The sequence below is a fragment of the Nocardioides palaemonis genome (genome assembly GCF_018275325.1).
In the GTDB taxonomy this organism is placed as follows: Bacteria; Actinomycetota; Actinomycetes; order Propionibacteriales; family Nocardioidaceae; genus Nocardioides; species Nocardioides palaemonis.
On sequence record NZ_JAGVQR010000001.1, the window covers coordinates 787,395 to 900,114 of the forward strand.

General features: G+C 71.6%; 110 protein-coding genes, 1 pseudogene and 1 riboswitch. Of the genes and pseudogenes, 75 read left to right on the forward strand and 36 right to left on the reverse strand.

Annotation, left to right across the window (positions count from 1 at the left end):
- The first annotated feature begins 179 nt into the window (after positions 1-179).
- Positions 180-902: a DUF6338 family protein gene (locus KDN32_RS03735; RefSeq protein ID WP_211730763.1), complete on the forward strand. Its 723-nt coding sequence runs from the start codon at positions 180-182 to the stop codon at positions 900-902.
- Positions 903-1,071: 169 nt separating this feature from the next.
- Positions 1,072-1,230, forward strand: coding sequence for a hypothetical protein (locus KDN32_RS03740; protein ID WP_211730764.1), 159 nt, complete (start codon positions 1,072-1,074; stop codon positions 1,228-1,230).
- A gap of 248 nt (positions 1,231-1,478) precedes the next feature.
- On the opposite strand, the gene KDN32_RS03745 is transcribed toward KDN32_RS03740, so the two are convergent.
- Positions 1,479-2,276, reverse strand: coding sequence for an RES domain-containing protein (locus KDN32_RS03745; protein ID WP_211730765.1), 798 nt, complete (start codon positions 2,274-2,276; stop codon positions 1,479-1,481).
- A gap of 47 nt (positions 2,277-2,323) precedes the next feature.
- The gene (locus tag KDN32_RS03750; RefSeq protein ID WP_211730766.1) at positions 2,324-2,701 is read right to left on the reverse strand and encodes a hypothetical protein; all 378 of its coding nucleotides are present in this window, start codon (positions 2,699-2,701) and stop codon (positions 2,324-2,326) included.
- A gap of 259 nt (positions 2,702-2,960) precedes the next feature.
- Between KDN32_RS03750 and KDN32_RS03755 the strand changes: the two genes are divergently transcribed.
- Positions 2,961-3,719 (forward strand): hypothetical protein, encoded by a 759-nt coding sequence (locus KDN32_RS03755; protein ID WP_211730767.1) that lies wholly within the window; start codon positions 2,961-2,963, stop codon positions 3,717-3,719.
- A complete protein-coding gene (locus KDN32_RS03760) occupies positions 3,716-4,969 on the forward strand; it encodes a helix-turn-helix domain-containing protein (protein WP_211730768.1) in 1,254 nt (417 codons plus the stop codon). The genes KDN32_RS03755 and KDN32_RS03760 overlap by 4 nt, the downstream gene beginning before the upstream one ends.
- A gap of 89 nt (positions 4,970-5,058) precedes the next feature.
- On the opposite strand, the gene KDN32_RS03765 is transcribed toward KDN32_RS03760, so the two are convergent.
- Positions 5,059-5,262 carry a hypothetical protein gene (locus KDN32_RS03765; RefSeq protein ID WP_211730769.1) on the reverse strand — a complete coding sequence of 68 codons (204 nt, stop codon included), beginning with the start codon at positions 5,260-5,262 and terminating at the stop codon, positions 5,059-5,061.
- 399 nt (positions 5,263-5,661) lie between these two features.
- Here KDN32_RS03765 and KDN32_RS03770 point away from each other — a divergent pair, with 399 nt between their 5' ends.
- From KDN32_RS03770 to KDN32_RS03785, 4 genes are all read left to right on the forward strand, one after another.
- Entirely contained in the window at positions 5,662-6,735 is a 1,074-nt protein-coding gene (locus tag KDN32_RS03770) for a hypothetical protein (RefSeq protein ID WP_211730770.1), read from the forward strand.
- The gene (locus KDN32_RS03775; protein ID WP_211730771.1) at positions 6,732-7,139 is read left to right on the forward strand and encodes a hypothetical protein; all 408 of its coding nucleotides are present in this window, start codon (positions 6,732-6,734) and stop codon (positions 7,137-7,139) included. Before KDN32_RS03770 ends, KDN32_RS03775 begins: the two co-directional genes overlap by 4 nt.
- A 283-nt stretch (positions 7,140-7,422) precedes the next feature.
- The gene (locus tag KDN32_RS03780; protein WP_211730772.1) at positions 7,423-14,898 is read left to right on the forward strand and encodes a toxin C-terminal domain-containing protein; all 7,476 of its coding nucleotides are present in this window, start codon (positions 7,423-7,425) and stop codon (positions 14,896-14,898) included.
- On the forward strand, positions 14,895-15,170 hold the full coding sequence (locus KDN32_RS03785; protein WP_211730773.1) for a hypothetical protein: 276 nt from the start codon (positions 14,895-14,897) through the stop codon (positions 15,168-15,170). Before KDN32_RS03780 ends, KDN32_RS03785 begins: the two co-directional genes overlap by 4 nt.
- 1 nt (position 15,171) lies before the next feature.
- Here the strand turns inward: KDN32_RS03785 and KDN32_RS23190 are convergent, their stop codons facing one another.
- Positions 15,172-15,528 carry a helix-turn-helix domain-containing protein gene (locus KDN32_RS23190; RefSeq protein WP_211730774.1) on the reverse strand — a complete coding sequence of 119 codons (357 nt, stop codon included), beginning with the start codon at positions 15,526-15,528 and terminating at the stop codon, positions 15,172-15,174.
- A 56-nt stretch (positions 15,529-15,584) separates the two neighbouring features.
- On the opposite strand from KDN32_RS23190, the pseudogene KDN32_RS23480 reads away from it, so the two are divergent.
- From KDN32_RS23480 to ychF, 4 genes and pseudogenes are all read left to right on the forward strand, one after another.
- Positions 15,585-15,872: pseudogene (locus tag KDN32_RS23480) on the forward strand (CHC2 zinc finger domain-containing protein); the annotation flags it as partial.
- Positions 15,832-17,034, forward strand: coding sequence for a toprim domain-containing protein (locus tag KDN32_RS03800; RefSeq protein ID WP_211730775.1), 1,203 nt, complete (start codon positions 15,832-15,834; stop codon positions 17,032-17,034). The pseudogene KDN32_RS23480 and the gene KDN32_RS03800, both read left to right, overlap by 41 nt.
- 450 nt (positions 17,035-17,484) lie before the next feature.
- Positions 17,485-18,312, forward strand: a complete 828-nt coding sequence (locus KDN32_RS03805; RefSeq protein ID WP_211730776.1) for a M57 family metalloprotease — start codon at positions 17,485-17,487, stop codon at positions 18,310-18,312.
- Between the two features lie 90 nt (positions 18,313-18,402).
- Positions 18,403-19,479: a redox-regulated ATPase YchF gene (ychF, locus tag KDN32_RS03810; RefSeq protein ID WP_211730777.1), complete on the forward strand. Its 1,077-nt coding sequence runs from the start codon at positions 18,403-18,405 to the stop codon at positions 19,477-19,479.
- A 12-nt stretch (positions 19,480-19,491) separates the two neighbouring features.
- Here the strand turns inward: ychF and KDN32_RS03815 are convergent, their stop codons facing one another.
- The 4 genes from KDN32_RS03815 to KDN32_RS03830 all read right to left on the reverse strand — a co-directional run bounded on the left by KDN32_RS03815 (position 19,492) and on the right by KDN32_RS03830 (position 23,772).
- Positions 19,492-20,355, reverse strand: a complete 864-nt coding sequence (locus KDN32_RS03815; protein ID WP_211730778.1) for a ferredoxin family protein — start codon at positions 20,353-20,355, stop codon at positions 19,492-19,494.
- Entirely contained in the window at positions 20,352-21,584 is a 1,233-nt protein-coding gene (locus KDN32_RS03820; RefSeq protein ID WP_211730779.1) for a cupin domain-containing protein, read from the reverse strand. The genes KDN32_RS03815 and KDN32_RS03820 overlap by 4 nt, the downstream gene beginning before the upstream one ends.
- On the reverse strand, positions 21,584-21,823 hold the full coding sequence (locus KDN32_RS03825; RefSeq protein WP_249216346.1) for a hypothetical protein: 240 nt from the start codon (positions 21,821-21,823) through the stop codon (positions 21,584-21,586). The genes KDN32_RS03820 and KDN32_RS03825 overlap by 1 nt, the downstream gene beginning before the upstream one ends.
- A gap of 170 nt (positions 21,824-21,993) precedes the next feature.
- Positions 21,994-23,772 carry a histidine kinase N-terminal 7TM domain-containing protein gene (locus KDN32_RS03830; RefSeq protein WP_211730780.1) on the reverse strand — a complete coding sequence of 593 codons (1,779 nt, stop codon included), beginning with the start codon at positions 23,770-23,772 and terminating at the stop codon, positions 21,994-21,996.
- 148 nt (positions 23,773-23,920) lie between these two features.
- On the opposite strand from KDN32_RS03830, the gene KDN32_RS03835 reads away from it, so the two are divergent.
- On the forward strand, positions 23,921-24,976 hold the full coding sequence (locus tag KDN32_RS03835) for a PASTA domain-containing protein (protein WP_211730781.1): 1,056 nt from the start codon (positions 23,921-23,923) through the stop codon (positions 24,974-24,976).
- Between the two features lie 13 nt (positions 24,977-24,989).
- On the opposite strand, the gene KDN32_RS03840 is transcribed toward KDN32_RS03835, so the two are convergent.
- Positions 24,990-25,685, reverse strand: a complete 696-nt coding sequence (locus KDN32_RS03840; RefSeq protein ID WP_211730782.1) for an NADPH-dependent F420 reductase — start codon at positions 25,683-25,685, stop codon at positions 24,990-24,992.
- A 77-nt stretch (positions 25,686-25,762) separates the two neighbouring features.
- Between KDN32_RS03840 and KDN32_RS03845 the strand changes: the two genes are divergently transcribed.
- Positions 25,763-26,290: a SigE family RNA polymerase sigma factor gene (locus KDN32_RS03845; protein WP_249216347.1), complete on the forward strand. Its 528-nt coding sequence runs from the start codon at positions 25,763-25,765 to the stop codon at positions 26,288-26,290.
- Positions 26,287-27,114 (forward strand): hypothetical protein, encoded by an 828-nt coding sequence (locus KDN32_RS03850; RefSeq protein ID WP_211730783.1) that lies wholly within the window; start codon positions 26,287-26,289, stop codon positions 27,112-27,114. The genes KDN32_RS03845 and KDN32_RS03850 overlap by 4 nt, the downstream gene beginning before the upstream one ends.
- Here the strand turns inward: KDN32_RS03850 and KDN32_RS03855 are convergent.
- Together KDN32_RS03855 and KDN32_RS03860 are read right to left on the reverse strand one after the other, a co-directional pair.
- A complete protein-coding gene (locus tag KDN32_RS03855; protein WP_211730784.1) occupies positions 27,084-27,683 on the reverse strand; it encodes a GNAT family N-acetyltransferase in 600 nt (199 codons plus the stop codon). The genes KDN32_RS03850 and KDN32_RS03855 overlap by 31 nt on opposite strands.
- Positions 27,680-28,096 carry a VOC family protein gene (locus KDN32_RS03860; RefSeq protein ID WP_211730785.1) on the reverse strand — a complete coding sequence of 139 codons (417 nt, stop codon included), beginning with the start codon at positions 28,094-28,096 and terminating at the stop codon, positions 27,680-27,682. Before KDN32_RS03860 ends, KDN32_RS03855 begins: the two co-directional genes overlap by 4 nt.
- A gap of 28 nt (positions 28,097-28,124) precedes the next feature.
- Between KDN32_RS03860 and KDN32_RS22165 the strand changes: the two genes are divergently transcribed.
- Positions 28,125-28,418: a glutaredoxin domain-containing protein gene (locus KDN32_RS22165; protein ID WP_211730786.1), complete on the forward strand. Its 294-nt coding sequence runs from the start codon at positions 28,125-28,127 to the stop codon at positions 28,416-28,418.
- 29 nt (positions 28,419-28,447) lie between these two features.
- Positions 28,448-28,843 carry a YccF domain-containing protein gene (locus tag KDN32_RS03870; protein WP_211730787.1) on the forward strand — a complete coding sequence of 132 codons (396 nt, stop codon included), beginning with the start codon at positions 28,448-28,450 and terminating at the stop codon, positions 28,841-28,843.
- Between the two features lie 117 nt (positions 28,844-28,960).
- Here KDN32_RS03870 and KDN32_RS03875 read toward each other — a convergent pair whose 3' ends face one another.
- The 4 genes from KDN32_RS03875 to KDN32_RS03890 form a co-directional block, all read right to left on the reverse strand.
- The gene (locus tag KDN32_RS03875) at positions 28,961-30,004 is read right to left on the reverse strand and encodes a ribonucleotide-diphosphate reductase subunit beta (RefSeq protein WP_211730788.1); all 1,044 of its coding nucleotides are present in this window, start codon (positions 30,002-30,004) and stop codon (positions 28,961-28,963) included.
- Complete coding sequence (locus KDN32_RS03880) at positions 30,001-32,439, reverse strand: ribonucleoside-diphosphate reductase subunit alpha (RefSeq protein WP_211730789.1); 2,439 nt, start codon at positions 32,437-32,439, stop codon at positions 30,001-30,003. The genes KDN32_RS03875 and KDN32_RS03880 overlap by 4 nt, the downstream gene beginning before the upstream one ends.
- A 138-nt stretch (positions 32,440-32,577) precedes the next feature.
- Positions 32,578-32,800: riboswitch (cobalamin riboswitch) on the reverse strand.
- Between the two features lie 65 nt (positions 32,801-32,865).
- Positions 32,866-33,768, reverse strand: coding sequence for a pseudouridine-5'-phosphate glycosidase (locus KDN32_RS03885; protein ID WP_211730790.1), 903 nt, complete (start codon positions 33,766-33,768; stop codon positions 32,866-32,868).
- Positions 33,740-34,681, reverse strand: a complete 942-nt coding sequence (locus KDN32_RS03890; RefSeq protein WP_307853694.1) for a carbohydrate kinase family protein — start codon at positions 34,679-34,681, stop codon at positions 33,740-33,742. The genes KDN32_RS03885 and KDN32_RS03890 overlap by 29 nt, the downstream gene beginning before the upstream one ends.
- Before the next feature lie 44 nt (positions 34,682-34,725).
- Between KDN32_RS03890 and KDN32_RS03895 the strand changes: the two genes are divergently transcribed.
- A complete protein-coding gene (locus tag KDN32_RS03895) occupies positions 34,726-34,923 on the forward strand; it encodes a hypothetical protein (RefSeq protein ID WP_211730791.1) in 198 nt (65 codons plus the stop codon).
- A 5-nt stretch (positions 34,924-34,928) separates the two neighbouring features.
- On the opposite strand, the gene KDN32_RS03900 is transcribed toward KDN32_RS03895, so the two are convergent.
- Complete coding sequence (locus tag KDN32_RS03900) at positions 34,929-36,146, reverse strand: MFS transporter (protein WP_211730792.1); 1,218 nt, start codon at positions 36,144-36,146, stop codon at positions 34,929-34,931.
- The gene (locus KDN32_RS03905) at positions 36,133-36,465 is read right to left on the reverse strand and encodes a DUF3054 domain-containing protein (RefSeq protein ID WP_211730793.1); all 333 of its coding nucleotides are present in this window, start codon (positions 36,463-36,465) and stop codon (positions 36,133-36,135) included. Before KDN32_RS03905 ends, KDN32_RS03900 begins: the two co-directional genes overlap by 14 nt.
- Positions 36,466-36,503: 38 nt before the next feature.
- Here KDN32_RS03905 and KDN32_RS03910 point away from each other — a divergent pair, with 38 nt between their 5' ends.
- Positions 36,504-37,787, forward strand: a complete 1,284-nt coding sequence (locus KDN32_RS03910; RefSeq protein WP_211730794.1) for a cytochrome P450 — start codon at positions 36,504-36,506, stop codon at positions 37,785-37,787.
- Positions 37,788-37,802: 15 nt separating this feature from the next.
- On the opposite strand, the gene KDN32_RS03915 is transcribed toward KDN32_RS03910, so the two are convergent.
- A complete protein-coding gene (locus KDN32_RS03915; protein WP_211730795.1) occupies positions 37,803-38,933 on the reverse strand; it encodes a hypothetical protein in 1,131 nt (376 codons plus the stop codon).
- Between the two features lie 209 nt (positions 38,934-39,142).
- On the opposite strand from KDN32_RS03915, the gene KDN32_RS03920 reads away from it, so the two are divergent.
- Genes KDN32_RS03920 through KDN32_RS03935 form a run of 4 tightly spaced genes read left to right on the forward strand, consistent with a single transcriptional unit; the run spans position 39,143 to position 42,497 of the window.
- Complete coding sequence (locus KDN32_RS03920) at positions 39,143-39,436, forward strand: hypothetical protein (protein ID WP_307853696.1); 294 nt, start codon at positions 39,143-39,145, stop codon at positions 39,434-39,436.
- A 5-nt stretch (positions 39,437-39,441) separates the two neighbouring features.
- Positions 39,442-40,350 (forward strand): N-acetyl-1-D-myo-inositol-2-amino-2-deoxy-alpha-D-glucopyranoside deacetylase, encoded by a 909-nt coding sequence (mshB, locus tag KDN32_RS03925; protein WP_211730797.1) that lies wholly within the window; start codon positions 39,442-39,444, stop codon positions 40,348-40,350.
- Between the two features lie 20 nt (positions 40,351-40,370).
- On the forward strand, positions 40,371-40,736 hold the full coding sequence (locus KDN32_RS03930; RefSeq protein ID WP_211730798.1) for a hypothetical protein: 366 nt from the start codon (positions 40,371-40,373) through the stop codon (positions 40,734-40,736).
- 9 nt (positions 40,737-40,745) lie between these two features.
- On the forward strand, positions 40,746-42,497 hold the full coding sequence (locus KDN32_RS03935; RefSeq protein WP_211730799.1) for a VanW family protein: 1,752 nt from the start codon (positions 40,746-40,748) through the stop codon (positions 42,495-42,497).
- A gap of 28 nt (positions 42,498-42,525) precedes the next feature.
- On the opposite strand, the gene aspS is transcribed toward KDN32_RS03935, so the two are convergent.
- Entirely contained in the window at positions 42,526-43,827 is a 1,302-nt protein-coding gene (aspS, locus tag KDN32_RS03940) for an aspartate--tRNA(Asn) ligase (RefSeq protein WP_211730800.1), read from the reverse strand.
- A gap of 239 nt (positions 43,828-44,066) precedes the next feature.
- On the opposite strand from aspS, the gene KDN32_RS03945 reads away from it, so the two are divergent.
- Positions 44,067-45,020, forward strand: a complete 954-nt coding sequence (locus KDN32_RS03945) for a DUF389 domain-containing protein (RefSeq protein ID WP_211730801.1) — start codon at positions 44,067-44,069, stop codon at positions 45,018-45,020.
- Here the strand turns inward: KDN32_RS03945 and KDN32_RS23195 are convergent.
- Positions 45,007-45,918, reverse strand: coding sequence for a GNAT family N-acetyltransferase (locus KDN32_RS23195; protein ID WP_211730802.1), 912 nt, complete (start codon positions 45,916-45,918; stop codon positions 45,007-45,009). The genes KDN32_RS03945 and KDN32_RS23195 overlap by 14 nt on opposite strands.
- 66 nt (positions 45,919-45,984) lie before the next feature.
- Here KDN32_RS23195 and fdxA point away from each other — a divergent pair, with 66 nt between their 5' ends.
- The 4 genes from fdxA to KDN32_RS03970 all read left to right on the forward strand — a co-directional run bounded on the left by fdxA (position 45,985) and on the right by KDN32_RS03970 (position 49,509).
- On the forward strand, positions 45,985-46,311 hold the full coding sequence (gene fdxA, locus KDN32_RS03955; protein ID WP_121138392.1) for a ferredoxin: 327 nt from the start codon (positions 45,985-45,987) through the stop codon (positions 46,309-46,311).
- Between the two features lie 11 nt (positions 46,312-46,322).
- Complete coding sequence (dapC, locus tag KDN32_RS03960) at positions 46,323-47,474, forward strand: succinyldiaminopimelate transaminase (RefSeq protein ID WP_211732356.1); 1,152 nt, start codon at positions 46,323-46,325, stop codon at positions 47,472-47,474.
- Positions 47,475-47,561: 87 nt separating this feature from the next.
- Complete coding sequence (locus tag KDN32_RS03965) at positions 47,562-48,404, forward strand: NAD(P)-dependent oxidoreductase (protein WP_211730803.1); 843 nt, start codon at positions 47,562-47,564, stop codon at positions 48,402-48,404.
- Positions 48,405-48,504: 100 nt separating this feature from the next.
- Positions 48,505-49,509, forward strand: a complete 1,005-nt coding sequence (locus KDN32_RS03970) for a TolB family protein (protein WP_211730804.1) — start codon at positions 48,505-48,507, stop codon at positions 49,507-49,509.
- 52 nt (positions 49,510-49,561) lie between these two features.
- Here KDN32_RS03970 and KDN32_RS03975 read toward each other — a convergent pair whose 3' ends face one another.
- The 5 genes from KDN32_RS03975 to KDN32_RS03995 are packed head-to-tail and all read right to left on the reverse strand — an operon-like array spanning position 49,562 to position 52,699.
- A complete protein-coding gene (locus tag KDN32_RS03975) occupies positions 49,562-50,521 on the reverse strand; it encodes a VldE C-terminal domain-containing protein (RefSeq protein WP_211730805.1) in 960 nt (319 codons plus the stop codon).
- Positions 50,522-50,540: 19 nt separating this feature from the next.
- Positions 50,541-51,482 (reverse strand): 2,3,4,5-tetrahydropyridine-2,6-dicarboxylate N-succinyltransferase, encoded by a 942-nt coding sequence (gene dapD, locus KDN32_RS03980; protein ID WP_211730806.1) that lies wholly within the window; start codon positions 51,480-51,482, stop codon positions 50,541-50,543.
- A 44-nt stretch (positions 51,483-51,526) separates the two neighbouring features.
- Positions 51,527-52,066: a DinB family protein gene (locus KDN32_RS03985; protein ID WP_211730807.1), complete on the reverse strand. Its 540-nt coding sequence runs from the start codon at positions 52,064-52,066 to the stop codon at positions 51,527-51,529.
- Between the two features lie 43 nt (positions 52,067-52,109).
- Positions 52,110-52,304, reverse strand: a complete 195-nt coding sequence (locus tag KDN32_RS03990) for a helix-turn-helix transcriptional regulator (RefSeq protein WP_211730808.1) — start codon at positions 52,302-52,304, stop codon at positions 52,110-52,112.
- Positions 52,304-52,699, reverse strand: a complete 396-nt coding sequence (locus KDN32_RS03995) for a hypothetical protein (protein WP_211730809.1) — start codon at positions 52,697-52,699, stop codon at positions 52,304-52,306. Before KDN32_RS03995 ends, KDN32_RS03990 begins: the two co-directional genes overlap by 1 nt.
- Positions 52,700-52,966: 267 nt before the next feature.
- Between KDN32_RS03995 and KDN32_RS04000 the strand changes: the two genes are divergently transcribed.
- On the forward strand, positions 52,967-53,998 hold the full coding sequence (locus tag KDN32_RS04000) for a hypothetical protein (RefSeq protein ID WP_211730810.1): 1,032 nt from the start codon (positions 52,967-52,969) through the stop codon (positions 53,996-53,998).
- A gap of 148 nt (positions 53,999-54,146) precedes the next feature.
- Here KDN32_RS04000 and KDN32_RS04005 read toward each other — a convergent pair whose 3' ends face one another.
- Positions 54,147-56,075 (reverse strand): PKD domain-containing protein, encoded by a 1,929-nt coding sequence (locus KDN32_RS04005; RefSeq protein ID WP_211730811.1) that lies wholly within the window; start codon positions 56,073-56,075, stop codon positions 54,147-54,149.
- 361 nt (positions 56,076-56,436) lie between these two features.
- Here KDN32_RS04005 and ileS point away from each other — a divergent pair, with 361 nt between their 5' ends.
- Genes ileS through KDN32_RS04035 form a run of 6 tightly spaced genes read left to right on the forward strand, consistent with a single transcriptional unit; the run spans position 56,437 to position 63,004 of the window.
- A complete protein-coding gene (gene ileS / locus KDN32_RS04010; protein ID WP_211730812.1) occupies positions 56,437-59,673 on the forward strand; it encodes an isoleucine--tRNA ligase in 3,237 nt (1,078 codons plus the stop codon).
- 39 nt (positions 59,674-59,712) lie between these two features.
- A complete protein-coding gene (dapE, locus tag KDN32_RS04015; RefSeq protein WP_211730813.1) occupies positions 59,713-60,771 on the forward strand; it encodes a succinyl-diaminopimelate desuccinylase in 1,059 nt (352 codons plus the stop codon).
- Positions 60,772-60,800: 29 nt separating this feature from the next.
- On the forward strand, positions 60,801-61,520 hold the full coding sequence (locus KDN32_RS04020) for an LOG family protein (protein ID WP_211732357.1): 720 nt from the start codon (positions 60,801-60,803) through the stop codon (positions 61,518-61,520).
- A complete protein-coding gene (locus tag KDN32_RS04025) occupies positions 61,517-61,795 on the forward strand; it encodes a DivIVA domain-containing protein (protein ID WP_249216348.1) in 279 nt (92 codons plus the stop codon). Before KDN32_RS04020 ends, KDN32_RS04025 begins: the two co-directional genes overlap by 4 nt.
- Positions 61,796-61,811: 16 nt before the next feature.
- Positions 61,812-62,234, forward strand: a complete 423-nt coding sequence (locus tag KDN32_RS04030) for a hypothetical protein (RefSeq protein ID WP_211730814.1) — start codon at positions 61,812-61,814, stop codon at positions 62,232-62,234.
- Positions 62,231-63,004, forward strand: coding sequence for a M14 family zinc carboxypeptidase (locus KDN32_RS04035; protein WP_211730815.1), 774 nt, complete (start codon positions 62,231-62,233; stop codon positions 63,002-63,004). The genes KDN32_RS04030 and KDN32_RS04035 overlap by 4 nt, the downstream gene beginning before the upstream one ends.
- 27 nt (positions 63,005-63,031) lie before the next feature.
- Here the strand turns inward: KDN32_RS04035 and KDN32_RS04040 are convergent, their stop codons facing one another.
- Positions 63,032-63,880, reverse strand: coding sequence for an enoyl-CoA hydratase/isomerase family protein (locus KDN32_RS04040; protein ID WP_211730816.1), 849 nt, complete (start codon positions 63,878-63,880; stop codon positions 63,032-63,034).
- Between the two features lie 186 nt (positions 63,881-64,066).
- On the opposite strand from KDN32_RS04040, the gene KDN32_RS04045 reads away from it, so the two are divergent.
- The 3 genes from KDN32_RS04045 to KDN32_RS04055 are packed head-to-tail and all read left to right on the forward strand — an operon-like array spanning position 64,067 to position 66,107.
- On the forward strand, positions 64,067-64,234 hold the full coding sequence (locus KDN32_RS04045; RefSeq protein WP_211730817.1) for a DUF3117 domain-containing protein: 168 nt from the start codon (positions 64,067-64,069) through the stop codon (positions 64,232-64,234).
- Between the two features lie 2 nt (positions 64,235-64,236).
- A complete protein-coding gene (locus KDN32_RS04050; protein ID WP_211730818.1) occupies positions 64,237-65,769 on the forward strand; it encodes a leucyl aminopeptidase family protein in 1,533 nt (510 codons plus the stop codon).
- The gene (locus tag KDN32_RS04055) at positions 65,769-66,107 is read left to right on the forward strand and encodes a hypothetical protein (RefSeq protein ID WP_211730819.1); all 339 of its coding nucleotides are present in this window, start codon (positions 65,769-65,771) and stop codon (positions 66,105-66,107) included. Before KDN32_RS04050 ends, KDN32_RS04055 begins: the two co-directional genes overlap by 1 nt.
- A 153-nt stretch (positions 66,108-66,260) precedes the next feature.
- On the opposite strand, the gene KDN32_RS04060 is transcribed toward KDN32_RS04055, so the two are convergent.
- On the reverse strand, positions 66,261-66,902 hold the full coding sequence (locus KDN32_RS04060; protein WP_372446517.1) for an O-methyltransferase: 642 nt from the start codon (positions 66,900-66,902) through the stop codon (positions 66,261-66,263).
- Positions 66,903-67,174: 272 nt separating this feature from the next.
- Here KDN32_RS04060 and sigE point away from each other — a divergent pair, with 272 nt between their 5' ends.
- Genes sigE through KDN32_RS04075 form a run of 3 tightly spaced genes read left to right on the forward strand, consistent with a single transcriptional unit; the run spans position 67,175 to position 69,809 of the window.
- Positions 67,175-67,777 carry an RNA polymerase sigma factor SigE gene (sigE, locus tag KDN32_RS04065; RefSeq protein ID WP_372446462.1) on the forward strand — a complete coding sequence of 201 codons (603 nt, stop codon included), beginning with the start codon at positions 67,175-67,177 and terminating at the stop codon, positions 67,775-67,777.
- The gene (locus KDN32_RS04070) at positions 67,771-68,274 is read left to right on the forward strand and encodes an anti-sigma factor family protein (protein ID WP_211730821.1); all 504 of its coding nucleotides are present in this window, start codon (positions 67,771-67,773) and stop codon (positions 68,272-68,274) included. Before sigE ends, KDN32_RS04070 begins: the two co-directional genes overlap by 7 nt.
- Complete coding sequence (locus KDN32_RS04075) at positions 68,271-69,809, forward strand: trypsin-like peptidase domain-containing protein (protein ID WP_307853697.1); 1,539 nt, start codon at positions 68,271-68,273, stop codon at positions 69,807-69,809. The genes KDN32_RS04070 and KDN32_RS04075 overlap by 4 nt, the downstream gene beginning before the upstream one ends.
- Positions 69,810-69,812: 3 nt before the next feature.
- Here KDN32_RS04075 and KDN32_RS04080 read toward each other — a convergent pair whose 3' ends face one another.
- Positions 69,813-70,061 carry a helix-turn-helix domain-containing protein gene (locus KDN32_RS04080; protein ID WP_211730822.1) on the reverse strand — a complete coding sequence of 83 codons (249 nt, stop codon included), beginning with the start codon at positions 70,059-70,061 and terminating at the stop codon, positions 69,813-69,815.
- Positions 70,062-70,161: 100 nt separating this feature from the next.
- Between KDN32_RS04080 and KDN32_RS04085 the strand changes: the two genes are divergently transcribed.
- The 3 genes from KDN32_RS04085 to KDN32_RS04095 all read left to right on the forward strand — a co-directional run bounded on the left by KDN32_RS04085 (position 70,162) and on the right by KDN32_RS04095 (position 73,113).
- Positions 70,162-70,827, forward strand: a complete 666-nt coding sequence (locus tag KDN32_RS04085; protein WP_211730823.1) for an SAF domain-containing protein — start codon at positions 70,162-70,164, stop codon at positions 70,825-70,827.
- A gap of 3 nt (positions 70,828-70,830) precedes the next feature.
- A complete protein-coding gene (locus KDN32_RS04090; protein WP_211730824.1) occupies positions 70,831-72,114 on the forward strand; it encodes a CpaE/TadZ family protein in 1,284 nt (427 codons plus the stop codon).
- A gap of 90 nt (positions 72,115-72,204) precedes the next feature.
- Positions 72,205-73,113: a calcium-binding protein gene (locus KDN32_RS04095; RefSeq protein WP_211730825.1), complete on the forward strand. Its 909-nt coding sequence runs from the start codon at positions 72,205-72,207 to the stop codon at positions 73,111-73,113.
- Here the strand turns inward: KDN32_RS04095 and KDN32_RS04100 are convergent.
- Both KDN32_RS04100 and KDN32_RS04105 read right to left on the reverse strand, forming a co-directional pair.
- Positions 73,076-74,401 carry a hypothetical protein gene (locus tag KDN32_RS04100; RefSeq protein WP_211730826.1) on the reverse strand — a complete coding sequence of 442 codons (1,326 nt, stop codon included), beginning with the start codon at positions 74,399-74,401 and terminating at the stop codon, positions 73,076-73,078. The two genes, KDN32_RS04095 and KDN32_RS04100, sit on opposite strands and share 38 nt — an antisense overlap.
- Positions 74,402-74,403: 2 nt before the next feature.
- The gene (locus KDN32_RS04105) at positions 74,404-74,835 is read right to left on the reverse strand and encodes a hypothetical protein (protein WP_211730827.1); all 432 of its coding nucleotides are present in this window, start codon (positions 74,833-74,835) and stop codon (positions 74,404-74,406) included.
- 189 nt (positions 74,836-75,024) lie between these two features.
- Here KDN32_RS04105 and KDN32_RS04110 point away from each other — a divergent pair, with 189 nt between their 5' ends.
- The 4 genes from KDN32_RS04110 to KDN32_RS04125 are packed head-to-tail and all read left to right on the forward strand — an operon-like array spanning position 75,025 to position 78,904.
- Positions 75,025-76,476 (forward strand): WS/DGAT/MGAT family O-acyltransferase, encoded by a 1,452-nt coding sequence (locus tag KDN32_RS04110; RefSeq protein WP_211730828.1) that lies wholly within the window; start codon positions 75,025-75,027, stop codon positions 76,474-76,476.
- Positions 76,476-77,000, forward strand: coding sequence for a DUF6912 family protein (locus KDN32_RS04115; protein WP_211730829.1), 525 nt, complete (start codon positions 76,476-76,478; stop codon positions 76,998-77,000). The genes KDN32_RS04110 and KDN32_RS04115 overlap by 1 nt, the downstream gene beginning before the upstream one ends.
- 45 nt (positions 77,001-77,045) lie before the next feature.
- Positions 77,046-78,674, forward strand: coding sequence for an L-glutamate gamma-semialdehyde dehydrogenase (gene pruA, locus KDN32_RS04120; RefSeq protein ID WP_211730830.1), 1,629 nt, complete (start codon positions 77,046-77,048; stop codon positions 78,672-78,674).
- A 32-nt stretch (positions 78,675-78,706) separates the two neighbouring features.
- On the forward strand, positions 78,707-78,904 hold the full coding sequence (locus tag KDN32_RS04125) for a hypothetical protein (RefSeq protein WP_211730831.1): 198 nt from the start codon (positions 78,707-78,709) through the stop codon (positions 78,902-78,904).
- A 16-nt stretch (positions 78,905-78,920) separates the two neighbouring features.
- Here KDN32_RS04125 and KDN32_RS04130 read toward each other — a convergent pair whose 3' ends face one another.
- Positions 78,921-79,391, reverse strand: coding sequence for a DUF2505 domain-containing protein (locus KDN32_RS04130; protein WP_211730832.1), 471 nt, complete (start codon positions 79,389-79,391; stop codon positions 78,921-78,923).
- A 153-nt stretch (positions 79,392-79,544) separates the two neighbouring features.
- Between KDN32_RS04130 and KDN32_RS04135 the strand changes: the two genes are divergently transcribed.
- On the forward strand, positions 79,545-84,416 hold the full coding sequence (locus KDN32_RS04135; protein ID WP_211730833.1) for an NAD-glutamate dehydrogenase: 4,872 nt from the start codon (positions 79,545-79,547) through the stop codon (positions 84,414-84,416).
- Between the two features lie 126 nt (positions 84,417-84,542).
- Here KDN32_RS04135 and KDN32_RS04140 read toward each other — a convergent pair whose 3' ends face one another.
- Both KDN32_RS04140 and KDN32_RS04145 read right to left on the reverse strand, forming a co-directional pair.
- Positions 84,543-85,307: a sulfite exporter TauE/SafE family protein gene (locus KDN32_RS04140; RefSeq protein WP_307853700.1), complete on the reverse strand. Its 765-nt coding sequence runs from the start codon at positions 85,305-85,307 to the stop codon at positions 84,543-84,545.
- Positions 85,308-85,309: 2 nt separating this feature from the next.
- The gene (locus KDN32_RS04145; protein ID WP_211730835.1) at positions 85,310-86,011 is read right to left on the reverse strand and encodes a FadR/GntR family transcriptional regulator; all 702 of its coding nucleotides are present in this window, start codon (positions 86,009-86,011) and stop codon (positions 85,310-85,312) included.
- Between the two features lie 84 nt (positions 86,012-86,095).
- On the opposite strand from KDN32_RS04145, the gene KDN32_RS04150 reads away from it, so the two are divergent.
- From KDN32_RS04150 to KDN32_RS04165, 4 genes are read left to right on the forward strand one after another with little or no spacing between them, the layout of a single operon-like run.
- Positions 86,096-87,487: an SLC13 family permease gene (locus KDN32_RS04150; protein ID WP_307853701.1), complete on the forward strand. Its 1,392-nt coding sequence runs from the start codon at positions 86,096-86,098 to the stop codon at positions 87,485-87,487.
- Between the two features lie 8 nt (positions 87,488-87,495).
- The gene (locus KDN32_RS04155) at positions 87,496-88,665 is read left to right on the forward strand and encodes a CaiB/BaiF CoA transferase family protein (RefSeq protein ID WP_211730836.1); all 1,170 of its coding nucleotides are present in this window, start codon (positions 87,496-87,498) and stop codon (positions 88,663-88,665) included.
- Entirely contained in the window at positions 88,662-90,107 is a 1,446-nt protein-coding gene (locus tag KDN32_RS04160; protein WP_211730837.1) for a carboxyl transferase domain-containing protein, read from the forward strand. The genes KDN32_RS04155 and KDN32_RS04160 overlap by 4 nt, the downstream gene beginning before the upstream one ends.
- Positions 90,108-90,151: 44 nt before the next feature.
- A complete protein-coding gene (locus KDN32_RS04165) occupies positions 90,152-91,042 on the forward strand; it encodes an alpha/beta fold hydrolase (RefSeq protein ID WP_211730838.1) in 891 nt (296 codons plus the stop codon).
- Positions 91,043-91,204: 162 nt separating this feature from the next.
- Here KDN32_RS04165 and ku read toward each other — a convergent pair whose 3' ends face one another.
- Entirely contained in the window at positions 91,205-92,173 is a 969-nt protein-coding gene (gene ku / locus KDN32_RS04170; protein ID WP_211730839.1) for a non-homologous end joining protein Ku, read from the reverse strand.
- Between the two features lie 93 nt (positions 92,174-92,266).
- On the opposite strand from ku, the gene ligD (KDN32_RS04175) reads away from it, so the two are divergent.
- The 20 genes from ligD (KDN32_RS04175) (at position 92,267) to KDN32_RS04270 (ending at position 110,741) form a co-directional block, all read left to right on the forward strand.
- Complete coding sequence (gene ligD / locus KDN32_RS04175; RefSeq protein ID WP_211732362.1) at positions 92,267-93,181, forward strand: non-homologous end-joining DNA ligase; 915 nt, start codon at positions 92,267-92,269, stop codon at positions 93,179-93,181.
- The gene (gene ligD, locus KDN32_RS04180) at positions 93,178-94,071 is read left to right on the forward strand and encodes a non-homologous end-joining DNA ligase (protein WP_211730840.1); all 894 of its coding nucleotides are present in this window, start codon (positions 93,178-93,180) and stop codon (positions 94,069-94,071) included. The genes ligD (KDN32_RS04175) and ligD (KDN32_RS04180) overlap by 4 nt, the downstream gene beginning before the upstream one ends.
- Positions 94,072-94,179: 108 nt before the next feature.
- Positions 94,180-94,326 carry a hypothetical protein gene (locus KDN32_RS04185; RefSeq protein WP_211730841.1) on the forward strand — a complete coding sequence of 49 codons (147 nt, stop codon included), beginning with the start codon at positions 94,180-94,182 and terminating at the stop codon, positions 94,324-94,326.
- A gap of 22 nt (positions 94,327-94,348) precedes the next feature.
- A complete protein-coding gene (locus KDN32_RS04190) occupies positions 94,349-95,038 on the forward strand; it encodes a response regulator transcription factor (protein ID WP_249216350.1) in 690 nt (229 codons plus the stop codon).
- A 244-nt stretch (positions 95,039-95,282) separates the two neighbouring features.
- Positions 95,283-96,347, forward strand: a complete 1,065-nt coding sequence (locus KDN32_RS04195; protein ID WP_249216351.1) for a TadA family conjugal transfer-associated ATPase — start codon at positions 95,283-95,285, stop codon at positions 96,345-96,347.
- Positions 96,337-97,881: a recombinase family protein gene (locus tag KDN32_RS04200; protein WP_211730842.1), complete on the forward strand. Its 1,545-nt coding sequence runs from the start codon at positions 96,337-96,339 to the stop codon at positions 97,879-97,881. Before KDN32_RS04195 ends, KDN32_RS04200 begins: the two co-directional genes overlap by 11 nt.
- 434 nt (positions 97,882-98,315) lie before the next feature.
- Positions 98,316-98,774 (forward strand): helix-turn-helix domain-containing protein, encoded by a 459-nt coding sequence (locus KDN32_RS04205; protein ID WP_211730843.1) that lies wholly within the window; start codon positions 98,316-98,318, stop codon positions 98,772-98,774.
- A 313-nt stretch (positions 98,775-99,087) separates the two neighbouring features.
- Complete coding sequence (locus KDN32_RS04210) at positions 99,088-99,768, forward strand: SAF domain-containing protein (RefSeq protein WP_211730844.1); 681 nt, start codon at positions 99,088-99,090, stop codon at positions 99,766-99,768.
- Positions 99,769-99,771: 3 nt separating this feature from the next.
- Positions 99,772-100,614 carry a CpaE/TadZ family protein gene (locus KDN32_RS04215; protein WP_211730845.1) on the forward strand — a complete coding sequence of 281 codons (843 nt, stop codon included), beginning with the start codon at positions 99,772-99,774 and terminating at the stop codon, positions 100,612-100,614.
- Complete coding sequence (locus tag KDN32_RS04220) at positions 100,611-102,323, forward strand: TadA family conjugal transfer-associated ATPase (protein WP_211730846.1); 1,713 nt, start codon at positions 100,611-100,613, stop codon at positions 102,321-102,323. Before KDN32_RS04215 ends, KDN32_RS04220 begins: the two co-directional genes overlap by 4 nt.
- Positions 102,320-103,249: a type II secretion system F family protein gene (locus KDN32_RS04225; RefSeq protein ID WP_211730847.1), complete on the forward strand. Its 930-nt coding sequence runs from the start codon at positions 102,320-102,322 to the stop codon at positions 103,247-103,249. The genes KDN32_RS04220 and KDN32_RS04225 overlap by 4 nt, the downstream gene beginning before the upstream one ends.
- Entirely contained in the window at positions 103,246-104,163 is a 918-nt protein-coding gene (locus KDN32_RS04230; protein WP_211730848.1) for a type II secretion system F family protein, read from the forward strand. The genes KDN32_RS04225 and KDN32_RS04230 overlap by 4 nt, the downstream gene beginning before the upstream one ends.
- Before the next feature lie 55 nt (positions 104,164-104,218).
- A complete protein-coding gene (locus KDN32_RS04235) occupies positions 104,219-104,425 on the forward strand; it encodes a hypothetical protein (protein WP_183097425.1) in 207 nt (68 codons plus the stop codon).
- A gap of 8 nt (positions 104,426-104,433) precedes the next feature.
- Positions 104,434-104,829 carry a TadE family protein gene (locus KDN32_RS04240; protein ID WP_211730849.1) on the forward strand — a complete coding sequence of 132 codons (396 nt, stop codon included), beginning with the start codon at positions 104,434-104,436 and terminating at the stop codon, positions 104,827-104,829.
- Positions 104,826-105,284 (forward strand): TadE/TadG family type IV pilus assembly protein, encoded by a 459-nt coding sequence (locus KDN32_RS04245; RefSeq protein WP_211730850.1) that lies wholly within the window; start codon positions 104,826-104,828, stop codon positions 105,282-105,284. Before KDN32_RS04240 ends, KDN32_RS04245 begins: the two co-directional genes overlap by 4 nt.
- Positions 105,281-105,718: a TadE/TadG family type IV pilus assembly protein gene (locus KDN32_RS04250; RefSeq protein ID WP_068104911.1), complete on the forward strand. Its 438-nt coding sequence runs from the start codon at positions 105,281-105,283 to the stop codon at positions 105,716-105,718. The genes KDN32_RS04245 and KDN32_RS04250 overlap by 4 nt, the downstream gene beginning before the upstream one ends.
- Positions 105,715-108,954 carry a LysM peptidoglycan-binding domain-containing protein gene (locus tag KDN32_RS04255; RefSeq protein WP_211730851.1) on the forward strand — a complete coding sequence of 1,080 codons (3,240 nt, stop codon included), beginning with the start codon at positions 105,715-105,717 and terminating at the stop codon, positions 108,952-108,954. Before KDN32_RS04250 ends, KDN32_RS04255 begins: the two co-directional genes overlap by 4 nt.
- A gap of 22 nt (positions 108,955-108,976) precedes the next feature.
- Positions 108,977-109,252 (forward strand): hypothetical protein, encoded by a 276-nt coding sequence (locus tag KDN32_RS04260; protein WP_211730852.1) that lies wholly within the window; start codon positions 108,977-108,979, stop codon positions 109,250-109,252.
- Entirely contained in the window at positions 109,249-109,824 is a 576-nt protein-coding gene (locus KDN32_RS04265) for a hypothetical protein (RefSeq protein ID WP_211730853.1), read from the forward strand. The genes KDN32_RS04260 and KDN32_RS04265 overlap by 4 nt, the downstream gene beginning before the upstream one ends.
- The gene (locus KDN32_RS04270) at positions 109,818-110,741 is read left to right on the forward strand and encodes a hypothetical protein (RefSeq protein ID WP_211730854.1); all 924 of its coding nucleotides are present in this window, start codon (positions 109,818-109,820) and stop codon (positions 110,739-110,741) included. Before KDN32_RS04265 ends, KDN32_RS04270 begins: the two co-directional genes overlap by 7 nt.
- A 119-nt stretch (positions 110,742-110,860) precedes the next feature.
- Here the strand turns inward: KDN32_RS04270 and KDN32_RS04275 are convergent, their stop codons facing one another.
- On the reverse strand, positions 110,861-111,178 hold the full coding sequence (locus tag KDN32_RS04275) for a transposase (protein ID WP_211732364.1): 318 nt from the start codon (positions 111,176-111,178) through the stop codon (positions 110,861-110,863).
- A gap of 291 nt (positions 111,179-111,469) precedes the next feature.
- Between KDN32_RS04275 and KDN32_RS04280 the strand changes: the two genes are divergently transcribed.
- Entirely contained in the window at positions 111,470-112,072 is a 603-nt protein-coding gene (locus KDN32_RS04280) for a helix-turn-helix domain-containing protein (RefSeq protein ID WP_211730855.1), read from the forward strand.
- Entirely contained in the window at positions 112,069-112,719 is a 651-nt protein-coding gene (locus KDN32_RS04285) for a DUF6036 family nucleotidyltransferase (protein WP_211730856.1), read from the forward strand. The genes KDN32_RS04280 and KDN32_RS04285 overlap by 4 nt, the downstream gene beginning before the upstream one ends.
- The last annotated feature ends 1 nt before the right edge of the window (position 112,720 follow it).

Here is a 112,720-nt window from a genome sequence, read left to right on the forward strand (position 1 = left end):
CGGGAAGCTCAAGCTCTCTTGCGCGCCCGGAGTGGCGGCCTCCACTCTAGGGGCCCGCCTCCGACAGGGAGCGCACTTACCACGCAAGGGGGAGGCATGAGCGTCACTGTGAGCCTAGGAAGCCCCCACCTGGCCGCCGCCGTGCGCACTGAACCGACCACCGCAGGGAGGCCGAGTCGATGACCATTCCCTCTTCCGTGACGCAGTTGCTGGTCATGCTCGTCCTGGTGATCCCAGGTTTCGTCTACCAGGCCGTGCGTATCCGCATCGTTGGGCGCAAGCCTGGGGACACCGACCTACCCACCCGCATCCTTCGAGCGATCGTGATCAGCACTATGTTCGCGCTGATCTATCTCGCCGTCCTCGGCCCGGAGATCACCACCGCGGCGCAGGATCAGGCACAGCTGGCCGGCCACCCGCGCCGCTTCGCCCTGATGAGCTTCGTGGCCGCATTCGTCGTCCCCACCATCAGTGCCATCGCGTTTAACCGCGGCGAGATCGACCTGAAGGTCAACCGGAAGTTGATCCTGCACCCGATCAAGACGATTCGGTCCGAGGAATGGACCCGCTACGACCTGCGTCCGTCTGCGTGGGACGTGGCGTTCCAGGGCGCGCGCGTGGGTTTCGTACGAGCGCGGATGGCCGACGGCACCTGGGTTGCGGGCTACTACGGGCCCAATTCCTACGCCTCTTCCCATCCGGACCCTCAAAACTTGTTCCTCGAGCTGGCGTTCGCTGTCGACTCGACCGGCAAGATTGGAGAGCCGATCGTTGGGTCGGCCGGCGTTGTGATTGATTGCAGGAATGCCCTGGTCGTTGAGCTGCTCAAGATCGAACCCGAACAGGCAGAACCCGACCCCATCGGACCCCCGCCACAGACACCCAGTCTTGGGGCACAATGAAAGTCACGACCCAGGAGGCACAGATGGCGGACAAGACGCTCCCGCCCCGTCACGGCGGCTACAAGCCGAGGCCGGACTCGCTGACCGACCCCCGGCGGGTGGCGCCCCCACCGCCGCGGCCGCCGGCGGGCCAAGGTGCCAGTTCCTCCTCGACGAAGGGTGACGCCCGATGAGCGACAGCCAGCGCCCGAGCCATCAGGTCTTCTCCGCGACTGAGGAGAAGGGCTTCAAGCCCAACACCGGCTACAAGCCCACCAGTGCTCCCGCACCCACGACCCCGCCCAAGCCCCCCACGGGCGGCGGGGCCGGGTCTCCGAAGAAGGACTGAGGTCCGACGTGGACAACACCGACAAGGCGCCGGAAGGCGAACTTCAGCACGGCTACACCCCGAAGGTCGAGGAGGGGTACAAGCCGAAGCCCGTCACAGCAACCGCGACTCACCCGCCGAAGCCTCCCGCCGGGAGCGGCGCCAGCTCCCACCAGGAGCCGAAGAGCTGATCGATCTGGGGCTGAAGTCCCGCGTCCCGCTCAAGGGGGCTCGGTTGGGTGATCGCGAACTTTGGTGCGCGCTTGGTCTCAGTGGAAGGTGAGGCCGAAGAGCTTGGCGACGTACTCGAGGTCGGGGTCACGGTTCGACAGATCGCGTTCCGCCCCTGCGGGTGCCAGGTTGCCGTACGGCGGGGGAGGGATCGTGGCCCAGCACTCCCACTCCGTGCTGTGCCTCGAGGCGTAGCGGATGCCTACGGGCACAGCACCGTCGTCGAGGTACTGCGCTGAGATCCACTCTGCGAGGGAGCACGTCAGTTCTCGGTCGTTGCTGCGGAGCTCGCTGACGTCCAGCTCCTCGACGCCCAGATCCGTCAGGAGGTCCGCGCAGGACTCGCTGATCGCTGCGATCGACTCGTGGTGTTCGATGTGGACGTACGGGCCGACCTCTGGTGGCGTGCGGTGGTGGAGCTGGATGAGGCGCCGCTCGGCGCGCCAGACCTGCGCGATGTGGCCGGGCCGCATGTGACCGAGCTCGTCCCACTCGCGGGTGATGGGGTCGTCGCCCTCGTCGACGTCGTTGAACGCCTCTCGCATCAGCTCAAGGATCTGGCTTGTTCGTGGCTTGAACGAGGCGAGGACCTCAGCCAGGGCTCCCCGTCGGGTGGTGGCGCTGTACACCGTGCCGTGTTCGCCGGGTAGATCGAAGCGGTTCCACTTCTTGGGTGGCTGCCCTTCTCGGGGGCGGCCGCTGACGGCCGGCCGGTTGTTCTTGAAGACCCGCCAGGTGCCGCGGGTCGGGAACGGGACGAGGACCAGCCCGGTCGACTGGCACACCCGAACCTCAGGGTCGGTGGTCGCGTCCGTGCTGGTCCCCGTTGCTGCCATGCCCGCACCCTAAGCACACCCAGGCGTGCGCGTGTGTGCAGCCCCTGTTACTGGTTCTCGACGAAGTTCTCAGCAGCTACCAGGACTCGGGCGATGTCGGTCCCGTCCGCGTCCCTGAGGACTTCCACCGGGGAGCGCTCTCCGAGGTACGGGTTCGTGCCGATGAACCACGCTCGAGCGATGTGGTCGGTCTCAGCGGTCGCCACGATCATCCAGGCGCGGTGGGCGTTGCGCACTCTCTGCTCGGCCGTCACGCGTGGCGTCACGTCACCGCTCGCCCACTTCGCTGGCATCTTGCGGTCCTTGACCCCTGCAAGCAGTGCGACCAGCGAGGGGCCGAGGTGGGTGTTGAGGTGCGCGACGATCTGCGGGAAGTCCATCCGCGTCGTAGCTTGGTGGGTCTCGATACCGGTGATGATGCTCATTGCTGCTGCCTCCTTGGGCATCGGCTTCCATCAGCATACCCCGGAAAACCCCCAAAAACACCCTCTTAATCCCGCGTGATCCCCACTCTACCGATGCTCCCCGAAGCGTGACGGCCACGGCCATCAGGCACGTCAGCGCGAAACTGGCACAACGTCCTTGCAATAGGCCTCATGTTGGTGTTCTCTAAACTTGAAGCGTGCATTACTCGACTAAATGTGAAGTGAGAGCGGCGTGACCGAGGGACCGAAGAGTGATTGGGTGGATGCCTCGCTGGGTGAGCAGCGGGCGCGGATCGAGCACGAGATCGTCGCAGCGCTGTGCGAGGCGCATGCCGACGCGGTCGGGGCGCACGACAGTCAGGGGTCCCAGGCGCGTGACACCTTCGGCACGACCATGTGGGTACGGCAGCACGAGATCCTCAACGAGCGGCTGCGGGCCGTGCCGGGGATCGTGTTCCGCAAGCCGGCGGGGGAGCACAGTCGGTACGAGTATCCGATCGTCGAGTCCACCAACACGGTGATCGTCCCGCTCATGTTCTCCTCTGACCAGCGTTTCCGGCACGACGACGTCCACCGGATCAAGCCGTCGCGCCTGCGTCTTGCGTTGCTCGACGGCTTCGCTCCTCCGGCGCAGCCGGACCTGTTCGACGCCATCTCTGACGAGGACTACGAGGCCAGCTACCTCGAGGCGGTTCACGCTCACGAGCAGCTGGAGAGCGCAGGCCGCACGCTGGTGGTGGCGTTTGGAAGAACCCCTACGGGCATCTTCGAGCTCGGGTTGGCCGAGGTCGTCGTCGACGATCGCGACAAGGGCGAGATCAGCTGGCGGCGGTGGCACAAGCTGCCGGTGTACGCCGACGTCGAGTCGATCCCGGTCCCGCCGCAGCTGCGAGTCGTCGAGCCGCCGGCGGCCGACGAGCGGTTCGACGCCGCCGACGACCACGCGGACGACGAGCTCGGGTACCGGCTGCGTGAGACTCGCCAGCCCGGCGCCGCGGGCGAAGGCCCGACGCCGTGACGCCTCCCACCCCCTCTGCCGGCCCCTCTGCCGGCCACGCTGCCGGCCACGCTGCCGGCCACGCTGCCGGCCACGCTGCCGGCCACGCTGCCGGCCACGCTGCCGGCCACGCTGCCGGCCATGCGACGGGCACAGGTCTGGGTGCTGGGTCGTTCGACCCGGCGCGACTGACCCAGGCGCGCCGCCTGAGTGGCCTCACCAAGAAGGCCCTCGCAGAAGCGGTGGGCGTGACTCCCGTCGCCGTCGGCCAGTGGGAGGCCGGCGCAAGCCCGCCGCGCCCACAGCACCTGCTGGCGGTGTGCGAGGAACTCGACCTGCCGCTGTCGTTCATGCTCGCCGGACGCCCCCACGCCCGCCTGGAGGTGTCGGGGGCACACTTCCGCAGCCTGCGAAGCGCGCCCGGGCGGGATCGTGAACGCGCCACCGCGTTCACCGAGCAGCTGTGGGAACTCACCCACGCGATCGAAACCCACGTCGTACTGCCTCCGGTCGACCTGCCCGGCTTCAGCGCCGGCGAGCTCACCGCAGGCGACATGCCGAAGGACCCCGTCGAGGCAGCACGCGAGCTGCGGCGCCGTTGGGGCGTGCCAGCCGGGCGCATCCCGCGAGTCGTCCGCCTCCTCGAGCGTCGCGGCATCGTCGTCGCCCTCAACCGGTTCGCCGGCGACCAGACCGGCAAGGTCGATGCGTTCTCCACCTCCCGGCTACCCCGCCCGCTGGTGGTGCTCACACCAGATAGGGCCGACGACGTCTACCGTCACCGCTTCAGCGCATGCCACGAGCTCGGGCACCTGATCCTGCACGGCGACGTCGAACCGGGCGATCGCCAACAAGAGCGCGAGGCCGACCAGTTCGCCGCCGAGTTCCTCACCCCGCGCGCCGAGATCGTGCCGCTCCTCCCGAAGCGGATGGACATGAACGCACTGACGAAGCTCAGCGCGGAGTGGGGGGTCAGCGTCAGCTCGCTCATCTACCGCTGCCGCGAAGTCGGCACCATCTCCGAGCCCACCTACCGCCGCGCATTCCAGCGGCTGAACCAGCTCACCAACATGGGCCTCTTCCAGCCCCACCCGGTGCGGGACTACCCCGGCGAGGTGCCGAAGCTGCTGATCGGGGCCTACGAGCTGGGAGAGCAAGCAGGTGTCCTGGACATCACCGGGCTCGCAGACGCGCTGTGCGTGCGACCCAAGCGCGTACGCGAGCTCCTCGGTATGCCTGACGACAAGCCACGCCTCGAGCTCGTCGACTGACCTGCCACCCATTCCCACACACCGCACCCACTCCAGGCCTTCGATCCACACCCGCGCCCGGCCACGGTCGGGTGGGTTCAGGTCCTGGCTCAGGTCCTGGTGTCGCCGACGATCGCGTGGAACAGCAGCAGGGCCCCGCCAGCTGCACCGACCCCGGTCAGGACTGCCGTGGGCCAGGACTGACCGCCGAGGAACCTCAGCACTCCTGCACCGATCCCTACGAGGGTGGCCAGCAGCAGCACGAGGGTGGCGCGGGTCGACAACAGCGGATCGGTGGTGGTGGTGGGTGACATCGTGGTCTCCTTCGCTCGCCGCCGGGGGCGGGTGGCCTCGACCCGCCTGACGTAGGCCGGATCAGCGTGTTTGGTGTTGTTTCGTCTCACGGACTTATAGGTCCACCAGACGCCATCACCCCACGCGTGACCTGCAGAAATGTCGCTGCCGAGGCGGGATGGGAACCCGCCGGAAAAAAGTTCAGATCAGAGCGTGGGGTGCGTCGAGGTCGCGGACATATAAAAGGGCGACTGTGTTTCTTGTTTGTTCAGCCGGAGCCTGCGGAGGTTGGGCAGACAACGAATGACAATCGGCCTTCTGCTTCACCTGGCCGATCACCAACACCCCACGATCAGCACACACGCACATCCAGCAACGACGAGACACCGAGACGAGACATGAGAGGAGGCACCGCCGCGATGGCACGACACTCCAGCGCCACCCCCACCCCCACCGGCACCCCCGGCAGCATCAGCAGCGCAGACGACGAGCAGCACGCGGACGGTGCCGCCCTTACAACCTCGGACGCCACCGCCTCGCACGCCGACGAGCTCTCACTCGAGGACCTCTACCCCGAGGGCGGACTCGAAACCGGAGACGACCAGGACGACCCGGATGACGGGGACGAGGAGGACGAAGAGGCTGAACTCGATGCCGCCGAGCTGGCCGAGCTGGCTGGCGACGTCGACGCGGACGCCGAGGCCGGACGCGAAGCCGTGTACTCCGGACTCACAAAGGCCGAGCGCGACGAGCTCGACGCCCTCGCGGAGCGGATCGCCCGGCAGGCATCCGACAAGGAGCTGATCGCCGAGCTGCGCAGCAACGGCTTCGAGGGCCGTAAGTACGAGGTGTTCGCCGACGACCTGGCCCGCTACGCCCTCTCGGTGCTCGGTGGGTGGCTGCGCACCGGCCACATCTTCACGCTGGCTCGCCGCGCGGACCCCTACGAGGAGGAGCTCTTCGAGTTCGCCGACAGCAAGGACGCCCGCACCGAGCTGGCCGTGATGACGATCGCGACCGCGATGCCGGCCTTCCGTGAGCGCGCGCTCGTCGACAGCGGATGGGATCCCGAGAAGGGCGCCAGCCTGACCACCTACTTCATGGGAGCCGTCGTTTTCGCGTTCCCCAACCAGCTGCGCGACCGCAGGCGACTCACCAACCGCTGGCAGCGACAGGACCGTCAGCACACCGGCGAACTGGTCAACCTCGACCGAGGCGCGATCACCGACACCGCAGACCTCGCCGTCGGCAACGCCCGCGTGATCGACCACCTGAACAGCCTCAAGCCCAGAGAGCGGAACATCGTGGCCGCCACCCTCGACGGCTACAGCCAGGAAGAGATGATCGAGATGTTCGGCGAGGAATCAGTCCGCGCAATCGAGGGCGTCCTGTACCGGTGGCGCACCCGCGAGCAGCGCACCCTCCACCACGACCCCACCGACGCCATCGACAACGGCCCGCGCCACACCCGGCCGGGAAGGGGTAACCGATGAACCAGCACACCCACGGCCCGACCGCTGATCCCACCGACGACGATCCTGGGCTGGACAAGATCCGGGACCTGATCGCCCGCTCGTCTCTCGGGACCGCCGGCGCAGTCGCGCTACGCAACCGCACCGCGCCCGAGCTCTCCGAACTCACCCGCCAGCTCACCGCGCTGCGCAACCAGCTCGCCCACTCCACGACACTGTCGAGCGACGACCTGGTCAACCTGACCCTGCTCGCCGAACAGTGCGACAAGCTCGGGCTGCGCGACCTCGCGCACTGGGCGCACGCCGAACTTGCCGCGGCCCACCTCGAGCGGCTCGCACACACCTCCGAGCTCCTCGGCAACCACGCCGAGGCCGCAACGTGGCGGGCCCGAGCCGCCACCCTGCGCCAGACCTTCGGCAGCTGATCACCGACATCCCGACTGGGCCGAACACCACAATGATCATGGCGTGGCGCCCGAATTCCCACTAGCGTCCTCGCGGGCGCTCCGGATGAAGGAGGCCGTGGGGTAGGGAGAATGGATGTTGGTGCCGCCGCGCGTAGTGGGCGTGTTCACTTTGTTGATCCTGATGACTGCTGTCTTTGGGGATTCGGCCCGGGCGGGTGCTGCGCCAAACTCTTCCGTGCCCGGTGCGGGCGACGACGCTTGGGTGTATGAGCCGCGGCCTGGATACGGTGACCTACTCGACATGGTCGAGGCCGTCCCGCTGGAGACGGTGGAGCCGCTCGAGCGAGGTCCTGTCCTTGATGCGCGAACTGAGTCGTGGGACGAACTCGATCTGTCTGGGACAGGCACTGCTGTCTTGTCCCATGAGTGGATGCCGGTAGGCGGGGTTCCGATCGAGGTTCGTCTTGCCGAGGCGCCCGCGGTTGATGTGGTGACGGGGGAGTCGGCCGTTGACACCACGTCTGTGCCTGGGGTGTCAGTGGCTGGCGCGGTCGAAGTCACCTCCGTACAGGACTCCGGTTTCGGGGCGGGGACGTTGCGTATCGACATCGAGCCGGTCGGCCCCGCCGATGGTGCGGAAGATTCGTCAGCGGACCACGACCAAGGGCCAGGCGTAGCCCCGTCCACGACGGGCGAGGCGGAGGGCGAGGCGGAGGGCGAGGCGGAGGGCGAGGCGGAGGGCGAGGCGGAGGGCGAGGCGGAGGGCGAGGCGGAGGGCGAGGCGGAGGGCGAGGCGGAGGAGAGTGGCGCCGAAGCCGTTGCGGTGGATCCGGCGGCTGACCAGCCGCAGGATTCAGCGGAGTCGGCACGGTTGGCGCTCCCGCCGCTTGAGGTGCGGTTCGCGCGGGGCGCGGTGCAAGCAGCTGTCGAGGCTGGCGTCGGGGCGTTGACGCTTCAGCAGGCGGCCCTCGACGGGTGCGGGGACATGAGCGCGGATTTGACCCGGGGCTGCGTCCAGTGGGTGCCGGTGGCCTCGGACCACGAGCAGGCCAAGGTCCCGGTCTTCAGCCCGCTCGACCCCGCCTCGGCGCAGACCGCAGCTGCCGTTTTGGAAAGCCAGGAGGATGCGGACGGCGCTGGCGCGGCCGCGCCCAGGGGGGCTCCGGAAGTTGAGCCCGAGCCCCAGGCGCAGCAGGAGTCCGGGGTGGACGCCGGTGTGGCTGGCGGGGTGACTTTGTTGGCGACCGGTGACACCGCGGACTACAGGGCGACACCAACCTCTCTGTCGTCTTCGTGGCAGGTGGGGGCGGGGACTGGGGAGTTCTCCTACTCGGTGCCGTTTGAGATGCCCGACCCGCTGAAGACCGCGGCTGTGCCCGCAATCAGTCTGGGCTACTCCTCCGGCTCGATCGATGCGATGACCTACAACGCGAACGGCCAGGGTTCGGCAGCAGGTCTCGGGTGGGACTTCAACATCCCCTTCATCTCACGTTCCTATGCAGCCTGCGTCGAGGACGGCATGCCGGCATCTGGGGAACTGTGCTGGCGCACGCGAGTGAAGACCGTCGACGAGGGCGGCGAACAAGTCGAGCGGTCTCAGGTCGTCGACCAGCTTCGCCTCACCATGAACGGCGTGTCCTCGCCCATGATCGCACTCGAGGGGACCCCCAATCGCTTCCGGCTCGAGAGCGACCCGGGTTGGCGTATCGAGCGCCAAGGCGGCCGGGGAGGAGCCAATGAGCGCTTCACGGTAGAAACGCCCGACGGTTCGACCTACTTCTTCGGTCACCGCGATCCTGGCAGGGACGGTGCCTCCGTTTCAGTCGCGCTTGACCCCACGGCGTCGGTGTGGCGGGTGCCCGTACGGGGCAACGATCCGGATGAGCCGGCGCACGGCGAAAACGATGAGGCCCCGCTCCAGGGCTGGCGCTGGAATCTTGACACTGTGGTCGACGCCCACAAGAACTTGGTGACGTACAACTACCGCACCCAGGCCAACGCCTATACGCGCGGCACGGGCGCGAACGCCAACGTGAGCTATGACGCTGCAGGGCATCTCGAAACCATCGAGTATGGGTACCGCGACGTCCAGGTGCAGGGCGCTGCGGGCCAGCACCATGACCAGCCCGCCGCGCGGGTGGTCGTCGACACCGCGCCGAGGTGCGCACCCGACGCTGGCGAGTGCACGGTTGCCGACAACCCGAACCGGTTTGTCGACACCCCGGTCAACCTTCTGTGTGACGAGGGAGATCCGTGTAGCCATCGGGGCCCAACCTTCTTCTCCACGCTGAAGTACGTGAGCCTGAGCACTCAAGTGCGCAGCAACACCGCGTCGACGTGGTCGTCGGGCAACACGGTCGACCGGTGGCGCTTCGATCACACCTTCCCGGCTGCGGGCACCGGCGGCACGGGCGTTGCCGACCCGCACCTGTTCTTGACCTCCGTCCAGCGCATCGGCATGGGTGACGGCGGCGACGCGGTCAGCGTCCCCGAGTTGAGCTTCAACTGGGACCACGAGCTGCTGCCCAACCGCGTTGCTCCGCCCGGCGCGCCCCGGCCGCTGTTCAAGCCCCGGGTGAGCACGATCTTCAACGAGTCGGGCGGCCGACTCGACGTCACCTACGGCCAGCAGAACCCTTGCACCCCAGCGTGGACCCAGGACAAGGACCGCCACGAGGCCACGAAGGACTGTTTCGCGCAGTGGTTCGACCCGACGCCCGACAACGGGGTCGACAACGGCGAGTTCTACTGGTTCCACAAGTACCTCGTTCGACGCGTCGGTACCTCGGACGCGTCGTTGGGGTACGTGCGGTCACCAGATCGTGGAGTAAACGAGAGCGGCCCGGCAACGCCGACGACCGACAACGATGCGTGCCCGTCGTCGCAGGGGTGCAGCATCTTGGGAGAATGGCAGGTCACCGACTACGACTACCAAGGCGAACCTGCCTGGCGGTTCACCGACGATCGCAACCGAGTCAACCGCAACCAGGACGAAGGCGTCGTCTCCGTGGGTGAGCACGAGTCGTGGGACGACTGGCGCGGCTACGAGACCACCAGGATCACCCAGCTGGAGTCCCGGCAGCGCACACTCACGGGTGCGGCACTCGCGACCACGAAGATCACTCGGTTCCGCGGTATGGCGAACTCGTTGAAGAACGACCAGGGCGAGCGGTGGGGTGACCGAGCCATCGACGTCACGGAGCCAGCCGCCACCGCCGGCGCGCTGCGTGACTCCCGCTGGCTGGTGGGCCGTGTCGCCGAGACCACCACCATCGAGCCCGGCACGTCCCCCAAGAACGCCGCCGGTGGCGCCACGAGCGATCAGCCGCTCACTCGCACCTACACCCGCTACGACACCATCACCACAGGCGCAGGCACCGACATCGACAGCCGCGAGACACGATTCGTCTATCCACGCGTCGCGCGCACCTACAACATCACCCCGTCGGCTCAGGTCGAAGACCCCGTTAGAGAAGTCGTCACGTCCGTCAACGACGGCCAGGGTGTCTCCTCGCTCCTGGGAGCGGTTGAGAAGGTCGTCGACACCACGGTCGATGGTTCCGTCGACATCTGCGTCGACAGCAACTGGCGTGGCTCCGCCGACCCGTTCCTGCGCGTCCCGACACTCACTCGGACCATCGAAGGCCCCACCACGAATGCCGGCGGCAGTGACTGCGGCACCGGCACCGTTCGGTCCGAGTCACGCGCCTACTACGACGGCTCCACCGACACCACAACCAACCCCCTCTCCACGGGCAACCTGACCCTCGAACGCACCCAGCTCACTCCCACAGCCAATGACGTTGCCGACAACACGTACAGCTACGACGCATACGGGAGACTCGTCGAGCACATCGCACCCGAAGGACTCATCACCCGCACGGTCATCACCTCGACCGGGAACAACAGTGGTGCCAACGGATCGGCGCCGGTCGAGAAGATCACCACCCAACAGGGCACCGAGTCCGCGTCCTGGACCGGGCTGAAGATCAACTCCCGCACATTCGAGACCAGCACGACCTACTCGCCTCGCCGCGGACTTCCCGTGCAAGAACGCGGACTGAACTCGACCACGTCCGTGAACGACACACGTCTCACCTACGACGGGCTCGGCCGCCTCGCAACAGTCCGACTGCCCGGCAACGTCGCCTCGACCGACCCACCATCGACCGAGTTCACCTACCGGTTCGCCCAGTTCCCACGCGGGAGCGGCGGCACCTCCAAGGCGCAACGCGTCACCACCACGACATGGCGCAACGCCAGCACCTTCGACCGCGTCGTGGACTACTCCGACGGTTGGGGCCGACCGATCGAGACCCAGGTGCCGTCGTACTGGCACGACCCCAACCAGCCGCAACCCCAGAACGGTCGTGTCTCGACTGTCACGGGATACGACTCGCTGGGACGCGCCGCCTGGTCCATGCCGGCCGTCCCCAACCCGACCGTGCTGACCGCCACCGCCGCGGAGCTCGTGAACCCCCGCGGCACCACGAACCTTGCCAGCAGCCCGTCGACCGTCAACTACACCAAGACGCTCTACGACGCCGCCTCACGTATCCGCAAGACCATCGTCAGCGACAACGCCACCCAAGGCACCCCGCTGCGCAACTCCATCACCACGTGGGACTACGCACCGCGATGGAGTAGCCAGCCGTCCGGGCGCGGTGTCCTGGTCACTATGCACCCCGACCGCGGAGGGGACCAGGAAGAACTGCGCAACACCCGCGACCAAACCGTCACCACCCGCGACTACAAGGGCGCCGGATCGTCGCGTGCCGTGGTCCTCACCGCCGACTACACCTACACCGCCGCCGGCGACCTGGCGACCATCACCTCGGACGTCGCCGCCAACCGGCTCGCCGAGCAATGGACCTATACCTACGACCTCGCCGGACGACGTACCAAGTCCGAGGACCCCGACACCGGCACCACGCTCACCACGTACGACCGGAACGACCAGCCGGTCTCGGCCATCGACGCCGAGGGGCGTTCCACCGCGACCACCTACGACACGCTCGGGCGTCCCACGCTCGTACGCGACACGACCAACGGAGCGAACCGCACACTCCTCACCCACACCTACGACAGCGCCACCAACGGCATCGGTCTCTCACAGACATCCACACGCCACAACCACCTCACCGCAGGGCAGAACCTCCAGGTATCACAAGCCGTCGGGTCCTACGACCCGATGGGTCGTCCCACCTCGACCACCTTCACCTACCCCGAAAAGCTGCGAGTGCCCTCGAGCAGCCCCACGATCAATGAGTCGTCGGTGCTGACCACCAGCTACAACCAGCAGGGCTGGCCCACCGCCGTCACGCGCACCTTCGCCACCGGGCTCCCCACGACCACCCTGAACTACGGCTACACGCCCGCCGGCACGATCGACACCATCACCATCCCCGCCACCCAAGGCGGAATGCGGCCGCTGGAAAAGGTCTACTACACGGCCGACAACCGGCGACACTTCGCACGATCCTCAGCAGCCGCACCCTCGCTACAGGGCATGGACCGCTACTACGCGCCCTCACCCAACACTGCACGCACCGACGCCATCGCGTTCTTCGGCATGCACTCCGACGGCACCAAGAACGCCACCAGAGACATGCGCTACACCCGAGACACCGTCGGCAACATCACCCAGATCCTAGGCGTGCACAACACCCCGTCTGGGCCGGTGGCAACAGCGGCATGGTGCTACGCCTACGACGACCTCAACCGACTCACCCAGTCCCGCACCGCGCCCACCGACGCAGCGACGAACTGCGCCTCGAGCGGGTGGGGTGATGCGTCGATCGTGGGCCAGCAGTACCGCATGGACTACTCGTACGGCACTTCCTACAACCGCCTCGTCAGTGCCACCGCCAGCTCGCCCACCCAGACCTCAGCCACCCAGACGTACTCGTACAGCAGCTCGGCTGCCGATCCCGCACACGCGCCTTCCGCGTACCCGGCCGATGTGTTCGGCACCGCCCAGCATGTCGCCACCTACGACAACGCCGGCAACGTCACCAGCGCAGGACCCAGCACCGGCGCCAAGGACACCTACAGCTACGACCCGTTCGGGAAGTACGCAAAGGTCACCAAGGCCGACGGCAGCGTCGAAGAATACGTGTACGGCCCCGACGGCAGCCGCATCGGCCTGCTCGCCACCACCGGCACCGGCTCGAACGCAACCACCAATGCCACCCTCGACATCAACAACGCCCAGTACAAGACCAGCCAGACCAGCCTTCTCGCAGTCACCACACCCGACGGTGAACTCCTCGGCTACCGCCACACCTACGGCTGGACCTCCGCCTGGACCGACCTCCAAGGCAGCATCAGGTTCCTCACCGACCAAGGAACCACCAAACGCGACTACTACCCCCACGGCGGCCTCACCGACAGCACCGTCGGCCTCTGGTCACTCGGCTACCTCGGCATGCAGCACGACAAGCCAGGACAGATCCAGCTCGGACACCGCAAATACCCAGCCCAACACCGCACCTTCCTCAACCCCGACCCCCTCCTGAAACCCTTCACGCCCATCACGCTCAACCCCTACGCCTACGCACACCACAACCCCATCACCCTCACCGACAGGTCGGGCCTGGCAGCAGCAGGCGGCGAGATCGCCGCAGGAGGAGGGGCCGGCGCAGGACCCGGGAGGTCCGCCAACACGCCGGTCCACTGCCTGACGAGCTGCCCCGAGGCAGACATCCCAGACGAGCTCGCGCGCGACAAGGACGCCGTCGACCGACTCGTAGTCGGCGCTACCGAGTTCTCCCTCGGCTTCGGACTATCGGCCCAAGGCGTCGCCGACTCCGCATGGGACGTCGCGACAGCCGCATTCCTCGCCCAATCCCGCCAGAGCCTGCGCGAAGGCGCCGAAGGCATGCTCTACGCAGCACGCCACCCCTGGGCCACCGCCAAGGCAATCGCCGTCAACTGCTCATCTGCCCGCATGAGATGCGCCGGATCCGCAACCTTCGGAGTCCTCTCCTCCCTCGCCGGAGGCGGCGGCGCACTCAGGGCGGGACGCCTCCGAGCTCCGGAAGGAACGAGCGCAGCCGCAAAGTACGGAGACGACCTCGCCGAGACCGCAGCCAAGGCGTGTTCTTTCTCCGGAGCAACGCTCGTGCTCATGGCTGACGGGACCAAGAAGCCGATCGAAGACGTCGAGGTCGGCGACGAGGTGCTCGCGACCGACCCTGAGACTGGTGAGCAGGCCGCGAAGCGGGTCGAGCGCGTCTTTGTTCACGACGACGCGCTGACCGATCTTCAGCTGGCCGACGGCACCGTCCTGACGACCACCGAGGACCATCCCTACTGGTCGGTCGACGACCAGAGGTTCGAAAGGGCCGACCAGCTCGCCCCCGGCGAGCGAGTTCTGGGTGCGGATGGACGGACTGTGAAGGTCTCCGGGCTCCGGCTTGCAACTACCCGAGACGGCCTCGCGTTCAATCTTTCGGTCGAGGGCATCCACACCTACCACGTCGGCGCTGATGCGGTCTTGGTGCACAACGACTGTGGCTTGCTGCTGTCTAAGACCCAGGGTGCTCGGATGACGACGCCGCAGGCGACGGAGTTGGCCAAGTGGCTGGGGTATACCCGAGTCAAGGGTGAGTCGAGCCATGGCCAAGCGATCTACACCAACGGCAAGAACTTCATCAGTCCTGATGTCGATGGGCACTCGCAAGGCGTGTGGAAGATGGCACGAACTTTGGATGGCTTCGGTCCGAGTGAGCGTCTCGGAACCTACGACTTCTTGCTGCAGCGGTTTGCGAAATGACCGACGAGTATTGGTCGCTGGACGTTCCGGGCCTCACCCGTGAGCAGGCGATGCGCTTCCAGGAGGCCATGCTTCCGGATTCGCCGCTTGGCGTCTTGCTGCTCGATCCAGCCCGGGTGATGGTGCGGGGGTTTGATCGTCCCACTGTCGAGTTGATGGCGAAGTGCCTTGAAGCCGGCCTTGCCACGTTGGATCTGTCGCACTTGGATCGCGCGGGCGCAATGAGCATGCTTGAGGACTGCCGAGCTTGGCTGGAGCAGCCCAAGACCTGAATCAGCTGGCTTGGCCGCTGAAGGCTTGGCGGGCGTGGTGGCGGAGAAGTGCGCCTTCGATGAAGGCGGCGACGTGTTCTTGTTCGTCGGGGGTGAACTGGTCGACGGCTTCGAGCTTGAGCCGCAGTGACTGGCTTTGGGGGCCGCGTTCGTCGTCGTCGAAGAGGAGCGAGTCCGCGCTGACGTTGAGGGCGAGCGCGAGGGCGCGGAGGACGTCGAGGGTGGGTTGGCTGGTGCCGGCCTCGTATCGGCGGATCTGGGTGACGTGGGCGCCGGATCGGTCGGCGAGCTGCTGCTGGGTGAGCGACCCGGCCTTGCGCGCGGCGGCGAGGCGGGCGGCGAAGTTGGTGTCGGTCACGGGGCCGAGGTGAGCGTGCAGCGACTGGTGGAGGGGGCTGCGGCGTCGAGCTCCGGGCGCAGGGCAAGGACCTGGTCGGCTGTTGCCCGTTCCACGACGACGACTCCCCGAGCCTGGTGGTGACCCCGGGCAAGAACCTGTGGCACTGCCTGGGGGCGTGCGGCCGCGGGGGTGGGCCGATCGACTGGGTGATGACCCGCTCAAGGGGTCTCGTTCCGGCATGCGGTGGAGCTGCTGCGGGAGTCGTCCCCGGCGCTGGCGTCGTTGGCGCAACCTGGGCCACGGTCCGCAGCGCTGGGACCGGTGTCGCGGTCGAAGTCGGCGAAGCTGCCGTCGCTGGTTGAGCCTGATGCTGGCGACGCCGAGCTGCTGGGGATGGTGGTTGGGCACTACGCGGAGGCGTTGGCCGGGCACAGCGACGCCCTGGCGTTCCTGGCCCGGCGGCGGATCGATGACCCCGAGGCGATCGAGGCGTTCCGGATCGGGTTCGGTGATCGGACGCTTGGCTACCGGATCCCGCACTCCCGCACCGCCGATGGGGCGCGAGTCCGTGGCAGGCTGCGGGACCTGGGCGTGATCAAGACCAGCGGGCACGAGCACTTCCGAGGCTGCCTAACCTTCCCGATCCTCGACGCCGCTGGCCAGGTCGGCGAGGTCTATGGCCGCCGACTGGACCCGCACGCCACCCCGCAGCACCTCTACCTGCCCGGCCCGCACCGCGGGGTCTGGAACCCGGCCGGGTTTGAGGCCGAGGAGCTGATCATCTGTGAGTCGATCATCGACGCGCTCACGCTCTGGTGCGCGGGGTTCCGTCACGTCACCGCTGCCTATGGGGTCTACGGCTGGACCCCCGACCACCAACAAGCGCTGGTCGAGCACGGCATCAAGCGAACTCTCATCGCGTTCGACGGTGACGACGCCGGCGACCGCGGCGCCAAAGCTCTTGCGGCTGAACTGACGGACGCGGGTGTCGAGGTGTTCCGGGTCGAGCTCCCCAGGGGCAGCGACGTGAACGACGTCGCGGTCGAGGCGAAGAACGCTCAGGAGGCGCTCGGCCGCTACCTGCGCAAGGCCGCGTGGATGGGCGGCGCCCAGAATGGTCGGCCGTCGTCGCCCCGGGTCGAGGTTGAGTCGGTTCGGGTGGTGCCGCCGGGGTTGGACTCGCCCGCCCATACCGTCGAGCCGGTCGAACCGGCGCCGGTCGTCGCACCGGATGAGCCTGATGAGTCCGAGGGCTCGGTTGATCCGTCGCAGGTGGTGGGTCGTGAGCTGTTGGTGGAGTTCGCCGAACGCAGGTGGCGGGTGCGCGGCCTGGACAAGGTCACCAGCTTCGACGTGCTGCGGGTCAACCTCCTGGTCACCGTGAGCGGACAGGCCGACGGGCCGTCCCCATCGTCGGGGTCGGGGTTCCACGTCGACACCCTGGACTTGTATTCGGCCAGGGCACGCGCGGCGTTCGTCGTGGCCGCGCGGCGGGTGAGCTGCGGCTGGCGCCGGAGGTGGTGAAGGCGTGGAGGAGTGGGAGTTCGACACCAGGCTGGGCGTCATGCCTGATGAGGCCAGGGCGCTGCGCGATCGGATCAACGACGTCCTGCGAGCGGCCTTCCGCGCCGAGTAGCGATCAGCTGGTGTGTGCGAGCCGGCGGGTTTGGTGGCGCAGGAGGATGGACTCGATGAGGTTAATGGTGGACTTCCTACATCTCGCCACATTCGGTCGTTTTCGGTTGGCCGGCATCCGCGTCCGACGAGGACGCCGCGACACGCGGAACGACACCAACCGAAACTCTCAACCGAAACCATTTCGTACCGGAACCGGGCGACTACCGTTTTCGGCATGACCCTGCAGGTTCGTGCAGTGCACACTCCTGACCCGGCGCGAGCCTTCCACTGCGCGGTCTAGACCGGTTTGGTGGAGGGGCAAGGAGCAATCCGTACCCAACCGGAAGAAGAGAAACCATGCTGAAGAGCAGGATCAGTCGGATCACCACGGCGGCCCTGGCGTCGGCCGCCCTCGCCGCCTCGATGGCCCCGGCCGCCACCGCTGCCACCGCGCAGGACAACGTGCCGAGCTTCGAGGAGTTCCGGGCTTCCACCCTGCGTGACGTGGGCGGCCAGTACGTCGTGAACGGTGACGAGACCATCCCGACCATGAAGGCCCTGCGCGCCTACTACGACACGATGGTCGGCTCCAGCGACTCCAACAGCGGCAACACCTCGCTCGTCGTCAACACCGTCGGCGGTGCCGACGACAAGTGGTCGGCCACCGCGGCCCGCAACCTCACGTACTGCGTGAGCAACAACTTCGGCGCCGACAAGGCCGCCGTGGTGTCGGCGATGCAGTCCGGTGCCGCACAGTGGGAGGCCGCCTCGAGCGGGGTGAACTTCATCTACGTGAGCAGCGCCGACTCCAGCTGCACGGTGTCCAACAGCTCGGTGGTGTTCTCGGTCGAGCCGACGAGCACGACGTCCTACATCGCGCGCGCCTTCTTCCCGAGCAGCCCCGACAGCCAGCGCAACGTGCTGGTCAACGCGTACTCGCTGCAGAACTCGGGCTCCTGGACGCCCTCGAACATCCTGGCCCACGAGCTCGGCCACACGCTGGGCTTCCGCCACGAGCACACCCGGCCCGAGGCCGGCACCTGCTTCGAGGACAACAACTGGCGTCCGCTGACGCCCTACGACTCCTCCTCGATCATGCACTACCCGCAGTGCAACGGCTCGTCGAGCGACCTCTCGATGACCGCCACCGACCGGGCGGGCGTGGCGTCGCTCTACGGTTCCTGACGCACCACGCATGACGAGGGCCCGGCCGCTGCGGCCGGGCCCTCCTCGCGTTTCGCCGGGCGGGTGCGCGCCGCCGTAGACTCCCCGCCCGTGGCTCTCACCATCGGCATCGTCGGACTCCCCAACGCGGGCAAGTCGACGCTCTTCAACGCACTGACCAAGAACGACGTCCTCGCGGCGAACTACCCGTTCGCCACGATCGAGCCCAACGTGGGCGTCGTCGGGGTGCCGGACGAGCGCCTCGCCCGGCTGGCCGAGGTGTTCGAGTCGGCCAAGCTGCTGCCCGCCACCGTCGAGTTCGTCGACATCGCCGGCATCGTGCGCGGCGCCTCGCAGGGCGAGGGCCTGGGCAACAAGTTCCTCGCCCACATCCGCGAGTCGGCCGCGATCTGCCAGGTCACCCGTGTGTTCCGCGACGAGGACGTCACCCACGTCGACGGCGAGGTCAACCCCGCCAACGACATCTCGACGATCCAGACCGAGCTGATCCTCGCCGACCTCGAGACGGTCGAGAAGGCGATCGCCCGGCTGGAGAAGGAGTCGCGCAAGGTCAAGGACCTCGTCGCGAACCTCGAGGCCGCCAAGGAGGCGAAGGACGCGCTCGAGTCGGGCACGCCGATCATCGCGACGTCCATCGACCGCGGCCTGCTGCGCGAGCTGTCGCTGCTGACCGCGAAGCCGTTCATCTACGTCTTCAACTGCGACGCCGACGAGCTCGCCGACGAGGACCTCAAGCAGAAGATGCGCGAGATCGTCGCGCCCGCCGAGGCGATCTTCCTCGACGCCAAGTTCGAGGCCGACCTCGCCGAGATGGACGACGACGCCCTGGCCCACGAGATGCTCGCCGAGATGGGCGTCACCGAGTCCGGCCTCGACCAGCTCGCGCGCGTCGGCTTCGACACCCTCGGACTGCAGACCTACCTGACCGCCGGCCCCAAGGAGACGCGGGCCTGGACGATCAAGAAGGGCGCGACCGCTCCCGAGGCCGCCGGTGTCATCCACACCGACTTCCAGAAGGGCTTCATCAAGGCCGAGGTCGTCTCCTTCGACGACCTGATGTCCGCCGGCACCATGCTCAAGGCCCGCGAGGCCGGCAAGGTGCGCATGGAGGGCAAGGACTACGTGATGGCCGACGGCGACGTGGTGGAGTTCCGCTTCAACGTCTGACGGCGGCGCGGGTCAGCCGAGCGGCTCGACCGAGACGACGTCCCACTGGAGGGCGCGGGTCTCGCGGGTGGCGCGGCAGGTGAGACGTGCCGCCTCGGGTCGACGGCTGCTCCGGACGACGACCCGGGCGCGGCCGGCCACGTCGACCGTCCACGTCCCCGCGTCGAGGTCCCCGCCCTGCTCGACCACGCGGGCCACCAGCTGCGCCACGTCGACGGACCCGAGCCGGTCCAGGGCGGTCGCGATCGCGACCTGCTCGGCCGGGTGCTTCCCGGCCACGCCGCGCAGCCAGGTCGTGTCCGGCGTGCCGGCCAGGTGGGTCTCGACCACGCGGACCGCCTCGTCGGACGGCATCCCGGCGTAGCAGGCGAGGTCGGGGAGCAGCAGGACGTTGGGGGCGAACCGGTCGCCGCCGAGGTGGCTGCACTCCCACGTCGCCTCCGGCCACCGCGCGGACAGCGCCTCCGCGACCGGGCGCCCCTTGACCGCGCAGCACACGTCGTGGACGCCGTGCGTGCAGACGAGCGCGAGCGGGCCTTCGTACGCCGTCCCGCCGGCTGGGTCGAGGCTCACCAGCAGGTCGTCGGGCTCGGTCCAGCGGCCCGCCCGCAGGTGTCCGTCACGGAGGCAGAACCACCGTCGCGGGCCGTCGAGCCTTTCGTGCGCGCCTGCCCGGCCGTGGCGGCGCACGAACACGGTGCGCAGTTCCGGGTGACCCAGCCGCCGCAGCAGGGCGTCGGGGAGGTCGGCGCCGAAGGGCGCGCTCACCGGCCACGGCGCGGGGTGCTCGACGAGGAGCCAGTCGCGCTGCGGGGGAGCGGTGCCGAGCATCGGGTCCCCGCGGTCGGCGGCCTCGTCCGAGCAGCGGAAGGTCATCCCGCGACGACCAGCCCCGCCTCGACCAGCGTGCGGGCGTGGTGCAGCCCGAGCTCGCCGGCGAGCACGGTCTCGCCGGCGAGGAGGCGCTTCGCCACGTCGACGTCGAGGTCCGCGACCGGCACCGACTCGGCGCGCGAGGTGAGCGTCGTCCCGTCGATGCGGGCGTCGAGGTGACCGCGCAGCCGGAGGGAGGTCGACGCGTCCAGCGACGCGCTGAGGGCGTGCTGCGCGAGCGGTCCCACCGGCGCCGGTCGCTGGGTGCCCAGGCGACGGGTGCGCATCCGCTCGGCGAGGACAGCCGCGTCGAGCCCGTCGAGGGCGTCGCGGAGCTTGGCGGTGAGGAGGTCGGCGTCGAGGTCACCGGGCGCCAGGTCGGTGCCGAGGGGCAGCGACCCGCGCGCCTCCTCGTCGTCGGCGAGCCCGGCCAGGGCGAGGGCGACGATCTCCTCGGCGACGGCGTACCGGGTCCAGCTGTGGAGGCCGAGGGTCAGGTGGATGGTGAGCCCACCGAGTGCGGTCGCGGAGTGGAGGTAGCCGCGCGGGAGGTAGAGGACGTCGCCCGGCTCGAGGACCGCGTCGATGACCGGATCCTGAAGCGCCGCCTCGCGGACGGCGTCGCGGCGGTCGGTCCAGGGCTGGTCGCGCAGCGGCGAGGGGTGCACCGGAGCGTGGATGGACCACCGCTTGCGGCCGGCGACCTGGAGGACGAAGACGTCGTGCACGTCGTAGTGGTCGTCGAAGCCCTGGTTCTGCGGGGGCGTGACGTAGGCGTTGGCCTGCACGGGGTGTCCGAGGTCGGCGGCGAGCTGCTGGCAGAAGTCGATGACCGGCGGCCAGACCCGGTGGAGGGCCTGCAGGACGATCGTGGACCCGCCCGCGAAGAGCGCCGTCAGCTTGGTGTCGCTGACCTGGTCGGCGATGCCGGCGCCCGTGCCGCCGGGCGCGGTGAAGGCGGCGTTGGGGAGGGTGCTCCCGGCCTTGGCGACCCGGAGGAACGGCGTGCGCAGACCGCGCTCGGAGAGGAGCTCGTCGACCGAGGCCTCGGAGAGGAGGTCTGCGAAGGCGGACCCGTCGGCGCCCGTCCGCAGGAGCGGCTCCCGGCCCCACGTCGTACGGGCGAAGGCCTCGACGTCGCCGACCACCCGCGCCAGCGCCGGGCGGTCGGCCGGTGCGCCGACAGCAGGCCCGGAGGACCCGGACCCGCTGTCGTCAGGCGCGTGGGACATCAGGCCTCGCTGTCGGCGCCTCCGTCGGCGCCGCCGTCCTGGACGCCGGGGGTGCCGTCGGCACCGCCGTCGGCGGGCCCTTCAGCGCCGCTGTCGGCGCCGCCGTCCTGCACGCCTGGAGTGCCCTCGGCACCGCCGTCGGCGGGCCCTTCAGCGCCGCCGTCGGCGCCGCCGTCCTGCACGCCCGGAGTGCCCTCGGCACCGCCGTCGGCGGGGCCCTCGGTCTCGGACTCGCTCATGGAGATCTCCTTCAGCTGGGGCCCGTTGCGGACCGGTGGAAGCGGCGCCGTCCGGCCCCGTCCTCCCTGTATAGCCCGGCCCCCGGAACGCCTCGCACCCCCGAAGGGGCGACCCGGTCACCGGCGGGCTGACCCCACCTCGGGGCTGGGCTCCGCCTGGTCGTTCCGCTTCAGCACGTGACGCCGCTGTTGCGCAGCAGCAGCATCGCCAGGTCGTCGGCCAGGTGCAGGCCGTGGAAGTCGTGGACCGCGCGGAGCGCAGCCTCAGCGAGGGCCTCGACGTCGATGCTGCCCGGGCCGCGCAGCCCCGCGGCCAGCCCCTCGACCCCGAAGAGCTCGCTCCCGCGCCGCGCCTCCACCACCCCGTCGGTGAACAGGACGAGCGTCTCGCCGGGCGCGAGCCGGACCTCGGTGTCGTGGACCTCGACGTCGTCGAAGAGGCCGAGGATCGTCCCGCCGGTGCCGACCTCCTCGACCGAACCGTCCGCCCGGACCAGCAGGGGCGCCGGGTGGCCGGCCAGGCTCAGCGTGAGGGTCGTGCTGCCGCACGCGAGCGGGTCCGGGCGGAGCTGTCCGTAGACCAGGGTGCAGTGCCGCTCGACCTCCGTCTGGGCGACGAGGTGCCGGTTGACCTCGCGGAGCGTCTCGGACGGAGCCACGTCCGCCGCGGCCAGTGCCCGGAGCGTGTAGCGCGCCGCCGCGCTGACCGCGGCCGCCTCGGCACCCTTGCCGCTGACGTCGCCGAGCACGAAGCCCCACGCCGACTCGCCGAGCCGGAAGACGTCGAGGAAGTCGCCGCCGATCTCGCCGCCGTCGCCGGCCGGGTGGTAGCGCATGGCCAGCTCGTGGCCCGGGACCTGCGGCAGCGCAGGCGGGACCATGCTCGCCTGGAGGGCCGCCGCCACACGGGACCGGTCCTCCAGCACGTCGCGCAGGCGGCCCTCCGCGCGGATCCGCTCGCTGATGTCGCGCAGCACGACGAGCTCGCCCACGCTCCGTCCGCGGTCGTCCACCAGGTGCTGGCGGGCCACGTCGAAGCTCCGCGGGCCTGCGGTGGCGGACCCGCTCGCGAGGGTCACCGCCCGGCCGTCCTCGAGGTCGTCGTCCGTGCCGAGCGCCTCGGGCAGCGTACGTCCCACCAGGCGCCCCGACGCACCAGCGAGCAGGACGCCCGCCGGGTTGACGTCCGCGATCCTGCCGAAGGGGTCCAGCACGAAGACGGCGTCCACCATCGACTCCACCACCGCGCTGCGCCCGACGGGGGACAGGTCGAGGAGGCGGTTGCCGATGAGTCCCCAGACCAGGACACCGCCGGTGAGGATGAACGCGAAGGGCGTCAGGTCGATCCGGGCGAACCAGCCGACCTCGAAGTTGTGCAGCAGGTTCGCGCCCCACGGGAGCAGGGCCACCAGCAGCAGGATCAGCGCCATCCGGCGGTAGGTGCGCGCCAGACGAGCCAGGCGGGCGATGAAGAGCCCGCTCGCGAGGAGGATCAGCAGGTTGTTGTAGCCCAGGACGACCCAGAACAGCGGACCGGTGCCCACCACCGGCAGCTCTCCGGGGCGTACGTCGTCGGGGTAGAACCGGACCAGGTCGTGCGTCGCCGGCAGCACGAGGACGAGCATGGTCGCGACGGGTGCCACCGCGAGCAGCGCCACCAGCCGGCGGGTGACGCGGACCGGGCCGCCGGTGTACTGGAGCACGAAGACCAGCCACGCGGGCGCGAGGGTGACGACGCCGGCGTACTTGGCGTCGCCCCAGCGGCTGCGGAGGCCGACGTCGCCGAGGGAGAGCTCGACCGCGTAGGCCACCCCCCACCAGGCCACGGCCACGAGCATCACGGCGAGGCTCCAGCCCATCGAGGTGCCCCGGCGCAGGGCGACCTGGGCGGCGAGCGCGGCGAGGACCAGTCCCGCCACTGCCGTCCCTGTGACCACCACCGTCAGCATCTGGTTGACCTCCGAGCCCGAACCCGGCGACCGACGCCGGGCGCACCCCTACCCACGGTATCCGCGACCCGTGCGTCAGGTGGGCGGAATGACGCTTGCGGTCCGGGGGCGGCCGGGGTGACACTCCGGTGATCCCCCGGGAGCACCCATGGACGTCGAGGACTACCGCGCGGCGCGGCGTACGCGCCTCGCCGAGCTGGCGCGCAGCCTGGGGGTGCCGGCCAGCGAGGCCGAGCAGGTGGTCGACCGGGTGATCGAGGCGCAGCGCCGCCGGATCGCCAGGGCGGACGACCCCGACGACGTCGTCGTCCCCGCCCTGCGCGAGGAGGTGCTCGGCGGCCGTCCGCGGCGCACGTCGGCGGTGATCGTCGGGTTCGCCGCGGTGGTGCTCGCCGCATTCGCCGTCGGCGTCGTCACCACCGGGGACGAGCGCCCGCAGGTCGAGCGGCCGCAGGTCGACCGGGACGACGGGACCGACGGTCGCACGCCCACGGTGCCCTCCCTGCTCGGGCTGACCGCCGACGAGGCGGCGGCGGCCCTCGGGAGCGCGCACATCGCGCTGCGGGTGGTGTCCGTCCCGCAGTGCAACCCGGCCGAGCAGGTCCTCGGGTCCGTGCCGCCGATGGGGACCGCCCTCACCGGCGACGACGTGGTGACGGTGATCGCGACGTCGTCGCCGACGTGGACCTGCCCCGACGACGCGGGCACGCGCGACACCGCGTGGGCCTTCCTCCGCTACGTCGTCACGGGCTCGGCCCGGCCCGACTTCGCCGCGGGCGTGCGGCTGTTCGTCGACGGCGAGCGGGTCGGCGTCGTGGACGGCACGGAGCCGGGAGCGCTGCCGCAGTGGCGGTCAGCGGTGCGCGACCCGGTCGTCCAGTACGTCGCGCGGCCGGCGCCGAACGACCTCGGCCAGCCGATCGTCGCGGTGACCCGCGCCGCGGGTGACCGGACCACCTGCGGTCGTCCGAGCGCGAGGCCGTCGGGGGTCACCGCCGCGGTCACCCGGCTGGTGCTGACAGCAGGCGGGGACGCACCGGGCGCCGGGTGCGGGCTGACGATCGACCTCTTCGAGGACGCGCGCGGCGCGGTCGCGGCCGTCGCCCTGGCCACACCCGCGCTCGGCCGGTCGCTCGGCCCGCCGCCCTGGGTGCGCCCGTCGGGGCGCGGCTGGAGCCGCACGGCCCGGCGCGGTCCGTCCTGACGAGTCGCGCGGTTCAGTCGCGGGTCGCGGCCGCCAGGGCGGCCCGCAGCTCGTCCGCGCCGACCCGCTTCGCGGTGGCGCCGGACCACTGCCCGTCCGGGCTGCCGTCGTAGGGCAGGCCGTAGGCCGGGGTGTCGGGCTGGAAGCGCCAGCCCTCGGCCAGCGGGCCGGCGTCGAGGGCGTCGTAGCCGATCCGGTCGAGCAGCGCGGTGGCGGCGTCCTTGGCGGCCTCGTCGTCCCCGGCGATCGCCAGCACGCTGCGCTCCTCGCTCCCGGCCGGCGCCTGCGGGCGCGCCAGCGCCGCGAGGTGCTCGAAGAAGATGTTGTTGAAGACCTTGACCACGCGCGCGCCCGGGAGGGTGTGGGCGGTGAGCTCGCTGGCGGTGGTCGAGCCGTCGTCGAGCGCGTCGATCCGGCCGTCGCGCTGCGGGTAGTAGTTGCCCGTGTCGAGCACGACCTGGCCGTCGAACGCCTCGACCGGCAGGTCGCGCAGCGCCTTGAGCGGGACGGTGAGGACGACGAGGTCGCCCTCGGTGGCCGCCTCCTCCGCGGTCGCCGCACGGGCGTGGGGGCCGAGGTCGGCAACGACGTCGGCCAGGGTCTCCGGTCCGCGGCTGTTGGCGATCACCACGTCGATGCCGGCGTCCACCGCGAGGCGGGCGACGGTGCTGCCGATATGTCCTGCTCCGACGATTCCCAGTGTGGTCATGTCCGGGTCAACGGTGGTCGCGGACCCGTTGCTCCGGGGCTGTCACGTCCCGGGCGGTCCACGGCGTCTGTGAGGGTATGACCATCTTGACCGAGGCGGGGGCACGGGCGATGAGCGGCGACGACGCGGTGGACTTCACCGAGCTCGTGCACCTCACGGGCCGCCGCATGCACCGCACGGCATACCTGCTCACCGGCGACCCGCACGCCGCCGAGGACCTCGTCCAGGCGGCCTACGCGACGGCCTTCCGCAAGTGGCGGCTGGTGAGCCGTGCCGACGACCCGGCCGCCTACACGCTGCGCATCCTCACCCGGCAGTTCCTCTCCGAACGCCGCCTGCGCCGCTCGACCGAGGTGGTGACCGACCGCGTGGCCGAGGTCGAGGACTCCGCCGGCGAGCCGACGGACCGGCTGCTCCTCCTCGACGCCCTCGCGCGGCTCGCGCCGCGCGACCGCGCAGTGCTGGTCCTGCGGCACTGGGAGGACCGCAGCGTGGCCGAGACCGCCGCGCTGCTCGGGATCTCGGAGGTCGCCTGCCGCACCCGCACCACCCGAGCCCTTGCGCGTCTGCGCGCCGAGATGCCCGACCTGGAGGACCTGTCATGACCACGCTCCACGACCTCTTCGACCACGTCAGCCGTGACCTCGACACCGACCTCGCCCGCCTCGAGCAGCAGGCCCGGGAGCGCGCCGCCCGGGAGACCCGACGGCGCCGCACGGCCGCCGTGCTCGGATCGACGGCGGTAGCGGCGAGCGTCGTGCTCGGCGTCTCGCTGCTGGGCGGCGGGTCCGCGGACGCGCCGTACGCCGACAGCTCGACGTCCTCGGCGAGCCCGACACCGGCACCGACCTCGGCCGCCCCATCGCGACCGGCTCCGCTCACCGGGCGCAGCGCGGCGGCGCTGCTGCGCGAGGTGGTGGGGGAGGTGGCGCCCGGCACCACGACGGACTACGCCGGCGAGGGCGACGTGACCCGGGGCCACGGCGACGTCTACGCCGAGCTGCTGCTGCGGCCCACCGCCGGCGGCGGCTTCGGCACGGTCTCCGTCAACGTCCAGGGTCGTCGCCTGGTCGAGCTGCTCGGCGGACCCACCTGCCCGTCGGGGGTGCTCGACTGCGAGGTGGGCGACCTGCCGGGCGGTGACACCGTCGTGACCTACCGGAACACGCCCGACGGAGACGGCGACGTCCGCCTCGTGGCGGAGGTCTGGCGGGCGGACGGCTCGACACGGTTCGTGGTCGCTGCGACCAACGGCCGTGACCTCGGCGCCGGCCGGTGGGACGTCTCGCGGCCGACGGCCGTGCTGTCGGTGGAGCAGCTGGCCGCGGTGGTCACCGACCAGCGGTGGGGGCCGCAGGTGCCGGGCGACGTCGCCGCCGAGGGCGAGCGGCTCGAGCCCTACCGGTCCCTGGGCGGCTCGCTCGACTGAGCGCGCCGGCTCGGGCCGGTGCGCCACTCGTCGGAGAGCTGGGCGAACACGAGCTGGGTCGTCCACGCGCCCTTGAAGTGGACCGCCTCGACGTGGCGCGCCTCCTGCCGGAACCCGAGCCGCCCGAGCAGCCGGGCGGAGGCGTCGTTGCCCTCGACCACGACCGCGGTCAGCCGGCGGAGGCCGAGGTCGTCGAAGGCCAGCCGGACGATCGCTCGCGCGGCCTCGGCGGCGTACCCCTGCCCCTGGGCGTCGCGGGCGAACGCGAAGCCGATCTCGCCCTGGCCCTCCGAGGCCCACTTGAGCAGCACCTCGCCGATCACCCGGCCGGTGTCGCGCACCTCGACGGCCAGCACCAGCCACTGGCCGTGCGCGAGCAGCTCGGTCTGGGTGAGCTTGACCCGCAGCGTCTCCTCGGTGGCCGCACGATCACGCACCGGCCACGGGACGAACCGCACGACCTCGGGGTCGCCGTGGAAGCGGGTGAGGTCGTCGAGGTCGTCGGTCCGGTGCGCGCGCAGGACGAGGCGCTCGGTGGTGATCGGCAGGACGACCGGGAGGCCGGTCACAGCGAGAAGTGACCCGGCGCCAGGCTGCGCAGCACGCAGAACTCGTTGCCCTCCGGGTCGGCCAGGACGGTCCAGGACTCCTCGCCCGACTGGCCGATGTCGGCGCGCGTCGCGCCGAGGGCGAGGATCCGCTCGACCTCGTCCTCCTGCGACCCCTCGACGGGCGAGACGTCGAAGTGGACCCGGTTCTTGGCGACCTTGTCCTCCGGGACCTGCGCCAGGAAGATCGTCGGCGCCACGGGCCCGGTGCGTACGGCGTCGAGCAGCTCGCGGTCGTCGCGCCCGGGTGGCCCGATCTCCACCAGCCCGGGCTCGCGGTGGAGCACCACCCAGTCCAGGACGCCGCACCAGAACACGGCGAGCCGGTCGGGGTCGTGGCAGTCGAGGGAGATCTCGGTCAGTCGGGACGCCATGGCTTGATCCAACCCGCAGGATGGAGGGGTGTTCAACCGGAAACCGCCGTCCGTGTCGGCGGCCGAGGGCGCCCGAGCCGCGGCGGACGGTCGCGTGGTCGTCTACTGGCGGCGCGGCTGCACCTTCTGCCAGCGGCTGCACCTGATGCTCGGTCGCCGGGTGCGCGACGCGGTGTGGGTGGACGTCTGGGCGGACCCCGACGCCTCGGCGTACGTCCGGTCCGTCAACGACGGCGACGAGGTGGTGCCGACCGTCGTGATCGACGGGGTGCCGTACACCAATCCCTCGCCGCGCGTCGTCGCGGCCGCGCTCGGCGGCTGAGCGCCCGGTCCTCTGGCACGATCGGGACCGTGCGCACCCTGCTGAACGTCATCTGGCTCGTCTTCGGCGGCTTCTGGCTGTTCCTCGGCTACCTGTTCGCCGGGGTGCTGCTGTGCATCCCGATCATCACGATCCCCTGGGCGATCGCCTCCTTCCGGATCGCGACCTACGCGCTGTGGCCGTTCGGACGCACCGTCGTGCCGAAGCCGTCGGCCGGCGCGGGGTCGTTCCTGGGCAACGTGATCTGGTTCGTGCTCGCCGGCTGGTGGCTGGCGATCGGCCACGTGCTGACCGCGATCGCCATGGCGATCACGATCATCGGCATCCCGCTCGCGATCGCCAACCTCAAGCTCATCCCGGTCTCGCTCACGCCGCTCGGCAAGGACATCGTGCCGACCCGCCGCGGCGACTTCGACCTCCGCTGACGGGCGGCGTACCCGTCCTTCGCACCCGGACCTCGTGGTTCGCACCCGAGATCTCGGGTGCGAACCACGGAAGTCCCCGGATATCCGGGGACTTCCCGGCGAGAAGGACCGGACGGCTCAGAAGTCCTCGTCGAACCCGACCGCACCGGTGACGCCGACCTGGTAGGCCGAGACCTTGCGCTCGAAGAAGTTCGACAGCTCCTGCACGTCCTGCAGCTCCATGAACGCCAGCGGGTTCTTCGAGCCGTAGATCACCGGCAGCCCGAGGCGCTCCATGCGGCGGTCGGCGACGTACTCGAGGTAGCTGCGCATGTCGGCGGTCGACAGCCCGGCGACACCGCCGCCGAGCAGGTCCTCGGCGAACTGCGCCTCGGCGTCGACGCCGTCGACCAGCATCTGCCGCACGTCGGCCGCCATCTGCTCGTCGAAGAGCTCGGGCTCCTCCTCGCGCACCGTGTCGACCACGTCGAAGGCGAACGCCATGTGCATCGACTCGTCGCGGAAGACCCAGTTGGTGCCGGACGCCAGGCCGTTGAGGAAGCCGCGCGAGCGCAGGAAGTAGACATAGGCGAACGCGCCGTAGAAGAACAGCCCCTCGATGACCGCGGCGAAGCAGATCAGGTTGAGCAGGAACTTCCGCCGGTGCTCCTGCGTCTCGAGCGCGTCGAGGTCGAAGACCGAGTCGATCCAGCGGAAGCAGAAGTCGGCCTTGGCCTTGATCGAGGCGATGTTGTCGACCGCCGCGAACGCCTCGTGGCGCTCGGTCTCGTCGGGGACGTAGGTGTCGAGCAGCGTCAGGTAGAACTGCACGTGCACCGCCTCCTCGAACAGCTGGCGCGAGAGGTAGAGCCGGCCCTCGGGGGAGTTGATGTGCTGGTAGAGGTTGAGCACCAGGTTGTTGGCCACGATCGTGTCGCCGGTGGCGAAGAACGCCACCAGCCGTGACACCAGGTGCCGCTCGGCGTCGCTCAGCCGGGCGAGGTCCTTGAGGTCGGAGTGCAGGTCGACCTCCTCGACCGTCCAGGTGTTCTTGATGGCGTCGCGGTAGCGGTCGTAGAAGTGCGGGTAGCGCATCGGCCGCAGGGTGAGGTTCATCCCCGGGTCGAGCAGCATCCGCGTCGCGGAGTGGTCGGTGGCGGGGGTGTCGGTCGTGGTGGTCACTGGCAGGCCTCGCAGCTCTCGGGGTTCTCCAGCGAGCAGGCGAGCGCCTCGTCGTCGGAGAAGGTGGTGGGGACGGTCGGGGTGGTCTCGACGACGGGGGAGGGCGCCGGCGCGCTCACCGACGTCGTCGTCTGCTGGATCCGCGTCGCGGGACGCGAGCGGAGGTAGTAGGTCGTCTTCAGTCCGGACTTCCAGGCGTGGAGGTACATCGACGAGAGCTTCCCGATCGACGGTCCGGCGATGAAGAGGTTGAGCGACTGGCTCTGGTCGATGAACGGCTGCCGGGCGGCGGCCATGTCGATCAGCGCCCGCTGCGGGAGCTCCCACGCGGTGCGGAAGAGGTGGCGTACGTCCTCGGGGATCGCGGCGATCCCCTGCACCGAGCCCTCGGCGCGCTTGATCTCCTCGCGCACCTCGGGGGTCCACAACCCGCGCGCCTTGAGCTCGCGCACGAGGGCGGTGTTGACCTGGAGGAACTCGCCCGACAGGGTCTCGCGCTTGAACAGGTTGGACACCTGCGGCTCGATGCACTCGTAGCAGCCGGCGATCGAGGCGATCGTCGCCGTCGGCGCGATCGCGACGAGCAGCGCGTTGCGCAGCCCGTGCTCCGCGATCCGCCCGCGCAGCGCGGCCCAGCGCTCGGTCTGGGTGCCGGTGACGTCCCACAGGTCGGGCTGCAGGACGCCGCCGGCGGCGCGGGTCTCGGCGTACGCCGGGTGCGGGCCGTGCCGCTCGGCGAGCTCGCAGCTGACCTCGAGGGCGGTCAGGTAGATCTCCTCCGAGACCCGGGTCGAGAGCTCGAGGGCCTCGGGGGAGTCGAAGGGCAGCCCGAGCGCGAAGAACACGTCCTGCAGGCCCATCAGCCCGAGCCCGACCGGTCGCCAGCGCGGGTTGGAGGCGGCCGCCTCGTCGCTGGGGTAGTAGTTGACGTCGATCACCCGGTCGAGCAGCGGCACCGCCGTGCGGACCGTGGCGCGCAGCGCGTCCCAGTCGAGGCCGGGTCTCGTGACAGCCGCCGGGGCGCCGTCCTCGATCACCGGGGTGAGCAGGTGCTGGGCGAGGTTGACCGAGCCGAGGTTGCACACCGCTGTCTCGTCGTCGGAGGAGACCTCGATGATCTCGGTGCAGAGGTTCGACAGGTGCACCACGGGCCCGCCGGGGGTGTCCCGGGTCTGGTTGCAGGTCCGGTTGCTGGCGTCCTTGAACGTCATCCAGCCGTTGCCGGTCTGGGCGAGCGTGCGCATCATCCGGCCGTAGAGCTCGCGGGCGCTGACCGTGCGCACCACGCGTCCCTCCTCCTCGGCACGGCGGTAGGCCTCGTCGAAGGCCGCACCCCAGAGGTCGGGCAGCTCGGGCGCCTGGTCGGGGTCGATCAGCGACCACTGCCCGTCGGCCTCGACGCGGCGCATGAACTCGTCGGGCACCCAGTGCGCGAGGTTGAGGTTGTGGGTGCGCCGGGCGTCCTCACCGGTGTTGTCGCGCAGCTCGAGGAACTCCTCGACGTCGGGGTGCCACGGCTCGAGGTAGACGCACGCCGCGCCCTTGCGGCGCCCGCCCTGGTTGACCGCCGCCACCGACGAGTCGAGGGTGCGCAGGAACGGCACGATGCCGTTGGACTGGCCGTTGGTGCCGCGGATCAGCGCGCCGCGGCTGCGGACGCGGGAGAACCCGATGCCGATCCCGCCGGCGAACTTCGACAGCTTCGCGACCTGCGCGTAGCGCGAGTAGATCGAGTCGAGGTCGTCACGCGGGCTGTCGATCAGGTAGCACGACGACATCTGGGTGTGGCGGGTGCCGGAGTTGAAGAGCGTCGGCGACGACGGGAGGTAGGCCAGGCGGGACATCAGCCGGTAGAACTCGATGGCCTCCCCGGTGCTCTGCGCGAGGCCGCACGCGACCCGCAGCAGGAAGTACTGCGGGGTCTCGATGACCAGGCGGGTCGAGGGGTGGCGCAGCAGGTAGCGGTCGTAGACGGTGCGCAGCCCGAAGTACTCGAAGCGCCGGTCGGCGTCGTGGTCGACGGCGAAGTCGAGCTTGCGGGCGTTGTCCTTGACGAACGCTGCCGTCTCGTCGCCGATCAGCCCCTCGGCGTGACCGAGCGCGACCGACTGGCTGAACGACGCGACGCCCTGGTTGCGGACCTCCTTGTCGACGTAGCCGGCGAGCAGCCGGCCGGCGAGCCGGGAGTACTGCGGCTCCTCGCCGATCATCTCCGCGGCGGTCTGGATGGACAGCCGGTCGAGCTCGGCGGTGGTGGCGCCGTCGTAGAGCCCGCTGATGGTGCGGGTCGCGACCCGCATCGGGTCGACGTGCGCCAGGTCGGCGCTCACCCGGTCGACGGCTCGGACGATCTTGTTGACGTCGACGGGCTCGCCGTCGCCGTTCCTCTTGCGGACCTGCATGGCGGTGCGGCCCGGTGACTCGGTGATGGTCACTTCTCTCTCCTCGCGAGACGTCACGGGGTCCGTGGCGACGCGGGGAGGGGAGGGCGTACGAGGCGTGCGTGGCTGTCGCGGCGCAGCGTCGTGCGGAGCCCACCGGCCTTCCCACGAGGCCTCGGACCACCGCACCCGGTCGGGTGCGGTGCGCTGGCAGGTCTTCGGACTCGCGGGCGCGCCTGCCGGATCCCTCCGGTCGACCCCTACTGGCCGTCGCTTCCCAGGCCTCCCGGCCCAGTGCTTCGTGACGGCTGTCGTTCCCACTCACCGCTGCGGGGCAGTCCCGGACTCACACCGGGTTCCCTCTTGCCTCGACGCGCCCGGCTTGGCGCGGCGAACCAGCCGCGTGCACCACCATATGTAGGTCTGCGCGAGATGTGTGGGACCACATCTTGTGTCGGCGTGTCGTTGCGCTGACCCGCCTCAGCGCGCCGCGCGGGCCCGCGCGATCGCGGCGCCGAGGCGGGCGTTGTGCTCGACGAGCGCGATGTTGGTGCGCAGCGAGGAGCCGTCGGTGAGCTCGACGATCCGGCCGAGGAGGTAGGGCGTGGTGTCCTTGCCGGTGATGCCGAGCGCGTCCATGTCGGCCAGCGCCCGGTCGATGATCGTGCCGATCTCCCCGGCCGGGATCTCGCTCTCGGCCGGGACCGGGTTGGCGACGACGACACCGCCGGCGAGGCCCATGTCCCACTTGGCCTGCATCAGCGCCGCGACCTCGGCGGCGGAGTCGACCCGCATCGGCGCGGCGAAGCCGGACGAGCGGGAGTAGAACGACGGGAACTCGTCGGTGCCGTAGCCGAGGACCGGGACGCCGAGGGTCTCGAGCTTCTCCAGGGTCAGGCCGATGTCGAGGATGCTCTTCACGCCGGCGCAGACGACGGCGACCGAGGTGGTGGCGAGCTCGGTGAGGTCGGCCGACACGTCGTACGACGTCTCCGCGCCGCGGTGCACGCCGCCGAGCCCGCCGGTGACGAAGACGTCGATGCCGGCGAGTGCCGCGAGGCGCATCGTCGACGCGACGGTCGTGGCGCCGTGCAGCCCGCGCGAGACGACGTAGGGCAGGTCGCGGAGGGAGACCTTCATGACCGACTCGTCCGAGGCGAGCAGCTCGAGGTCGTCGGCGGACAGGCCGATCGTCGGCCGGCCGTGCAGCACGGCGATGGTGGCCGGGACGGCGCCGCCGTCGCGGACGATGCCCTCGACCGTGCGGGCCATCTCGACGTTCTGCGGGTAGGGCATGCCGTGGCTGATGATCGTGCTCTCCAGCGCGACGACGGGCTGCCCGGAGTCGAGCGCGTCACGCACCTCGGAAGTGATCGTCAACATCGGTGACCTCTCTCGGAGTCGGGGGCTCGAGGGCGCTCATCGCCTCGGGCAGGTCGGGTCGGACGGTGTGCGGGCTGGTGATCGTCGCGGCTGCGGCGCGGTGGCCCTCGCGGGCGGCCTCCACCGGGTCGGCACCGCGCAGCGAGGCCGCGATCCAGCCGGCGAGCATGGCGTCGCCCGCGCCGGTGACGTCGACGACCTCGACCGGGATCGCGGGCAGGTGGACCGGACGGACGCCCTCGCGGCAGACGTACGAGCCGCGGGCGCCCTCGCGCAGCCACACGAGCCCGACGCCGCGGTCCCAGAGGTCGTCGACCGCGCTCCACGGGTCGTGCGGGCGGCCGACGAGGGCGCCGACCTCGTCGGAGTTGGGGGTGACGAGGAACAGCTCCTGCACCTCGGAGGCCAGCCGCGCCGCCTTGGCGACGGAGACCGGCTCGAGCGCGACGGGCACACCGGCGGCGGACGCGGCGGCGCGGACCTTCGCCACCTGCGCGGGCGCGAGGTTGCCGTCGACGACGACGAGGGCGGCATCGCCGAGGTGGAGGGTGTCGAGCTCGAGGGCGTCGACGACCGCCATGTCCGAGACGGCCGAGACGAGCTCGCCGTGGTGGTCGAGGACGGCGGTGTAGGTCCCGGTCGCGGCGCCCGGCACGCGGCGTACTGCCGACACGTCGACGCCGCAGGCCGCGGTGACGCGGAGCGCCTCGTCGCCGAACGCGTCCTGGCCGACGGCGGACACCAGCCGCACCGGCGTGCCGAGCAGGCCGAGGCACGCGGCGACGTTGCGGCCGACCCCGCCGGGGGAGATCCGGGTGTGGCCGGGGTTGCTGGTCGCGGCGACGAGCGGGCCGGACGTGCGGGCGACGACGTCCATGTTGGTCCCGCCGACGACCACCACCCACTGGCTCACGCGCAGATCCTGACAGAGCAGGCCGACGGGTCTACCGTCGAGGGGTGATCTGGATCACGGGGGGACTCGCGCTGGCGGCCGTCGTGGCCTGGCTGGACCGCCGGCAGCGCCGCCGCGACGCCGAGGACCGGGCCCGTTCCGGCGTGCCGATGCGCCACCTGCAGCCGCGGAGCGGTGTCGGGCACCTCGGCGAGGCACCGGTCGCCGTCCACCACCGCCTCGGCGGGCGCGGGCGGGGCTGAGCGGGTCAGATCTCGTCGTCGACGTACGTCGGCGCGGCCACCCGCCAGCCGGCGAGCGCGAGCGGCACCGAGGTCAGCGCGAGCAGCACCAGCACCAGCGACCAGCCGCCGGTCGCGTCGTGCAGCAGCCCGACGGCGAAGGGCCCGATCGCGGCGAGCGCGTAGCCGACCGGCTGCACGAAGCCGGAGAGCTGGGCGGTCACCGAGGGGTGACGTGTGCGCGCGGTGATCAGCGCGATCGCCGTGGGGAAGGCCAGGCCGGACAGGCCGAGCAGGAGCGCCCAGAGCCACGGGACGGTCGCCGGGGCGACCAGCAGGCCGGCGTACCCGAGGGCGAGCAGCACCCCGAACGACACCGTCAGCGGGCGCAGGCCGCGCCCCCGGGCGATCACCGTCGGCATCGCGAGCGCGCCGAGGATGCCGACGCTCGAGAGCAGCGCCTGCAGGGCTCCGGCGTGCGACGCGGACAGCCCGGCGTCGCGGTAGATCTGCGGGAGCCAGCCGAACTGGACGTACGCGTGCATCGACTGCACGCCGAACAGGACGGTGAGCGCGACCGCCGTGGGCGAGTGGACCACCCGGCCGGACGGCGCCTCGTCGCTGACCTGGTGCTCGGCCGGGGACCGGCGCTCGCGCAGCGCGAGCCAGGCCCACAGCGGCAGGGACACGGCGAGCAGCAGCCCCCACATGCCCAGCCCGGTCTGCCACGACCCGGTCGCCTCGGTGACCGGCGCGGTGGCCAGCGACCCGATGGTGCCGCCCACGACGAGCCCGGTGCCGTAGACGGTCATCAGCACCACGGCGTGTCCGTGCGCCTTGATCCACGCCGGGACGAGGACGTTGCCGACCGCCATGCCGGCGAGGGCGAGCACGGTGAAGAGGAGGAAGACCGGGACGCTGTCGGTGGTGACCCGCAGCAGCAGGCCGGTCGTCGCGGCGGCGAGGCCGAGCGCGATGCCGACGGTCATGCCGACGCGGCGGGCGAACGCGACGGCCAGGGCGCCGACCACGCCGAAGCAGAGGCCGGGCAGGCCGGTCATCGCGCCGGCGACCCCGGCGCTCATGCCGAGGCCGTCGCGCACCTCCTCCAGCACCGGTCCCGGAGACGACGCGCCGGGGCGGAGGTTGACCGAGACCAGGACGACGGCGGCGACCAGGACGGCGTACGGGACGGCCTTCGAGACGGTGCGGGGGGAGGTGGTGCGGGGGTCAGCGTCGGGCACGTGCACCGAGCCTAGGCGCGAGGAGCAGCACGCCGAGGACGAGGGTCGCGACGACGACGAACGACGTCGCGGTGCCCTGGTCGCTCGCGCGGCGCAGCAGCATGCCGCCGACGAGCGCGCCCAGCCAGACCACGACCCCCGACAGGAGTGCCGCCGGCGGGCGGCGGGTCAGTGCCAGCACGGCCCACGCGAGCAGGGCGCCGGTGAGGAAGGGCCACGCCGTGGTCCACCAGCCGCCGAGGGTCAGCGAGCCGTAGTGGCTCAGCCGGCCGACGACCGCGAACAGGCCCACCAGGAGGAGGTCGATCAGCAGCCACATGGCATCGAGCCTAGGCACCCCGGGGCTAGGGTCGGGCCATGAGGTCCACGGTCCACTGGGGGGTGGCCCACGGCCTGCCCACGCTGATCCTGCGCCGGGCCGCCGACCGGGGCGACCTGCACGCCCGACTGGTGCGGACCGGGGGCAGGGGCAGCGAGGCGTTCGACCTCGTCGAGGAGATCCGCGCGCGCGGGCCGCTCTACCGCTCGCAGCTCGGCTACGTCGCCACCAGCCACGCGACGGTGCGCGAGGTGCTGACCAGCGACGACTTCCGGACCGGCTTCCCGACCGACCAGGGCCCGATCGGCCGGGTCGCCCGCTGGGCGGCGCCGCGCACCCTCCACCCGGTCGAGCCGCCGTCGCTGCTGGTCACGGAGCCGCCCGACCACACCCGCTACCGCCGGTTGGTCACGCGGGTGTTCACGATGCGGGCGGTCGACCGGCTGCGCGAGCGCACCGAGGAGATCGCGGCCGGACTGCTCGACGACCTCGAGCCGCGCGCTCACGACGAGGTGGACCTCGTCGAGTCCTACTGCTCCCTGCTGCCCGTCACGGTCATCGCGGAGATCCTCGGCGTGCCCGAGGCCGAGCGCGCCCGGGTGCTCGACTTCGGCTCCGCCGCTGCTCCCAGCCTCGACTTCGGGCTCGGCCTGCGCCGCTACCGCTCGGTCTCGCGGGCGCTCGCGCAGTTCGACACGTGGCTCGGGCAGCACCTCGAGCAGCTGCACCGCTCGCCGGGCGACGACCTGCTCAGCGAGCTGGTGGCCGTCCGCGACGAGGGGCGCGGCCTCGACGAGACCGAGCTCAAGGCGACCGCGGGCCTGGTGCTCGCGGCCGGCTTCGAGACGACCGTCAACCTGCTCGGCAACGGCATCGCCCTGCTGCACGACCACCCCGGGGAGCGCGCCCGCGTCGGCGCCGATCCGTCGCTGTGGCCCAACGTCGTCGAGGAGGCGCTGCGGCTCGACCCGCCGGTGCTGCTGACCGCCCGGATGGCCCAGCGCGACACCGAGCTGGCCGGGACGACCGTGCGCGCGGGCTCGATGGTGACCGCGGTGCTCGGCGGGGCCAACCGGGACCCGGAGGTGTTTCCCGACCCGCTGCGCTTCGACGTCGCCCGCGCGAACGCCCGCGACCACATCGCGTTCTCCTCCGGGCGGCACCACTGCCTCGGCGCCCAGCTCGCCCGGATGGAGGGCGACGTGGGGCTGCGCACGATCTGGGAGCGCTACCCCGACCTGCGCCTCGAGCCGGGCGCGCGGCGGCGCGAGACCCGCATCCTGCGCGGCTTCGAGCGGCTGCCGGCGACCCTGCGGCCCTGAGACGTCACGGACGCGTCAGTCGAAGCGGCGGCGGTCCATCGAGACGATCCAGCGCCGCCGCGGGTGCTCGGTGACCGACCAGAGCCGGTCGGTCGACGGCCACCAGCTCAGGTCCTCCGGACCCATCGGCAGCGCCCACCGGTGCACGCGCATCGAGCCGGGCTCGCCCGCACAGACCGAGCCGGGCATCCACGGCCCGCGCGACACGGTCACGTGGTAGCGACCCTCGGCGAGGACGGCGCCCTGCATCTGCCGCACGCCACCGTCGTCGATCGCCAGCGGCCGGGAGAACCCGTCGTCGCCGGTGGCCAGCTGCCCGGTCGCGGGGTCGAGCGGGAAGCGGGCGAGCCGGGTCGTGGCGCCGGCCTTGAGGGCGTACTCGCCGGCCACGAGCGCCGGCGGCGTCGAGCGCCGGTCGAGCGACAGGAACGAGTAGCGCAGCCGCTCCTGCCCCTCGTCGGTGTGGGCGCGGTAGGTGAAGCGCACCGGCAGGACGTAGCGGTGGCCGTAGGAGTGGAGCGTGCGCCCCTCGATGCCGAAGCGGTCGGGGTGGTCGTCGTCGCCCGGCACCCGCATGATGTCGTCGACGCGGGCGGTCACGAAGCCGCGGCTGGTGGCCGCGACGTGGAGGTAGGGCCCGGCCCACACGATGCCGCCGGCGTGGATGTTCATCGGCTCGAGCGTCAGCGAGCCGTCCTCGTCGAACGCCGCCTGGACGAGCAGCACGTGGCGGTAGCGCCGCGAGTCGAGGTCGACGAAGGTGACCCGCGAGCCGCGCTTCACCCCGTCCTTCCCGGTCGAGTACCACGTGGTGACGAGCACCCGCCGCCCGTCGACGTCCTCGGTGTCGGAGGCGTCGGCGCTGGTCGAGATGCCCTGCGGGTACCACGCCTCGTCGCGCTCGTCGTAGCGGTCCCAGCGGTACGCCTCGCGCACCGCCCGCCCGAGCAGCCGCGGCACCACCCGCGCCCGGCGCAGCGGCCAGCGCAGGTCGTCGAGCAGGCCGCCGAGGCCCGTCGGCTCGCCGAGCAGGTCCGCGAGGGCCGCGATCTCGCGCACGTCCTCGTCGGTGCGCTCGAGGTGCAGCCCCTCGACGTACGCCGGCTCGCCCGCGGTCGGCCCGGTCCACCCGCCTGATGGCTCCATGGAGCCGACCCTAGCGACGCGCCCTTTCCCGCTGCCCCACCCGACGGGACAGGCCCGCGTGGGTGCCGGGTGGTGACACGCCCTGTGCCGGGTCCCGGCGCCATCGCCCATGCGATCTGACACACCCCGTGCCGCAACGGAGACGGACGGGCCCGAGCATGTGGGCCGGGTCGTGCCAGGACCGGAGGGCGCAGGGGAGAATGGCCGGCGTGAGGGCGATCTTCTTCGACGAGGCCGACGCGCGGGCGGTGGTCGCGCGGCTGGTGGCGGACGGCTTCGAGGCGCGCGTCGAGCGCGAGCGGCTGGCGGGGGAGGACGACGACGAGGACCACCCGTGGGCGGTGGTCAGCGACGCCCCGGCGTTCATGCTCGAGGTGCTCGTCGACACCCACGACGGCTGGCTCGACGAGGGCGACGAGCAGGCGGGGGAACACCCGACCCCGCTCGCGCCGTTGGACCTCCCGACGGCACCGAGGACCGTCAAGCGCCCCGACCTAGGCTGAGGTACATGTCGCAGAACGACCGCAGGATCCTGCTCGTCCACGCCCACCCCGACGACGAGTGCATCAACAACGGCGCCACGATGGCGCGCTACGTCGACGCGGGGGTCGGCGTCACGCTGGTCACCTGCACGGCAGGCGAGATGGGCGAGGTGCTTGTGCCCGCGCTGTCCCACCTCGCGTACGAGAACGACGGCGGGCTCGGCGAGCACCGCCGCGGCGAGCTCGACGAGGCGATGGCCGTCCTCGGGGTGACCGACCACCGCTTCCTCGGCGGCTACGGCCGCTTCCACGACTCCGGGATGGCCTGGCACGAGGACGGCCACGCCATCGCGGCGGAGGAGATCCCCGACAACGCCTTCTGGACCGCCGACCTCACCGAGGCCGCCGACGAGCTGGTGAAGGTGATCCGCGAGGTCCGCCCGCAGGTGCTGGTGACCTACGACCAGTTCGGCGGCTACGGCCACCCCGACCACATCCAGGCCCACCGCGTCGCGATGTACGCCTCCCAGCTCGCCGCCGCGCCGTCGTACCGGCTCGACCTGGGCGAGCCCCACGACGTCGCCAAGATCTACTGGACCGCGATGAGCGAGTCGCGGATGCGCGAGAGCCTGCGCCAGCTGCGCGAGTCGGGCGACACCGAGACCTTCAAGGGCATGGAGCCCGACGGCAAGCTGCCGCCCTTCGTGACCCCCGACGAGCTGATCAGCGCGCGCGTCGACGGCAGCGCCACGGTCCAGCGCAAGATGGACGCGCTGCGCAAGCACGCCACGCAGGTGGAGCAGGACGGCCACTTCTTCTCGGGCGCCGAGAGCGGCCACTCGTGGTGGTCCGACGAGTACTACCGCCTCGTCAAGGGCACGCCCGGCCCGCTCGGCGCCGACGGGTTCGAGGAGGACCTCTTCGCCGGCCTGTGACCCGGCCCGTGAGGAGGCTGGTGGGGACGCTCGGCGCCCTCGTCGTGGGAGCGGTGTCCGGCGCGGCCGGCACGCTCCTGCACCAGCAGTGGTGGGGGCTCGCGCTGGCCCTCGTCACCGGCGTGGTCGTCACGGCCTGGCTGCCCGCCGGGACCGTACGCCTCGGCTTCGCGATCGGCTGGTGCGTGCCGGTCGTGCGAGGTGCGCTCGCCCTGCCGTCCGGCGGCTTCCTCGTGGCCGCGAACGCTCCCGGGTGGTCGTTCCTGGCCGGGTCGGGCGTGCTGCTCGTGACGGCGGTGCTGACCGTCGCGTCGGGCCCGGGACGGCCCCACGAGGGACCGGCCGGCGGCGCCGCGGATCCCGGATCGCTCGGTCCCGCCTCCTAGAATCGCCGCGTGCCGAAGAACCCCAGCAAGTCCGCAGAGCCCCGTGACCGGGCGGGCGCGTCCGTCGTCGGATGGCTCCTGGTCGGGCTGGTCGTGCTCTTCGGCGGGTCCTACGCGGCCGCCCACTACGTCGCCGGCGACCGCGTGCCGCGCGGCACCACGGTCTCCGGCGTGGACATCGGCGGGCACCCGCAGGGCGAGGCCGCCGAGCGCCTCCAGGCCGGCCTGGCCGACAAGGTCGCCCGCGACATCACCACCACGGTCGACGGCCAGCCGGTGTCGATCGACCCGGCGGCCGCCGGCCTCGACGTCGACTACGACGCGTCGGTCGCGGAGGCCGGCGGCGAGAGCACCTGGGACCCGGTCCGGCTCTGGAACTACTTCACCGGTGGAGACGCCACCGAGGCCGAGGTGGTCGTCGACGACACGGCCTACAACGCCTACCTCACGACGCTCGACGACCAGCACGGCGAGGCGGCGGTCGACGGCGCAGTCGCCTTCGAGGGCGGTGAGATCACCCGGACCCCCGCGGTGACCGGTCGTGCGCTCGACCCGGCCGACACGCTGGCCGCCCTGCGCGCGGCGTACCTCGCCGACGAGCCGGGCACGGTCGAGCTCGAGACGACCGACGTGGTCCCGGCGATCGACGACACGGACGTCCAGGCGGCGCTCGACTCGTTCGCCTCACCCGCCGTCGCGGCGCCGGTCACCATCGACTTCCAGGGCTCGTCGGTCAAGGTCTTCCCGAAGGACTACGCCGCCGCGCTCAGCCTGGTGCCCACCGACGGCACGCTGGTGCCGACCCTCGACCCGGCGAAGCTCGCCGAGGTGGTCGGCGCGAAGGTCACCACCGGCGCCCCGGTCGACGCGAGCGTCCAGCTCGTCGACGGTCGCCCGCAGGTGGTGCCGGCCAAGCCCGGCGTCACCTTCGACCAGGCACAGCTCGAGGCCGGCTTCCTCGACGTCGTGGCCCAGCCCCAGGGCCAGCGCACGCTCGCGCTCGACGCCCAGGTCGCGCAGCCGGAGTTCACGACCAAGCAGGCCCGGGCGCTGAAGGTGAAGGAGAAGGTCTCCAGCTTCACGACCTACTTCCCCTACGCGGAGTACCGCAACGTCAACATCGGTCGCGCGGCCGAGCTCATCAACGGGACGCTGCTCGAGCCGGGGGAGACCTTCTCGCTCAACGACACCGTGGGCGAGCGCACCGAGGCCAACGGCTTCACCGAGGGCTACATCATCAACGACGGCATCCTCGTCCAGGACCTCGGCGGCGGCGTCTCGCAGATGGCGACCACGACGTTCAACGCGATGTTCTTCGCCGGGCTCGAGGACGTCGAGCACAAGCCGCACTCGTTCTACATCGACCGCTACCCGGTCGGTCGCGAGGCGACCGTGGCGTGGGGCGCGGTCGACCTGCGCTTCACCAACGACACCCCCTACGGCGTGCTGATCCAGGCCGACGTGACGCCGTCGACCCCGTCGTCGTCGGGCGTGGCGACGGTGAGCATGTGGTCCACCAAGTGGTGGGACGTCACGACCACGACCGGCGAGCGGCACAACCCGACCCAGCCGAAGACGCGGCGCATCGACACGCTGAAGTGTCACCCCAACACCGGCTTCGGCGGCTTCGACATCGACGTGGTCCGCTACTTCCGGCCGGTCGGCGCCAACACCGAGCAGCGTGACCCCGAGACGTTCAGCACGACCTACATCCCCAGCGACACCGTCATCTGCACCAACCCCGACGCCACCGACGGCTGAGCCGCCGGCGACCTCCCCGTCACGAGACCTACGGCGCCAGCCGGTGCAGGTCGCGCGGGAACGGCGTCACCTCGCGGACGTTCGCGGCCTCCACGAGCCGGCCGACCCAGCGCTCGAGGCCGATCGCGAAGCCACCGTGCGGCGGCATCCCGTGCCGGAACGCCTGGAGGTACGCCGCCTGCGTCTCCGGGTCCTCGCCGCGCGCGAGCAGCGCCGCCTCGTAGTCGCCCGCGCGGTGCAGCCGCTGCCCGCCGGTGACCAGCTCGAGGCCGCGGAAGAGCAGGTCGAAGCTGTTGCTGTGCTCGGTGGTCGAGGTGCGAGCGGAGCGAGCCTCGAAACCACTGCCCGTCCACGGATGCGTGTAGAACGGCCGCTTCGCCATCGGGTAGCCCTCGACCGCGACGAAGTCGCTGCCGTGCTCGGCCAGCGCCCAGGCGCCGAGGGCGCGCTCGTGCTCGGGTGCCAGGTCGGGCTCGTCGGCCGGTGCACCGACCAGCGCGAGGGCGTCGGCGAAGTGGATCACCGGGATCTCCGCCGGCACGACCGGCACCCGCGCGCCGGTGCGGGCGACGGCGTCGTCCCGGCCGGAGACGGCCGCCACCATGCCGGCGAGCACCTCGCGCAGCACCGCCAGCACGTCGCGGTGGTCGCGCACGAAGCCGAGCTCGACGTCGAGCGAGCGGTACTCCGCGAGGTGGCGCACCGTGTCGTGCGGCTCGGCGCGGAAGACCGGCCCGACCTCGTAGACGCGCTCGAAGACGCCGACCATCTGCTGCTTGTAGAACTGGGGGCTCTGCGCGAGGTAGGCCGGGCGGCCGAAGTAGTCGACCTCGAAGACCGACGACCCCGACTCCGTCGCGGTCCCGACCAGCTTGGGCGTGGCGATCTCGGTGAAGCCGAGCCCGTCGAGGGTGCTGCGGAAGCCCTGCAGGGACGCGGCGGCGAGCTCCCAGCGGGCGCGCTGGGCGGGGTGGCGCCACAGCACCGGCGCGTGGTCGAGCAGGGTCGGCAGCGAGACGTCGAGAGCCGGACGCCACAGCTCGGCCGGCGGGGTGAGCGCGTCGTCGGTCAGCGCCTCGACCACCGCCGAGGTGACCTCGACGCCGCCGGGCGCCTGCTCGTTGGCGGTCGCGGTGCCGGTGACCCGGACCGTCGTCTCCTCGGGCGGCACGGCGTCGCCGGCCGGCAGCACCACCTGGGCCAGGCCGCTGCGGTCGCGCAGCACGAGGAAGGTGACCCGCGCCAGCTCGCGGCGGCGGTGCACCCAGCCCTCGAGGACGACCTCCGTCCCGGGCGTCGCGGCGGTCAGGTCGTGGCAGAGCGTTCTCATCTTTTCCTCCAGGTGTGTGGAGCCCTGGAGGTGTGGGCGGGGGCCAGATCGCGGTGCCACCACACCTTCGCCGACAGCTGCCGGCCTCTCGTCGGTGACGTCGTACGCACGGACGAGTGCTGCTCGGCGCCCGGCTGCCCGGGACGTCGGGGGTTCGTCAGGCCCCGCACTCGTCGACGCCATCGTGGGCGACGAGGAGGTCCGCGGGCAACTCGTTTGCGGCGTCTAGGCTCCGGCGCATGCTCGTGCACCTGCGGCTGACCGTCCCGACCGCGCTCACCGACGACGTCGTCGCGCTGCTCGAGGACCAGCACCGCTCAGCGAACCTCACCGTCCTCGTCGGTGCGTCCCGCTCGCCCGTGGGCGACCTCGTCGAGTGCGACGTCGCGCGCGAGCTGGTCGGAGAGCTCATCGACCGGCTCAAGACGCTCGGCCTGCACGAGAGCGGCGGCATCGTCGTCACCACCCCGACCGCGACGCCCTTCGCCGCGGCCCGCCACCTCGAGCGCACCGCCCCCGGCGACCCGGAGGACGCGGTGATCTGGGAGTCGGTGATCGACGAGTGCTACTCCGCGAGCCGGCCGACGGTGTCGTTCCACGTCTTCCTCACGCTGGCCACCCTGCTCGCCGCGATCGCCGTGATCACCGACTCCTCGGTGCTGGTGATCGGCGCCATGGTGGTCGGGCCCGAGTTCGGCACCGTGGCGGCGATCGCCACGGGCCTGGTCTTCGGCCGGCTCGGGCTGACGTGGCGGGCGCTGCGGCTGCTGGTGCTGAGCTTCGTGATCGCGATCGCGGTGGTCACCGTGCTCGCCCTCGTGGCCTCGCTGACGGGCCTGGTCACGGCCGACATGGTCACCCGGCCGCGGCCGCAGACCGGCTTCATCTGGCACCCCGACCGGTGGTCATTCATCGTGGCGCTGATCGCGGGCGCGGCGGGCGTGCTGGCGATGACCACCGCCCGGGCCAACGCGATGGTCGGCGTGTTCATCTCCGTCACGACCGTCCCCGCTGCCGGCAACCTCGCGCTCGCGCTCGGCACGTGGGCGCCCTCGGAGATGCGCGGCTCGGTCGCCCAGCTCGGGGTCAACCTCGCCGGGATGGTGATCGCCGGCGTCGTCGTGCTGGTGCTCCAGCGGCTGCTGTGGGCGCGCGTGCTGCGTGCGTCGCAGCGCCTCTTCAGCCGCTCGTGAGGACGAGGTAGCGGTTGGTGTGGTGGGTGCGGAACCCGAGCCGGTCGTAGAGCGCGAGCGCGCCGTCGTTGGCCACCTCGACGTGCAGCATCGCGGTGCGCGCCCCGCGGGAGGCGCCCCAGTCGACGAGCTCGCCGAGGACGTACGTCGCCAGGCCGCGCCGCTGGTGGTCCGGGTCGACCTCCAGCCCCTCGACGAGCAGCCAGTCGCCGGACAGCACCCCGCGGCCGCGTGCGACGCCGTCGGCCAGCACGACCGTGGCCTCGGCCGGTGACTCGTCGGTGCGCGACGGGAGGTCCGTGGTGACGCCGCGGGTGGCCCGGGCGAGCTGCGCGACCGGCGCCAGCTGGGCGTGGGCGTCGCCGGAGCCCGTCGGCGCGAAGCCCAGCGTGGCCAGCCGTTCCTCCTCGTCGCTCCCGAGGCGCACCTGCGCGAGCGGGGCCTGGTCGCGAGCGGCGTAGAACTCGCGGACCCGCCAGACGGCGTCGGCCCAGCCGATGCCCGGGTCCTCCATCGCGAGCACCGAGTTGCCGCGGCGACGCAGCCGGCCGCCGTGCGGGGGCGAGGCGCGCAGCGTCCACGCGCCCAGCGGCTCCGTGGTGACCTCGGCCCACAGCGCCTCGACGTGCCGCTCGACCTCGGAGGCCGGCACCCGGGAGCGGACCGACGCGCGCGGGGGCACGGGCTTGCCGGTCACGACGTCGGCGAGCGGGATCGCGACCGGGCCGTGGCCGTCGCGGTCGACGGTCAGGGTCTCCCAGTCCCACGCCGTGCAGGTCCCGAGCACGTCGCTCGCGCGACCGTCGGGCAGCAGGTGCCGGACCACCACGCGCCGGCCGACCACGTGCGGTCCGAGGGAGTGCCTGCCCACGGGCTGGGGTTCCGGCGTGTCGTCCACGGCACGGATACTAGAGTGGGCGCGCTGACGATCCCGTCCGTGCTCAGCCGTCTTCAGGAGGACCTGGTGACCTACGTCATCGCCCAGCCGTGCGTCGACCTCAAGGACCGCGCGTGCGTCGACGAGTGCCCCGTCGACTGCATCTACGAGGGCAAGCGGATGCTCTACATCCACCCCGACGAGTGCGTCGACTGCGGTGCCTGCGAGCCGGTGTGCCCGGTCGAGGCGATCTTCTACGAGGACGACACCCCGGAGGAGTGGAAGGGCTTCTACGACGCCAACGTCCACTTCTTCGACGACCTCGGCTCGCCCGGCGGTGCCGCGAAGATGGGCGTCATCGACGCCGACCACGCGCTCGTCGCCGCGCTGCCCCCGCAGGAGCACGACGAGTGACCGACCTTCCGATGGTCGAGGAGGTCGCGCAGCGACCGTCACGAGACCACCGGAAGGTCTCGCAGCGTCTCCCTGACTTCCCCTGGGACAAGCTCACGGCCCACGCCGCCACGGCCCGCGCGCACCCCGACGGGATCGTCGACCTCTCGGTCGGCACCCCCGTCGACCCGACCCCCGAGGTCGTGCAGGAGGCGCTGCGGGCCGCGGCGGACTCGCCCGGCTACCCGACGACCATCGGCCTCGAGGCCACCCGGCAGGCGGCGATCGACTGGCTGGCGCGTCGTCACGGCGTGACCGGTCTCGGGCTCGACGGCGTGCTGCCGGTGACCGGCTCCAAGGAGCTGATCGCCTCGATGGCGCTGCACCTCGGCATCGGCCCGGGTGACCTGGTCGGCTACCCCGCCCTGGCCTACCCGACCTACGAGGTGGGGGCCGCGCTCGCCGGCGCCGACAGCCTCGCCACCGACTCGCTCACCGCGTTCGGCCCCCGCACCCCGCGGCTGCTGTGGCTCAACAGCCCGGCCAACCCGAGCGGCCGCGTCCTGCCGCTCGACCACCTGCGCAAGGTCGTGGACTGGTGCCGCGAGCGCGGCACGGTGCTGGTCTCGGACGAGTGCTACATCGAGTGTGCGTGGGAGGGCGAGCGTCCGCTCTCGATCCTCGACCCGCAGGTCAACGGGGGTTCGCTCGACGGCCTGCTCGCGGTCCACTCGCTGTCCAAGCGCTCCAACCTCGCGGGCTACCGCTGCGCCTTCCTCGCCGGCGACCCGGCGCTGGTCGGCGAGCTGCTCGCGATCCGCAAGAACCTCGGCCTGCAGATGCCCGGACCGCAGCAGCGCGCGATGATCGAGGCCCTGGCCGACGACGCCCACGTCGAGGAGCAGCATGCCCGTTACGCCGCGCGCCGCGCGGCCCTGAAGGGCGCGCTCGAGGGCGCCGGCTTCACCATCGACCACTCCGAGGCCTCGCTCTACCTCTGGGCGCAGCGCCGGACCGAGGCGGGCCCGCAGGACTGCTGGTCGACCGTGGCCTGGCTCGCCGACCGCGGGATCCTCGTCGCGCCGGGCGACTTCTACGGCACCGCCGGGCGGCACCACGTCCGGGTCGCCTTCACCGCCACCGACGAGCGCGTCGCCGCCGCGGTCTCCCGCCTCGCCGGGTGACCTGCCGCCCGCGGGTGTGCGGCAGGCTGGACCGTCTGGTGCCGGACGGCGGGTCCGGCACCCGGGAGGCGCGAGCCGGAGGCTGACATGCGGGTGACGGTGCTGGGCACGGGGACGATGGGCGCGGGCATGGCCCGCTCGCTGCTGCGCGAGGGACACGACGTCACCGTCTGGAACCGGACGGCCGCGCGCGCCGAGCCGCTGGCTGCCGACGGCGCCCGGGTCGCGGCCAGCGCGTCCGACGCCGTCGCCGGGGCGGAGGCCGTGGTGACGATCCTCTTCGACACGGTGTCCGTGCTGGAGGTGATGACCGAGGTCTCCCTCCCTGCGGGATGCGTGTGGGTGCAGGCGGCCACGATCGGCGTCGACGGCACCGAGCGCGTCGCTGCCCTCGCCGGCGAGCGTGGCTGGCTGCTGGTCGACGCCCCGGTCCTCGGCACCAAGGCGCCGGCCGAGCAGGGCGCGCTGGTCGTGCTCGCCGCGGGGGAGGACGCCGCGCTCGAGGCGGCACGCCCGGTGACCGACGCGATCGGGTCGCGCGTGGTCCGCGCCGGGACCCGTCCGGGCGAGGCCGCGCGGCTCAAGCTCGTCTGCAACGCGTGGGTCGCGACGCTGACGGCCGCGGTCGGGCAGTCCGTCGCGCTCGCCGAGGCGCTGGGCCTGGACCCGCAGCTGTTCCTCGCCGCGCTCGAGGGCGGCGCGGTCGACACGCCGTACGCCCACGTCAAGGGCGCGGCGATGCTCGCGGGGGACTACCCGCCGTCCTTCGCCGTCGACGGGGTCCGCAAGGACCTCGGCCTGATCCGCGACGCCGCGCGGGCCAGCTCGACCGACGACCGGCTGCTGACCGCGGTGCTCGACCTGTTCGAGCAGGCCAGCGCGTCCGGCCACGGCGCCGACGACATGGCGGCGGTCCGCACCGCCTTCTGAGCCGACGGCTGCTCCTGTTACCCACTCCGGGTGATGACACCGGGGCCGTCCCGTTCCTAGCGTGGCAGGGACCAGCCACGTGCTCGGGACAGGAGTCCACATGCCGCACCGCACGCCACGCCGCACGCTCACGACCGCGCTCGTCGCGCTCACCACCGGGCTCGCCGCACTCCTCGCCGGCGTCGGCACCGGCGCCGGTGCGGCCGGGGCCTCGGCGCCCACCGCCGCGTCGGCGGACGCCCGCCCGGCCACCGCCCACGCGCGTCGCGCGGGCCTCGACGGCCGCATCGCCTTCGTCCGCGGCGGACAGGTCTTCTCGATGGACCGCTGGGGCGGCGACGTGCGACAGCTGACCACGAGCGGCACCAACACCCACCCGCAGTGGTCGCCCGACGGCCAGCGGATCGCCTACCTGCACGAGGCCGGCGGTCGCCGCGACATCTGGGTGATGTCGTCCGGCGGCGGGCGCCAGCGCGCGGTCACCACCACCGGCGACGTGAGCAGCGAGGGCGCGTCGTGGGCACCCGGCGGCAAGCGCCTCGCCTTCGCCGACGGCCAGGGTCAGCTGATGACGGTCGCCTCCCAGCCGCCGTTCGGCGTGCAGCAGGCCCTCGGCTACCCGACCGGCGGCTTCTGCGACGTGGGAGACACCGGGGTCCGCGGACCGGTCCCGGTCGACCGCTACCTCTCCTGGTCGCCCGACGGCCGGATCGCCGTGGTCAACCACGGCGACTGCTACTTCGACGACCGGCTCGACCACTACGTCGTCGACACCCAGGAGCTGCGGCAGTACGACGCCTCCGGCGCGGACTGCTGCGGCTACCACCTGTGGAGCGACCTGTTCTGGGGGCCGGGCAGCGAGTTCGGCTACACGCTCGAGGACTTCGGACCCTACGGCGACGAGCCGCAGCCGACCCGCATCGTCTACCCCGGCTTCCGCTCCCTCGACGGTGACACCGGCGGCGCCCCGTCACCGTCCGGGCATTTCCTGGCGCTGTCGACGACCCGTGACGGCCAGTCGGTCGTGGTGCGGGCGCGGGCCGACGGCTTCGGCCGCACCGTGCTGGCCGTCGGGGCGCAGCCGGACTGGCAGCAGCGCCCCTGAGTGCGTCCGGTCCGGGTTGGTCCGGTCTGGTTCGGTCCGGTTCGGGGGGCCGTCAGTCGAAGACGTCGACGTGGACGTGGTCGCGGTGCTCGAGGATCGCCCGGTCGCCGCGTGAGGACGACGGCACGCGATAGCGCCGCCAGCCGTCGTCGGAGCCGGCCTGCCAGATCCGCCCGTCGAAGATGAGCGTCCGGATCGCGAGCCGGTCGGCGTTGGCCACGAGGTAGCTCGCCATCGCCCATCCGCGCTTGCGGTTCTCCGCGTCGATCGGACGGTAGAAGATGTCGATCGCGCGGCCCTCGTAGTGCGCCGACCCCTCCATGTGCCCGGTCGAGACGCCGCCGGGCTCGAACCCGCCGAGCGACAGCGTGCCGAACCGCTCCTCGAGGTCGCTGCGCACGGCCGCGGCCCGCTCGACCAGGCCGCTCTCGTCGAGCACGTCGCCGGCCTCCTCGCGGTCGCCGGGCACCTCGCACCACATCGCGCGGGGGGAGTTGCCGGTCAGCGCGGAGGCGAGGGCCCGGCCGTCCTCCTCGTGGTCGGCGTACGCGTCCGGGTAGGCCGAGCGCTGCACCTCCTGCGCCGCGACGGTGATCTCCATCGTCTCGTAGCCGTCGACCTTCGCGAGGGCGTCGTAGAACGCGTTGGTCGCGAAGACCGGGTCGGTCAGCTGGTCGACCGTGCCCCAGCCCTGCGACGGGCGCTGCTGGAACAGCCCGACGGAGTCGCGGTCGCCGTAGTCGATGTTGTAGAGCTTCGACTCCTGGAACGCGGTGGCGAGCGCGATGCTCGCGGCCCGCGCGGGCATGCCCCGCTCGACCGAGATCGCGGTGATGAGGGCGGCGTTCTGGGCCTGCTCGAGGTCGACCTCGACGGTGTGGCCACCGACCTCGACCGTGCAGCCGGTGGTCGACAGCAGGTCGACCCCGTCGCGGTCGACGAGCACCACGACGGTCACGGCGGCGCCCAGCGCGGCGACCGCGCCGACGGCGACGGTGCGCAGGGAGGGCATGGGCGTGCGTCCCGGGGTGCTAGTTGGCGTGCAGCGCCGCGTTGAGGGCGATGCCGTCGCCCTTCCACGGCACGGCCTCGATGGCACCGGACACCGAGTTGCGGCGGAACAGCACGTTGTCGGCGCCCGAGAGCGTGGCCGCCTTCACGACCTGCGGCTTGCCGTCGAGGTCCGTGACGGTGACCTTCGTGCCGGCGGTGACGTAGCAGCCCGCCTCGACGACGCAGTCGTCGCCGAGCGAGATGCCGATGCCGGCGTTGGCGCCGAGCAGGCAGCGCTCGCCGACCGAGATCGTCTCCTTGCCGCCGCCCGAGAGGGTGCCCATGATCGACGAGCCGCCGCCGACGTCGGAGCCGTCGCCGACGACCACGCCGGCCGAGATGCGGCCCTCGACCATCGAGGTGCCGAGGGTGCCGGCGTTGAAGTTGACGAAGCCCTCGTGCATGACCGTCGTGCCCTCGGCCAGGTGGGCGCCGAGGCGGACGCGGTCGGCGTCGGCGATGCGGACGCCCGTGGGCAGGACGTAGTCGGTCATGCGGGGGAACTTGTCGACCCCGAGGACGGTGACGTGGTGGCCGGCCGCGCGCAGGCGGGCGCGGGTCGCCTCGAAGCCCTCGACCGCGCACGGACCGGCGGAGGTCCACACGACGTTGGCCAGCAGGCCGAAGATCCCCTCGAGGGACTGCCCGTGCGGGCGCACCAGCCGGTGGGACAGCAGGTGCAGCCGCAGCCAGACGTCCTCGGTGCTCGCGGGCGCGTCCGCGAGGTCGGCCACCTCCACGAGCCGCACCTCGCGGCGTACGCCGCGTGCCTCGTCCTCGCCCTCCAGCGCGGTCAGCTCCGCAGGCGCGTCGCCCTCGGTCGCGCCGAGCACGGGGGAGGGGAACCAGGCGTCGAGGACGGAGTCGCCCGACGCGCCGGTGTGGAGGGTCAGCAGGCCGTAGCCGGAGGCAGCAGTCACGCGCCAAGGGTACGGAAGCCACCCGAGGGGGTGGGCATCGCGGGCTACTGCCCGGTGCGTCCGTCCACGCGCTCGCGGACGAGGTCGGCGTGCCCGCAGTGGCGCGCGTACTCCTCGATCATGTGCACGATGATGTCGCGCACCTCGGTCGGCTCGCCGTGGACGTCGACGACGGTGTCGAGGTCGGTGCGGTCGAGCACCTCGCGGGCGTAGGCGATCTCGCCCTGCCACAGCGCGTGCGCCTCGCGGACGAGGTCGTCGTCGGCCTCGGGGAAGGTGAACCCGGTGTCGCCGCCCTCCTCCTGGAACAGCCGCGGGAGGTCCATCCGCTCCTCGATCACCCGGCGGAACCAGCTCTGCTCCACCCGCGCCATGTGGCGCACCAGGCCCAGCAGGGAGATGTTCGACGGCGGCACCGCCTTCGTCGCCAGCTGCTGCGCGTCGAGCCCGTTGCACTTGAGCGCGAGCGTCTGGCGGTAGTGCTCGAGGTAGCCCACGAGGCACTCCTTCTCACCGCGGGTGGGCTGGAGGTCCTGCATCCGCGGGTCCTGGTCGGTGGGCAGCCACATGCCGTCGAAGCTCATGGGGGCAACCCAACCGGTCCGCGGGCGGGGGCGGCAAATGGATTCAGTCCTCGGGCGTGAACACCTCGTCCACGGCGACGTCGAAGAGCCGTCCGATCCGGAAGGCCAGCGAGAGGCGGGGGTCGAAGTGCCCCTTCTCGATCGAGATGACCGTCTGGCGCGAGACCCCGAGCGCGTCCGCGCACTCCGACTGGGACAGCCCGGCCTCCTCCCGGAGGACGCGGAGCCGGTTGTGCATCAGCCCTCCCGGCGTTGGAGGATCACCAGGCGCGCCGACATGTCGGCCAGGCCGAGCAGGACGAAGATCCACAGCGGCAGCGCGTTCCAGTCCAGCACGGACGCGACGAACACGGTCACGCCCATCGCGACGATGGTGTCGTAGAAGGCGCCGCTGCTGGCGCGGGTCGTCCACTGGGACTCGATGGACTCCTCGGCCTGCTCGGGGTGCTCCGTGCGGTCGAGCCCGATCGCCACGAGCGCGACGGCGAACGGCAGCGTCATCGCTGCGAAGACCGCGAAGGTGACGGTGTCGGGGGCGTCGTCCCGCGTCGTGGCGGCGACGAACCCCACGACGGCGGCGACGGCCGTGCCGGCCGCGGCGGCGATGGTCCAGCGTGTCCGGGTGGTGGTCATGGCGTCCTCTCGTGTGTCAAAGTTCTTTGACATCATCGTGGGCCTGATGGCGGCTCGATGTCAAGTTTCTTTGACATCGGGGGTCCCGTGCGGGCCGGCCGGGTGTAGTCCAGTGGCGAGCTGCTGTCGCCGACGGGTAGTCCAGTGGCCAGCCGCTGCAGGACTCCCGTACTGGCGACGTCTCGCCACTGGACTACCCCGGCCCGGCGGCTGGAAACGGCCTGTGGAGGACCGGTACGCCCGCTGCCGGCGGGGAACGCTCGCACCATGACCAGCCTCCGGTGGCCCGCGACCCGCGCGGGCGTCGTCGTGCCCGTGCCGATCGACGCCACGGGACTCAGCGGCCCGACGCCGGGGCAGGCGCGTGGCCCACGCTGGCGCACGACCAGCCGCGGGCTCTACGTGCCGTCAGCGGTGACGGTGAGCGCCGACCAGCGCATCGCAGAGGCCGCCGCGGTGCTGCACGACGACGAGGCGGTCACGGGGTGGGCCGCCCTGCACTGGTCACGCGCGGCGTGGTTCGACGGGACGGTCGGCGGGGTCGGGCGGCGCGACGTGGTGCTCGTGGCGCGGCGCCACCTGGTGGCGCAGCCGGGGTTCTCGGTGAGCCAGGAGTTCCTGCACCCGGACGAGATCGAGGTCGTGGACGGACTGCCCCTGACCCGGGCGGTGAGGTCGGTGACCTTCGAGATGCGGTACGCCGCCGACCTCGGCGCCGCGGTGGAGGCCATCGACATGGCGTGCTACGCCGACCTCGTGTCGATCGCCGAGGTCACGGCGTACGTCGCGCAGCTCGGGCCGGTCACCGGCATCCAGCGGGCGCGCGACGCACTCGTCGAGGCCGACGAGAACTCGTGGTCGCCGCGGGAGACCCGGATGCGCGGCGTGTGGACGCGACGCGCCGGGCTCCCGCGGCCGCGGTGCAACGTCCCGGTGTTCGACCTGGACGGCAGGCACGTCGGGACCCCGGACATGGTCGACCCCGTCACGGGCGTGGTCGGCCTCTACCACGGCGACAGCCACCTCACCCTCGTGGGCGCGTCGGGCGACGCCGTGAAGGAGGACGCCTACCGCGACCTCGGCCTCGAGCCGGTCGCCATGCTCGCGCCCGACTGGGGCGACCTCGACGCGTTCACCGCGCGGCTCCACGCCGCCGCACGGCGGGCCGCGCGCCGCGGGCCGCGCGGCTGGACGCTCTCCCCGCCCGAGTGGTGGACCACCACGGACACCGTCGAGAAGCGACGTGCGCTCACCGACCGGCAGCGGCGGAAGTACCTCCGCTACCGCCGCGCCGCCTGAGCGCAGCCGTGACGGGGTCCACGCGCACGTCGGGGTAGTCCAGTGGCCAGACGCTGTGCGAAGGGTCTCCGGACGACATCTGGCCACTGGACTACGCCACGCAGGCGACGTCTCGCCACTGGACTACCCCGCGCGCCGAGGCCCCGCGTCAGCGCTTGACGCGCAGCGGCACCTTCACCGTGCGGCTGGCACCGTGGCCGTTCTTCGCCCGCACGACCAGGGTGTAGCGACCGACGGCCAGGTTGCGTCCGCCGATCCGGCTCGAGAGACGGAGCGTGCGGTGGCCGGCCGCGAGGCGCTTGGTCACCCGGGCCACGGTCCGCGACCGCCCCGCCCGCTTGACCTCGACGGTCACCTTCGCCCCCTGGGTGAGCGCGATGCGCGCACGGACCTTTCGCGGGGAGCGGGACGAGCCGGCCCGGTGGATGGCGCGACGGTTGGTGCGCACCTTCAGGCCCGGGCGGGCCCACGACACCTTGGTGGTGACGAAGCGGACGGTCTCGTTGCCGGCGGCGTCGGTGACCACGAGCCTGACGTTGTACGTGCCCGGCCGCGTGTAGGTGTGATGGACGCTCGTGCCGGCGTCGGGGCTCAGCTCGCTGAAACGCCAGGTGGCCGAGACGGGTCCCCACGCGTCGGAGGCCGTCACCGAGTACGTCACCCGGTCCTTGGTCCTCGCCCTGGCCGGTGCGTCGACCGACACGATGGTGGGTGCCACCGCATCGAAGGTGCGGGTCTGGACCACGTTGTCCACGCCGTTGATCCGGCTCCACACCGAGGTGAGGTTGCCGTCGCCGTCCCACGCCACCTGCGGCTCGGGGGAGGGGAGCTGGCGGTCGGTGATGGGCCCCGTCAGGTCGTCGACGGCGACCCAGCCCTGGCCCGCGGGTCGGCGGGCCACCTGGACGAACGGCCGCCCGGCCGGGTCCCGGTTGACCCACGTCGCGGCGGTGCTGCCGCTCGCGTCGACGACCAGCGACACGTCCGAGGCGGCACCGGAGACGGGGTAGAAGGAGGTCGCGCTGCTCCAGGTGGAGCCCGCGCGGTCGGCGTACGCGACGTACGAGCCGGCTGCGACGTCCTGGGTCCAGGCGGCGGTCACCCGGCCGTCGGGGAGCGCGACGAGTGCGGCCTGCCCGACCGCACCGGTCGCGACCGTCTCCGGCGCCGACCAGCTGCCGCCCACGGGGCGACGGGCGCTGACCAGGCTCCCGCCCTCGACGGTCGTGTCGGGCCAGGCGAGGGTGGTGGTGCCGTCCGGTGCCACAGCGACGACCGGGTCCCCGACGTCGTCGGTGGCGGCGACCTCGACGGGCTCGGCCCACGCGCTGCCCGGGACCCGCGTCGCGGCGCCCACGTGGTCCTCCGGCGCGGGCATCGGCGGGGCACCGCGGTCGTTGCTGCGCCAGGTGACCGCGGCCGAGCCGTCGGCGGTGACGTCGAGGTCGGTGCGGTAGGCGTACTGGTCGGCCGGCGACACGGCCACCGTCGCCGACCAGGTCCCGTCGACCGGCCGGGTGGACGTCACCACCACGCCGTCCTCGACCCATGCCGCGGTCACCGTGCCGTCGGCGGACGCGTCGAGGTCCACGTCGATCGCGGTGGCGGACGCCGTGAGGTTCTGGCTCAGGGCCACGGGAGCCGACCACGTCCCCGCGGCGGACCGGGAGGAGGCCACGACGAGGCTGTTGGTCTTGTAGCCCAACGCCCAGACGGCGGTGGCCCGGCCTCCGGGGCCGGCCACGACCACCGGCCGTGACACGTCCGCGAGGCCGGCCGCGAGGTCGACCGGGGTGGACCAGCCGCTGGCATCGTGGGTCCTCGTCACGACCCGGTTGGCGAAGATGCTGCCGGACGTCGCGTCGCGTGCGACCCACACCGCGGTCGTCGCGCCTGACGCGTCGGCGGCCACGCCGGCGCCCCGCGCGACGTCGGTGGTGGCGGACAGCGTGGTGGTCGGCGTCCACCCCGGCGGCTCGACGACCGGTGCGGCCACGGCCGGGACCGCGGACAGCAGGCCTCCGGCGACGGCCAGGGTGACGGTGACGGGTGTTGCTGTGCGCAGGACGTGTGGCATGGCGGTTCCCCCGGGTCAGACGGCACCGGCGAGCACCGGTGAGCGTGGGACGCACCGTACGCCGAATTTGTTGCGCCGCGCCGTGGACGACACCCCGAATCGATTGGCAGCCGCGCACCCCCGCGCCGTACGATCGCCGCAGGCGTCTGAGCCGTCATCAGCGGCGAGCCTCGGGAAGAACGGGTACGGCGATCCGGCCGCCACCTCACTAGACCCCGACGGGTACGGCCCGACACAGCCGAATGGAGTGGCTCCGCGAGGAGCAAGCGAGGTGGTACCGCGGCACCCTCCGTCGGAGGTGGTCGTCCTCGCGGGTTTCGAGACAGGACTTCGTCCTTCCTCAACCAGCGAGAGAGAGCCGATGACGTACCCCAAGGTGAGCCACACCGACGCCACTGCCGTCGCCAGCAGCCCGCGCTTCCCGGAGATCGAGGAGGCGGTGCTCGCCTACTGGGAGGCCGACGACACCTTCCGCGCGAGCGTCGAGCAGCGCGAGGCCGGCACCGACGGCGACAACGAGTTCGTCTTCTACGACGGCCCGCCCTTCGCCAACGGCCTGCCGCACTACGGCCACCTGCTCACCGGCTACGTCAAGGACCTCGTCCCGCGCTACCAGACGATGCGCGGCAAGCGCGTCGAGCGCCGCTTCGGCTGGGACACCCACGGCCTGCCCGCCGAGCTCGAGGCGATGCGCCTCAACGGCATCAAGACCACCGACGAGATCGTCGAGCTGGGCATCGAGAAGTTCAACGAGGCCTGCCGCCAGAGCGTCCTGAAGTACACGGGGGAGTGGCGCGACTACGTCACCCGCCAGGCGCGCTGGGTCGACTTCGACAACGACTACCGCACCATGAACCCCGAGTTCATGGAGTCGGTCATCTGGGCCTTCAAGCAGCTGCACGACAAGGGTCTGGTCTACGAGGGCTTCCGCGTCCTGCCCTACTGCTGGCAGGACGAGACCCCGCTCTCCAACCACGAGCTGCGCATGGACGACGACGTCTACCAGATGCGCCAGGACCCGGCGGTCACCGTCGGCTACGACGTCACGACCGAGGGGGACTTCAAGGGCGTCAAGGTCCTCGTCTGGACGACGACGCCGTGGACGCTGCCCTCCAACCTCGCGGTGATGGTCGGCGAGGACATCGACTACGTCGTGGTCACCTCCGACGGGCCCACCGGCTCGACCGAGCGCTACCTCATCGCCGAGGCCCGCCTCGCGTCGTACGCCCGCGAGCTCGGGGAGTCCCCCGAGGTCACCTGGCGCGGCACGGGCGCCGACCTCGTCGGCCTGGAGTACGCCCCGCCGTTCTCCTACTACGCCGGCCACGCGCGGGCGTTCCGCCTGGTGCCCGCCGAGTTCGTGACGACCACGGACGGCACGGGGCTCGTCCACACCGCCGGCGCGTTCGGTGAGGACGACAAGGTGGTCACCGACCGCGAGGGCATCGAGGCCGTCATGCCGGTCGGCAAGGACGGGCGGTTCACCTTCCCGGTCACCGACTACGAGGGCATGCAGGTCTTCGACGCAAACCTGCACGTCATCGACCACCTCAAGGCCGCGACGGCCAATCTCTCGCCGGTCGAGGACGGCGCGCAGCGCCCGTCTCGAGACCACGGCTCGGTCACGCCCGGCACCGTCCTGGTGCGCCGCGAGACCTACGACCACTCCTACCCGCACTGCTGGCGCTGCCGGCAGCCGCTGATCTACAAGGGCGTCTCGTCGTGGTTCGTCGAGGTGACCAAGGTCAAGGAGCGCCTGATGGCGCTCAACCAGGAGATCCGCTGGGTCCCCGACCACATCAAGGACGGCCAGTTCGGCAAGTGGCTGGAGAACGCCCGCGACTGGTCGATCACCCGCAACCGCTTCTGGGGCAGCCCGGTGCCGGTGTGGAAGTCCGACGACGAGCACTACCCGCGCCTCGACGTCTACGGCTCGTTCGAGGAGATCGAGCGCGACTTCGGCACGCTGCCGCGCGACAAGGACGGCAACCCCGACCTGCACCGCCCGTTCGTCGACGAGCTCACCCGGCCCAACCCCGACGACCCGACCGGGAAGTCGACCATGCGCCGCGTCACCGACGTCCTCGACGTCTGGTTCGACTCGGGCTCGATGTCGTTCGCCCAGGTGCACTACCCGTTCGAGAACAAGGACTGGTTCGACGACCACTTCCCGGGCGACTTCATCGTCGAGTACATCGGCCAGACCCGCGGCTGGTTCTACACGATGCACGTCCTGGCCGGCGCGATCTTCGACCGCCCGGCGTTCTCGACGTGCCTGAGCCACGGCATCGTGCTCGGCAACGACGGCCAGAAGATGTCGAAGAGCCTGCGCAACTACCCCGACGTCCGCGAGGTCTTCGACCGCGACGGCGCCGACGCGATGCGCTGGTTCCTGATGTCGAGCCCGATCCTGCGCGGCGGCAACCTGATCGTCACCGAGCAGGGCATCCGCGACTCGGTGCGCCAGGTGCTGATCCCGCTGTGGAACAGCTGGTCGTTCTTCAGCCTCTACGCCAACGCCGCGGGCGGCGGCGCCGGGCGCGAGGCGACGTGGCGCACCGACAGCGCGCACCCGATGGACCGCTACATCCTGGCCAAGCTGCGCGACCACGTGGCGGTGATGACCGACCAGCTCGACAACTACGAGGTGGCGGCCGCGTGCGACTCCACGCGCACCTTCCTCGACGTGCTGACCAACTGGTACATCCGGCGCTCGCGCGAGCGGTTCTGGGACGAGGACGGCGACGCCTTCGACACCCTCTACACGGTGCTCGAGGTCGTGTGCCGCGTGACGGCGCCGCTGCTGCCGCTGACCACGGAGGAGGTGTGGCGCGGCCTGACGGGCGAGCGGTCGGTCCACCTGACCGACTGGCCGTCGGTCGACGACCTGCCCGCCGACGAGGCGCTGGTGGCGTCGATGGACACCGTCCGCGACGTCTGCTCGGCCGGCTCCGCGCTGCGCAAGGCGGCCAACCTGCGCAACCGGCTGCCGCTCTCGCGCCTGACGGTGGTCAGCGACGCCGACCTCACCGGCTTCGAGCAGCTGGTCGCCGACGAGCTCAACCTCAAGGCCGTCGACCTGCTCGCCGCGGAGGCGCCCGAGGCGGAGGCGTACGGCGTCTCCCAGCGGCTGACCGTCAACGCGCGCGCCGCCGGGCCGCGCCTGGGCAAGGACGTCCAGCTCGCGATCAAGGGCTCGAAGTCGGGCGACTGGTCGGTGGCCGAGGACGGCACCGTCACCGCCGGCGGCCTGGCGCTGGTCGAGGGGGAGTACGCCCTCGAGACCGTCGCGGGGTCCGCCGACGACGACACCGCGATCGGCGTGCTGCCGCGCGGCGGCTTCGTCGTGCTCGACACGGCGGTGACGCCCGAGCTCGAGGCCGAGGGCGCCGCCCGCGACCTGGTGCGCGCGGTGCAGCAGGCACGCAAGGACGCCGGCCTCCAGGTCAGCGACCGGATCGCGCTCACGGTCTCCGCGCCGGCCGCGACCCTCGACGCGGCGCGCACCCACGAGGGCCTGATCGCCGACGAGACGCTGGCCACGAGCGTGGCCTACGCCGAGGCCGACGAGGTCTCGGTCGAGGTCGCGAAGGCCTGAGCGTCCGCGACGCGTCGGCGGGCTGGTTGAATCGTGGGCATGGCCCACCTCGACCTGTCCGCCGACGTCGTCACCCTCACCCAGCAGCTCGTCGACACCTTCTCGGTCAGCCACCACGAGCAGGAGATCGCCGACGCCGTCGAGGCGGCGCTGCGCACGCTGCCGCACCTCACCGTGACCCGGCGCGGGCACACGCTCGTCGCGCGCACCGACCTCGGCCGCGGCGAGCGGGTCGTCGTGGCCGGTCACCTCGACACGGTGCCGCTCAACGACAACCTCCCCTCGCGGCTCGAGGACGGCGTCCTGCACGGCCTCGGCACCTGCGACATGAAGGGCGGCGACGCGGTGATGCTCAAGCTCGCCGCCGACCTCACCGAGCCCAACCGCGACCTCACCTTCATCTTCTACGAGGCCGAGGAGGTCGACTCGGTCCACAACGGGCTGCGCAAGCTCACCGAGAGCGACCCCGACCTGCTCGAGGCCGACTTCGCGATCCTCATGGAGCCCAGCAACGCGGCGATCGAGGCGGGCTGCCAGGGCACGATGCGCGTCGACGTCCGCACGACGGGGGAGCGCTCGCACAGCGCACGCAGCTGGAAGGGCGTCAACGCGATCCACCGGGCGGCCCCGATCCTCGCGCGGCTCAACGACTACGTCGCCCGCGAGCCGGAGATCGACGGGCTGACCTACCACGAGGGCCTCAACGCTACCGGGATCCGCGGCGGCGTCGCCGGCAACGTGATCCCCGACGAGTGCGTGGTGGAGGTCAACTTCCGCTTCGCCCCCGACCGCAGCGAGGCTGACGCCGAGGCGTTCGTGCGCGACTTCTTCGACGGCTTCGAGGTGACGGTCACCGACATGGCCGCCGGCGCCCTCCCGGGCCTCGACCGCCCGGCCGCGAAGGCGTTCGTCGACGCGGTCGGCGGCGAGCCGGCCCCGAAGTTCGGCTGGACCGACGTCGCCCAGTTCACCAAGCTGGGCGTGCCGGCGGTCAACTTCGGTCCCGGCGACCCGATGTTCGCCCACAAGCAGGACGAGCACGTGCCGGTCGAGCACGTCGAGCGCTGCGAGCGGGTCTTGAAGGAGTGGCTGTCGTGAGCGACCAGCAGGAGCTCCCGCACGACCGGATGCGCGGCCCGGTCGTCGAGCGGCGCGGCCAGGTCCACGACGGCAGCACCACCGACCAGCGCCTCCTCGACTCCCGCGGCCCGACCGACTGGGTGCACACCGACCCGTGGCGGGTGCTCCGGATCCAGGCCGAGTTCGTCGAGGGGTTCGGGGCGCTCGCCGAGACCGGCCCCGCCATCGCGGTCTTCGGCTCCGCGCGGACCCCGGCCGACCACCCCCACTACGCCATCGGCGAGGAGGTCGGCCGCAAGCTCGTCGAGGCCGGCTTCGCGGTGATCACCGGCGGCGGGCCCGGCGCGATGGAGGCCGCCAACAAGGGCGCCTGCGAGGCCGGCGGCGCCAGCCTCGGCCTCGGGATCGAGCTGCCCTTCGAGTCGGGTCTCAACCAGTGGGTCGACAAGGGCATCAACTTCCGCTACTTCTTCGCCCGCAAGACGATGTTCGTCAAGTACTCCCAGGGCTTCGTGGTGCTGCCCGGCGGGCTCGGCACCCTCGACGAGCTGTTCGAGGCACTGACGCTCGTGCAGACCGGCAAGGTCACGTCGTTCCCGATCGTGCTGATCGGCACCGCCTACTGGAGCGGCATGATCGGCTGGCTGCGCGACACCGTGCTCGCCGAGGGCAAGATCAACCCGGCCGACCTCGACATGATGGTCGTGACCGACGACGTCGACGAGGCGGTCTCGCTGATGGTGCAGGCGCGGGAGGCCCGGACATGATGTGGCTGTTCGCGATCCTCGTGGTCCTCGCGATGGCGGGCGTCGCCCTCCTCGCGGCCGGCCGCGGCGGGTCGATGCCACCGGCCCACGACGACCGCCCCGACCTGGTCCTGCCGACCGACCGGCCGATCGGCGCGGCCGACCTGCGGGGCGTACGGTTCCCGCTGGCCGTGCGCGGCTACCGGATGTCCGACGTCGACGCGCTGCTCGCGCGCCTGGCCACCGAGCTCGAGGACGGTCGGGGGACCTCGTCTGGCGACGTCGACCGGCCCTAGGGCAGACTCCGGCGGCATGTCGTTCCCGATCGTGGTGTGGATCCTCACGGCGCTGGCCGCCGTGGTGGTCGTGCTGACCCGGATGCGCCTGCGCGGCGAGGACGCGGCCGGACGCCTGTCCATCAACCCGAGGCTCCCCGCGGTGCACTTCGTCGCGGGCACGCTCGCCCTGGTGCTGTGGCTCGGGGTCCTCGTCGCGCCGGAGGACTCGCTGGTCGGGGGTCCGCTCGTCGGCATCATCGCCGTCGCAGGGTGGTGGGTGACCGCGCTCTGCGGCGTGCTGATCCTCGCGCGCTGGCTGCCCACGAAGGGCCGGCACGCCCCGGCCGCGTCCGGCGACGGCTGGAGCGACGGTCCCGGCCTCTCGCTCCTCGCCCACCTCGGGATGGTCGTCGGCGTGCTGGTGTTCACCTACGCCTACCTCACGGCGGCGGTGTGAGGGCCGCTCGCCGCGCGCTCGCCGTCGCGTGCCTGGCCCTGACCGGCCTGCCGGCCCTCACCGTCGTGGCCGCCACCGGACCCGCGCACGCCGTGCGCGCCGAGGCAGAGCGTCCCGCGGTGGTCGAGACCCGCACCATCGGCCACTCCGTCCGCGGCCGCCCGATCCGCGCCTTCCGCCTGGGCGAGCCCGGCCGCCGGCGGATCGTGCTGGTGTCGACGATGCACGGCAACGAGCCGCACACCCGGGCGATCCTCGAGAGCCTGCGCGACGGCCGCGCGATCCGCGGCGTCGACCTGTGGGTGGTGCCGACCTACAACCCCGACGGACTCGCCCGGGGCACCCGACGCAACGCCCGCGGAGTCGACCTCAACCGCAACTTCCCCTACGCGTGGGCCGACCTCGACGGCAGCCACGAGTCCGGTCCGCGCGCGGCGAGCGAGCCCGAGACCCGCGCGATGATGCGGTTCCTGCGCGACGTCGACCCGCTGCGGGTGATCAGCTTCCACCAGCCGCTCAACGGCGTCGACACCGACACCAAGGACCCGCGGTTCGCCCGGCGGCTGGCCCGGGCGCTGCGGCTGCCGCGCACGTCCCTCGACTGCGGCGGGCTGTGCCACGGCACGATGACCATGTGGTTCAACCACCACTTCCGCGGCAGCGCCCTCACCGTCGAGTACGGCGCGCACCCGTTGCGGCACCGGATGGTCGTCGAGGCGCCCCGCCAGCTGCTCGGCCTGCTCCACGCCCACCGCACGTCGCAGGGCTGAGCCCGGCGGCGTACGGCGCACACCCGCTCAGCGGCCGTGGAACTCCGGCTTCTGCTTGGCCACGAACGCGTCGACGGCGGCGAGGTGGTCCTCGGTGCCGCCGGTGAGCGCCATCTTCTCGGCCTCGAAGGCCAGCGAGGCGTCGAGCGGGTGCGACGCCGAGTGGGCCACCGCCTGGCGGATCGACCCGAACGCCACGGTCGGACCGGCAGCGAGGCGGGCGGCCAGCGTCCCCACCGCGTCCGCGAAGCCGTCCTCGGGGACGACCTGCGTGGCGAGCCCGAGCTCGAGGGCCTCCCGGGCAGAGACGGTGCGGGGGAAGTAGAGCAGCTCCATCGCCTTCGCCTGACCGACCAGGCGCGGCAGCGTCCAGCTCGAGCCGGTGTCGCACGACAGCGCCACGCCGGCGAACGAGGTGTTGAAGCCGGCGCTGTCCACCAGGACCCGGAAGTCGGCCGCGAACGCGAGGCTGGCGCCGGCGCCCGCCGCGACACCGTTGACCGCGGCCACCACCGGCTTCGCCATGGTGGCGAGGGTGTGCACGATCGGGTTGTAGTGGCGCTCGACGGTCTCCGACAGCGGGACGTCCGCGTCGCCCTTCAGCCCGGCGAGGTGCTCCTTGAGGTCCTGGCCGACGCAGAACGCGCGGCCGCTGCCGGTGAGCACCACGCAGCGGACCTCCGGGTCGTCGGCCACCCGGCGCACGGTCTCGAGCAGCAGGTCCTTGGTCGCGACGTCGAGGCCGTTCATGGCGTCGGGCCGGTTGAGGGTGATGGTGGCCACGGCGTCGACGACCTGCAGCAGGACGGGCGCGTCGGACGACTGGGTGGAGGGCTGCGCGGAGGAGTCGGCGGGGGACGGGGTGGAGGTCGTCATGGGGGCAGTCTGCCGGACCGTCGTCCACCCCTTTCGGCGCCCTGTGGTGCCGATCACGCACGACATGGGGGATACTGGACCCCGTACGACGCCGATCGAGGCGGCCGGTAGCGACCACGCCGCCTCGATTCGCATGTGAAGAGTCCTCCATCGCCGCTAGATGGCAGAACAGGAAGAGGTGCGCCGATGGCCGCCATGAAGCCCCGCACGGGCGACGGACCGCTCGAGGTGACCAAGGAGGGCCGCGGCATCGTCATGCGCGTCCCGCTCGAGGGCGGTGGACGGCTGGTCGTCGAGCTCAACGCCGACGAGGCGGCAGCCCTGGGTGACGCCCTCAAGGACGTCGTCGGCTGATCGTGGCCACCTCCGCCCAGCTGCCCACGCAGGTCTCACCACCTGAGTTCGCCCTCAGCCCCGCGCTCCCGCACCAGATCGGCGGCGCGGAGGTCTGGGCCTTCCCGGTCGTCGCCGACGAGGCGGGCCCGCTGCTCGGCCCCGGCGCCGAGGAGGCGTCCGAGGCCCTCGGGCTCGACCTCCTCGCCGCGCTCGAGGCGTCGCGCGCCACGGGTCGCGCCGGCGAGGTCACGACCGTCCCGGTGGCGGCACTCCCCGACGACGGGGTCGGCCTGGTGCTGCTCGTCGGCGTCGGCGAGGGGTCGGTCACCGACTTCCGGCGCGCCGGCGCGGCGCTCGCCCGCGCCACCAAGGACCGCGCGAGCGTCGTGACGAGCCTCGCTGCGATCGCGCCCGACGACGGCCTCGGAGCCGTCGTGGTGGGGGCGATGCTCGCCTCCTTCGGCTTCCACTGGCGCTCCGAGGGCCCGAAGGAGCAGCCGGTCGCCCGGATCGTGCTCGCCGGCGTGAGCGACGACGGCGCCGACGACGAGCTGGCCCGTGCGATCGCCCTGGGCGGCGCGGGCTGGCGCTCGCGGACCCTCGCGACCGTCCCGTCCAACCTGAAGAACCCCGCGTGGCTCGCCGAGCAGGCGGTCGAGGTCGGCGAGCTGGCCGGTCTCGAGGTCACGGTCTGGGACGAGGAGCGGCTGGCCGCCGAGGGCTTCGGCGGCATCCTCGCCGTCGGCGGCGGCTCGGTCAGCCCGCCGCGCCTGATCCGCATGGACTACACCCCGCGCGGCGCGGGCAAGAAGATCCCCACCGTCGTCCTCGTCGGCAAGGGCATCACCTTCGACAGCGGCGGCCTCGACATCAAGCCGGCCGAGTCGATGCTGACCATGAAGCGCGACATGAGCGGCGGCGCCGCGGTGATCGCGACGATGGCCGCGCTGCGCGACGTCGACTGCCCCGTGCGGGTCGTCGGCCTGGTCCCCGCGGCCGAGAACTCCGTGAGCGGATCCTCGATGCGCCCCGGCGACGTCATCACCCACGTCGGTGGCCGCACCTCCGAGGTCAACAACACCGACGCCGAGGGACGCCTCGTCCTCGCCGACGCGATGGCCTACGCCGTCGCCGAGGTGAAGCCGGCCGCGATCGTCGACGTCGCCACCCTGACCGGCGCCATGAAGGTCGCGCTCGGGCAGTGGACCGGCGGCTACTTCGCCAACCACGAGGCCCTCGCCGAGCACGTCGAGGCGGCCGCCGCGACGTCCGGCGAGTCCGTGTGGCGGATGCCGCTGGTCGCCGACTACGAGGAGAAGGTGTCCTCCCGGATCGCCGACGGCGACAACGCCGCCGGTGGTGCCGGCGCGATCACCGCCGCGCTCTTCCTGCAGCACTTCGCCGGCGACGTCCCGTGGGCCCACGTCGACTTCGCGTCGGCCGCCGAGGCGCCCGCCGACCGGCACGAGTGGACCGCCGGCCCCAGCGGCTGGGGTCCGCGCCTGCTGCTGACCTGGCTCGGCTCCGACGACCCGCTGGCCGGGATCGCCTGATGCTCGGCCTCACCGTCCGCTGGTCCCTGGTCGGGGCCGCGGACGGGGTCGAGGAGCAGCTCGCGTCGTACGTCGCCGAGACCTCGCACGCCCGCTTCACCGGCATGGCCGGCCTCCGCTTCAAGACCTGGCGGTCGGTGCCGGGGGAGTGGTTCGAGGGCTGCTACGTCTTCGCCACCGACGAGGCGCGCGCCGAGTTCCAGCGGACCTTCACCGCGACCGCCGACTCCGCGCCCGGCACGCAGATCATCGGCTCGCCGCCGGTCCTCGTCGAGGCGTGCGACGTCGTCGCCGTCGCGGAGGGCTGGGACGGCTTCCTCGCCGCACCCCGCCTCTGACCTGCCCGGCTGCGGCGGGCGTCGAGCGGACACTGGTGCGCTCGAGTACACCCGTGGCGGCCGGGTGGTCAGGCTCTCGCTGAACTTGTCAGGGCGTGCACGGCCTGACAAGTGCAGCGATCCCCGGCTGACCGGGGATCGCTGAAAGAGGCCTCAGCCCTCCTCGGGCGCCCACTCCTTCTTGGCGGCCAGCAGGCCGTCGCCGACCGGCAGCAGCACCGGGACCAGCGCGTCGTGCTCGAGGATGGTGCGACCGAGGTCGCGGATGGTGACGGTCTCCTCGTCGCGCTGGGCGGGGTCGGCGACCCGGTCGTGCCACAGGGCGTTGTCGAAGGCCACCACGCCGCCGGGACGCAGCAGGCGCAGCGCCTCCTTGAGGTACGCCGCGTACTCGCGCTTGTCACCGTCGCAGAACACCAGGTCGTAGTGGCCGTCGGTGAGGCGGGGGAGCACGTCCAGCCCGGCGCCGGCGATGGTGCGGGCGCGGTTGCCCGGGATGCCGGCCTCGGTGAAGGTCTCCTTGGCGAGGCGCTGGTGCTCGGCCTCGATGTCGACGGTGGTGAGCACGCCGTCCGAGCGCATGCCGCGCAGCATCCAGAGGCCGGAGACGCCGGTGCCGGTGCCGATCTCCACGACCGCGCGGGCGTCGAGCACGGAGGCGAGGAAGCGCAGGGCCGCGCCGGCGCCGGGACCGACCGGCGTCACGCCGACCTCCTCGGCGCGGCTGCGGGCGGCGGACAGGATCTCGTCCTCGGCCACGAACGACTCGGCGTAGGACCAGCTCGCGGGCTTGATCGGCGTGGTGATGACGGGCCTCCTGGGTCGACGCCGGCGGTGCGCGTGGAGCACCCCGCTCGGGCGGGTCGATGCTATCGCGCTGCGGTCCCGGTACGTGCCGGGGAACGTGTCCGGGAACACAGCGGGGATCCCGGTCGTTGGGGCGGGAGAAGTTCTTGGTCGGAGCGCACCGAGTTCACAGCGAACTCTCAGGCGGACTCCCTAGCGTCAGGAAGGACAGCGAACCGGTGCAGCTACGGTCGAAGAGGGCGACGAGCCAGGGGGCTCCCGTGGGCAAGCAGGGCGAGACGACTCCCGGAGCGGCGGGGATCCCGTCGTGGGACGAGATCGTCGAGCAGCACTCCGACCGCGTCTTCCGCCTCGCCTACCGGCTCACCGGCAACCGTCCCGACGCCGAGGACCTGACCCAGGAGGTCTTCGTCCGGGTCTTCCGCTCGCTCGACACCTACACGCCCGGCACCTTCGAGGGCTGGCTCCACCGGATCACCACCAACCTCTTCCTCGACGGCGCCCGCCGCAAGCAGCGGATCCGGTTCGACGCCCTGTCCGACGAGCGCGCCGCCCGGCTGACCAGCACCAGCGCCGGCCCCGAGCTCGCGCTGGCCGACCAGACCTTCGACGACGACATCGAGATCGCGCTCGCCACGCTCCCGCCCGACTTCCGCGCAGCGGTCGTGCTGTGCGACGTCGAGGGCCTCACCTACGAGGAGATCGCGGAGATCATGGGCGCCAAGCTCGGCACCGTGCGCTCGCGGATCCACCGGGGTCGCACCATGCTGCGCAAGGCGCTCGCCCACCGCGAGCCCGCCGCCGGCCGTCAGCGCTACTCCGGCCCGGTCGCCGCCCAGCCGCGGGAGGTGGGGTCGTGGTGACGCACCTCGGACCCCGGGTCAGCGCCCTGCTCGACGGCCGCCTCGCGCCCGAGGAGGAGGAGCGCTGCTGGGACCACGTCCACTCCTGCCACGCCTGCCGTGACCTCGTCGAGCAGGAGGGCCGGGTCAAGACCCAGCTCGCCCAGCTCTCGTGGGGGTCGTCGTCGTGCTCCCGCGACCTGAAGTCGTCGCTGCTGGGCGGCTGCTCGAGCCTTACCCCGGCGCCGTTCCCGACCTCCTCCTCGCGCAGCCGTCGCGGCCTGGTCGCCATCGGCGGAGGCGCCGCCAGCGCCTGCGTGGTCGGCGTGCTGGCCCTGGGCGTCGCCGGTGGCCCGCGCGTCGAGCCGCGACCGCCGGTCACCGACCTGAGCCGTCCGACCGGCACGGCCACGCCGGTCACGACGACCGATGACCGTGGTGTGCGCACCCCGGCCTCACCCTCCCGGACGCCCCTGGCCGAGCGCTTGGTGGCGATCCGGGAGAAGATTGCCCCGTGACCGACGAGCACCCCTCCGACGAGCAGGCACCCGAGCACGCTCCCGACGAGCCCACCCAGCCCCTCGCGGGCTGGCGTCCGTCCACCCCGGAGCCGGAGCCGGCGGCCCCCGACGCTCCGCAGTCCACCGCGGAGTCCTCCGACGAATCCTCCGACGAGTCCTCCGACGTGCCGCCCGACCCCGCGCGGTCCGCGCAGCCCGAGGGCAGGCCGTACGGCGAGGCGCCCGTGACCGGCGCCCCCGGCGCCCCCGACGTCCCCGAGCCGCAGCCGGCGGCCCCGACCGTGCCCCTGGGTCCGCCGCCCTACGCCGGGCCCGGTCCCTACGCCGCGCCCGGGCCCTACCCCGGCGGTCCCGGCGGTCCGGTCGGCCCCTACCCCGGGCCGGGCTACCCCGGTCACCCCTACGGCGCCCACGTCGCCCGTCCTGCCTCGCGTCGTACGCCGCTGTGGATCTGGCCCGCCGTCGCCGCCGTCGCGCTCGTGGTGGGCATCCTCGGCGGGTTCGCCGGCGGGGCGCTCCAGGACGAGCTCGCCTCGGACCGCGGCACCGTCGACAACGGCCTCGACGGCGTCCGCACCCGGGCCGCCTCGCCGCTCGACGCCGACAACGGCTCGGTGCCCGCCGTCGCCCAGGCGCTGCTGCCGAGCACCGTCCAGATCGTGGCCGAGTTCGACGGCCAGGCCGCCGGCGCCACCGGCTCCGGCTTCGTCCTCGACCGCGAGGGCCACGTGGTGACCAACAACCACGTCGTCGCCTCGGCCGCCTCCGACGACGGGCCGATCGTGGTGATCGACCACGCCGGCGACCGGCACGAGGCGACGGTCGTCGGGCGCAGCTCGGTCTACGACCTCGCCGTGCTCAAGGTCACCGAGGCCGACGGCCTCGAGCCCGCTGCGCTCGGCGCCTCCCAGGTCCTCCACGTCGGTGACCCCGTGGTCGCCTTCGGCGCCCCGCTCGGCCTCAGCCAGACCGTCACGTCCGGCATCGTGAGCGCGCTCAACCGCCCGGTCACGACCTCGGGGGAGTCGAACGACGAGTCCTCCTACATCAACGCCGTGCAGACCGACGCCGCGATCAACCCGGGCAACTCCGGTGGCCCGCTGGTCAACCTCGCCGGTGAGGTCGTCGGCGTGAACTCCGCGATCGCCACCACGGGGGGTGCGTCGACCGAGGCCGGCAACATCGGCGTCGGCTTCGCGATCCCGATCGAGCAGGTCCGCACGACCGTCGACCAGATCCTGCGCACCGGGAAGGCGGAGTACCCCGTCATCGGTGCCCAGGTCCGCACCGGCGGGGAGCCCGACGCGCAGGGCGCCACGATCACCGAGGTGATGCCGGGGACCCCGGCCGAGCGCGCCGGGCTGGAGCAGGACGACGTCATCACCCGCGTCGACGACCAGCCGGTCGGGGACGGCATCGCGCTCATCGTGGCGATCCGCACCCACCTGCCCGGTGAGACCGTCGAGATGGCGGTGCTGCGCGGCGGCGAGGAGCAGGTCGTCGAGGTCGAGCTCGACGGCAAGGTGGGGTGATCCCTACTCCGGCCGGTCGGCGCCCGTCTCGCTCTCGACGAACGGGTGCTGGTCGACGAACTGCCGGGTCTCGGCATACATCCGCTGGATGAACTCCTCGAGCTGGACCCGCTCGACGCGCCACTGGCCGCGTCCGCCGATCTTGATGGCGGGGAGGTCGCCGCGCCGGACGAGGGCGTAGACCTGGGCGCTCGAGGTGTTGAGCACCTCGGCGACGTCGGCCAGCGTCAGGAAGCGGGGGTCCTCGGGCATGGGGTCATCGTGCCACCCGGGGCGAGCGTCCGGCGCACGGCCGTCCGGTGCCTGTGGAGAGCGAGGTGTGAACCGGCGCGCGGCGGGCAATGATGCAGGCGTGTCCCGGAAACCGCAGCAGGCTACCCGCCAGGTCGACGTGCCGCCGGCCACCCGCAGCCGTCCGCCCGGGTGGCGGGACCCGCGACTGTGGGTCGGCGTGGCGCTGGTGACCGGATCTGTCGTCGCCGGAGCGCGCATCATGGCCGCCGCCGACGACCTCACCCCGGTCTGGTCCGCATCGGGCGACCTGGTCGCGGGCGACACGATCGGCGCCGACGACCTGGTGGCCGCGCGGGTGCGCTTCGACGACGCCGAGGACCGCGAGCGCTACCTCCCGGTCGACGCCGCGCTCCCCGAGGGCCTCACGCTCACCCGGCCGCTCGCGCAGGGGGAGCTGGTGCCGGCCGCCGCGCTCGGCGCGGCGCAGGACGACGGACGCGTCGAGGTCTCCATCGCCGTGCCGGCCGAGCACGTCCCGACCGGGCTGGCGCGCGGCTCGCGGGTCGACGTCTGGGTCATCGGGGAGGACCGCCGCGCCCGCGCCTCGGCGGAGCTGGTGCTCTCCGACGTGCTGGTGCTCGACGCCCCCGTGGTGACCGACGCGTTCGCGGCCGCGACCTCGCGCCAGCTGGTGCTCGCCCTGCCCGCCGCGGAGGAGGAGCCGCTCGCGCAGGTGCTGGCGGCCAGCGGCGACGACCGCGTCCGCGTGGTCGGCAGGGGCTGAGCCGTGCTCTGCGTGCTCGTGCTCGCCGCCGGCGAGCCGTGGGAGGCGCCCGCCCTCGCGGACCTCGAGGCCCACCCCGGCCTCGTGGTGCTCAAGCGCTGTGTCGACGTCGACGACCTGGTCGCCTCGGTCACCAGCGGTCAGGCCGACGTCGCCGTCGTCGCGCTCGACGCTCCCGGCCTCGACCCGTCGGCGGTCTCCCACCTGCGGCGCCACGCGGTGCGTCCCGTCGCGGTGACCGGCGCCCGCTCCGACGACCTCGACGTCCGCGAGCACGCGCACCGGCTCGGTGTCGCGGCGGTCGTCGGTGGCGGTGAGCTGGCCAGCCTGCCGGAGGTCGTGGCGAGCGTCGAGGAGGTCCTCGACACCCGCCCGCGACAGCCCGACCTCGAGCCTCTGCCGGCCGCGCCGGCCGGACCCGGAGGGAGGCAGGCCGGACCCGGAGGGAGGGTCGTGGCGGTCTGGGGGCCGGCAGGCGCGCCGGGGCGTACGACGGTCGCGACCAACCTGGCGGGCGAGCTCGCCCGGCGCCGGGTCCCGGTGGTGCTGGCCGACCTCGACCCCTACGGCGGCGCCGTGGCCCAGCAGCTCGGGATCCTCGACGAGGTGTCCGGCCTGCTGTCGGCGGCCCGGCTGGCCGGCGCGGGGCACCTCGCCGACCGGTTCCCCTCGACGTGCCGCGGCGTGGGGGAGCACCTCGCCGTGGTGACCGGGCTGCCCCGTGCCGACCGGTGGCGCGAGGTGCGCCCCGCCCACGTCGAGCAGCTCCTCGAGGCCGCTCGCGGCCTGGGCGAGGTGGTCCTCGACACCGGCTTCTCCCTCGAGGAGGACGCGGCCGACCTCGGCGGGCGCCCGGCGCGCAACTCCCTCACCCTGGGCGCGCTGGAGCAGGCCGACGAGGTCGTCGTGGTCGGCGGCGCGGCCCCGGTCGGGCTGACGCGTCTCGCCCGGGGGCTGGTCGACCTCCGCGACCGGGTCGACGGCACGCCGGTCCGCGTCGTGGTCAACCGGATGCGGTCCTCGATCGGCTGGTCGGAGAAGGACATCGCCGGCATGGTCGAGGGGTTCAGCCGGGTCGCCGGGCTGCACTTCCTGCCTGACGACCCGGCCCTGGTCGACCGGTCACTGGTGGCGGGCCGCCCGGTGGTCGACCTCGGGGAGTCCTCCCTCGCGCGCAGCCTCGCCGCGCTCGCGGACGCGGTCTTCCCGGCCAGTGCCGAGGCGTCGCACGGCCGCGCGCACGCCCGCCCCACCGTTCGACGCAGCCTGCGCGGAGGGCGCCGGTGACTGGTCTAAACCTCTAGGTCTCATGGACGGTTCTTTTACGTTGGGTCAAGAATCGGCTTAAACTGGATGATCCGCACGAAGGAGAATCCGGTGAGCACACCCGCTCGCGCGTGCGCCTACGCGCTCCTGACCCTGTCCCTCGCTTCGGCACCCGCCTATGCCTCCACCCTCGACGCCCGGCGCGTCCCGTCGGGCACGACCGGCAACGACGTGATCGTCGGCAACGCCCGGCCGAACCACATCATGGCCCTCGGCGGTCGTGACGACGTCCAGGGCAACGGGTCGGACGACACCGTCTTCGGAGGCACGGGCAACGATCACATCGACGGCGGGGACGGCAACGACTGGATCACCGCCCAGCCCGGCCGCGACTGGGTCAACGGCGGCCTCGGCAACGACCGGGTCGACGGCGGCCAGGGCAACGACTCCCTCTACGGCGGTGAGGGTGACGACGTCATCACCGGCAACTCCGGCGACGACACCGTCTACGGCGAGAACGGCAACGACACCCTCGGCGGCGGACCCGGCACCGACCGGCTGATCGGCGGCGAGGGCAGCGACAAGCACATCGGTGGGCCCGGCGACGACTACATCGACGGCGGTCCGGGCGACGACGGCGCGATCCAGGGCGGTCCCGGCAACGACGTGCTCATCGACGGCGAGGGCAACGACTGGCTGATCAAGGGTGACGAGGGCGACGACGTGATCTTCCTCGGCCCGGGCGTCGACAAGGTCTTCGCCGAGCAGGGCAACGACACGATCTACGTCCTCAACGACGGCCAGGCCGACAAGATCCGCTGCGACGACGGCGGCCAGGCCCAGGGGAACGCGGACCGGGTGATCTTCGTCGGCTCCCGCGACCCGCTGGACGTCGTCGACCCGTTCGGCACCTGCGAGAGCGTCTCGGTGGTCGCCGAGGCGCCCGCCGGCTGGCCGTACGGCCCGGTCTCTGCCCGGGGCGTCACGCCGCGAACAGCAGGTACAGACCTCCCACGGTGAAGCTCACCATCGCGACGAGCAGCGGCAGCTGACCCGTCAGGTGGTGCCGCCTCGGCAGGAGCGCGAGCGCCCGGTCGTGGGCGGCCACGACGCCCACGACGTGACCGAGCACGACCGCGAGCACCTTGGTGACCGCCAGGAAGGTCGGGTGCCCGGACAACCAGTAGCTGACCTGGAGGTCGGCGGTCCCGAGGTAGTCGTCGCCGCGGCTGAACGGGTCGCTGAGCTGGATCAGCGTCAGCTGGCCGTACTCGACGAGGAACGTCAGGTAGTGCGCCGCGATGTAGCCCACGATGATCGGCACGACCGAGTGGGCGAAGAGGTCCGGCAGGGCGCGTCGCGGCGTCGAGCTGGTGACCCCGGTCGCCATCGTCGCGACGGTCAGGATCGCGATCACGCCCCCGGAGAACACGATGAGCCCCAGCGTGTCCGGCAGGACGCGCGTCACCGACATCGACTGCACGGCCTTGAGCCACGGCGTCGACTCACGGAAGGAGTCGAACGCGGTGCTGCCGAACAGCACGCCCACGACGCCGACCAGGCCCGGTCGGGCCTCGAGGGTCGCGAGGTTGGCCAGCGGACTGCGCAGGACGAGCGTCCCGTCCTCGCGCCGGCCCCAGATCGACAGCTTCGCGACCAGTGAGGAGTAGACCTCGAACGGGTCGGCGCGGGCGAGGAACGTGGTGCCGAACAGGGCCGAGCCGACCAGCATGATGCCGAGGTAGAGCGCGCACCACAGGCGCACCGGCCCGACGTCGGTGGAGTGGGGGTAGACCAGCTCGAGCCACACGAAGGCGAACAGCCCGGCAGCGGCCGGCCAGTAGCCCAGGCGCGCGGGGTAGGCGTACATGCCCTGGCCCTCGGGGACGCCGGAGATCCTGGCGAAGGCCATCGCGATGGTCCGTGCGGGGCTGATGGCGCGGAAGAACGGGCCGAGCAGGAGGGACGCCGGCACGACCCCGACCCAGAGCAGCGTGTAGAAGGTCCCGAGGAAGGGATTGGTCAGGCTGTCCTTGCCGAAGACCGCCGCCGCGCCGACGTAGAGGAAGAACACCATGCCCGCGACCCGGGCGGCGACGGCGAGGGCGCGCGACGACACGAGCCGGTCGAGCCACGCGGGCGCCGTACGTCCCGTGGTCCTGCCGTCGTAGCGCGGCTCGCGCCACGCGACGGCGAGGACCGTGAAGGACACCACCAGCGCCGCGACGGCGCCCGCGATCGCCAGCTCCGACGGGATCGGGAGGTCCTTGGCGCCTCCGAGACCGTGGGCCTGGATCGTGCCCGGCACGCTCAGCGGACCTCGAGCTGGAGGACGACCTGGGGCGGCTCGTGGCTCTCGACCTCGACGACGCCCGGTCGGTCGATGGTGATCTCGTGCGTGGAGGTGCCCTCCTCGTAGGCGATCTCCTGCTCCGGCGTGCTGTGGACGTGGAACTCGCCGGCCACGTCGGAGGTGATGGTGAGGTCGAGGGTCTGCCCGATGGCCAGCTCGACCCGCTCGCCGTTGGGCGTGAACGTGTCGCCCTCGCGGGTGACGGTGATCTCCACGGCCTCGCTGCCGGCGTCGGTGCTGGAGCCGGAGTCGCTCCCCGAGTCGGAGCTGGAGGAGGAGCCCGACGGCGTGGCGGTGTCGGCCTCGTCGTCGCTGCCGCCGCAGGCGCTGAGGCCGAGGGCGAGCACGAGGGCGAGGGGTGCGAGGCGGGACAGGCCGTGACGGGGCATGCTGGGGCTCCTTCTGGGCATTCGTGGGACCCGGTGGGCATGACACACCTCGTCCACCGGCTCTGCCAGAATCCCACGAGCAGCAAGAGGCGTCGACGAGAGGGGATGCATGAGCGAGCGCAGCGAGCGAATCGTCCGGAACAGTGCGGGTCGTGCCTCACGCGCGCACGGAGCGAAGCGAGTACGTGCGTGAGCGACAGGCTTCGGCCGCGGGACCTGGCGATCCTGGCCGCCGAGTCACCCACCACGCCCATGCACAACGCGACGGTGGAGATCTTCGACCCGGGCGACTCCGGCTTCGACCACGACCGGCTGCGCCAGCTCATCGCCGACCGGATCGCGTTCGTGCCGCGCTACCGCCAGCGCCTGCAGGTGGTGCCGGGACGGCTGGCCAACCCCGCGTGGGTCGACGACGACGCGTTCGACCTCGGCTTCCACGTGCGCCGCTCGGCGCTCCCGCGGCCCGGGAGCATGGACCAGCTGCGCGAGCTGGTCGCGCGGATCGCCTCGCGCCCCCTCGACCGGACCCGCCCGCTGTGGGAGTGCTACTTCGTCGAGGGTCTCGAGCACGGGCGCGTCGCGCTGCTGACCAAGAGCCACCAGATCCTCGTCGACGGCCGCGAGACCGTCGACATCGGCCAGGTGCTGCTCGACACCTCCCCGGACCGGTCGACCCTCGGCCACGACGACGAGTGGCGCCCCCGTCGCCCACGCGGACCGGTCGCGCTGGCCCTCGGCGCGGTCACCGACAGCCTGGAGAGCCCCTCGACGGTGTGGCAGACGACCGTGGCCAACGCCGAGTCCGTCGGCCGACGCGCGTCCGCGACCGGCGCGCGGGTCGCGGAGGTCGCGAGCGCGCTGGCGGGTCGCGGCCCGGTGCACTCCACCCCGGTGCACCGCCGGCTGTCGCAGCAGCGCCGCTTCGTCACCGTGCGCACCGAGCTCGCCGACCACCGGGCGATCCGCGAGGCACGCGGCGGCACCGTCAACGACGTGATCCTCGCCGTGCTGGCCGGTGGCCTGCGCGGCTGGCTGATGGCCCGGGCGGAGTCCCTGTCCGGGCTGCGCACGGTCAAGGCGATCGTCCCGATGTCGGTCATCGACGACGAGCTCGAGGCCACCTCGCTCGGCAGCCAGATCACCGGCCACCTCGTGCACCTCCCGATCAGCGAGCCGAGCCCGCTGATGCGCCTGCACCAGGTGAGCTACGACCTCAAGGCCCACGGCGACAACGGCCGGGCCGTCTCGGCGCGCCGGCTCTCCGGGATCGCCGGCTTCGCGCCCACGACGTTCCACGCCCTCGGTTCCCGCCTCGCCGCGGCCGAGCTGCGCCGGGGCTTCCAGGTCTCGATCACCAACGTGCCCGGCCCGCAGTTCCCGCTCTACGCCGACGGCGCCCGGATGCTGGAGTCCTACCCGGTGCACCCGCTGCTGCCCGACCACCCGCTGGCGATCGGTGTGACGTCCTACGACGGGGGCGTGTTCTACGGCATCACCGCCGACCGCGACGCCGTGCCCGACGCGGACACCCTCGGCCAGTGCGTGCGGGAGTCGCTCGAGGAGCTGCGCGACGCCGCCACCGACTCCACGCCCCGCGCGCCGCGCGGCCGGCGCCGGAACCCGAAGGAGAGCAAGAGCTGATGACCCGCGTCTACGTCCCCGGGGACTGGAACGACGTCAAGGAGACCCTGGCCACTGTGCGGCAGGCGGGCCACGCGCTCGAGCCCCGGTGGAATCTCGGCACCCGGCGTGGCTACGCGGTCACCGCGGAGCTGCGCGCTGCGCTCCCGGACCTGGACGAGGAGTCGCTCGAGCACTACGCGATGACCGAGGCGGCCCAGGCGTCGCTGGAGAACTTCCACGACGAGGGGGAGCCGATGCGTCGCCTCGTGCTGGCGGTCGACGTGGAGGACGTCGAGGCCGTCCCGGACGCGGTCTGCGAGGTGCGGGCCGAGCTGGCGGTGCCCCACGACGTCGCGGCGTGGCTCGTCGACACCGAGTCGGCTCGCGAGTCGGTCGCGCGGGTCGCGGGCAGGCTGCCCCTCCACGGCTCGGAGTCCGCCGAGGAGGCCGCGCTCGTCGAGCGGGCGGTCGAGGCGTGCCTCGACCACGAGCTCGCGTGGTTCGCCGTGACCGAGACCGACGTGGTCCTGGAGCTGTCCTGACGGCCCGCTTGGAGGCCCGCGTCCGTCTCTGACACGATCAGCCGCATGGACGCCATCACCTTTCCTCCGGCTCCCACCAACGAGCCCAACCTGACGTACGCCCCCGGCAGCCCGGAGCGGGAGACCCTCGTCGCCGAGCTGGCGGCGCTGGAGAAGAAGCAGCACACGTTCCGCGCCGTGATCGGCGGCAAGCGGCGCAACGGTGGGGGTGCGGAGACGAAGGTCGTCCAGCCGCACGACCACCAGCACGTGCTCGGCACGCTGAAGAACTCGACGACCAAGGACGCCGAGGCCGCGATCAAGGCGGCGGCAGCCGCGGCGCCCGACTGGCGCGCGCTGCCGTTCGACGAGAAGTGCGCGATCATCCTCAAGGCGGCCGACCTGCTGGCCGGCCCGTGGCGCCAGCGGCTCAACGCGGCGACCATGCTGGGCCAGTCGAAGACGGCGTTCCAGGCCGAGATCGACGCGGCGTGCGAGCTGATCGACTTCTGGCGCTTCAACGTCCACTACGCCAAGCAGATCCTCACCGACCAGCCGATCGCCAACAGCCCCGGCATCTGGAACCGCACCGACCACCGCCCGCTCGAGGGCTTCGTCTACGCGATCACGCCGTTCAACTTCACCGCGATCGCCGGCAACCTGCCCACCGCCCCGGCGCTGATGGGCAACACCGTGATCTGGAAGCCGTCGCCGACCCAGCAGCTGGCCGCGTCGCTGACCATGGAGCTGCTGGAGGAGGCCGGCATGCCGCCCGGCGTCATCAACATGCTCCCCGGCGACGGCCTCGACGTGTCCAAGGTGGCGCTCGCCCACCGCGACCTCGCCGGCATCCACTTCACCGGCTCCACGCCGACGTTCCAGCACCTGTGGGCGACGGTGGGTCAGAACATCGCGTCCTACCGCTCCTACCCGCGCATCGTGGGCGAGACCGGCGGCAAGGACTTCATCGTTGCGCACCCGTCGGCCGACCCCGACGTGCTGCGGGTCGCGATGATCCGCGGCGCGTTCGAGTTCCAGGGCCAGAAGTGCTCGGCGGCCTCGCGGGCCTACGTCGCGCGCTCGGTCTGGGACAAGATCAAGGACCAGCTGATCGCCGACACCGAGGCCCTGTCGATGGGTGACGTCACCGACCTCTCCCACTTCATGGGCGCGGTCATCGACGACCGGGCGTTCGCCAAGCACAAGAAGGCGATCGCGCGGGTGCGGGCCAACAAGCACCTGACCCTGCTGGCCGGCGGCCAGACCGACGACTCGGTGGGCTACTTCGTGCGGCCCACGATCATCGAGTCGACCGACCCGACCGACCAGATGTTCTCCGAGGAGTACTTCGGGCCGATCCTGGCCGTCCACGTCTACGAGGACGACCGGTTCGAGCAGGTCGTGGCGCAGATGGAGTCCTTTGCCCCCTACGCCCTGACCGGCGCGATCATCGCGCAGGACCGCGCGGCGATCGCGTGGGCGCGCAAGACGCTGCGCTTCGCGGCCGGCAACTTCTACATCAACGACAAGCCGACCGGCGCCGTGGTGGGCCAGCAGCCCTTCGGCGGCGGCCGCGCCTCCGGCACCAACGACAAGGCCGGCGCCGCGGTCAACCTGCTGCGCTGGACGTCGCCGCGCTCGATCAAGGAGACCTTCGTGCCTCCGAAGGACCACCGGTACCCCCACCAGGGCTGACACCGGACCGACCTCGGTGGGAGGATGGCCGCATGACCGCGGCCGTCCTCCCGCTGCACATGGGCGCCCTGCACCCCTACGAGCAGGCGCTCACCCTGCTGCTCGCCTTCGGGCCCTTCGTGCTCCTCGGCGTGGTGCTCCGCCGGCGCAGCAAGGAGCTGGCGGCCGAGGAGGCCGAGGAGGCCGCGGAGGCCGTGCAGCGCCCGGTCGACGAGAACGCCACCACCTGAGCGGCACCTCGGAGGGTCAGCGCGCGAGCCACTCCACGCCGACGCGGTGCTCGACGTCGAGGGCGTCGGAGAACAGCCCCGCGACCAGCTTCTCGATCTTCCCGCCGACCAGCGGGATCCGCACGCTCAGGTCGAGGTCGATCGACTCCGTCGTCCGGCCGCCGGACTCGACCAGCACCAGGCCGCCCGTGGCCTCGCCCGGCTTGCCGGGGATGGCGAGCCCGACGTCGGCCGACGTCGGCGACGTCCACGTCTCGGTCTGGACGATGACGATCTCCTCGCCGACGAACGAGCGTGCGAACGACGGGATGTCGGAGGCCGAGCGGACCTGCTCGATCCGCACCAGGTCGCCGTCGATCGAGACCGATCCCCGCACCACCTTCTGGCGCTCGAGCACCGCCTCGCGGAACGCCGGGTCGTCCAGCATGGCCGCGACCGCCTCGGCCGAGGCGTCGTACGTCAGCTTCTTGGAGAGCCTGGTGCTCACGTGTCCACCCTCGTCCCGCGTCGTCGTCCGGCCCTGCCGACCAGGCCCGGTCCTGCCGTGTGCGTGCGGGCCCATCATGGCCGAGAGTCGCAGGTGACGCGCCGGTAGGGGCCCGTGTTGTGACGGTCACAGCGCGGGTCCTAGGGTCGGAGCGTGGCGACGCCCGAGGAGACCAAGGACCACCAGCTCGACGCAGCGACGGGGCTCCGGCCCGAGTGGGGAGACCTGCTCCGGGCCTACTACCGGCACGTGGCTCCGGAGGAGGTGGCCGAGCGGTCACCGGAGGACCTGCTCGGTGCGCTGGTCTCCCACCACGAGCTCGCGCAGTCGCGGCCGCAGGGCACTGCCGCGGTGCGGGTGGTCACCCCCACGAGCGCCGAGTCCGGCTGGTCGGCGGCGGGGCGCTCGGTGGTCGAGGTGGTCACCGACGACATGCCGTTCCTCGTCGACTCGGTGACCATGGAGCTCACCCGACTCGGCCACACGGTCCACACCGTCATCCACCCCCAGCTCCGCGCCGAGCGCGACATCACCGGCGAGCTCCGGCACGTCGCGGCGCAGGCCGACCAGCCCCGCGCCGAGGCGGGGGAGGCGGCCGAGTCCGGCGCCGAGTCCTGGATGCACGTCGAGATCGACCGCACCGACGACGCCGAGGCGGCCGAGGTGACCGAGGGCGTGCAGCGGGTGCTGCGCGACGTGCGCGAGTCGGTCGAGGACTGGGCGAAGATGCACGCCCAGGCGCTGGCCGTGGTCGACGAGCTCGCCGCCGACCCGCCGCCGCTGCCGGCCGAGGAGCTGCGCCAGGGCCGCGACTTCCTCACCTGGCTGGCCGACGACCACTTCACCTTCCTCGGCTACCGCGAGTACGTCCTCGAGGCGGAGGAGGACGCCCCCGACGAGTGCGGCCTGCGCGCGGTCCCCGGCTCCGGCCTGGGCATCCTGCGCAGCGACCAGGACCTGTCGAGCGCGTTCGCCAAGCTGCCGCCGCTGGTGAAGGCCAAGGCCCGCGAGAAGACCCTGCTGGTGCTCGCCAAGGCCAACAGCCGCGCCACCGTCCACCGCCCGGCCTACCTCGACTACGTCGGCGTGAAGACCTTCGGGCCCGACGGCGAGGTGGTGGGCGAGCGCCGCTTCCTCGGCCTGTTCTCCAGCGCCGCCTACACCGAGTCGGTCACCCGCATCCCGGTGCTGCGCGAGAAGGCCGCCGAGGTGATGCGGAGGGCCGGCTTCGACGCCCGCAGCCACGCCGGCAAGGCCCTGATGGACACCCTCGAGAACTACCCGCGCGACGAGCTGTTCCACACCTCGCCCGCCGAGCTCGCGCCGGTCGCGCAGGACGTCATGTTCGCCCGCGAGCGCCGCCAGCTGCGGGCGTTCGTGCGCCGCGACACCTACGGACGCTACGTCTCGGTGCTGGTCTACCTCCCGCGCGACCGCTACAGCACGGCGGTCCGCGAGAGGTTCGCCGACATCCTGCGCGCCGACCTCGGCGGCGACCACGTGGAGTTCACCGCCCGCGTCAACGAGTCGACGACCGCGCGCGTGCACTTCGTCGTCCACCCGCCCAAGGGCAGCCACATCCCCGACGTCGACGTCGCCGAGCTCGAGCGCCGGCTGACCGAGGCCTCGCGGTCGTGGCGCGACGACTTCGTCGCCGCGGTGGTCAACGACTACGGCGAGGAGCGCGGCTCGCAGCTCGCCCGTGCCTGGTCCGACGCCTTCCCGGAGGCCTACAAGGAGGACTACAGCCCGCAGCGCGGCTCCGCCGACCTCGGCCGGATCGAGGCCATCGAGGGGGACCAGGGCATCGACCTCGCGCTGTTCGAGCAGGACGAGCGCGGCGGTGCCTTCCGGCGCGGCGAGTCCCGGCTCAAGGTCTTCCGCGTCGGTGAGCCGCTGTCGCTGAGCACCGTGCTGCCGATGCTGACCTCGATGGGCGTCGAGGTCGTCGACGAGCGGCCCTACCACCTCGAGGGGCTGTCGCGCCCGTCGTTCATCTACGAGTTCGGCATCCGCCACGGCCGCGTCCTGCCCCCGCACGAGCGGACGCTGTTCGCCGAGGCGCTCCGCGCGGTGTGGGACGGCTTCAACGAGATCGACGGCTTCAACAACCTGGTCCTCGCCGCCGGCCTGACCTGGCGCCAGGCGACCGTCCTCCGCGCCTACGCCAAGTACGCCCGCCAGGGCGGGTCGCCGTTCGCGCTCGACTACATCGAGGAGGCGCTGCGCAGCAACGTCGACATCACCCGCCTGCTCGTCGAGCTCTTCGAGTCCCGCTTCGACCCGGGCCGCGGCGACCGGGTCCTGGCCGCCGACGCCGAGGCCCGCACCGCGAAGGTCGAGGCGATCGAGGAGAAGCTGGCCAAGGCGCTCGACGACGTGGTCAGCCTCGACCACGACCGCATCCTGCGCTCCTACCGCACGCTGGTCCGGGCGACGCTGCGCACCAACTTCTTCCAGCGCACCGCCGAGGGTGAGCTCCACCCGTACATCTCGTTCAAGCTCGAGCCGTCGGCGATCCCCGACCTTCCCGAGCCGCGCCCGCGCTACGAGATCTTCGTCTACAGCCCTCGCGTCGAGGGCTCGCACCTGCGTTTCGGCGCCGTCGCGCGCGGCGGCCTGCGCTGGTCGGACCGACGCGACGACTTCCGGACCGAGGTGCTCGGCCTGGTCAAGGCGCAGATGGTGAAGAACACCGTGATCGTGCCGGTCGGCGCGAAGGGCGCGTTCTTCTGCAAGCAGCTGCCCGACCCGTCCGACCGTGACGCGTGGCTGGCCGAGGGGATCGCCTGCTACAAGACGTTCATCTCGGGCCTGCTCGACATCACCGACAACCTCGTCGACGGCGAGACGGTGCCGGCGCGCGACGTGGTGCGCCACGACGGCGACGACTCCTACCTCGTGGTCGCGGCAGACAAGGGCACCGCGACCTTCTCCGACATCGCCAACGGCGTCGCGAAGGACTACGGCTTCTGGCTGGGCGACGCGTTCGCCTCCGGCGGATCGGTCGGCTACGACCACAAGGCGATGGGCATCACCGCCAGGGGCGCGTGGGTCTCGGTGCAGCGCCACTTCCGCGAGATGGGCGTGGACTGCCAGGCCGAGGACTTCACCGCGGTCGGCATCGGCGACATGTCCGGCGACGTCTTCGGCAACGGCATGCTGTGCTCGGAGCACACCCGCCTGGTGGCGGCCTTCGACCACCGCGACATCTTCATCGACCCGCAGCCCGACGCGGCGTCGTCCTTCGCCGAGCGGCGGCGGCTCTTCGACCTGCCGCGCTCGAGCTGGAAGGACTACGACACCTCCCTCATCTCCGAGGGCGGCGGCGTGTGGCCCCGCTCGGCGAAGTCGATCCCGGTGTCGAAGCAGGCCCGCGAGGCGCTCGGGCTGGGCGCCGACGTCACCGCCCTCACCCCGGCGGAGCTGATGAAGGCGATCCTCCTCGCCCCCGTCGACCTGCTCTGGAACGGCGGCATCGGCACCTACGTCAAGTCGTCGGAGGAGACCAACGCCGACGCCGGCGACAAGGCCAACGACGCGATCCGGGTCAACGGCGAGGACCTCCGCGCCCGGTGCATCGGCGAGGGCGGCAACCTCGGCTTCACCCAGCTCGGCCGCGTGGAGTACGCCCGGCTCGGCGCCCGCGGTGACGGCGGCCGGATGAACACCGACTTCATCGACAACTCCGCCGGCGTGGACACCTCCGACCACGAGGTCAACATCAAGATCCTGCTCGACAAGGTCGTGCGGGCCGGCGGCATGGACGAGGCCGCCCGCAACACGCTGCTCGCGGAGATGACCGACGAGGTCGGCGCGCTGGTGCTGCGCGACAACTACGAGCAGAACCTCGCCCTCGCCAACGCCGAGGCGCACGCCCCCTCGCTGCTGCACGTCCACGAGGACTGGATGCGCGAGCTCGAGCGTCGTGGGGTGCTCAACCGCGACCTCGAGGGCCTGCCCACCACCCGCCAGGTGCGTCGCCGCCTCGACCGCAAGCAGGCGCTGTCCGCGCCCGAGCTCTCGGTGCTGCTGGCGTGGACCAAGATCGTGCTCGCCGACGAGCTCATCGAGTCGGACCTGCCGGACGACCCCTACCTCCGCGAGGACCTGCTCGCCTACTTCCCGAAGCAGATGGTGCCCGCGCTCGAGCAGGCGATCGAGGAGCACCCGCTGCGCCGCGAGATCATCGTGACGCAGGTCGTCAATGACCTGGTCAACGGCGCGGGCATGACGTTCTGGCCGCGGCTCGCAGGGGAGACGGGCGCGAGCGCGGCGGACCTCACCCGCGCCAACTTCGTCGCCCGGGAGATCTTCGGGTCGCTCGCGCTGCGCGAGGAGATCGCGGCCCTGGACAACCTGGTCCCGGCCGAGCGGCAGACCCGGATGCGGATCGAGATGCGTACGCTCGTCGAGCGCGCCTCGCGCTGGCTGGTGACCAACCGGCGCTCCGGCCTCGACTCCAGCGAGACCGTGGAGTTCTTCCGTGGCCGCGTGCAGGCCGTCATGGCCGAGCTGCCCAGCATCATGAGCGGCCGGGAGAGCGACGACTACCTCGCGCGTGCCGAGCGGCTGACCCAGCAGGGCGTCCCCGAGGACCTCGCGTCCCGCGTCGCGGTGCTGGCCGCTGCCTACGCCACGCTCGGGATCGTCGAGACCGCCGACCGGCTCGGCCTCGACCCGGTCGAGGTCGCGCGGGTCCACTTCGCGCTGGGCGAGCGGCTCGGCCTGCCGGCCCTCGTCGAGCGGATCTTCGCGCTGCCGCGCGACGACCGCTGGCAGACGATGGCGCGCGCCGCGGTGCGCGACGACCTTTACGGCGTGCACCAGCAGCTCACCGCCCAGGTCCTCGGGTCCACCAGCTCCGACGACAGCGCCCCCGCGCGCGTGGCGGAGTGGGAGAACTCCGAGGAGGAGCTGGTCGCGCGTGCGGCGAAGACGCTGACCGAGATCTGCCGCGAGGAGACCGCCGAGCTGGCCCGCCTCTCGGTGGGCCTCAGGGTGGTGCGCGGCCTGCTGTCCTGACCTCTTTCGTCCGTCCCCCTCAGACCCCGACGTGGGTATCTGGGGACGAAATGGTGGGTGAAGAGGCCAACTTGCCCACCATTTCGTCCCCAGATACCCCGGCAGGGGGCGGGCGCCGGTCGGGAGTCAGAACAGCAGGAGCGCGGCGACGACCCCGGCCGCCACGACGGCCCAGCGGAACACCGCGTCGGGGAGCACGCGACCGATGCGCGCGCCGACGTAGCCACCGACGAGGGAGCCGACGGCGAGCAGCACCGCCACGTCCCAGCGCGGGTCGGCGACGACGACGAAGATGAGGCCGGCGACGATGTTGCCGACCATCAGCGACAGCGTCTTGAGCCCGTTGACCACGCGCAGCTCGAGGTCGGTGCCGATGCCGAGGACGGCGACCATCATCACGCCGGCGCCGGCCCCGAAGTAGCCGCCGTAGACGCCGGTGAGGGTCGCGAACGCGGTGGTCGCCGGTGACATGTGCCGGCGCTCGGCGAGCTGCTCGCCGTGGCGTCGCTCGTGCCGGGCCCGGAGCCATGCGGCCACCCGCGGCTGGATGCCGACGAGGGCGCAGGTGAAGAGGATGAGGTAGGGCACGACCGCCTCGAACACGCCGGGCGGCAGCCCGAGGAGCAGGGCCGCGCCCGCGACCGCGCCGACCGCGCAGACCAGGACGATCATCCGGGCGACCGGGCCGGCCTCGCGGACCTCCCGGCGGTAGCCCACCACCCCACCGAGGCCGCCCGGGATGAGGCCGAGGGTGTTGGACACGTTGGCCGCGACCGGCGGCAGGCCCAGGCCGACCAGCACCGGGAAGCTCAGCAGTGACGCGACTCCGACGGTGGAGGACAGCACGCCGGCGCCGAAGCCGGTGACGACCACCAGGAGCGCGTCGAGCACCGTCACGGCTGCTCGCGGAGCAGGGCGACGTCGCTCACCATCGCGACGTGGGCGTGCATCGCCTGTGATGCCGCGACGGGGTCGCCGGCGCGGATCGCCTCGGCGATGGCCCGGTGCCCGGCGAGCGAGTCCTGCGGCCGGCCGGGCTGGCCGAGCGACTCGATGCGGGTCTCCTTGATCAGGTCGCCGATCTCGCCCATCAGCCGGGCCAGCAGCAGCGAGTGGGACGCCGCCGTCACGGCGCCGTGGAACCGCTCGTCGCCCTCCACGCCCCGCCCGCCGGCGGCGATGTCGGCCTCCATGGCGGCGAGGGCGTCGTCGATGCGGGCCAGGTCCTCGTCGGTGCGGCGCAGGGCCGCGAGCGAGGCGATCTTGGTCTCCAGCGCGTCGCGCGTCTCGATCACCTCGGGCAGCCGGTCGGCGTGGCTGCGGATCGCCTCGACGATCCGGCTGGCCTTCTCCTGGCGCTCGGTCACCACGGTCCCGTCGCCGTGGCGCACCTCGACCACGCCGACCACCTCGAGCGCGACCAGCGCCTGGCTGAGGGTGGCGCGGCTGACACCGAGGCGCTGCGCGAGCTCGCGCTCGGGCGGCAGCTTGTCCCCGGCGGCGAGGCCGTTGTCGCTGATCCACGCCGAGATCTGCCCGGCCACCTGCTCGTAGAGCCGGGTGCGCAGGAGCCGGGGCGGGAAGGAGTCGGCCATGGACCTACCCTATTGACGATTGGCCCAGAGTGCTATTGGCTAGGCCACTGATCCAGCATGTGACGAGGGCCACCCCCGCCCCGCGTGCTGGCACTCGACCCGAAGAAGCTCGGAGGTCTCGTCATGGGTCCGGAATGGATCGCGATCATCGCCCTGGTCGCCTTGTTCGTGGTCGGCACGCTGCTGCCGATCAACATGGGAGCGCTGGCCTACGTCGCCGCGTGGCTGGTCGGCATGTACTCCCTCGGCCTGGACGAGAAGGAGATCCTCGCCGGCATCAGCGCCGACCTCGTCCTCACCCTGATCGGGGTGACGTACCTCTTCGCCATCGCCCGGCAGAACGGCACCGTCGACCTCATCGTCCGCACGGCGGTGTCGTCGGTCGGCGGCCGGGTGGCGCTGATCCCGTGGGTGATGTTCGCGGTCACCGCGGTCATCACTGCGATCGGCGCGGCCAGCCCGGCCGCGTGCGCCATCATCGGTCCGATCGCGCTGGGCTTCGCCGGCCGCTACGGCATCAGCCCGCTGATGATGGGCATGTTCGTCGTGCACGGCGCGCAGGCCGGCGGGTTCTCGCCGATCTCGATCTACGGCACGATCACCAACTCGGTGATGGAGGACGCCGGTCTCGGCGCCTCGCACCTGACGATCTTCTTCTCCAGCCTCGTGGTCAACACCGTGATGGCCGCGATCCTCTTCGTCGTCCTCGGCGGCCGCAAGCTGATGTCGCTGCGGATGGACGCCGAGGGCGAACTGGTCCAGGTCGGCGGCGGCACCGCTGCCGTCGCGGGCGGCTCCTCGCGCCCCGACCGCTCCGACGCCCGCTCGGCCACCGGTGCGACGCCCACCACCGGCACCCCGAACGCCGACGACGCCGGCACCACCCTCGAGCACGCCCTGACCCTGCTCGCGTTCCTCGCGGTCGCGGTCGTCGCGCTGGTCTTCGACAAGAACATCGGCTTCGCTGCGATCACGGCAGCCGTGGTGCTGTCGATCCTCACGCCCAAGGCCTACAAGGACACCGTCAAGCAGATCGCCTGGCCCACCGTCCTGCTGGTCGCCGGCGTCAGCACGTACGCCACGATCCTCACGACCGCCGGCTCCCCGGAGTTCGTCGGGAAGTGGGCCGCCGGGCTGGGCGCCGCCGCGATCGGCGCACTGATCCTCTGCTACGTCGGCGGCATCGTGTCGGCGTTCGCCTCCTCCACCGCGCTGCTGCCGGTGATCATCCCGATCGCGATCCCGCTGGTCGCCGGGGGCGGCATCTCCGCGGGCCTGTTCGTCGCCGCGCTCGCGGTCAGCTCCACGATCGTCGACGTCAGCCCGTTCTCCACCAACGGCGCCCTCATGCTGGCCAACCGGCCCGACAGCATCGAGGAGACCACCTACTACAAGCAGATCCTCGGCTATGCCGTGATCGTGACCCTCGTCGGCCCGCTGCTCGTCTGGGCAGCCCTCGTCCTCCCCGGATGGTGAACAGAACAATGACCGGACCACTCTCCGACCTCCTCGTCGTCGACCTCACCCGTGCCCTCGCCGGTCCGCACTGCACCCAGATGCTGGGCGACCTCGGTGCCCGCGTGGTGAAGGTCGAGGCACCCGGCAGCGGCGACGACACCCGCGGCTGGGGCCCGCCGTTCGTCGGCGAGCCCGACGCCCGCCAGTCGACGTACTTCCTGTGCACCAACCGCAACAAGGAGTCGATCGCCCTCGACCTCAAGGACGCGACCGACAAGGACGTCCTGCTCGGCCTGGTCGAGCGGGCCGACGTGCTGGTGGAGAACTTCCGCACCGGCGTGCTCGAGCGGCTCGGCCTCGGCATCGAGGAGCTGATGCGGCGCAACCCGCGACTGGTCGTCCTGTCCATCACCGGCTTCGGCCACGACGGTCCCGAGGGCGGCCGCGCCGGCTACGACCAGATCGCGCAGGGCGAGGCCGGCCTGATGTCGCTCACCGGCTCGGGGCCCGACGACCCGCAGCGCGTCGGCGTCCCGATCGCCGACCTGCTGTCGGGCATGTACGGCGCCTACGGCATCCTCGCCGCGCTCCACGAGCGCGAGCGCACGGGCAAGGGCCAGGTCGTGCGGACGTCGCTGCTCGCCTCGGTCGTCGGCGTGCACGCCTTCCAGGGCACGCGGTGGACGGTCGCCGGCGAGGTCGGCCGCGCGCAGGGCAACCACCACCCCTCCATCGCGCCCTACGGACTGTTCCACTGCCGCGACGGCGCCGTGCAGATCGCGCTCGGCAGCGAGGGCCTGTGGAAGCGGTTCTGCGAGGGCTTCGGGCTCGACCCCGAGGCCGAGGGGCTCGCCAGCAACGGCGAGCGCGTCGCGCACCGCGACCGCGTGATCGAGGTCGTCGAGGCCGCCTTCGCCGACTGGGACTCCGAGCCGCTGCTGGCCCGGCTGGCCGAGGTCGGCGTCCCGGCCGGCAAGGTCCGCACCCTCGACGAGGTCTACGAGTGGGACCAGGTGGCCAGCCAGGGACTGCTGCTCGACGTCGAGCACGCCAGCCTCGGCCACCTCACCCTCCCCGGCCCGCCGCTGCGGTTCTTCGACGCCGTGGGCGCCGAGGTCACCCGCCGTGACCACGTCGCGCCGCCGCTGCTCGACCAGCACGCCGACGAGATCCGTGCCTGGGTGGGCGGGGCGTGACCCGCCGCTGGACCGCCCACGAGCTGCTCGACCTCGTCCTCGACGCGGGGACGTACGCCTCCTGGGACCAGCCGATCGACCTCTCCGGGGTCGAGCCGGGCTACCGCGCCGTCCTCGAGGCGGCCGCCGCGAAGGCCGGCACCGACGAGTCGGTGCTGACCGGACGCGGCGAGGTGCGCGGGCGCCCGGTCGCGGTCGTGGTCAACGAGTTCGCGTTCCTCGCCGGCTCGATCGGGCGCGTCGCGGCCGACCGGATCATCGCGGCGGTCCGTCGTGCGACCGCCGAGGGCCTGCCGCTGCTGGCCAGCACTGCCTCCGGCGGCACCCGCATGCAGGAGGGCACGCCGGCCTTCGTGCGGATGGCGGAGATCTCCCGGGCGCTGATGGACCACCGCGCGGCGGGCCTGCCCTACCTCGTGCACCTGCGCCACCCCACGACCGGCGGGGTCTACGCCTCGTGGGGCTCGCTCGGCCACGTGACCGTCGCGGAGCCCGGCGCGCTGGTCGGTTTCCTCGGCCCGAAGGTGTTCGAGGCGCTCAACGGCCGACCGTTCCGTCCCGGCGTCCAGGTCGCCGAGCACCTCGCGGCGCAGGGCGTCATCGACGGCGTGGCCGCCGCCGAGGACCTCCCGGCGCTGGTCGACCTCGCGCTCGGCGTGCTCGTCGACCCGCCGGGCGCCGGCTCGCTGCCGCAGCGGCCCAAGCGGCTGCTCGGCGACCACCCGGCGTGGGACAGCATCGAGCGGACCCGGGCCACCGGCCGGCTCGGGCTGCGCGACCTGCTCGCCCACGGTGCCACCGGCACCGTGCGGCTGCGCGGCACCGACGAGGGCGAGCGCGACTCGACCGTGACCGTCGCCCTCACCCGGATCGACGACCAGCCGTGCGTCGTCGTCGGCCAGGACCGCTCCCGCCAGACCCCGGGCCACCTGATGGGTCCGGGCGCGCTGCGCGAGGCCCGCCGGGGCATGCGGCTCGCCGAGGAGCTCGGGCTGCCGCTGGTCACCGTGATCGACACCCCCGGGGCCGAGCTGTCGCCCGAGGCCGAGGAACGGGCGATCGCGGGCGAGATCGCCCGGTGCATCGCGACCCTCACCACGATGCGGGTGCCGACGCTCTCGGTCGTGCTCGGCCAGGGCTGTGGCGGGGGAGCGCTCGCGCTGCTGCCGGCGCGGATGGTCGTCGCGACCGAGCATGCATGGCTCTCCCCGTTGCCGCCCGAGGGTGCCAGCGTCATCGTGCACGGCGACGTCTCGCACGCCGCCGAGATGGCCACGCAGCAGCGCGTACGCGCCGTCGACCTGCTCGCCGACGGGATCGTGCACCACATCGTGCCCGAGGTCGACGGCGAGGAGCCGGCGGCGCTGGCGGCCGCGGTGGCGGCCGAGGTCGGGACGCGGCTGCGCGAGCTCACCGGCGCGGCGGTGGCGCAGGCCTGCTGAGCGCTCCGCCCGGCCGCTCGCGGGCACCGTGCCATGATCGCGGCATGGTCGACTACCTCACGCTCGACGACGGCCGGACGCTGGAGCACCTCGAGGGTGGCGACCCCGACGGCTTCCCGCTCGTCTACCACTCCGGCACGCCGAGCGCGGTCGTCGAGGACCCCCACCTCTTCGCCGCCGCGGCGTCCGCCGGCCTGCGCCTGGTGACGTGCTCGCGGCCCGGCTACGGCCAGTCCACCCCGCGCGGCGGCCCGGACCACCTCGTCGCGCCGATCCTCGCGGACGCCGACGACACCGCGGCGCTGCTCGACCACCTCGGCATCGGCGACTTCGTGACGCTGGGCTGGTCGGGCGGCGGGCCGCGAGCGCTGGCCTGCGCCGCCGCGATGCCCGCACGGTGCCGCGCGGCAGCGCTGCTCGCGGGCGTCGCGCCCCACGGCGTCGACGGCCTCGACTGGCTGGCCGGGATGGGCGAGGAGAACGTCCGCGACTTCGAGGCCGTCGCCGCCGGGCGCGAGGTCTACCGCCCGATCGCCGAGCAGCAGGCGGCCGAGCTCGGCGCCGTCACCGCCGACGACATCGTCGCCGCGTTCGGCGACCTGGTCGACGAGGTCGATGCCGCCGCGCTGACCGGCGACTTCGCCGAGGTCGTCGCGGCGTCGTTCCGCCGCGCGATGGAGCAGGGGCCGGTCGGCATGGTCGAGGACAACCTCCAGATCGTCGCGCCCTGGGGCTTCGACGTCGGCGACCTCCGCGTACCGGTGTCGGTCTGGCAGGGCGAGCACGACCGGATGGTGCTCTACGCCCACGGCCAGTGGCTGGCCGCCGCGATCCCCGGCGCCCGCGCCCACCTCTTCGCCGATGAGGGCCACGTGTCCCTCGTCGCGCGCATCGACGAGATCCTCGCCGACCTCAAGGACCTCGCCGGCCTCTGACTGCCTGCCCTCCCGAGCGGTGTGCCACCCACATTCGGAGCGAGTGGAACGTGGGTGGGCCACCGCGGGAGAGCGCGTCGTACGGCGCCGCGCCGGTGAGCGGTGTGCCACCCACATTCGGCGCGAGTGGAATGTGGGTGGGCCACCGCTCGTACGCGAGGCTCAGCTGGCCTTCTTCGCTGCCGTCTTCTTCGTGGTGGTCTTCTTGGCGGCCGACTTCTTGGCCGCGGTCTTCTTGGCAGCGGCCTTCTTGGCCGGCGCCTTCTTCCCGGACGCCTTCTTGCCCGCAGACTTCTTCGCGGGCTTCGCGTCGTCGGAGTCGGAGTCGGAGTCGGCGTCGGCCTCACCCCGGGCGGACTTCGCCGCGGCGACCGACTTCTGCAGCGCGGCGAGCAGGTCGACCACCTCGCCGGAGGTCTTGGTGGAGGTCTCGGTGCGCTTGATCTCGCCGCCCTCGATCTTCGACCGCACGAGCGCCTCGACGGCGCCGGCGTAGTCGTCCTCGAACTCGGTGGCGTCGAAGTCGCCGGCGAGGGTCTCGACGAGCATCTGCGCCATCTTGACCTCCTGCGGCTTCGCGTCGTCGACCTCGACCTTGAAGTCCGGCACCCGCACCTCGTCGGGCCACATCATCGTCTGGAGCACGATCACCTCGCCCGCCTCGGTCTCACGCACCCGCAGCACCGCGATCGTGGTGCGCTGGCGCAGCGCGACGGTGACGACCGCCATCCGGTCGGCGTCCTTGAGCGCCTGGCGGAGCAGGGCGTACGGCTTCGCGCCCTGGCCCTCGGGCTCGAGGTAGTAGGACTTCTCGAACAGCAGCGGGTCGATCTGCTCGCGCGGCACGAACTTCTCGACCGCGATCTCGCGCGACGACGTCGACGGCAGCTCGGCCATGTCGTCGTCGGTGAGGATGACCATCTCGCCGTCCTCGGTCTCGTAGCCCTTGGCGATGTCGGCGTAGGCCACCTCCTCGCCGTCGAGCGAGCACACCCGCTGGTACTTGATCCGCCCGCCGTCCTTGGCGTGCACCTGGCGGAACGACACGTCGTGGCTCTCGGTGGCGGCGTACAGCTTGACCGGCACGCTGACCAGCCCGAAGGACACCGCGCCCTTCCAGATCGCTCGCATGGGGAAGACCTCTCGTCACAGTGGGTCACACCAGTATCAGGGTGAGCGTGTCGCGCGTCACGCCCGAGGGTGCAGACTGGCGCGGTGCGTCCGATGCTCGCGTCCAAGGCCGACCGCGTGCCCACGGGCGCGGAGTGGCTCCACGAGGTCAAGTGGGACGGCGTACGGGTGCTCGTCGACGCCCACGACGGGGTGGTGCGGATGACCAGCCGCAACGACAACGACGTCACCCCCGCATGGCCCGACCTGAGCGCCCCGCCGCTGGGGACGCGCGACCTGCTGGTCGACGGCGAGGTGATCGCCCTCAACGACCGCGGCGTGCCGGACTTCCGGGTCCTCCAGCACCGGATGCACGTGCGCAACCGGCAGGAGGTCGCCCGGCTGGTCACGAAGGTCCCCGCAACGCTGATGGTCTTCGACCTGCTGCGCCTCGACGGCGAGGACCTCACCGCGCGACCGCTGGAGGAGCGGCGGGCGCTCCTCGAGGAGCTGCCTCTGGCCGAGTCGCGCTGGCAGGTCCCGGCGGCGTACGACGACGGCGACATGCTCTTCACCGCCACCCTGCAGCAGGGCCTCGAGGGGGTGGTCAGCAAGCGCCGCGGGTCGCGCTACCGCTTCGACGCGCGCAGCGACGACTGGCGCAAGCTCGCCCACCGCCACCGCGGCTCGTTCGTGGTCGGCGGCTGGCGGCCGCAGGTCGGGACGGAGAACCGGCTCGCCGCGCTGCTCGTCGGCGAGGTCACCGAGGATGGCCTGGCCTACCGCGGCCGGGTCGGCAGCGGCATCGCCGGAGCGACGAGCGCCCGGCTCGCCCGGCTGCTGGAGCCGTACGCCGCGAGCGCCTCGCCGTTCGTCGACGAGGTCCCGAAGGAGGACGCCCGCGGCACCTTCTGGGTCGAGCCGCGCGTCGTGGTGGACGTCGACACCCACGGCCTGGGCTACGACCGGCTCCGGCAGCCGTCCTTCCAGGGTGTGCGCGACGACCTGACCCCGGAGGACCTCGGATGAGTGAGGTCCACGTCGACGTCGAGGGCCGGACCCTCACGATCAGCAACCTCGACAAGGTGCTCTACCCGCGCACCGGTACGACCAAGGGCGAGGTGCTGCACTACTACGCCGCCGTCGCCCCCGTCCTGCTGCCGCACCTGCGCGACCGGGCGGTGACCCGGATCCGCTGGCCGCACGGCGTGGAGCGCTCGAGCTTCTTCGAGAAGAACGCGCCCGCCGGCACCCCGTCGTGGGTCCGCACGGTCGACGTGCCGACCACCGGGTCGCGCACTGGCGCGGGCGACGGCACGCTCCGCTTCCCGATCTGCGACGACCTCGCCACCCTCACCTGGCTGGCCAACCTCGCCGCGCTGGAGCTGCACGTGCACCAGTGGACGGTCGAGGAGGACGGCACCCCCCGCCACCCCGACCGGTTGGTCATCGACCTCGACCCCGGCGAGCCGGCCGGGCTGCACGAGTGTGCGCAGGTGGCGCTGATGGTCCGCGACGCGCTGGGCGCGCGCGACCTCACCTGCACGCCCGTGACGAGCGGCAGCAAGGGTCTGCACCTCTACGCGCGGATGGACGGCACGCTCGACAGCGACGGCACGACCGCGCTCGCCAAGGAGGTGGCCGAGGAGCTGCAGAAGGAGCACCCCGAGCTGGTCACGAGCGTGATGACCAAGGCCAAGCGGCCCGGCAAGGTGTTCCTCGACTGGTCGCAGAACAGCGGCTCGAAGACCACCGTCTCGCCGTACTCCCTGCGCGGGCGCGAGCGGCCCACCGTCGCCGCGCCGCTGACCTGGGACGAGGTCGAGGAGGGGGCCGACGACGAGCTGGCCCTCGAGCAGCTCTCGCTCCAGCAGGTGCTCGAGCGGGTGGGCGACCTTGGCGACGTGTTCGACGCCTGATCAGCCCTTCGCCCACGGGATCCGCGGGTGACGAAGGTCCCGAGAACTGTTACCCCGTGTGACCACCGCGAGGGGCCCGCGTGGAACTCGTGACCAGAGACTTGACCCATGTCCCGCATCGCACTGATCCCCGTCGCAGCCCTGCTGGCTGCCGGCGCGGTCGTGGCCGGACCCGGGGAGAGCGCACCCGCAGAGCCCGCTCCCACCGGGGTCTTCCAGACCGCCGACACGGGGATTCAGTCCACCGGCCGCTAGGTCTCTCTATATGCTCGCGGTCATGGTGCACGACGTGCTGGTCGTTGAGGACGAAGAGGACATCGCCGTCCCCCTGATGCGCACCCTGGAACGTGAGGGTTACGAAGTGACCCGCGTCTCGGGTGGAGCGGAGGCGGTGGGCCGTGTCGTCGACGACGCCCCGGCCGTGGTGATCCTCGACCTGGGACTGCCCGACATGGACGGTCTCGACGTGTGCCGCCAGATGCGCGCCGGTGGTTATGGCGGCGGCATCATCATGGTCACCGCCCGTGCCGGCGAGCTCGACCGCGTGGTCGGACTCGACGTCGGCGCCGACGACTACCTCGCCAAGCCGTTCGGCCTCGCCGAGCTGCTCGCCCGCGTGCGTGCGCTGCTGCGCCGCTCGTCCGCGGCCACCGAGGACACCACCACCGTCGTCACCTCGTCGGGCCTCAAGATCGACGCCGCGTCGCGCCGGGTGCACCTCAACGACAAGGAGATCGCGCTCACCGCGAAGGAGTTCGACGTCCTCGCGGTGCTGGCCTCCCACCACGACAAGGTGGTGCCGCGCGAGACGCTGATGAACCAGGTGTGGGACCAGAACTGGTACGGCTCGACGAAGACGCTCGACGTCACCATCGGCCGGCTGCGCTCCAAGCTCGAGGCCGCCGACGCCGGGGAGAAGGTCGTCGCGATCCGCGGCGTCGGCTTCCGCCTGGAGACCGGCTCCTGACCCTGGCCTGACCGCGGTCCTGCCCGCGCGCCAGCCTCACCCCGGGTCGCCCTCGCCCCGGGGTAGTCCAGTGGCGAGACGTCGTGCGACGGCGCCCGGGACAGCGTCTGGCCACTGGACTACCCCGGCCGGCGGGCCCCGACCGACCTCCGGGAGTTCTCCACAGGCTCTGCCGTGGGTCTGGTTTGCCCGCTGCCGACGCGGGTAACTTCCGAGAGCACGTTCTCGGGAACCTGGGGGGCTCATGGCCGTCGACCGCGCCACCGTCGACCGTCCGATCGCGGACCGGTCGAGCCACGACGCGCTCGTCCGGCGCCTCGACGACCAGGTCCGCGAGCGGGTGCGGCGCGAGGGCGTCGACCCGCAGCGCGAGGCCGACGCCGTACGTCGCATCGCCGAGGACGTCGTCCGCGACCACGACCAGCTCAGCCTGACGGGTGCGGTCGCCCCGGTCGCCGATGCCGACGCGGTCGTGACCGACTTGCTGGCCCGGGTGGCCGGCTTCGGCCCGCTCCAGCCGTTCCTCGACGACCCCGAGGTCGAGGAGGTCTGGATCAACTCCCCGGAGCGGGTCTTCATCGCGCGCCGCGGGCGCCACGAGCTGACCAACCTGCGCCTCGACGCCGACCAGGTCTCCGAGCTCGTCGAGCGGATGCTCAAGTCGAGCGGCCGCCGCATCGACATCAGCACGCCCTTCGTCGACGCGATGCTGCCCGAGGGGCACCGGCTCCACGTCGTGCTCGAGGGCATCAGCCGCGGCTTCACCGCGGTCAACATCCGCAAGTTCCTGCTGCGCGCCCACCGGCTCGGCGACCTCGTCGCCCTCGGCAGCCTGACCCCGCAGGCCGCGCGGTTCCTCGAGGCGTCGGTCCGCGCCGGGATGAACATCCTGGTCGCCGGCGGCACCCAGGCCGGCAAGACCACGATGCTCAACTGCCTCGCCGCCGCCGTCCCCGGCGGGGAGCGGGTGGTCAGCGCGGAGGAGGTGTTCGAGCTGCGCTTCAGCCACCCCGACTGGGTGGCCATGCAGACCCGGCAGGCCGGGCTCGAGCAGACCGGCGAGATCGTCCTGCGCGACCTGGTCAAGGAGGCGCTGCGGATGCGGCCCAGCCGGATCCTCGTCGGTGAGGTGCGCGCCGCCGAGTGCCTCGACCTGCTGCTGGCCCTCAACTCAGGGTTGCCGGGGATGTGCACCCTCCACGCCAACAGCGCCCGCGAGGCGCTGGTCAAGATGTGCACCCTGCCGCTGCTGGCGGGGGACAACAGACAAATGGGGATGTGTAACCTACGATGGGTGCGTGGCAGTTGAGACCGCCCTGTCGTATGGCCGCGCCAGCCGCGATCCCAAGCGGCGCGGCGCGAGTGTCGACACTCAGCTTCGGGAGAACGAGCAGTGGGCGATAGCCCACGGAGTTGCGATCACCCACACCATCCGCGACGACGATCGCTCTGCGAGCGCCTACCGCAAACGAGAACGTGAAGGCTTCGAGGAAGCGCTCAGTCTGATTCGAACGCGGGTCGTCGATCTTGTTCTCGTGTGGGAGATGAGCCGGGCGTCGCGCGACCTCGACGATTACGTTCGGCTCCGATCCGCGTGTCACGAAGCAGGGGTTCATTTGGTCTACAAGGGGCGGCGATTCGACCTGAGTCGTGCGGACGACCGATTGTCGACCGGGCTGGACGCCCTACTGGCTGAGCGTGAATCGAACGACATCCGCGATCGCAACCTGCGCACCGTCTCCGCGAACGCAAACCGGGGGCGCCCGCACGGACGTTTGCCGTACGGATTTCGTCGCGAGTATGACCCGACCACGGGCGCGCTGATACGTCAGACTCCGTACTCAGCGAGCGACCCCACACAACTGCTGCCTGAGGCTACGGTGCTGGCGGAGGCAGCCCATGCGCTACTGCAGGGTGCCACCCTGCGCGGCATATGCCGAGAGCTGAACACTCGGGGTGTCCCGACGCCTCGCAAGCCTCGACGGCACACGTTGCATGACAATCCAGACGGTGTCGTGACCCGTTGGGAGCCTGCGACCTTGCGGCAGCTCCTGCGCAATCCGACCATCGCGGGTCGTCGAGTGCATCGAGGAGAAGACATCGGCCCCGCCGACTGGGAGCCGATCCTCGATTACGGAACCTGGCTAAGACTCCATGCTCTTCTGAGTGACCCCGCGCGCCTCAGCGTCAAGGTCCCGCGAGGGCCTGCTCCGAGACACCTGCTGTCCGGGATTGCTTGCTGTGGTGAGTGCGGAGCCCGAATGAAGGCAGCCACAAATCTGTCCCGATTGCCGCGCGCGTATGTATGCCGGAACGAGGGCTGCATGAAGGTGACTGTGACTGCAGACCGTGTAGACGAGCGCATAGAGGAGGTTCTCCTAGCGCTTTTCGATCGTCCTGACTTCCAACAGGCACTTGCGGAGGCACACCGGCGACGCGAGACCTCGATGGCAAAACGCCCCGATATCTCTTCGCTGATTGCCGAACGAGAATTGGAGCTTGAAGAGGTCGAGGACTTGCGCGCTTCGGGAGATCTGACGCTCCGCGCGTATGCGGCAGAGACGAAGCGGATAGAGAACGCGATCGATCAGCTGCGGGGACAGCAGGTCGCCGCCGTCTCTTCGCCAGCTTTGCGGCGATTGCTGAGCGCCTCCACCCTTCAAGATGGCTGGCGAAGTGCGAGCCTCTCTGACCGACGGGAGGTTGTTCGCCTCCTACTCCGCGTGACGATCAAACGGGCCATTGTTCGCGGGCGCAGGTTTGACCCGGGGCGGGTCGATATCGAACCGAGTGAGCTGATCACTCAGGAAGCCTTGGTTTCGGGCGGTGTCGCTGCGGTCTGACGGTCCGCGAGCCCTGGCACAGTTCCACGCGAGTTGGCGACCAGGTCTCTACGATGATCAAATTCGGACGGAAGTAGTAGTTCGAGCAGTCGATCGGCGACACGCGCTGGTGGCACCGGGAATCGCTGGGCGATCTCGCGCGCGCTGGCACTCGCCTTGTCACTCATGATTGCCTCCTCGCTGCCCCTCTGGCGACGCCCGTCGTCTGGTCTCCTAAGTGCGCGAGGTGACTGTGGGCGATCACCAGCGGCAGCCAATTTCGAGCGGATGGCAGCCGACATCGGGCCAAGGCGACTAGAGGTTTTGAGGTGGGTGGATCTCTCCAAGAAGCCGACGCCGGCGCCTTGATTGCCTCGACCGCGTGGTCGCTCCTGGGCGTGGATCCTTGTCCGCCTCGCACGTACCGAGAACGTCTGCCGGTAGGTTCGCCACTGATGGTTTCCGGCATCGATCCTTCAGAATTGCGTGCTGCCCGCGAGAAGGCGGGACTGACACAGCACGAGCTCGCGCGCCTCGTCGGTGCGGCCGGCGGAGAGCGCATATCGCGTTGGGAGCTCGGCACGTCAGTTCCCCGGCCAGATTTCCTGGTCAAGCTCGCGCGAGCACTCGACATCCCCACGCTGCGGCTCGTTCGCCTCGACGGCGAGCTTCCGGATCTCAAGGCGCTGCGTCTGCAGGCAGGGCTCACCGTGCCCGATCTGGCTGATGCCGTGAACGTGGCTGTGCCGACGTATTACGCATGGGAGCAGGGCCGCTGGACCAGGCTCCCAGCATCCAAGACGCTCGAAGCGCTCGGCCGGGCATTCGGGGAGTCCTTCGACGTGGTCGCCGCTGCGTTTAAGGAGGCTCAGCGGCAGCGCCGCGGGCGTGGAGACATCAGCCGCCTCGGCTGAGATGTGAGTGCCCCGTACGTGGGTTTGACTCGCAATCCACAGGGCAAAATTCCTTCCGGACGAACCGAGCGATTTGTGGTCCCATGGACTCCGATTGTTCGGAAGCGTTGATGTTCAGTCCCATCGGGGGATTGGGCCGCGCGACCTCTTGCGGTCAGGACTCGGGCGATGACATCTCGGAATCGGTCACCTGTGGACAACGCGTCGCTCGATAGAAAGGCACTAGCGTGTCAGTATCGAATTGGGCTCCTGCTGATCGCTGCGGGCCCGTCTCGATACGTAGGTGACTGAGACACGAAAGGACTCGGGATCCATGTCGCTGAACACCGCTCAAGGGGTCGCGGGCGACGCGCCCCCCAGCAGCCGACCTGCGCACAATCTCAACAACAGTCCACGGCTCAAGCGGCGCCGCAGGCCGTGGGTGTTCGCACTTTGTGCAGCCCTTGTCGCCGCAGGTGCGCTGGGAACCGCGTTCGCGTTCAGCTCGGTCAGCGACACCCAAGAGGTCCTGGTCGTCAGCCGTGACATCAAGCGCGGCGAGACCATCGATGCCGGTGACCTCTCGGTGGTGCGGGTGAGCGTCGACCCAGCGCTGACCCCGGTCGCCGGGAGTCAGAGGGGCGAGCTCGAGGGCAGCCGCGCCGCGGTCGACCTGTGGGCCGGCACGCTGCTCACCGAGGAGGCCGTCACCGACAGCCTGGTTCCGGGGGAGGGGGAGTCCCTGGTGGGCATCAGCCTCACTCCTGCACAGATGCCGTCCGAGCCACTCTACAGCGGCGACGCCGTCCGGATCGTCACCACTCCCGGTGATCAGGGCGAGGTCACCGACAAGGACCCGGTCACGGTGGAGGCAGTCGTCGTTGGTGTTAGCCGGGTCGAGGAGACCGGCGAGACCGTGGTCGACGTCTCTGTGCCCGAAGGCGACGCCGCCGACCTGGCAGCCCGCGCCGCGACGGGCCGGGTCGCACTGGTCTTGGACACGCGGGAGCGCTGAGCGATGGCGCTGATCGTCCTCGCCTCGGCCAGCGGTTCGCCCGGGGTCTCCACCACGGCGCTGGGACTCACCCTTAACTGGCACCGTCCCGTGCTCCTGGTCGACGCCGACCCGACCGGGTCCTCCGCGGTCCTCGCCGGCTACTTCCACGGCACTCAGGAACCCACCGGCGGGCTGATCAACCTTGCCCTCGCGCTGCGCGAGGGGACGCTGGCTGCCGCACTTCCTCGCGAGACGCTGTTGCTGGACCCCGAGGCCCCGGCCGAGCGCGCGCCTTGGTTCCTGCCTGGCATTCGCGCCCACGAGCAGGCCCCGAGCCTGCTGCCGCTGTGGGAGCCGCTTGCCGAGCAGCTGCGTGCGCTGGACCGCAACGGCCAAGACGTCATCGTCGACGCCGGCCGGCTCGGTCTGGCTGGTTGGCCGCAGCCGCTCGTCGCTGCCTCCGACCTGACCCTGCTGGTCACGCGCAGCTCGCTGCCCGCGCTGGCCGGTGCACGCTCGTGGGCCAAGATGCTGAGCGACCAGTTCGCCGCCGTCGGTGGCCTCTCGCGACTCGGCCTCCTCCTCGTCGACGAGGACCGCCGGTGGTCGGCGATGCCCACGGGCGTCCCGCGGGTGCGTCCCTACACGCCGCGCCACATCGCCAAGGCACTCCAGATCTCCGTCGCAGCATCCGTGGGCTGGGATCCCGAGGCCGCGGAGGTCTACTCCCACGGGGCCCGCAAGCCGCGCAAGTTCGAGTCCTCCGACCTGGTGCGCAGCTATCGCACCGGAGCGTCCTTGATCCACTCCGTCCTCACCTCCAACCAGGCCGCCCTCGCCCACCCGATCGGAGGCCGCGCATGAGCACCAACGGACACCAGCCCGGAGCCCAGGACTGCGAGCCGCTCCGTGCCGACGAATGGCTCGCGGCGCGACACGTAGACCGCAGCCCGCGCTCCCCGTTTGCCCGCGGCCGCGGCACCGACGGCAGCCAGCCGGCCACGCAGCCCCCGCCGCCGCCGGCACCGACCAGCGAGGACCACGACCCGATGTCGCTGCCGATCTTCGCGGGCGCCTGGACCGGCGAGGATCAGCTGCCGGGGCGCACCCGCTCGGACTTCACCCTCCGCCCGCTCGTCGCCAGCCCCAACGACCAGCCGCACGCGTTCGCCGCCACCGACTACTACGACGGCGTCGACGTGGGGGAGGTCGAGCTGGACTGGGAGCTCATCGCCCAGTACCGGGCCGAGATCTCCTCCCGGCTGACCGCCCGGCTGGACAAGGAAGGCGGCCGGGTCACCGACGAGGACCGCGAGCAGATGGGCCTCGACGTCATCGAGGAGTTCATCAAGTCCGAGGCCGAGACCCTCGTCTCGACCGGCCGTCCGCCGTGGAGCCGCCAGCAGGAGGCCGCCCTCAAGGCCGCGCTCAAGGCCGCGCTGTTCGGTCTCGGCCGGCTGCAGCCGCTGGTCGAGCGCGAGGACGTCGAGAACATCATCGTCATCGCCCGCGGCCCGGAGTGCGCCGTGTGGCTGGAGCTCGTCGACGGCACACTGGTCGAGGCCGCCCCGATCGCCGACTCCGAGGACGAGCTGCGCGAGTTCCTCGCCGACCTCGGCTCCCGGCAGAACCGGCCCTTCACCGAAGCGCGTCCGCACCTGGATCTGCGCCTGCCCGGCGGCGCCCGGCTCGCGGCCGGCTCCTGGGTGATGGCCTACACCTCGGTGGTGATCCGCCGGCACGGGATGCGCGAGGTGTCGATGGACGAGATGGTCTACGACCGCAAGGCGTGCGGCGCGGTCTTGGCCGACTTCCTCGCCGCCTGCGTCCGCGCCGGCAAGAGCATCGTCGTCTCTGGCGTCCAGGCCTCGGGCAAGACCACCTGGGTCCGCGCCCTGTGCTCGTGCATCCCGCCCTGGGAAATGATCGGCACCTTCGAGACCGAGTTCGAGCTGCACCTGCACGAGCTGGTCGACCGGCACAAGATCGTCCACGCCTGGGAGCACCGGCCCGGATCCGGCGAGGTCGGCATCGACGGCCGCCAGGCCGGTGAGTTCAGCCTCGAGGAGGCCATCCACCACTCCTTCCGGTTCAACCTCGCCCGCCAGATCGTCGGCGAGGTCCGCGGCCCGGAGGTCTGGAACATGCTCAAGGCCATGGAGTCCGGCCCGGGCTCGATCAGCACCACTCACGCCCGCAGCGCCGAGCACACCATTGAGAAGCTCGTCTCCTGCGCCATGGAGAAGGGCCCGCAGGTCACCCGCGAGCTCGCGATCAGCAAGCTCGCCGCCGCCATCGACATCGTGATGTACCTGCGATCCGAGGTCGTCCCCAACGGCGACGGCACGTTCCGCAAGCAGCGCTGGGTCGAGGAGGTCCTGGTCGTCCAACCGAGCATCGACGCGGCCCGCGGGTATGCGACCACCCCGATCTTCGCCCCGAACCAGCTCGGCCAGGCCGTCGCCACCGGGAAGCTCGACAACTTCCTCGCCCAGGAGCTCGCCCGCCACGGGTTCGACCTCGAGGCGTACAAGGCCGAGTCCCAGGCAAACCCGGGGGTGGCGATCTCATGACCGCCTTCCTGCCCGCCGTCTTCGGGGCGCTCATCGTCATCGGCCTGATCGGCATGGTCTACGCGCTGATCCCCGCACCTCCGAAGCCGCCGCGGCCCGCCCGGACCGTCACCCCGTTCGGTCGGGCGGGTGGCTGGTTCACCCGGCTCAATTCGCGCACCCGGATGCTGGTCATCGGCGGCGCTGTCGCCGGCCTCCTGGTCGCGCTGCTGACCGGCTGGGTGATCGCGATCGTGCTCGTCCCGGCCGCGATCGTCGGCATCCCGCTGCTGCTCACGCCCCCGCCGGCGGCCGCGAGCGTCGAGAAGCTCGAGGCGCTCGAGGAGTGGACCCGGTCACTGTCCGGCAAGCTGACGGCCGGACAGTCGCTGCGCTCGGCGCTCATCAAGTCGCTGGAGTCGGTGCCGGCGCCCATCGAGCGCGAGGTCGGCCTGACGGTCTCTCGGCTCTGGAACAACACCGCCACCACCGAGGACGTGCTGCGCGCCTTCGCTGAGGACCTCAACGACTCCACCGGAGACGTGGTGGCCGGCCAGCTGATCCTCGCCGCCAGCGGTCGCGGGCAGGCCGGCCTGGCCAAGGCGCTGGACGCCCTCGCCGAGACCGTCGCGGCCGACGTGCGCGCCCGCCGCCAGATCGCCGCCGACCAGGCCAAGCCGCGGACCACCGCCCGCACGGTCACCGTGATCACCCTCGGCGTCCTGGGCATGCTCGCCCTCACCGGCGACTACATCGAGCCGTACGGCAGCCCGCTCGGCCAGGTCATCCTCGCCGTCCTGCTGACCGCCTACGTGGCCACGCTGCTGTGGATGCGCCGGATGGCGGTAGCCAAGCCGCTCCCGCGCTTCCTCGACCTCCAGGCCCGCAACGCGCACCGAGCGGCGCACGGAGCGGGGCGCGGGGAGAAGGAAGGAGCACTCGTATGACGGGCCTCCAGCTCGCGCTCGCCAGCGGCACCCTCCTCGGGCTCGCCGTTGCCCTGCTCGTGTGGCGCCTGGCCCCGTCCGACCCCGACCTCGCCGACGCCCTGGACCGGCTCTCGCCCGGCCACGTCGTACCCCGACGCAGCGCCGGCCCGCTCGACGTCGAGGAGAGCACCGAATCCGGATCGTTCGTCGACCGGATCGGCGTGTGGGCGATCAAGAACATGCCCGGGGGAGCGTGGGCACACACGCCCCGCAAGGACCTGGCCATCCTCCAGATCAGCGAGACCAGGTTCTACGGCGAGAAGGTCGTTTGGGCGCTGCTCGGCCTGGCCATGCCGCCGCTGTTCGCGGCGTTCTTCGCGCTGATCGGGCTCCCGCTCCCGTTCGTGATCCCCACCTTCGGGTCGCTCGGGCTCGCCGCACTGTTCTGGTTCATGCCCAACTACAACGCCACTGACGACGCCAAGAAGGCCCGCATCGAGTTCAGCCGGGCACTGGGCGCCTACATCGACATGGTCGCCACCGGAGTCCGCGACGGCTCCAGCGGTCAGCAGGCGCTGCGCTCCGCGGCCGAGGTCGGCGACACCTGGGTGTTCAAGCGGATCGAGAGCGAGCTGCGCCGCGCCCGCTACATGACCCGCGCCCCCTGGGACTTCCTGCACGGGCTCGCCGATGACCTCGGCGTCCCCGAGCTCGACGACCTTGCCGACATCATGCAGCAGTCCGGCCAGGACGGCGCCCAGATCTACAACAACCTCCGCGCCCGCGCCGCCGCCCTTCGCTCGGCGATGCTCAGCGCCGAACTCGGGAAGGCCAACGCCGTCTCCGAGCGCATGTACATCCCCGCCAGCCTGCTCGGCATCGTCTTCATGGCGATCCTCGTCACCCCGTCGATGCTCCGATTCGCGACCTAACACCGACGTCAATCCCGGGACACCCCGAACTCCACACCCAGAAAGGAACAACCCGATGTTGAAGCTCTTCATCACCCTCCAGGTGACGGCCCTCGCCGTGATCGCCAGCATGGAGGACCGCATCGTCAAGCACCGACGCGACGAGCGCGGCTCGGTCACGATCGAGCAGGTCATCTGGGCCGGCGCGGTCATCCTCATCGTCGGCATCGTCGTCGCCGCGATCAGGGCGTTCGTGACCAGCGAGGCCGGAAAGATCAAGTAGGTCCGTCCATGTTCTCCAGCTCTCGCCGCCGACGCCGGGACGAGCGCGGCTCAGTGGCCATCCAGATGGTCTTCCTGATGCCCGCGCTCTTCGCGGTGATGTTCCTCGGTGTCCAGGGAGCGCTGTACTACCACGCCCGCGAAGTCGCGCTCGCGGCCGCGCAGGAGGGCGCACGCGAGGCGGGCAGCGAGAACGGCAGCCGTGAGTCCGGAGTGGCGGCCGCGAACGGCTTCCTCCGGGACGCCGGCGGATCCGACGTGATGACGTCGACCAGCGTCTCCGGGGCACGGACCACGACAACGGCCACGATCACCGTCACCGGCAAGTCCATGAGCGTGATCCCCGGCTGGCACGTGACCGTCCGCCAGAGCGCCAGCGTCCCGGTCGAGAGGCTCACCGAATGATGGGGCAGATCATCTGGGAACGCGCCTCCAACCGCAGCCGGGACGAGCGCGGATCGGTGGCCATCGAGGCCGCGATCGGCGTCCCGGCCTTCGGGCTGTTCGTGGCGATGATAATCCTCGGCGGCCGCGTCGAGATCGCCAAGCAGTCCGTGGAAGCAGCCGCGTACGAGGCAGCCCGGGCAGCCTCGATCGAGCGAACCCAGAGCGAGGCGATCGCCGCAGGCAGGTCCTCGGCCGCAAGCAGCCTGCACGACCAGGACGTGAACTGCACCAGCACGAACATCACGGTCAACGCGGCGGCGTTCAACGCACCGATCGGCAACACCGCCCAGGTGAACGTCACGGTGACCTGCACGGTCAACCTGTCGGACCTGAGCATCCCCGGCGTACCCGGCACCCGCACGATCACCGCAACCGCGAGCAGCCCCGTCGACGCCTACCGGGAGCGCCGATGATGAGGCACCCGGTCCGACGACAGCGCGACGAGCGCGGCGCCATCAGCGTCTGGTTCGCCACCGCGTCACTGGTGATGATCATCCTGGTCGGGATGACCGTCGACGTCGGCGGCAAGGTGCACGCCCAGCAGCAGGCCCGCAGTGCTGCCGCCCAGGCCGCCCGCACCGGCGCCCAGGAGGTCCAGGGCTCGACCGCCATCCGCGGCGAGGAGCTCCGCGTCGACATCAACGCCGCCAAGTCCGCCGCACAGGGCTACCTCAACGCCGCCGGCGTGGAGGGCAGCGTCACCGTCGTCAACGGCGACACCCTGATTGTGCGCACCACCGACACCTACGACAGCAAGTTCCTCGGGATCATCGGGCTGGACTCGATGAGGGTCACCGGGGAGGCGTCTGCACGGCTCATCCGCGCCCAAGGAGGCATCGAACGATGACTACGCCCACCCTGCGCCAGCGGCTGACCGGGCTCCTCGCCACGGTCGCCGTCCTCGGCATCATCATCGGCCTGCCGGCCCTCTTCCTCGCGATCGGAGCCAACCCGATCCCCGACCAGGCGTCGAGCTGGGAGAGCGTCAAGGACGCACTCCTCGCACCCGACGACGGCACCCTGATCCTGGGCCTGTTCAAGGTGATCGGCTGGGCCGCGTGGGCCTTCATGACCCTCAGCCTGGTGGTGGAGACCGTCGCCCGGCTCCGCAGGGTCGAGGCGCCCAAGCTGCCGGGACTGGGTCGCCCGCAGGCCGTGGCCCACGGACTGATCGGACTCGCTGCCCTGCTGTTCATCGCAGCGCCGATCGCCGCACAGGCCGCCAACGCCGGCCCCGCCGCCGCATCCGCGCCGGCGGCGGTGGGCCATGTCCAGGCCGGGACCGTCGACCAGACGCCCGCCCAGCACGGCGTGAAGGTCGAGGCGAAGCAGGAGCGCGCGACGGTCGATCACTCGGTCAAGCCGGGGGAGAGCCTGTGGTCGATCGCTGAGGACCACTTCGGTGACGGCGCGCGCTACAAGGAGATCGCCGAGCTCAACCGCGACCTCCTCGGCTCCCGGCCCAGCTTCCTCGAGCCCGGCTGGGTGCTCAAGCTGCCCGCCCCGAACAGCGGAGCGCCGGCGCACTCCTACACCGTGCAACCCAACGACACACTCAGCGACATCGCCCACGACGAGCTCGGCGACGCCGACCGGTGGCCGGAGATCTACCAGGCCTCCACCGGCATCACCCAGCCCGGCGGCGCCCACCTCGCCGACCCCGACGTGATCGACGTCGGCTGGAAGCTCAACATCCCCGAAGCCCAGACACCTGCCGGTCACGACGACCGGCAGCAGCAGCCGCAGCCTCGCGAGGACAAGCCCGAGACCCTCGCCGAACCCAAGACCGAGCAGCAGCCGATCGACCCGCCGGCCGAGGAGACTCCGCCGGTCCCCGAGACCGAGGCCCCGGAGACCGCCGCGCCCGAGGTCCCGCAGGCCGAGGAGCCGACGGCGCCGGCCGCCGACGTCGACCAGGTCGACGAAGCCGACGACTCGATCCTCGAGGCGCCCTGGGTCCTCGCCGGTCTCACCGGCGGGGGCGTGCTGCTGTCCGGGGCCCTGCTGATGGCGCTGCGCTCCCGTCGGCGCTCCGCCTACCGGAACCGGCCGCCGGGTCGAGCGATCGCCGCCCCGCCGCCCGAGCTGGCGCCGGTGGAGATGACGCTGAACGCGACCGGTGCCGCCGCGGCCGCCACCGTGGAGTTCGCCGACGAGGCCCTGCGGCGCCTCGCGGCCGCGGTCGGAGCCCAGGGCACCACGATGCTGCCGCTGGCGGCCGTCGAGCTCGCGAAGGGCAAGCTGACGCTGCACCTGAGCGCCCCGGCCGCCGTCCCAGCTCCCTGGGTGGGCAGCCCCGACCAGACCCACTGGCACGTCAGCACGGACACCGCGGTGGAGGACCTCGGCCCCGACACCGACAACGTCGAGCCGCCCTACCCGCTGCTGGCCACCATCGGCATGAGCGACACCGGCGAGACCTGGCTGCTGAACTGCGAGAAGCTCTCCACGCTGACCATCAGCGGCGACCCCACCTACGGCCGCGATTTCGCCCGCCACCTCGCGGCTCAGCTGGCCGTCAACCCGTGGTCGCGCCGCGTCCAGGTCGACTGCATCGGCGTGGCCGAGGAGACCGTCGCCATGGACGAGCGGATCACCTACTACCCGACCGGTGCGGCCGGGACGCCCGCGACCTCGGAGCTCCTCGCCGCCGCGGTGACCACCGTCGACCGAGCGAAGCGACACGACACCGATGTGTCCACGGCCCGCACCGGCAGCGTCGACGACGACACCTGGCCCGCCAGGATGCTGCTCCTCGACGCCGCAGCCGGAGACCCCGACGACCTCGACCAGCTGCTGCAGCTGGTCAACGATCACGTCGGACAGTCCGCGACCTCCATCGTCGTTGCCGGCGAACGCCCGCAGACGCCCGGCGCGGTGCTGCACATGACCAACACCGGTCGCGTCGTCCTCGAGCACGTCGGCCTCAACCTCATCGCAGTCGGCCTCACCAGCGACGAGGCCCGCGGCTGCGCTCTGGTCTACGCCCAGAGCGAGACCCCGGAATACGTCGACACGCCCGTGGACGAGACCGCCACCGACGGCTGGGAGTCCTACACCGACTCCTCCGGAGCTCTGCGTCGTGAGTACACCCTGCCCCGCAACACCCCCGAGGGAGCCGTCGACGAGCCCCTGTCCTCCCTGCTCGAGGGCCAGGACGAGGAGTACATCCGCGAGAGCGCGATCGTGCAGGAGGACCTCGAGGCCCTGGCGCCGAAGGTGCCCGCCCACGTCCGCGCCGAGGTCGAGGAGAAGGACCCCGACCTGGACCAGGACATCGTCGACTGGTTCTCACCCACCTGTAACCGGCCCCGGCTCACCCTGCTCGGTCCGGTCGCAGCCCGAGCCCACGGCAAGGCGCTGGCCAAGCGCAAGCCGTACTTCACCGAGCTGCTGGCGTTCCTCGCGCTGCACCGCAAGCACGGCGCTACCCGCGAGCAGATCCGCGAGGCGTTCTCGATCTCCGACGGCAAGGTGCGCGACTACACCAACATCGTCCGCGACTGGCTCGGCACCAACCCCCGCACCGGCGAGGACCACCTTCCCTACGCCGACAAGGCACCGGCCGCAAAGGTCACCGGCGTCAACGTCTACCAGGTCGACGACGGCCTGCTCGTCGACGTGGACCTGTTCCTCCGGCTCCGCAAGCGCGGCCAGGCCCGAGGGGGCGCCGAAGGCGTCGCGGACCTGTGCACCGCGCTCGAGCTGGTCGGGGAGGCCCAGCCATTCAGCCAGCTGCGCGAGGAAGGATGGTCCTGGCTGGCCAACGAGCCCGACCGCGTCGACCTCATGGCCGCCGGCTGGATCGCCGACGTCGCGCTCATCGTCGTCACCGAGGCACTCGCGGCCGGCGACCTGGTCAAGGCCCGCTCCGCGGCCTACGTGGCCAACCGGGCCGACCCCGACGGCGAGAGCACCCGTCTGTGCCTGGCGCACGTCATGAAGGCCGAGGGAGACCAGCTCGAGGCCGACCGGATCCTGCGCGAGGAGATCTGCAACCGGTCCGACGACGGCGACGCCCCCATGGAACTGTCGGAGCGAACCAGGACCATCATTCGTACGCACGGCTGGCTCGCGAGCTGACTCGGGAAGGGAGCCCCAGCACATGACAACGTTCGACCAGGAGCTCACCGGCCGCTACGTCGCGGCCGGCGGAGACCGTCCCGACCCGGACGCCCGACGTATCGCCCGGGCCGTGTTCGTGCGAGACACCATCCGCACCCTCTACAACGCCGACAAGAAGTTCGGCACCGACCCGGCCGACAACGGCTCGCTCGCCGAGCTCGTCGACGCCGCCGAAGAACACCTCGAGCACATCGCGAACGACATCAGCCACCGATCAGTGATGGCGCTGCCCAACACAGGAGGAGACACCGCATGAGGAAGCACCACTCCGCACTCGGGGGAGTGGCCCTCGCCCTTGCCCTCACCCTTACAGGCTGCGGCGGCGACGACCCCGACCCTAAGGTCCAGGAGACGCCCACCGAGACTCCCTCGCAGACGCCTACCAGCACGCCGACCCCGAAGACCCCCGAGGAGAAGGCCGCGGCCCAGCTGACCGCCTACCTCGATGTCCGCGACGACGCGTTGAGGGCAATGAAGGTCAACGGCAAGCGTCTCGACAAGGTGGCTGCTGGACAGGAATATCTGACGCTCCAGCAGCGGATCATTGAGTACTCATCCAACAAGTTCACTCTCAGCGGCGCCTACGTGCACAACCTGGGAGAGCCACGGCAACGCAGCGACGTCACGATGCTGGTCGAGGACTGCGAGGACGAGACCGGTGTCGAATTCCTTACCGCCACGGGGAAGCCTGTGAAGCGGAGTCTCGGTGGTGTGCCGATCCCGGCCGCTAGGTCCGTCAAGTACACGCTGACTCTCACGAAAGGCCGATGGCTCGTGACCGCGTCCACCTACGTGCTCGACGAGAACGGCCAGGTGCAGCCATGCTGATTCTTCTTCGTCGATCCATCGCTTTGGCCCTGTTGGGCTTCACGCTCGCCGTGGCAGTCCAGTCTCCGGCGATCGCGGGTTCCTGCCCGGACGGGTCTGACCCCGTACCCGTTGAGCAGTGCGACGCACAGGGGAACTGCTCTGTGCAGTTGACTTGCCCCGGTGATGACGGTGGTGGCGGTGAGGAGCCGGGTGACGGCGGCGGCTCGTCGACTTGCACTCACAACGGCGAGACGATCCCGTGCCAACTTCCCGGCGTCGGCACGTGGAACGGCGAGTGCTACGTGACGCCGACACAATTGGAGGTTCAACCGCCGCCACCTCCAGGTCAGTCCGAGGATGACGGGGCGTGGTACTACTGCATCTATCCAAGTGGCGGCGGCACCTATGCGGGAACGGCGTGGGTGGTGGACGGAACGACGTTCATCGATCCGGTGGTCCTCGCGCAGCGCGCGATCGCGTCGATGGACCTGGACCCGATCAGCATCGGCATCGTGCCGGAGTCAGGTGCAGATCGCGCGGGCCTGGTTGGCTTGCCGGTGTGGATGTGGGTCGACAACCCGACCGACGACACGTTCGGACCGATCACCGAGTCCGCGAGCGAGGGGTCGGTGTCGGTCAGCGCGACCGCTAGCGTCTTGAGCATCGTGTGGAACATGGGCGACGGCACCAAGGTGAGCTGCACGGGCAAGGGCACGCCGTACGCAGATCACTACGGGAAGCAGCCATCCCCGACCTGCGGCCACCGCTACGCGAAGATGTCGTCGGACCAGCCCGACGGTGCCTACCAGGTCACCGCGACCAGCCACTGGGTTGTCGAGTGGACCGGCGGCGGCCAGTCCGGAACCATCGAGTTCGACCTGACCACCGACCCGCTGCCGATCCGCATCGGCGAGGCTCAGGTGCTCACCCAGTGATGGGCGCGCTGGCGATGGCGGGTCGGCGTGTGTCGAACAGGCGGGTCGTCCGCGAGGCTCTACGGGGACCGTTCCAGGAGGCGGGCTTGGGGTCGCTGCGGCGGCGCTGGCTGACGTTCTCACCGGTCATCACGACGTACAGCGTGCGCAACCACCCTGAGCCAGATGGTGATGGCGCGTAGAACGACGCCTCCCCTGTAGACAGCGGCGAGCTTGTCGTAGCGGGTGGCCAGGCCGCGCCACTGCTTGTGATCGTTGAAGGATCGCTCGATGACGTTGCGCCCCTTGTAGGTCGTGGCGTCGAATGCGGGCGGGCGGCCGCCCGCCGATCCGCGGCGCTTGCGGTGCGCGATCTGGTCTGAGGGTTGCGGGATGACTGCTCGGACCCCTCGTGAGCGCAGGTCGGTGCGGGTCGGTGCGGATCGCGCGGGAGGAATAGGCCTTGTCGCCGAGCACCGCGTCCGGACGGGTGCGCGGTCGACCGGGCCCGAGGCGCTTCACGGCAAGGTGCGACAGGAGTGGCTTCAGCATGGGCGAATCGCCTGCGTCCCCGACGGGTGGACGCAGTGCGGCTACCGCTGGACGTGAAAGAACCCCAGGCGTCTCGGGTCACCTGGGGCTTCTGCGGCCAAGTAGAGCATGACCGGCTCTCCGGCCGCCGGAGAACGGCGGAACTGCCTTGGTCGTCACCACCAGTACGTGATGCCTAATCAGGTATCATAGGGACTATGCGTGGATCGCGAAGCACGGCGGGTGAGGTGGTGCGGGCGCGGCGGGAGCGCCTCGGCCTGAGCCAGCGTGCGGCCGCGCGCTCGTGTGGCATCCCGCAGTCGATGCTGTCTCGGATCGAGAGCGGTGAGACGCAGCCGAGCATCGAGACTCTGCAGCGCGTGCTGAGGGGCCTGGGCGCCGACCTCCACCTGGAAGCGCGACCGCCCGCTGAGGCGCCGGAGGGCCGGCGCGAGAAGCAGCGGTCGCTCTGGCTGAACCGAGCGGTCGTCGGAGAGCTCACCCGTGACCCCGACCGCGTGATGGCGATCGCCCGAGACAACATCGCTCGCTGGCGTGGCGTGCACGCGCATCGCCCCGGGATCTTGGCTGCACTGGATCAGTGGGAGGAGATCATCGGGGCCGGGGTTGAGGCGATCGTGGCCGTACTGACCGGCCCGGGCGAGGCGGCGGAGGACCTGCGCCAAAACACTCCCTTCGCCGGCGTACTCACCCAGGAGCAGCGCGACCAGGCGCTCGGCTCGTTCCGCACGGAATGGGCCCGCCACCACGACCACCAGCGCACCGCCTCCGCCGGCCACGTCGTGGGGCTGGGCCTGTGAACCGGGACGAGTTGGCCGAGGTCCTCCGAGCGGCCAGCCAGCTCGTTGACGATCGACCGGTCGTGATGGGCTCCCAGGCGATCTTGGGCACCTACGACGAGGATGTCCTGCCGCCAGCCGCGACCGTGTCGATGGAGGCCGACGTCGCCTTCCTCGACGACCCCGACCGGATGAAGGCCGACCTGGTCACCGGAGCGATCGGGGAGGAATCGAACTTCCACCAACTGCGCGGCTACTACGCCGAGGGCATCCACGTGGAGACAGCGACACTGCCCCACGGGTGGCGAGAGCGCCTCATCAGCTGGACGGTGCCGGCCGGCGCGAACGGACCGGGCGCTGTCGCTTCCTTCCTCGAGCCACACGACCTCGTCGTAGCCAAGCTCGCTGCCTTCCGAGAGAAGGACGTCCGCTTCGTCACGGCCCTCGCCCGCGCAGGTCTGGTCGACCCCGACGTCGCTCTCCAGCGCCTAGAGCACACGGACCTACACCCTGTCGCGCGCCAGCGGGCGGCCGGGCTCCTCGCCGGCCTCAACCCTGCGCCGCCAACCGAGGATGCGGGAGCCGAGCGGCTCCGTCGCAGCATCGAGAACGAGAAGCGCGTCCCCCCACGGCAGACGCCGGGCCCGGGCCGCGACCGCGGCCGCTGAC

Bases quoted from the DNA above. Each gene is read 5' to 3' on its own strand.
- KDN32_RS03735 (WP_211730763.1), top strand. From the start codon at position 180: ATGACCATTCCCTCTTCCGTGACGCAGTTGCTGGTCATGCTCGTCCTG.
- KDN32_RS03740 (WP_211730764.1), top strand. From the start codon at position 1,072: ATGAGCGACAGCCAGCGCCCGAGCCATCAGGTCTTCTCCGCGACTGAG.
- KDN32_RS03745 (WP_211730765.1), bottom strand. From the start codon at position 2,276: ATGGCAGCAACGGGGACCAGCACGGACGCGACCACCGACCCTGAGGTT.
- KDN32_RS03750 (WP_211730766.1), bottom strand. From the start codon at position 2,701: ATGAGCATCATCACCGGTATCGAGACCCACCAAGCTACGACGCGGATG.
- KDN32_RS03765 (WP_211730769.1), bottom strand. From the start codon at position 5,262: ATGTCACCCACCACCACCACCGATCCGCTGTTGTCGACCCGCGCCACC.
- KDN32_RS03770 (WP_211730770.1), top strand. From the start codon at position 5,662: ATGGCACGACACTCCAGCGCCACCCCCACCCCCACCGGCACCCCCGGC.
- KDN32_RS03775 (WP_211730771.1), top strand. From the start codon at position 6,732: ATGAACCAGCACACCCACGGCCCGACCGCTGATCCCACCGACGACGAT.
- KDN32_RS03780 (WP_211730772.1), top strand. From the start codon at position 7,423: ATGGTCGAGGCCGTCCCGCTGGAGACGGTGGAGCCGCTCGAGCGAGGT.
- KDN32_RS03785 (WP_211730773.1), top strand. From the start codon at position 14,895: ATGACCGACGAGTATTGGTCGCTGGACGTTCCGGGCCTCACCCGTGAG.
- KDN32_RS03805 (WP_211730776.1), top strand. From the start codon at position 17,485: ATGCTGAAGAGCAGGATCAGTCGGATCACCACGGCGGCCCTGGCGTCG.
- KDN32_RS03815 (WP_211730778.1), bottom strand. From the start codon at position 20,355: ATGACCTTCCGCTGCTCGGACGAGGCCGCCGACCGCGGGGACCCGATG.
- KDN32_RS03820 (WP_211730779.1), bottom strand. From the start codon at position 21,584: ATGTCCCACGCGCCTGACGACAGCGGGTCCGGGTCCTCCGGGCCTGCT.
- KDN32_RS03825 (WP_249216346.1), bottom strand. From the start codon at position 21,823: ATGAGCGAGTCCGAGACCGAGGGCCCCGCCGACGGCGGTGCCGAGGGC.
- KDN32_RS03830 (WP_211730780.1), bottom strand. From the start codon at position 23,772: ATGCTGACGGTGGTGGTCACAGGGACGGCAGTGGCGGGACTGGTCCTC.
- KDN32_RS03835 (WP_211730781.1), top strand. From the start codon at position 23,921: ATGGACGTCGAGGACTACCGCGCGGCGCGGCGTACGCGCCTCGCCGAG.
- KDN32_RS03840 (WP_211730782.1), bottom strand. From the start codon at position 25,685: ATGACCACACTGGGAATCGTCGGAGCAGGACATATCGGCAGCACCGTC.
- KDN32_RS03845 (WP_249216347.1), top strand. From the start codon at position 25,763: ATGACCATCTTGACCGAGGCGGGGGCACGGGCGATGAGCGGCGACGAC.
- KDN32_RS03850 (WP_211730783.1), top strand. From the start codon at position 26,287: ATGACCACGCTCCACGACCTCTTCGACCACGTCAGCCGTGACCTCGAC.
- KDN32_RS03860 (WP_211730785.1), bottom strand. From the start codon at position 28,096: ATGGCGTCCCGACTGACCGAGATCTCCCTCGACTGCCACGACCCCGAC.
- KDN32_RS03885 (WP_211730790.1), bottom strand. From the start codon at position 33,768: ATGTTGACGATCACTTCCGAGGTGCGTGACGCGCTCGACTCCGGGCAG.
- KDN32_RS03905 (WP_211730793.1), bottom strand. From the start codon at position 36,465: ATGTGGCTGCTGATCGACCTCCTCCTGGTGGGCCTGTTCGCGGTCGTC.
- KDN32_RS03910 (WP_211730794.1), top strand. From the start codon at position 36,504: ATGAGGTCCACGGTCCACTGGGGGGTGGCCCACGGCCTGCCCACGCTG.
- KDN32_RS03915 (WP_211730795.1), bottom strand. From the start codon at position 38,933: ATGGAGCCATCAGGCGGGTGGACCGGGCCGACCGCGGGCGAGCCGGCG.
- mshB (WP_211730797.1), top strand. From the start codon at position 39,442: ATGTCGCAGAACGACCGCAGGATCCTGCTCGTCCACGCCCACCCCGAC.
- aspS (WP_211730800.1), bottom strand. From the start codon at position 43,827: ATGAGAACGCTCTGCCACGACCTGACCGCCGCGACGCCCGGGACGGAG.
- KDN32_RS03945 (WP_211730801.1), top strand. From the start codon at position 44,067: ATGCTCGTGCACCTGCGGCTGACCGTCCCGACCGCGCTCACCGACGAC.
- dapC (WP_211732356.1), top strand. From the start codon at position 46,323: ATGGTCGAGGAGGTCGCGCAGCGACCGTCACGAGACCACCGGAAGGTC.
- KDN32_RS03965 (WP_211730803.1), top strand. From the start codon at position 47,562: ATGCGGGTGACGGTGCTGGGCACGGGGACGATGGGCGCGGGCATGGCC.
- KDN32_RS03970 (WP_211730804.1), top strand. From the start codon at position 48,505: ATGCCGCACCGCACGCCACGCCGCACGCTCACGACCGCGCTCGTCGCG.
- KDN32_RS03975 (WP_211730805.1), bottom strand. From the start codon at position 50,521: ATGCCCTCCCTGCGCACCGTCGCCGTCGGCGCGGTCGCCGCGCTGGGC.
- KDN32_RS03985 (WP_211730807.1), bottom strand. From the start codon at position 52,066: ATGAGCTTCGACGGCATGTGGCTGCCCACCGACCAGGACCCGCGGATG.
- KDN32_RS03990 (WP_211730808.1), bottom strand. From the start codon at position 52,304: ATGCACAACCGGCTCCGCGTCCTCCGGGAGGAGGCCGGGCTGTCCCAG.
- KDN32_RS03995 (WP_211730809.1), bottom strand. From the start codon at position 52,699: ATGACCACCACCCGGACACGCTGGACCATCGCCGCCGCGGCCGGCACG.
- KDN32_RS04000 (WP_211730810.1), top strand. From the start codon at position 52,967: ATGACCAGCCTCCGGTGGCCCGCGACCCGCGCGGGCGTCGTCGTGCCC.
- KDN32_RS04005 (WP_211730811.1), bottom strand. From the start codon at position 56,075: ATGCCACACGTCCTGCGCACAGCAACACCCGTCACCGTCACCCTGGCC.
- ileS (WP_211730812.1), top strand. From the start codon at position 56,437: ATGACGTACCCCAAGGTGAGCCACACCGACGCCACTGCCGTCGCCAGC.
- dapE (WP_211730813.1), top strand. From the start codon at position 59,713: ATGGCCCACCTCGACCTGTCCGCCGACGTCGTCACCCTCACCCAGCAG.
- KDN32_RS04020 (WP_211732357.1), top strand. From the start codon at position 60,801: ATGCGCGGCCCGGTCGTCGAGCGGCGCGGCCAGGTCCACGACGGCAGC.
- KDN32_RS04025 (WP_249216348.1), top strand. From the start codon at position 61,517: ATGATGTGGCTGTTCGCGATCCTCGTGGTCCTCGCGATGGCGGGCGTC.
- KDN32_RS04030 (WP_211730814.1), top strand. From the start codon at position 61,812: ATGTCGTTCCCGATCGTGGTGTGGATCCTCACGGCGCTGGCCGCCGTG.
- KDN32_RS04040 (WP_211730816.1), bottom strand. From the start codon at position 63,880: ATGACGACCTCCACCCCGTCCCCCGCCGACTCCTCCGCGCAGCCCTCC.
- KDN32_RS04045 (WP_211730817.1), top strand. From the start codon at position 64,067: ATGGCCGCCATGAAGCCCCGCACGGGCGACGGACCGCTCGAGGTGACC.
- KDN32_RS04055 (WP_211730819.1), top strand. From the start codon at position 65,769: ATGCTCGGCCTCACCGTCCGCTGGTCCCTGGTCGGGGCCGCGGACGGG.
- KDN32_RS04080 (WP_211730822.1), bottom strand. From the start codon at position 70,061: ATGCCCGAGGACCCCCGCTTCCTGACGCTGGCCGACGTCGCCGAGGTG.
- KDN32_RS04105 (WP_211730827.1), bottom strand. From the start codon at position 74,835: ATGCCCCGTCACGGCCTGTCCCGCCTCGCACCCCTCGCCCTCGTGCTC.
- KDN32_RS04115 (WP_211730829.1), top strand. From the start codon at position 76,476: ATGACCCGCGTCTACGTCCCCGGGGACTGGAACGACGTCAAGGAGACC.
- pruA (WP_211730830.1), top strand. From the start codon at position 77,046: ATGGACGCCATCACCTTTCCTCCGGCTCCCACCAACGAGCCCAACCTG.
- KDN32_RS04125 (WP_211730831.1), top strand. From the start codon at position 78,707: ATGACCGCGGCCGTCCTCCCGCTGCACATGGGCGCCCTGCACCCCTAC.
- KDN32_RS04145 (WP_211730835.1), bottom strand. From the start codon at position 86,011: ATGGCCGACTCCTTCCCGCCCCGGCTCCTGCGCACCCGGCTCTACGAG.
- KDN32_RS04155 (WP_211730836.1), top strand. From the start codon at position 87,496: ATGACCGGACCACTCTCCGACCTCCTCGTCGTCGACCTCACCCGTGCC.
- KDN32_RS04165 (WP_211730838.1), top strand. From the start codon at position 90,152: ATGGTCGACTACCTCACGCTCGACGACGGCCGGACGCTGGAGCACCTC.
- ku (WP_211730839.1), bottom strand. From the start codon at position 92,173: ATGCGAGCGATCTGGAAGGGCGCGGTGTCCTTCGGGCTGGTCAGCGTG.
- ligD (WP_211732362.1), top strand. From the start codon at position 92,267: ATGCTCGCGTCCAAGGCCGACCGCGTGCCCACGGGCGCGGAGTGGCTC.
- ligD (WP_211730840.1), top strand. From the start codon at position 93,178: ATGAGTGAGGTCCACGTCGACGTCGAGGGCCGGACCCTCACGATCAGC.
- KDN32_RS04185 (WP_211730841.1), top strand. From the start codon at position 94,180: ATGTCCCGCATCGCACTGATCCCCGTCGCAGCCCTGCTGGCTGCCGGC.
- KDN32_RS04190 (WP_249216350.1), top strand. From the start codon at position 94,349: ATGGTGCACGACGTGCTGGTCGTTGAGGACGAAGAGGACATCGCCGTC.
- KDN32_RS04195 (WP_249216351.1), top strand. From the start codon at position 95,283: ATGGCCGTCGACCGCGCCACCGTCGACCGTCCGATCGCGGACCGGTCG.
- KDN32_RS04205 (WP_211730843.1), top strand. From the start codon at position 98,316: ATGGTTTCCGGCATCGATCCTTCAGAATTGCGTGCTGCCCGCGAGAAG.
- KDN32_RS04210 (WP_211730844.1), top strand. From the start codon at position 99,088: ATGTCGCTGAACACCGCTCAAGGGGTCGCGGGCGACGCGCCCCCCAGC.
- KDN32_RS04215 (WP_211730845.1), top strand. From the start codon at position 99,772: ATGGCGCTGATCGTCCTCGCCTCGGCCAGCGGTTCGCCCGGGGTCTCC.
- KDN32_RS04220 (WP_211730846.1), top strand. From the start codon at position 100,611: ATGAGCACCAACGGACACCAGCCCGGAGCCCAGGACTGCGAGCCGCTC.
- KDN32_RS04225 (WP_211730847.1), top strand. From the start codon at position 102,320: ATGACCGCCTTCCTGCCCGCCGTCTTCGGGGCGCTCATCGTCATCGGC.
- KDN32_RS04230 (WP_211730848.1), top strand. From the start codon at position 103,246: ATGACGGGCCTCCAGCTCGCGCTCGCCAGCGGCACCCTCCTCGGGCTC.
- KDN32_RS04235 (WP_183097425.1), top strand. From the start codon at position 104,219: ATGTTGAAGCTCTTCATCACCCTCCAGGTGACGGCCCTCGCCGTGATC.
- KDN32_RS04240 (WP_211730849.1), top strand. From the start codon at position 104,434: ATGTTCTCCAGCTCTCGCCGCCGACGCCGGGACGAGCGCGGCTCAGTG.
- KDN32_RS04245 (WP_211730850.1), top strand. From the start codon at position 104,826: ATGATGGGGCAGATCATCTGGGAACGCGCCTCCAACCGCAGCCGGGAC.
- KDN32_RS04250 (WP_068104911.1), top strand. From the start codon at position 105,281: ATGATGAGGCACCCGGTCCGACGACAGCGCGACGAGCGCGGCGCCATC.
- KDN32_RS04255 (WP_211730851.1), top strand. From the start codon at position 105,715: ATGACTACGCCCACCCTGCGCCAGCGGCTGACCGGGCTCCTCGCCACG.
- KDN32_RS04260 (WP_211730852.1), top strand. From the start codon at position 108,977: ATGACAACGTTCGACCAGGAGCTCACCGGCCGCTACGTCGCGGCCGGC.
- KDN32_RS04265 (WP_211730853.1), top strand. From the start codon at position 109,249: ATGAGGAAGCACCACTCCGCACTCGGGGGAGTGGCCCTCGCCCTTGCC.
- KDN32_RS04270 (WP_211730854.1), top strand. From the start codon at position 109,818: ATGCTGATTCTTCTTCGTCGATCCATCGCTTTGGCCCTGTTGGGCTTC.
- KDN32_RS04280 (WP_211730855.1), top strand. From the start codon at position 111,470: ATGCGTGGATCGCGAAGCACGGCGGGTGAGGTGGTGCGGGCGCGGCGG.